Annotated in this window: 113 protein-coding genes (1 of these 113 running past the window's edge); 36 read left to right on the plus strand and 77 right to left on the minus strand. The window is 41.3% G+C overall.

All coding sequences use genetic code 11. The annotated features are described in order from the left end of the window. Positions 1–518 (plus strand): group II intron maturase-specific domain-containing protein (locus B6N13_RS14805; protein WP_282434081.1); only part of this gene is annotated, 518 nt, incomplete at its 5' end. A gap of 134 nt (positions 519–652) precedes the next feature. Then, entirely contained in the window at positions 653–1495 is an 843-nt protein-coding gene (locus B6N13_RS14810; protein WP_012069875.1) for an MOSC domain-containing protein, read from the plus strand. A 97-nt stretch (positions 1496–1592) separates the two neighbouring features. On the opposite strand, the gene B6N13_RS14815 is transcribed toward B6N13_RS14810, so the two are convergent. Further along, positions 1593–3179 carry an ABC-F family ATPase gene (locus B6N13_RS14815; protein WP_169459812.1) on the minus strand — a complete coding sequence of 529 codons (1587 nt, stop codon included), beginning with the start codon at positions 3177–3179 and terminating at the stop codon, positions 1593–1595. Positions 3180–3479: 300 nt separating this feature from the next. Between B6N13_RS14815 and B6N13_RS14820 the strand changes: the two genes are divergently transcribed. Continuing rightward, on the plus strand, positions 3480–3974 hold the full coding sequence (locus B6N13_RS14820) for a cyclic nucleotide-binding domain-containing protein (protein WP_169459813.1): 495 nt from the start codon (positions 3480–3482) through the stop codon (positions 3972–3974). Between the two features lie 71 nt (positions 3975–4045). Here B6N13_RS14820 and B6N13_RS14825 read toward each other — a convergent pair whose 3' ends face one another. From B6N13_RS14825 to B6N13_RS14870, 10 genes are all read right to left on the minus strand, one after another. Further along, positions 4046–4399 (minus strand): RidA family protein, encoded by a 354-nt coding sequence (locus B6N13_RS14825; protein ID WP_012069872.1) that lies wholly within the window; start codon positions 4397–4399, stop codon positions 4046–4048. 108 nt (positions 4400–4507) lie between these two features. Beyond that, a complete protein-coding gene (gene cobO / locus B6N13_RS14830) occupies positions 4508–5116 on the minus strand; it encodes a cob(I)yrinic acid a,c-diamide adenosyltransferase (RefSeq protein ID WP_012069871.1) in 609 nt (202 codons plus the stop codon). A gap of 89 nt (positions 5117–5205) precedes the next feature. Next, the gene (gene metH, locus B6N13_RS14835) at positions 5206–8943 is read right to left on the minus strand and encodes a methionine synthase (protein ID WP_169459814.1); all 3738 of its coding nucleotides are present in this window, start codon (positions 8941–8943) and stop codon (positions 5206–5208) included. A gap of 157 nt (positions 8944–9100) precedes the next feature. Then, the gene (locus B6N13_RS14840; RefSeq protein ID WP_169459815.1) at positions 9101–10693 is read right to left on the minus strand and encodes a hypothetical protein; all 1593 of its coding nucleotides are present in this window, start codon (positions 10691–10693) and stop codon (positions 9101–9103) included. Positions 10694–10875: 182 nt separating this feature from the next. Continuing rightward, positions 10876–13509, minus strand: coding sequence for an aminopeptidase N (gene pepN, locus B6N13_RS14845; protein ID WP_169459816.1), 2634 nt, complete (start codon positions 13507–13509; stop codon positions 10876–10878). Between the two features lie 10 nt (positions 13510–13519). Continuing rightward, entirely contained in the window at positions 13520–14344 is an 825-nt protein-coding gene (locus B6N13_RS14850; protein WP_169459817.1) for a DUF2797 domain-containing protein, read from the minus strand. Continuing rightward, entirely contained in the window at positions 14344–14625 is a 282-nt protein-coding gene (locus B6N13_RS14855) for a DUF1315 family protein (protein WP_012069866.1), read from the minus strand. Before B6N13_RS14855 ends, B6N13_RS14850 begins: the two co-directional genes overlap by 1 nt. A 90-nt stretch (positions 14626–14715) precedes the next feature. Then, on the minus strand, positions 14716–15588 hold the full coding sequence (locus B6N13_RS14860) for a rhomboid family intramembrane serine protease (protein ID WP_169459818.1): 873 nt from the start codon (positions 15586–15588) through the stop codon (positions 14716–14718). Positions 15589–15648: 60 nt separating this feature from the next. Continuing rightward, complete coding sequence (locus tag B6N13_RS14865; protein ID WP_012069864.1) at positions 15649–16530, minus strand: NAD(+) kinase; 882 nt, start codon at positions 16528–16530, stop codon at positions 15649–15651. 133 nt (positions 16531–16663) lie between these two features. After that, complete coding sequence (locus B6N13_RS14870) at positions 16664–17602, minus strand: cysteine desulfhydrase (RefSeq protein WP_169459819.1); 939 nt, start codon at positions 17600–17602, stop codon at positions 16664–16666. 149 nt (positions 17603–17751) lie between these two features. Between B6N13_RS14870 and B6N13_RS14875 the strand changes: the two genes are divergently transcribed. Both B6N13_RS14875 and B6N13_RS14880 read left to right on the plus strand, forming a co-directional pair. Then, entirely contained in the window at positions 17752–20826 is a 3075-nt protein-coding gene (locus tag B6N13_RS14875) for an FAD-binding and (Fe-S)-binding domain-containing protein (RefSeq protein ID WP_169459820.1), read from the plus strand. Between the two features lie 71 nt (positions 20827–20897). Beyond that, entirely contained in the window at positions 20898–21626 is a 729-nt protein-coding gene (locus B6N13_RS14880; protein ID WP_169459821.1) for a spermidine synthase, read from the plus strand. A 99-nt stretch (positions 21627–21725) separates the two neighbouring features. Here the strand turns inward: B6N13_RS14880 and pgm are convergent, their stop codons facing one another. Further along, complete coding sequence (gene pgm, locus B6N13_RS14885) at positions 21726–23369, minus strand: phosphoglucomutase (alpha-D-glucose-1,6-bisphosphate-dependent) (protein ID WP_169459822.1); 1644 nt, start codon at positions 23367–23369, stop codon at positions 21726–21728. Between the two features lie 131 nt (positions 23370–23500). Continuing rightward, positions 23501–24625 carry a beta-ketoacyl-ACP synthase III gene (locus tag B6N13_RS14890; protein ID WP_012069859.1) on the minus strand — a complete coding sequence of 375 codons (1125 nt, stop codon included), beginning with the start codon at positions 24623–24625 and terminating at the stop codon, positions 23501–23503. Between the two features lie 279 nt (positions 24626–24904). Here B6N13_RS14890 and B6N13_RS14895 point away from each other — a divergent pair, with 279 nt between their 5' ends. After that, the gene (locus tag B6N13_RS14895; protein WP_157035969.1) at positions 24905–26050 is read left to right on the plus strand and encodes a patatin-like phospholipase family protein; all 1146 of its coding nucleotides are present in this window, start codon (positions 24905–24907) and stop codon (positions 26048–26050) included. Between the two features lie 3 nt (positions 26051–26053). Here B6N13_RS14895 and murI read toward each other — a convergent pair whose 3' ends face one another. From murI to B6N13_RS14935, 8 genes are read right to left on the minus strand one after another with little or no spacing between them, the layout of a single operon-like run. Continuing rightward, complete coding sequence (gene murI / locus B6N13_RS14900; RefSeq protein ID WP_169459823.1) at positions 26054–26881, minus strand: glutamate racemase; 828 nt, start codon at positions 26879–26881, stop codon at positions 26054–26056. After that, positions 26878–27945 (minus strand): UDP-N-acetylmuramate dehydrogenase, encoded by a 1068-nt coding sequence (gene murB, locus B6N13_RS14905; protein ID WP_248280349.1) that lies wholly within the window; start codon positions 27943–27945, stop codon positions 26878–26880. Before murB ends, murI begins: the two co-directional genes overlap by 4 nt. A gap of 14 nt (positions 27946–27959) precedes the next feature. Further along, positions 27960–28436, minus strand: coding sequence for a low molecular weight protein-tyrosine-phosphatase (locus B6N13_RS14910; protein WP_169459825.1), 477 nt, complete (start codon positions 28434–28436; stop codon positions 27960–27962). Beyond that, complete coding sequence (locus tag B6N13_RS14915) at positions 28433–28630, minus strand: Trm112 family protein (protein ID WP_012069854.1); 198 nt, start codon at positions 28628–28630, stop codon at positions 28433–28435. The genes B6N13_RS14910 and B6N13_RS14915 overlap by 4 nt, the downstream gene beginning before the upstream one ends. Then, positions 28623–29660: a tetraacyldisaccharide 4'-kinase gene (lpxK, locus tag B6N13_RS14920; RefSeq protein ID WP_169459826.1), complete on the minus strand. Its 1038-nt coding sequence runs from the start codon at positions 29658–29660 to the stop codon at positions 28623–28625. The genes B6N13_RS14915 and lpxK overlap by 8 nt, the downstream gene beginning before the upstream one ends. After that, on the minus strand, positions 29657–30079 hold the full coding sequence (locus tag B6N13_RS14925) for a biopolymer transporter ExbD (RefSeq protein ID WP_012069852.1): 423 nt from the start codon (positions 30077–30079) through the stop codon (positions 29657–29659). Before B6N13_RS14925 ends, lpxK begins: the two co-directional genes overlap by 4 nt. Further along, entirely contained in the window at positions 30076–30702 is a 627-nt protein-coding gene (locus B6N13_RS14930; RefSeq protein ID WP_012069851.1) for a MotA/TolQ/ExbB proton channel family protein, read from the minus strand. The genes B6N13_RS14925 and B6N13_RS14930 overlap by 4 nt, the downstream gene beginning before the upstream one ends. Positions 30703–30715: 13 nt before the next feature. Then, entirely contained in the window at positions 30716–32650 is a 1935-nt protein-coding gene (locus B6N13_RS14935; RefSeq protein WP_169459827.1) for a ComEC/Rec2 family competence protein, read from the minus strand. Between the two features lie 44 nt (positions 32651–32694). Here B6N13_RS14935 and B6N13_RS14940 point away from each other — a divergent pair, with 44 nt between their 5' ends. After that, positions 32695–33210, plus strand: coding sequence for a DUF2062 domain-containing protein (locus B6N13_RS14940; protein ID WP_012069849.1), 516 nt, complete (start codon positions 32695–32697; stop codon positions 33208–33210). A gap of 72 nt (positions 33211–33282) precedes the next feature. Here B6N13_RS14940 and B6N13_RS14945 read toward each other — a convergent pair whose 3' ends face one another. From B6N13_RS14945 to dapA, 5 genes are all read right to left on the minus strand, one after another. After that, complete coding sequence (locus B6N13_RS14945) at positions 33283–33981, minus strand: ATP-binding cassette domain-containing protein (protein ID WP_169459828.1); 699 nt, start codon at positions 33979–33981, stop codon at positions 33283–33285. Further along, positions 33974–35218 (minus strand): lipoprotein-releasing ABC transporter permease subunit, encoded by a 1245-nt coding sequence (locus B6N13_RS14950; RefSeq protein WP_012069847.1) that lies wholly within the window; start codon positions 35216–35218, stop codon positions 33974–33976. Before B6N13_RS14950 ends, B6N13_RS14945 begins: the two co-directional genes overlap by 8 nt. Positions 35219–35299: 81 nt before the next feature. After that, entirely contained in the window at positions 35300–36016 is a 717-nt protein-coding gene (purC, locus tag B6N13_RS14955) for a phosphoribosylaminoimidazolesuccinocarboxamide synthase (protein WP_012069846.1), read from the minus strand. Between the two features lie 46 nt (positions 36017–36062). After that, positions 36063–37139 (minus strand): hypothetical protein, encoded by a 1077-nt coding sequence (locus B6N13_RS14960; protein ID WP_169459829.1) that lies wholly within the window; start codon positions 37137–37139, stop codon positions 36063–36065. Further along, positions 37136–38017 (minus strand): 4-hydroxy-tetrahydrodipicolinate synthase, encoded by an 882-nt coding sequence (gene dapA / locus B6N13_RS14965; protein ID WP_012069844.1) that lies wholly within the window; start codon positions 38015–38017, stop codon positions 37136–37138. The genes B6N13_RS14960 and dapA overlap by 4 nt, the downstream gene beginning before the upstream one ends. 216 nt (positions 38018–38233) lie before the next feature. On the opposite strand from dapA, the gene bcp reads away from it, so the two are divergent. Further along, the gene (gene bcp, locus B6N13_RS14970; RefSeq protein ID WP_012069843.1) at positions 38234–38683 is read left to right on the plus strand and encodes a thioredoxin-dependent thiol peroxidase; all 450 of its coding nucleotides are present in this window, start codon (positions 38234–38236) and stop codon (positions 38681–38683) included. Between the two features lie 57 nt (positions 38684–38740). On the opposite strand, the gene B6N13_RS14975 is transcribed toward bcp, so the two are convergent. Continuing rightward, a complete protein-coding gene (locus tag B6N13_RS14975; protein ID WP_169459830.1) occupies positions 38741–39721 on the minus strand; it encodes an aldo/keto reductase in 981 nt (326 codons plus the stop codon). Between the two features lie 114 nt (positions 39722–39835). On the opposite strand from B6N13_RS14975, the gene B6N13_RS14980 reads away from it, so the two are divergent. Next, a complete protein-coding gene (locus B6N13_RS14980; RefSeq protein ID WP_012069841.1) occupies positions 39836–40732 on the plus strand; it encodes a LysR family transcriptional regulator in 897 nt (298 codons plus the stop codon). 90 nt (positions 40733–40822) lie between these two features. Then, complete coding sequence (locus B6N13_RS14985) at positions 40823–41707, plus strand: AEC family transporter (RefSeq protein WP_012069840.1); 885 nt, start codon at positions 40823–40825, stop codon at positions 41705–41707. An 82-nt stretch (positions 41708–41789) separates the two neighbouring features. Here the strand turns inward: B6N13_RS14985 and queF are convergent, their stop codons facing one another. The 3 genes from queF to B6N13_RS15000 are packed head-to-tail and all read right to left on the minus strand — an operon-like array spanning position 41790 to position 44309. Further along, entirely contained in the window at positions 41790–42605 is an 816-nt protein-coding gene (gene queF / locus B6N13_RS14990; RefSeq protein WP_012069839.1) for an NADPH-dependent 7-cyano-7-deazaguanine reductase QueF, read from the minus strand. Between the two features lie 11 nt (positions 42606–42616). Next, positions 42617–43390: an ABC transporter permease gene (locus B6N13_RS14995; protein ID WP_012069838.1), complete on the minus strand. Its 774-nt coding sequence runs from the start codon at positions 43388–43390 to the stop codon at positions 42617–42619. A 4-nt stretch (positions 43391–43394) separates the two neighbouring features. After that, positions 43395–44309 carry an ABC transporter ATP-binding protein gene (locus B6N13_RS15000; RefSeq protein WP_169459831.1) on the minus strand — a complete coding sequence of 305 codons (915 nt, stop codon included), beginning with the start codon at positions 44307–44309 and terminating at the stop codon, positions 43395–43397. Between the two features lie 61 nt (positions 44310–44370). On the opposite strand from B6N13_RS15000, the gene B6N13_RS15005 reads away from it, so the two are divergent. Continuing rightward, the gene (locus tag B6N13_RS15005; protein ID WP_169459832.1) at positions 44371–44778 is read left to right on the plus strand and encodes a PA2817 family protein; all 408 of its coding nucleotides are present in this window, start codon (positions 44371–44373) and stop codon (positions 44776–44778) included. 44 nt (positions 44779–44822) lie between these two features. On the opposite strand, the gene fabF is transcribed toward B6N13_RS15005, so the two are convergent. The 7 genes from fabF to B6N13_RS15040 form a co-directional block, all read right to left on the minus strand. After that, positions 44823–46067 (minus strand): beta-ketoacyl-ACP synthase II, encoded by a 1245-nt coding sequence (gene fabF, locus B6N13_RS15010; protein ID WP_012069835.1) that lies wholly within the window; start codon positions 46065–46067, stop codon positions 44823–44825. A 105-nt stretch (positions 46068–46172) separates the two neighbouring features. Continuing rightward, complete coding sequence (acpP, locus tag B6N13_RS15015; RefSeq protein ID WP_012069834.1) at positions 46173–46406, minus strand: acyl carrier protein; 234 nt, start codon at positions 46404–46406, stop codon at positions 46173–46175. Positions 46407–46539: 133 nt separating this feature from the next. Beyond that, positions 46540–47274 carry a 3-oxoacyl-ACP reductase FabG gene (gene fabG / locus B6N13_RS15020; protein ID WP_012069833.1) on the minus strand — a complete coding sequence of 245 codons (735 nt, stop codon included), beginning with the start codon at positions 47272–47274 and terminating at the stop codon, positions 46540–46542. Between the two features lie 57 nt (positions 47275–47331). Next, positions 47332–48255, minus strand: coding sequence for an ACP S-malonyltransferase (fabD, locus tag B6N13_RS15025; protein ID WP_169459833.1), 924 nt, complete (start codon positions 48253–48255; stop codon positions 47332–47334). Positions 48256–48276: 21 nt separating this feature from the next. After that, entirely contained in the window at positions 48277–49212 is a 936-nt protein-coding gene (locus B6N13_RS15030; RefSeq protein WP_169459834.1) for a fatty acid synthesis protein, read from the minus strand. A gap of 11 nt (positions 49213–49223) precedes the next feature. Further along, positions 49224–49403, minus strand: a complete 180-nt coding sequence (rpmF, locus tag B6N13_RS15035; protein ID WP_012069830.1) for a 50S ribosomal protein L32 — start codon at positions 49401–49403, stop codon at positions 49224–49226. Between the two features lie 17 nt (positions 49404–49420). Next, complete coding sequence (locus B6N13_RS15040; RefSeq protein WP_012069829.1) at positions 49421–49942, minus strand: YceD family protein; 522 nt, start codon at positions 49940–49942, stop codon at positions 49421–49423. A 137-nt stretch (positions 49943–50079) separates the two neighbouring features. Between B6N13_RS15040 and B6N13_RS15045 the strand changes: the two genes are divergently transcribed. After that, positions 50080–50682: a Maf family protein gene (locus B6N13_RS15045; RefSeq protein WP_169459835.1), complete on the plus strand. Its 603-nt coding sequence runs from the start codon at positions 50080–50082 to the stop codon at positions 50680–50682. Positions 50683–50699: 17 nt separating this feature from the next. On the opposite strand, the gene B6N13_RS15050 is transcribed toward B6N13_RS15045, so the two are convergent. From B6N13_RS15050 to dinG, 9 genes are all read right to left on the minus strand, one after another. After that, positions 50700–51614, minus strand: a complete 915-nt coding sequence (locus B6N13_RS15050; protein ID WP_012069827.1) for a patatin-like phospholipase family protein — start codon at positions 51612–51614, stop codon at positions 50700–50702. A 15-nt stretch (positions 51615–51629) separates the two neighbouring features. Then, positions 51630–52424, minus strand: coding sequence for a DUF4892 domain-containing protein (locus B6N13_RS15055; RefSeq protein WP_169459836.1), 795 nt, complete (start codon positions 52422–52424; stop codon positions 51630–51632). A gap of 40 nt (positions 52425–52464) precedes the next feature. After that, positions 52465–53328: an alpha/beta hydrolase gene (locus B6N13_RS15060; protein ID WP_157035968.1), complete on the minus strand. Its 864-nt coding sequence runs from the start codon at positions 53326–53328 to the stop codon at positions 52465–52467. A 34-nt stretch (positions 53329–53362) separates the two neighbouring features. Further along, a complete protein-coding gene (gene sixA / locus B6N13_RS15065; RefSeq protein WP_169459837.1) occupies positions 53363–53842 on the minus strand; it encodes a phosphohistidine phosphatase SixA in 480 nt (159 codons plus the stop codon). Continuing rightward, a complete protein-coding gene (locus B6N13_RS15070) occupies positions 53829–54113 on the minus strand; it encodes a DUF4389 domain-containing protein (protein ID WP_169459838.1) in 285 nt (94 codons plus the stop codon). Before B6N13_RS15070 ends, sixA begins: the two co-directional genes overlap by 14 nt. After that, positions 54106–55137 (minus strand): NAD(P)H-dependent glycerol-3-phosphate dehydrogenase, encoded by a 1032-nt coding sequence (locus B6N13_RS15075; RefSeq protein WP_198135088.1) that lies wholly within the window; start codon positions 55135–55137, stop codon positions 54106–54108. The genes B6N13_RS15070 and B6N13_RS15075 overlap by 8 nt, the downstream gene beginning before the upstream one ends. Before the next feature lie 46 nt (positions 55138–55183). After that, positions 55184–56605 (minus strand): protein adenylyltransferase SelO, encoded by a 1422-nt coding sequence (locus tag B6N13_RS15080; protein WP_169459839.1) that lies wholly within the window; start codon positions 56603–56605, stop codon positions 55184–55186. Between the two features lie 28 nt (positions 56606–56633). Beyond that, the gene (locus tag B6N13_RS15085) at positions 56634–57992 is read right to left on the minus strand and encodes a DEAD/DEAH box helicase (protein WP_012069820.1); all 1359 of its coding nucleotides are present in this window, start codon (positions 57990–57992) and stop codon (positions 56634–56636) included. A 108-nt stretch (positions 57993–58100) separates the two neighbouring features. Continuing rightward, on the minus strand, positions 58101–60224 hold the full coding sequence (dinG, locus tag B6N13_RS15090; protein ID WP_169459840.1) for an ATP-dependent DNA helicase DinG: 2124 nt from the start codon (positions 60222–60224) through the stop codon (positions 58101–58103). Positions 60225–60293: 69 nt separating this feature from the next. On the opposite strand from dinG, the gene lexA reads away from it, so the two are divergent. Then, the gene (lexA, locus tag B6N13_RS15095) at positions 60294–60917 is read left to right on the plus strand and encodes a transcriptional repressor LexA (RefSeq protein WP_012069818.1); all 624 of its coding nucleotides are present in this window, start codon (positions 60294–60296) and stop codon (positions 60915–60917) included. Between the two features lie 95 nt (positions 60918–61012). Here lexA and B6N13_RS15100 read toward each other — a convergent pair whose 3' ends face one another. Genes B6N13_RS15100 through topA form a run of 3 tightly spaced genes read right to left on the minus strand, consistent with a single transcriptional unit; the run spans position 61013 to position 64376 of the window. Further along, a complete protein-coding gene (locus tag B6N13_RS15100; RefSeq protein ID WP_012069817.1) occupies positions 61013–61279 on the minus strand; it encodes a hypothetical protein in 267 nt (88 codons plus the stop codon). 2 nt (positions 61280–61281) lie between these two features. After that, positions 61282–61752, minus strand: a complete 471-nt coding sequence (locus tag B6N13_RS15105; protein ID WP_169459841.1) for a DUF6586 family protein — start codon at positions 61750–61752, stop codon at positions 61282–61284. Then, positions 61749–64376, minus strand: a complete 2628-nt coding sequence (topA, locus tag B6N13_RS15110; RefSeq protein ID WP_169459842.1) for a type I DNA topoisomerase — start codon at positions 64374–64376, stop codon at positions 61749–61751. The genes B6N13_RS15105 and topA overlap by 4 nt, the downstream gene beginning before the upstream one ends. A gap of 190 nt (positions 64377–64566) precedes the next feature. On the opposite strand from topA, the gene B6N13_RS15115 reads away from it, so the two are divergent. Next, positions 64567–65319, plus strand: a complete 753-nt coding sequence (locus B6N13_RS15115) for a hypothetical protein (protein ID WP_012069814.1) — start codon at positions 64567–64569, stop codon at positions 65317–65319. A gap of 40 nt (positions 65320–65359) precedes the next feature. On the opposite strand, the gene B6N13_RS15120 is transcribed toward B6N13_RS15115, so the two are convergent. Further along, positions 65360–65848, minus strand: coding sequence for a hypothetical protein (locus B6N13_RS15120; RefSeq protein WP_169459843.1), 489 nt, complete (start codon positions 65846–65848; stop codon positions 65360–65362). Between the two features lie 63 nt (positions 65849–65911). Between B6N13_RS15120 and B6N13_RS15125 the strand changes: the two genes are divergently transcribed. Further along, positions 65912–66352 (plus strand): universal stress protein, encoded by a 441-nt coding sequence (locus tag B6N13_RS15125; RefSeq protein ID WP_012069812.1) that lies wholly within the window; start codon positions 65912–65914, stop codon positions 66350–66352. A 74-nt stretch (positions 66353–66426) separates the two neighbouring features. On the opposite strand, the gene cysS is transcribed toward B6N13_RS15125, so the two are convergent. From cysS to B6N13_RS15150, 5 genes are all read right to left on the minus strand, one after another. Further along, entirely contained in the window at positions 66427–67809 is a 1383-nt protein-coding gene (gene cysS / locus B6N13_RS15130; RefSeq protein ID WP_012069811.1) for a cysteine--tRNA ligase, read from the minus strand. Between the two features lie 4 nt (positions 67810–67813). Continuing rightward, entirely contained in the window at positions 67814–69487 is a 1674-nt protein-coding gene (locus B6N13_RS15135; protein ID WP_169459844.1) for a glutamine--tRNA ligase/YqeY domain fusion protein, read from the minus strand. Positions 69488–69609: 122 nt separating this feature from the next. Then, positions 69610–69939: an AzlD domain-containing protein gene (locus tag B6N13_RS15140; protein ID WP_169459845.1), complete on the minus strand. Its 330-nt coding sequence runs from the start codon at positions 69937–69939 to the stop codon at positions 69610–69612. Further along, positions 69936–70670, minus strand: coding sequence for an AzlC family ABC transporter permease (locus B6N13_RS15145; RefSeq protein WP_169459846.1), 735 nt, complete (start codon positions 70668–70670; stop codon positions 69936–69938). Before B6N13_RS15145 ends, B6N13_RS15140 begins: the two co-directional genes overlap by 4 nt. After that, complete coding sequence (locus B6N13_RS15150) at positions 70667–71650, minus strand: bifunctional helix-turn-helix transcriptional regulator/GNAT family N-acetyltransferase (RefSeq protein ID WP_169459847.1); 984 nt, start codon at positions 71648–71650, stop codon at positions 70667–70669. Before B6N13_RS15150 ends, B6N13_RS15145 begins: the two co-directional genes overlap by 4 nt. Before the next feature lie 229 nt (positions 71651–71879). Between B6N13_RS15150 and queC the strand changes: the two genes are divergently transcribed. The 5 genes from queC (at position 71880) to B6N13_RS15175 (ending at position 76368) form a co-directional block, all read left to right on the plus strand. Beyond that, on the plus strand, positions 71880–72539 hold the full coding sequence (gene queC / locus B6N13_RS15155; protein WP_012069806.1) for a 7-cyano-7-deazaguanine synthase QueC: 660 nt from the start codon (positions 71880–71882) through the stop codon (positions 72537–72539). Between the two features lie 164 nt (positions 72540–72703). After that, positions 72704–73354, plus strand: coding sequence for a 7-carboxy-7-deazaguanine synthase (gene queE, locus B6N13_RS15160; protein WP_169459848.1), 651 nt, complete (start codon positions 72704–72706; stop codon positions 73352–73354). 59 nt (positions 73355–73413) lie between these two features. Continuing rightward, positions 73414–73917 carry a peptidylprolyl isomerase gene (locus tag B6N13_RS15165; RefSeq protein ID WP_012069804.1) on the plus strand — a complete coding sequence of 168 codons (504 nt, stop codon included), beginning with the start codon at positions 73414–73416 and terminating at the stop codon, positions 73915–73917. Further along, positions 73917–74699 (plus strand): UDP-2,3-diacylglucosamine diphosphatase, encoded by a 783-nt coding sequence (locus B6N13_RS15170; protein WP_100185754.1) that lies wholly within the window; start codon positions 73917–73919, stop codon positions 74697–74699. The genes B6N13_RS15165 and B6N13_RS15170 overlap by 1 nt, the downstream gene beginning before the upstream one ends. A gap of 268 nt (positions 74700–74967) precedes the next feature. Further along, the gene (locus B6N13_RS15175) at positions 74968–76368 is read left to right on the plus strand and encodes a sodium-dependent transporter (RefSeq protein WP_169459849.1); all 1401 of its coding nucleotides are present in this window, start codon (positions 74968–74970) and stop codon (positions 76366–76368) included. Between the two features lie 128 nt (positions 76369–76496). Here the strand turns inward: B6N13_RS15175 and B6N13_RS15180 are convergent, their stop codons facing one another. Both B6N13_RS15180 and B6N13_RS15185 read right to left on the minus strand, forming a co-directional pair. Continuing rightward, positions 76497–76826, minus strand: coding sequence for a hypothetical protein (locus B6N13_RS15180; protein WP_248280350.1), 330 nt, complete (start codon positions 76824–76826; stop codon positions 76497–76499). Between the two features lie 95 nt (positions 76827–76921). Beyond that, entirely contained in the window at positions 76922–77533 is a 612-nt protein-coding gene (locus tag B6N13_RS15185; RefSeq protein WP_012069800.1) for a tRNA-(ms[2]io[6]A)-hydroxylase, read from the minus strand. Positions 77534–77621: 88 nt separating this feature from the next. Here B6N13_RS15185 and B6N13_RS15190 point away from each other — a divergent pair, with 88 nt between their 5' ends. Together B6N13_RS15190 and B6N13_RS15195 are read left to right on the plus strand one after the other, a co-directional pair. Then, on the plus strand, positions 77622–79382 hold the full coding sequence (locus tag B6N13_RS15190; protein ID WP_012069799.1) for a formylglycine-generating enzyme family protein: 1761 nt from the start codon (positions 77622–77624) through the stop codon (positions 79380–79382). 396 nt (positions 79383–79778) lie between these two features. After that, positions 79779–82580, plus strand: coding sequence for a bifunctional aconitate hydratase 2/2-methylisocitrate dehydratase (locus tag B6N13_RS15195; RefSeq protein ID WP_169459851.1), 2802 nt, complete (start codon positions 79779–79781; stop codon positions 82578–82580). Positions 82581–82747: 167 nt separating this feature from the next. Here B6N13_RS15195 and raiA read toward each other — a convergent pair whose 3' ends face one another. The 6 genes from raiA to leuC all read right to left on the minus strand — a co-directional run bounded on the left by raiA (position 82748) and on the right by leuC (position 88702). Beyond that, a complete protein-coding gene (gene raiA / locus B6N13_RS15200) occupies positions 82748–83140 on the minus strand; it encodes a ribosome-associated translation inhibitor RaiA (protein ID WP_012069797.1) in 393 nt (130 codons plus the stop codon). 324 nt (positions 83141–83464) lie between these two features. Continuing rightward, positions 83465–84142 (minus strand): YoaK family protein, encoded by a 678-nt coding sequence (locus B6N13_RS15205; protein ID WP_169459852.1) that lies wholly within the window; start codon positions 84140–84142, stop codon positions 83465–83467. A gap of 165 nt (positions 84143–84307) precedes the next feature. Next, positions 84308–85426, minus strand: a complete 1119-nt coding sequence (asd, locus tag B6N13_RS15210; protein WP_169459853.1) for an aspartate-semialdehyde dehydrogenase — start codon at positions 85424–85426, stop codon at positions 84308–84310. A 78-nt stretch (positions 85427–85504) separates the two neighbouring features. Continuing rightward, on the minus strand, positions 85505–86584 hold the full coding sequence (gene leuB, locus B6N13_RS15215) for a 3-isopropylmalate dehydrogenase (protein ID WP_169459854.1): 1080 nt from the start codon (positions 86582–86584) through the stop codon (positions 85505–85507). A gap of 29 nt (positions 86585–86613) precedes the next feature. Then, positions 86614–87264, minus strand: coding sequence for a 3-isopropylmalate dehydratase small subunit (gene leuD / locus B6N13_RS15220; RefSeq protein WP_169459855.1), 651 nt, complete (start codon positions 87262–87264; stop codon positions 86614–86616). Positions 87265–87274: 10 nt separating this feature from the next. Then, positions 87275–88702, minus strand: coding sequence for a 3-isopropylmalate dehydratase large subunit (leuC, locus tag B6N13_RS15225; RefSeq protein WP_169459856.1), 1428 nt, complete (start codon positions 88700–88702; stop codon positions 87275–87277). 93 nt (positions 88703–88795) lie between these two features. Here leuC and B6N13_RS15230 point away from each other — a divergent pair, with 93 nt between their 5' ends. After that, positions 88796–89677, plus strand: coding sequence for a LysR family transcriptional regulator (locus B6N13_RS15230; RefSeq protein WP_012069791.1), 882 nt, complete (start codon positions 88796–88798; stop codon positions 89675–89677). 30 nt (positions 89678–89707) lie between these two features. Here the strand turns inward: B6N13_RS15230 and B6N13_RS15235 are convergent, their stop codons facing one another. Further along, a complete protein-coding gene (locus tag B6N13_RS15235; RefSeq protein ID WP_169459857.1) occupies positions 89708–90868 on the minus strand; it encodes an MFS transporter in 1161 nt (386 codons plus the stop codon). 190 nt (positions 90869–91058) lie between these two features. Here B6N13_RS15235 and B6N13_RS15240 point away from each other — a divergent pair, with 190 nt between their 5' ends. After that, a complete protein-coding gene (locus tag B6N13_RS15240; protein ID WP_169459858.1) occupies positions 91059–92684 on the plus strand; it encodes an alpha-amylase family glycosyl hydrolase in 1626 nt (541 codons plus the stop codon). A gap of 56 nt (positions 92685–92740) precedes the next feature. Here the strand turns inward: B6N13_RS15240 and B6N13_RS15245 are convergent, their stop codons facing one another. Next, positions 92741–93802 (minus strand): AI-2E family transporter, encoded by a 1062-nt coding sequence (locus B6N13_RS15245; protein WP_012069788.1) that lies wholly within the window; start codon positions 93800–93802, stop codon positions 92741–92743. Positions 93803–93814: 12 nt separating this feature from the next. Continuing rightward, on the minus strand, positions 93815–94060 hold the full coding sequence (locus B6N13_RS15250; RefSeq protein WP_012069787.1) for a sulfurtransferase TusA family protein: 246 nt from the start codon (positions 94058–94060) through the stop codon (positions 93815–93817). Positions 94061–94095: 35 nt separating this feature from the next. On the opposite strand from B6N13_RS15250, the gene B6N13_RS15255 reads away from it, so the two are divergent. After that, the gene (locus B6N13_RS15255) at positions 94096–95517 is read left to right on the plus strand and encodes a M48 family metalloprotease (RefSeq protein WP_169459859.1); all 1422 of its coding nucleotides are present in this window, start codon (positions 94096–94098) and stop codon (positions 95515–95517) included. Positions 95518–95576: 59 nt separating this feature from the next. Here B6N13_RS15255 and B6N13_RS15260 read toward each other — a convergent pair whose 3' ends face one another. Both B6N13_RS15260 and B6N13_RS15265 read right to left on the minus strand, forming a co-directional pair. Further along, positions 95577–95858, minus strand: coding sequence for a hypothetical protein (locus B6N13_RS15260; protein ID WP_169459860.1), 282 nt, complete (start codon positions 95856–95858; stop codon positions 95577–95579). 52 nt (positions 95859–95910) lie between these two features. Continuing rightward, the gene (locus tag B6N13_RS15265; protein WP_012069784.1) at positions 95911–96183 is read right to left on the minus strand and encodes a hypothetical protein; all 273 of its coding nucleotides are present in this window, start codon (positions 96181–96183) and stop codon (positions 95911–95913) included. Positions 96184–96515: 332 nt separating this feature from the next. On the opposite strand from B6N13_RS15265, the gene B6N13_RS15270 reads away from it, so the two are divergent. Then, positions 96516–97763: a site-specific integrase gene (locus B6N13_RS15270; protein ID WP_012069783.1), complete on the plus strand. Its 1248-nt coding sequence runs from the start codon at positions 96516–96518 to the stop codon at positions 97761–97763. A 47-nt stretch (positions 97764–97810) separates the two neighbouring features. Here the strand turns inward: B6N13_RS15270 and B6N13_RS15275 are convergent, their stop codons facing one another. From B6N13_RS15275 to moaC, 3 genes are read right to left on the minus strand one after another with little or no spacing between them, the layout of a single operon-like run. Continuing rightward, positions 97811–98260: a molybdenum cofactor biosynthesis protein MoaE gene (locus B6N13_RS15275; protein ID WP_012069782.1), complete on the minus strand. Its 450-nt coding sequence runs from the start codon at positions 98258–98260 to the stop codon at positions 97811–97813. After that, the gene (locus tag B6N13_RS15280) at positions 98261–98515 is read right to left on the minus strand and encodes a MoaD/ThiS family protein (protein WP_169459861.1); all 255 of its coding nucleotides are present in this window, start codon (positions 98513–98515) and stop codon (positions 98261–98263) included. Beyond that, positions 98508–98990 carry a cyclic pyranopterin monophosphate synthase MoaC gene (moaC, locus tag B6N13_RS15285; RefSeq protein WP_169459862.1) on the minus strand — a complete coding sequence of 161 codons (483 nt, stop codon included), beginning with the start codon at positions 98988–98990 and terminating at the stop codon, positions 98508–98510. Before moaC ends, B6N13_RS15280 begins: the two co-directional genes overlap by 8 nt. A gap of 161 nt (positions 98991–99151) precedes the next feature. On the opposite strand from moaC, the gene B6N13_RS15290 reads away from it, so the two are divergent. The 3 genes from B6N13_RS15290 to trmJ all read left to right on the plus strand — a co-directional run bounded on the left by B6N13_RS15290 (position 99152) and on the right by trmJ (position 103854). Continuing rightward, on the plus strand, positions 99152–101623 hold the full coding sequence (locus B6N13_RS15290) for an EAL domain-containing protein (protein WP_169459863.1): 2472 nt from the start codon (positions 99152–99154) through the stop codon (positions 101621–101623). Positions 101624–101726: 103 nt separating this feature from the next. After that, positions 101727–103031, plus strand: a complete 1305-nt coding sequence (locus tag B6N13_RS15295) for a J domain-containing protein (protein WP_169459864.1) — start codon at positions 101727–101729, stop codon at positions 103029–103031. Positions 103032–103071: 40 nt separating this feature from the next. Then, entirely contained in the window at positions 103072–103854 is a 783-nt protein-coding gene (trmJ, locus tag B6N13_RS15300; RefSeq protein WP_169459865.1) for a tRNA (cytosine(32)/uridine(32)-2'-O)-methyltransferase TrmJ, read from the plus strand. A gap of 72 nt (positions 103855–103926) precedes the next feature. Here trmJ and B6N13_RS15305 read toward each other — a convergent pair whose 3' ends face one another. The 4 genes from B6N13_RS15305 to B6N13_RS15320 form a co-directional block, all read right to left on the minus strand. Continuing rightward, entirely contained in the window at positions 103927–105816 is a 1890-nt protein-coding gene (locus tag B6N13_RS15305; protein ID WP_169459866.1) for a methyl-accepting chemotaxis protein, read from the minus strand. A gap of 249 nt (positions 105817–106065) precedes the next feature. Next, positions 106066–106638, minus strand: a complete 573-nt coding sequence (gene yeiP / locus B6N13_RS15310) for an elongation factor P-like protein YeiP (protein WP_169459867.1) — start codon at positions 106636–106638, stop codon at positions 106066–106068. 172 nt (positions 106639–106810) lie between these two features. After that, the gene (locus B6N13_RS15315) at positions 106811–107173 is read right to left on the minus strand and encodes a nucleotide pyrophosphohydrolase (protein ID WP_169459868.1); all 363 of its coding nucleotides are present in this window, start codon (positions 107171–107173) and stop codon (positions 106811–106813) included. Between the two features lie 3 nt (positions 107174–107176). Further along, a complete protein-coding gene (locus B6N13_RS15320; protein WP_012069774.1) occupies positions 107177–108331 on the minus strand; it encodes a M14-type cytosolic carboxypeptidase in 1155 nt (384 codons plus the stop codon). Positions 108332–108368: 37 nt separating this feature from the next. Between B6N13_RS15320 and B6N13_RS15325 the strand changes: the two genes are divergently transcribed. Next, positions 108369–108884, plus strand: a complete 516-nt coding sequence (locus B6N13_RS15325; protein WP_012069773.1) for a hypothetical protein — start codon at positions 108369–108371, stop codon at positions 108882–108884. Positions 108885–108985: 101 nt separating this feature from the next. After that, a complete protein-coding gene (locus B6N13_RS15330) occupies positions 108986–109471 on the plus strand; it encodes a putative 4-hydroxy-4-methyl-2-oxoglutarate aldolase (protein ID WP_012069772.1) in 486 nt (161 codons plus the stop codon). A gap of 18 nt (positions 109472–109489) precedes the next feature. On the opposite strand, the gene B6N13_RS15335 is transcribed toward B6N13_RS15330, so the two are convergent. Then, a complete protein-coding gene (locus B6N13_RS15335) occupies positions 109490–110101 on the minus strand; it encodes a MarC family protein (protein WP_012069771.1) in 612 nt (203 codons plus the stop codon). A gap of 339 nt (positions 110102–110440) precedes the next feature. Here B6N13_RS15335 and B6N13_RS15340 point away from each other — a divergent pair, with 339 nt between their 5' ends. After that, entirely contained in the window at positions 110441–111499 is a 1059-nt protein-coding gene (locus B6N13_RS15340) for a 2,3-butanediol dehydrogenase (protein ID WP_169459869.1), read from the plus strand. 81 nt (positions 111500–111580) lie between these two features. Here the strand turns inward: B6N13_RS15340 and B6N13_RS15345 are convergent, their stop codons facing one another. Then, positions 111581–112048 (minus strand): GNAT family N-acetyltransferase, encoded by a 468-nt coding sequence (locus tag B6N13_RS15345; protein WP_169459870.1) that lies wholly within the window; start codon positions 112046–112048, stop codon positions 111581–111583. Positions 112049–112178: 130 nt separating this feature from the next. On the opposite strand from B6N13_RS15345, the gene B6N13_RS15350 reads away from it, so the two are divergent. From B6N13_RS15350 to B6N13_RS15365, 4 genes are all read left to right on the plus strand, one after another. After that, positions 112179–113096 carry a ParB/Srx family N-terminal domain-containing protein gene (locus B6N13_RS15350; protein WP_169459871.1) on the plus strand — a complete coding sequence of 306 codons (918 nt, stop codon included), beginning with the start codon at positions 112179–112181 and terminating at the stop codon, positions 113094–113096. Between the two features lie 233 nt (positions 113097–113329). Further along, positions 113330–113584, plus strand: a complete 255-nt coding sequence (locus tag B6N13_RS15355; RefSeq protein ID WP_169459872.1) for a hypothetical protein — start codon at positions 113330–113332, stop codon at positions 113582–113584. 49 nt (positions 113585–113633) lie between these two features. After that, the gene (locus B6N13_RS15360; RefSeq protein WP_169459873.1) at positions 113634–114608 is read left to right on the plus strand and encodes a lipase family protein; all 975 of its coding nucleotides are present in this window, start codon (positions 113634–113636) and stop codon (positions 114606–114608) included. Between the two features lie 264 nt (positions 114609–114872). Then, on the plus strand, positions 114873–115343 hold the start of the coding sequence (locus B6N13_RS15365) for an iron-siderophore ABC transporter substrate-binding protein (RefSeq protein WP_169459874.1). The gene runs 471 nt beyond the window's last position; 471 of the gene's 942 nt are visible here — the first part of the coding sequence; the start codon lies at positions 114873–114875; its stop codon lies beyond the right edge, outside the window.

The following is a 115343-nucleotide window of genomic DNA, read 5'->3' on the forward strand; positions in this document are numbered from 1 at the left end:
AGCTCAAAGTGAACGAAGAAAAGACGCACCTTACGCACAGTCGTGAGGGAGTGAAGTTTTTAGGCGTGGAGATCGGAAGTCGATATACCCGAATCCAAACCAAGAAACTGGACTTGTTCAAACAACGGCTTAAGCAGATGACGAAACGAAACGGCGGTAAACCGTTGAGTGATGTGATCAAACAGCTGAATCCGCTATTAAGAGGGTTCAGACAGTACTTCAGGATTGCCAATGCGAGTGGTGAATTCAAGAAAATCGCCCAATGGTTAAGGAGACGGCTTCGCAGTGCTCAACTAAAATTATGGAAGAAACCTAAACGGCTGCATCGAAGGCTCAAGCAACTGGGCTACAAGCCGCCGTTTAAGTACATCTCGATGACCAGTTGGAGAAATGCAGCGAGTCCATTAGCCAGCCACGCGATGCCAAACAAATGGTTCGATGAGCAAGGTTTGGTGAATCTTGAAGAAGTGAGAACGGGGTATGTGTTCAGTGTTTATACTGAATGGAAGTTTGCATGAGCCGTATACGAGGTCCGTACGTACGGTTCTGTGAGAGGGATGAGGCGGCAACGCCTCACCCTACTCGATATTGGAATGATTTTCCTCTTGGGCAATAATAAAAACCTCTCAAAAAATCACAAAATGGAGTATCCATGCAGTACACCCTAAGTGAACTTGCTATCTATCCGATAAAATCGATCCAAGGTATATCTTTACCATCAAGTCAAGTTGAGAGTACCGGACTTTGTGGAGATCGACGCTACATGCTCGTAAAACCTGACGGCGAATTCATTACGGGTCGAAAGCACCCAAATATCACATTGGTAACGGCTAAGCCTAGTAAAAACGGTGCGTGGCAGCTTTCACATCCAAAGCTCGCTCATGAGCTATCTCTCAATTCATCTGCCTTTTCCAATGAGTATGCAGAAGTCACTGTTTGGGATAACTCAGTCAACGCACAGCTTGCTCAAGAAGATGCTAATGCGTGGTTTAGTGAGATAGCAGGCGAAACAGTAAGATTGGTGTATTTTGGTGAAAAATCTGAACGTTTTACCAAAAGAAGGCCCGAAGTTCCTGTAGGTTTTGCTGATGGATATCCTTTTTTATTGACAACTGAAGCCTCTCTGGCTGAGCTTAATCGAACTTGTCCTGAAGATATTCAAATGGCGCAATTCCGTCCAAATCTGGTTATTAAAGGCAATAAGCCGTTTGAGGAAGACAGCTGGAAACGAATCCGTATTGGAGAGGTAGAATTTGAGAACGTTAAACCTTGTGACCGCTGTATCTTTACAACATTGAACCCAATCACAGCGCAACGAAGTAAAAAAGGCGAGCCGCTAAAAACGTTAGCTAAATTTCGTCTGCTTGATAAGGAAAGCATTACTTTTGGCCTCAATATGATTGCACTAAACACTGGAGTAGTTAACGTAGGCGACGGGGTTGAAGTTCTTGAATACAAAGAACCAGAAGTGTATGTAGACAGACGTAAAGCTTAAAGTTTTAAGTCACTCTCATCTATTTTCACCATGAAAAACATATAAAAAAGAAGGCACTCAGCCTTCTTTTTTTATATCAAGAATATTATTTCTTGGTTTAAGCTTCTATTTTAGCCAAGTATTCATCATATGTACCGTGGAAATCGACAATACCATCGCTCGTTACTTCAACAATGCGAGTCGCCAAAGATGACACAAATTCACGGTCATGACTGACAAAAATCAGAGTGCCTGGATAATTCTCAAGCGCTAAGTTCAGTGATTCAATAGATTCCATATCCATGTGGTTGGTTGGCTCATCCATGACAAGTACGTTAGGCTTCTGCAACATCAACTTACCAAATAGCATGCGCCCTTGTTCACCACCTGAAAGTACTTTCACTGATTTCTTAATGTCGTTTTGAGAGAATAAAAGACGACCTAAAGTACCGCGAATGATTTGCTCATCGTCACCTTCTTGCGCCCACTGCCCCATCCATTCTATTAAATCAACGTCTTTCTCAAACTCATGAGCATGATCTTGAGCGTAGTAACCGATATTGGCATTCTCAGACCACTTTACTTCACCTTTAGTTAGCTCTGTGTCACCAACTAAACATTTTAGTAAAGTCGTTTTACCGATACCGTTTGGACCAATGACTGCAATGCGCTCACCCACTTCAACCATCATATTCAGACCACTAAAGATCTCTTCATCATACGATTTTGCAACGTTTTCAATTTGCACAGCCATACGGTGCAGTTTCTTTTCTTGCTCAAAGCGAATGAACGGATTCTGACGACTTGAAGGCTTAACTTCTTCAAGCTGAATCTTATCGATTTGCTTAGCACGAGACGTTGCTTGTTTAGATTTAGATGCGTTAGCAGAGAATCGGCTTACGAACGATTTTAGTTCGTTGATTTGCGCTTTTTTCTTCGCGTTGTCTGACAATAGACGCTCGCGAGCTTGAGTCGCCGCCGTCATGTATTCATCATAGTTACCAGAGAACAAACGCAACTCACCGTAATCCAAATCCGCCATGTTAGTACAAACAGAGTTCAAGAAGTGACGGTCATGGGAAATGATGATCATGGTGCAATTACGCTCCACCAAGACACCTTCCAGCCAACGGATAGTGTTGATATCTAGGTTGTTTGTTGGCTCGTCCAGCAACAGAATCTCTGGATCAGAGAACAAGGCTTGAGCTAACAAAACTCGCAGTTTTAAACCTGGAGCTACTTCGCTCATCAAACCATAATGCTGCTCGGTTGGAATACCAACACCTAGCAATAACTCTCCAGCACGAGCATCCGCTGTGTAACCGTCCATTTCAGCAAACTCTGCTTCTAGATCACCTGCACGTAAGCCGTCCGCTTCTGTCATTTCAGGATTAGCATAGATAGCATCTTTTTCAGACTTGATCGCCCAAAGCTCTGTGTGACCCATGATAACGGTATCAATAACAGAATATTCTTCGTAAGCAAATTGATCCTGTTTCAATTTACCAAGACGCTCATTTGGGTCTTTTGAAACGTTGCCTGAACTTGGCTCTAAATCGCCACCTAAAATTTTCATGAAAGTGGATTTACCACATCCATTCGCGCCGATAAGACCGTAACGCTTTCCTTCTCCAAATTTGACAGAAACGTTTTCAAAAAGGGGTTTTGCACCAAATTGCATGGTGATGTTGGCCGTCGTTAACAAAGTATTCTTCCGTTTATCATGAGGTAAATAATTGTGCTCTTAGTAGACTAAATCGTCAGAGCAAAGCTGATCCGCGCATTATCGCACAGATTGACTCGACTCTTTAAGGGTGAAAGCATTTATTACCAAAAAAAGGCGAACTTACTGTTACAGACAGAGTCCAAAAACTATAAATACAATACAAAACGATACTACTGTTTTAGCTCGAATAAGCCTAAAACTAATATAAACCTATTGGCTATTCAGAAATGAATTTTTTGGCCGATGATATAAAAAGAACTCATATAGACGGAGAGAGAAATGAAAACCGTCCTAGCAAAAGAATCACAATACGACATATCGCCAAAGCATTTGAAAGAAGGCTCTATTTTTGGCGCTTTATCGGAAGCCTCTATTCAGTTTCTATTGAATGAAGGCGTTTTACACAAAGTCACCAAAGGCGATGAGATTTTTTCTTATGGCAGTAAGGGGGAAAGCTTCCATGCTGTATTACATGGCAAGTTGGACTTCTATAAGCAACATGGCGAAAAGAAACTACGAACCAGAACAATTTGCTTCGGTGAAGCAATTGGCTTCGTATCGATGATTGCATTACACGAACGAGTTGGCAGCCTTTGCGCACTAGAAGATAGCTTACTGCTCGAAATATCCACTCAGCTATTCAGTGACTTTCACGACCAATATCCATTCGATTTTGGAATTTTGCTAATGAACTTATCACGGGATATGGCAAGAACTATTCGAGCATTAAGCAATGCTTTGGTGGAAAACGATGTAGTGGTAAAAAGAAATTAAGGAGCTAGAAAAGTATGTAGAATCAAATTAAAGATAGACTGGCGTACAAGACCCCAGCCCATCCAAGAGTATTATTTTAAAGCAGCAACAACAGATACTTCGACCAATAACTCTGGTCTTGCCAATCTAGCTTCTACACAAGCTCTTGCTGGAGCATGCCCTTCAGGAATCCACGCATCCCAAACTGCGTTCATCGCTGCAAAATCTTTCATATCACGAAGATAAATAGTAGCAGATAAAATATAGGATTTATCTGTCCCTGACTGCTCTAACAAAACGTCCACTTTATCTAACATGGTTCGTGTTTGTTCGGTAATATCCGTATTCGCATCAGCACCAACTTGGCCGCAAAGATATACCGTTTCATTGTGCTTAACGATACGACTCATGCGTTGACCAACTTCCATGCGCTCAATGGTTGCCATAAAAACCTCTATTAAATTGAGAGTTAAAAAATCATAACTTTATTATTAGAATGTGTTCTATAAAACTCTTGATAAATTTCTAGCCGACTAATATAAAACGACAACGCATTAAAACTCCAGCCCTTTTTGAGCTTTAATACCTCGTTTAAATGCATGTTTTACTTCTTTTATCTCGCTGACTGTATCGGCCAATTCAATCAGAGCATCTGAAGCACCGCGACCAGTTACTACAAGATGCTGATTTTCAGGACGATTCATCAAGCCATTAAGTACATCATCTTCAAGTAAATACTCATAATGCAATAAGTAGGTTAACTCGTCGAGCACCACCAAATCGATACTTGGATCAGTCAACATAGCGGCGGCTTTTTCCCATGCTTGCTCAGATGAAGCGATATCAGATTCACGGTTCTGCGTTTCCCAAGTAAACCCCGCTGGCATGATTTCCCATTGCACGTTTGCTTGCTGCTTGAAGAAATCGATCTCACCTGTGTTCCATTCACCTTTTAAAAACTGAACCACCCCAACCTTCATTCCATGGCCCAAAGCACGGGCGACCATACCCAACGCTGAGCTAGATTTTCCCTTACCATTTCCTGTAAGCAGAACAAATGTACCTTTATCTTCTTGGGCTTTGGCAATACGTTTATCAACATGTGACTTAATCGCCTGCATGCGTTTTTTGTGTTGCTCTGGATCTTTAATGGTTTTTGACATGCAAATATCCTTTAAAATAGAAAAACCCAACCTGCGCTGACAAACATCGCAGATTAGGTTTATTTAAGCATAAGAGACAAAAAAGAAACTTATATACGATCGTCTTCAGGATCATAACCAAGATTAGGTGCTAACCAACGCTCGGCATCATCCTTACTCATTCCTTTACGTTCAGCGTAATCATCCACTTGATCTGGACCAATTTTACCGATACCGAAGTAAGTCGTATCCGGATGGGCAAAGTACCAGCCACTTACTGCCGCGGTTGGTAGCATGGCAAAGCTCTCAGTGATCTCCATATCTATCTTTTCTTTCACATCCAACAAAGACCAAAGCTTGGCTTTTTCTGTGTGATCAGGGCAAGCTGGATATCCTGGTGCCGGACGAATACCTTGGTATTTTTCTTTGATCAATTGCTCGTTGGTTAATTCTTCAGCTTCAGCATAGCCCCAAAATTCTTTACGCACTTTTTCGTGTAAATACTCTGCCGTCGCTTCAGCCAACCGGTCAGCCACCGCTTTGATCATAATAGAATTATAATCATCATGATCTGCTTCATATTTCGCCACAAGAGGGTCAATACCAAAACCTGCAGCACAGGCAAAAGCACCAATATAATCCGCCACACCACTTTCTTTTGGTGCCACAAAATCTGCTAGACTGTGGTTATATTTACCAGGCGCTGTTAATTCGTTTTGAATTCGAAGAAAAGACAAACGCTCGACGACTTCGCTACGAGATTCGTCTGCATAAATTTCAATATCATCATGATTTACTTGGTTGGCAGGGAATAATCCAACCACAGCACGAGCTTGCAAACTCTTGGTCGCAATCACTTCGTCAAGCATCTTCAATGCATCTTCGAAAACACGCGTTGCCTCAACACCGACCACGTCATCGGTAAGAATGCGTGGATAAGCGCCAGCCAACTCCCACGTTTGGAAGAATGGCGTCCAATCGATGTAATCTTTAACCAAATTAAGATCAATATCATTTTCGGTTAGTACCGTGATACCAAGCTTTTTAGGCTGAACCACATTACTGCCATCAAATGCAATTGGAGCTTTATTCTGCCGTGCTTTATCCAAGGAGACTCGACGACCCGCTTTGGCTCTGTCTTTATAACGAATTCGAGTTTTTTCGTAGTCAGCTTTAATTTCATCGACAAATTTCTGGCGGCGCTCTTTGTCTTTGCTTAACAAAGCACTTGCTACACCAACACTTCGAGATGCATTGGTAACATGTACTACTTGATTACGTTTATAGTTTTGCTCAATTTTTACTGCTGTGTGGGCTTTTGACGTGGTGGCTCCGCCTATCATAACGGGTAAATCAAATCCTTGGCGCTCCATCTCTTTTGCCACATGTACCATCTCATCAAGAGACGGTGTGATCAAGCCAGACAAACCAATCATGTCCGCACCTTCTTCTTTGGCTGTGCGCAAGATTTTTTCTGCGGGAACCATGACACCAAGATCGATCACTTCAAAGTTATTACATTGCAAAACGACGCCAACGATATTCTTACCGATATCATGAACGTCACCTTTTACAGTGGCCATAACGATTTTGCCATTACTAGATGAAGCTGTATCCATATTAAGACGCTTCTCTTCCTCGATAAAAGGCATCAAGTAGGCAACGGCTTTTTTCATTACACGGGCGGATTTTACCACTTGTGGTAAGAACATTTTGCCAGAACCAAATAGATCACCAACAATGCCCATTCCATCCATTAACGGCCCTTCGATCACTTCAAGAGGTCGGGCAAAGGCTTGACGTGCTTCTTCAGTATCTTCATCTATAAACTCTGTTATACCTTTCACTAGAGCATGACTAAGACGCTCTGACACAGGCAAACCTCGCCATTCTTGGGTTTCTTTTTCCGCTACTTCGCCAGTACCAGCAAACTCGCCAGCTATAGCAAGCAGATTATCTGTTGCATCAGGTGTACGGTTAAGTACCGCATCTTCTACAGCGTTACGCAGTTTCGTTGGGATATCTTCATACAAAGCAAGTTGCCCTGCGTTGACGATCCCCATTGTCATACCCTGTTTAATCGCATGATATAAGAACACAGCGTGAATCGCTTCGCGAACAGGATTATTACCACGGAACGAGAAAGACACGTTAGATACACCACCAGATACCTTGGCATAAGGCAGTTCGCGGGTAATATCACCCGTAGCCTCAATAAAGTCCAAGGCGTAACGGTTGTGCTCTTCGATACCTGTTGCGATGGCAAAGATATTTGGGTCGAAAATAATGTCTTCTGGTGGAAAGCCAACTTCATCTACCAATATGTGGTACGAACGGCGACAAATCTCAATTTTACGTGCACGAGTATCTGCTTGGCCAACTTCATCAAACGCCATTACGATGACTGCAGCACCATATTTCATAAGCTTACGAGCTTGTTCGCGAAATTTGTCTTCGCCCTCTTTCATACTGATAGAGTTAACAACACCCTTACCTTGAATCCATTTCAGACCCGCTTCTAGGATTTCCCATTTAGAAGAGTCGAGCATGATAGGCACACGAGAAATATCAGGCTCAGATGCGATGAGTTTAAGGAATCGCTCCATCGCCGCTTGCGAGTCCAACATGCCTTCATCCATGTTGATGTCGATAATCTGCGCACCGTTTTCAACTTGCTGTCGAGCCACATCCAAAGCCGTATCAAAATCACCTTCTTTAATAAGACGTTTAAACATTGCCGAACCGGTAACGTTAGTACGTTCACCGACGTTAACAAACAAACTGTTACCATCGATATTAAAAGGCTCAAGACCAGATAAGCGGCAGGCTTTTTCAATCTCTGGAATTACCCTTGGAGTTGAATCTGCAAAGGCTTTTGCGAACGTGGCAATGTGTTCTGGTGACGTACCACAACACCCCCCGATGATATTCAGAAAACCAGAGTCTACCCACCCTTGAATTTCTTCTAACATTTCTTCTGGGGATTCATCATATTCACCAAAGGCATTTGGCAATCCAGCGTTCGGGTGAGCAGATACGTGAGTGTCGGCAATACGTGAAAGCTCTTCAACATACTGACGTAATTCTTTTGGACCTAAAGCACAGTTCAAACCAACTGAAATAGGCTTAGCATGAGAAATAGAGTTCCAAAAAGCTTCCGTGGTTTGACCGGATAAAGTACGACCAGAGGCATCAGTAATGGTGCCAGAAATCATTATCGGATAACGCACACCCGTTTTTTCGAAGTAATCCAATACAGCATAGATAGCGGCTTTCGCATTCAAGGTATCGAAGATAGTTTCAATTAAGATAATATCAACGCCACCCTTGATTAAACCATCAACGGCAGTAGTGTAAGCATCTACCAACTCATCAAAATGTACGTTACGAAAACCAGGGTCATTAACATCAGGTGAAATAGTACAAGTTCGACTAGTGGGTCCAACAGCCCCTGCTACAAATCGCGGTTTATTTGGATTTTGTTTGGTAAATTCATCTGCCGCTTCACGTGCTAAGCGAGCCGATTCAAAATTCAGCTCGTAGCTGAGGCCTTCCATGTGATAATCAAGCATGGATATATAATTGGCGTTGAAAGTGTTGGTTTCAATGATGTCCGCTCCAGCAGCAAGATAACTGGAATAAATATCTTTGATTATCTTTGGTTGAGTCAAAGAAAGCAGGTCATTGTTACCTTTTAAGTCACTATTCCATTCAGCAAAACGTTCGCCGCGATAATCTTTTTCTTCTAATTTATATCCCTGAATCATGGTGCCCATGGCACCATCTAGAATCAATACGTTTTCAGCTAGTCGTTTCTCAATAATAGAATACGAATCGGACTTTACCACTCTCACCACCTCAAAAAAGAATATGCAAATGTACTATACCGAAAAGTGCTGCTTTGCGCGTTGAAAAAAAGTAATGAGGAGTTGAATGATCCGAGGGTAAAAAAACGAAGCTAACAAATCAAGGTTAGCTTCGCCATTTTTTAATGTCGCAGAAGTTTTAAGAATTCAGTTCTTGATTATTTTTTGATTTGTTAATACGGCCAATAAGAAAACCACCTAACAAGCCAAGCAAAATTGCAATTCCCCAATAACCATATTTTTCAATTAGGTTAGTATTAATCAAAGATAAGGTCTCATTACCTCGATATACTTGTCGTTGAATCGTTTGATCTTGGAAGGCAATTTGCTGACTAACAAATAGATTAAGTTGTGCTTCCGGCTTTTCGTTTAATCCAGCTACGCGCCAGCGCCATTGCAAACGGCCATTTTGAACGACTGCGCTAGCGATACGATCACTGATCATTTGAATATCACTGTCAGTAACTAACTCAGCTTGATAGACCTGACCGGAAAGTGAAGGACGAACGTCTGCAGAAACCAAAATTTCAAAATTGTTATGCAAAGCAATTTCATTAGGCAGTTGCCACTGTACGTTCTGTAATGTTGAGCTCATTTGCGATTGCAAAGCTTCTATTGCTGCAGTTACTGATATACCGCTATTTTCGTTTGTTTCCAACGCTTGTTGAGTACTGGCTAGGCTAGCAGATAATGCGCTAAGTTCCGTTTGACTAGCGACGAGCTGCTCTTCAGCTGCATTAAGCTGGGCGGTTAACGCAGCATTATTTTGCTGAGCTTGAGCTAGTTTATTATCAAGCTCCTTCCAGCGAGCCTCATAATCCGCACCTTCATCAAGTGCTGACTCCAATTTTAAAACATCACTTTTATATTCTTCGATAAGGGCTTTTTGCTTTACTAGTTGGTTTTTTAAGTCAGCCAGCTCAATCCGCATCCGCTCATTTTCACGCTCGTAATCTGAATTATCATCCGTAATTGGCTGAATAACTGGAGCGCTTGATTGCGGCACGCTTTCGGAACGAGCAGAGTCATCGCCACCTAATGATTGAATTTTGTCCCATAAAACTTGATGCTGAGCTCTTGCATCAGAAAGAGCTCCCCCTAACATCAAATTTTCTTTTTTAAGGGCTGTAAGCCGTTTTTGATTGGCTTTATTATCCGCTTCTAAATTAGCGTATTTGCTTTGTAATTCTGCATTATCATCCAACAATGCAAAATAGCTTTGTTTAAAGTCATCTTGTGATGTCGGCAGATTTTCTAAGCTAGACACCTGCTGTTTTAATGAAGAGTTTTCATTCTCCAGCTGACCGATACGACGTGTAAGTAAATCATTATCTAATTTTAATGCAGCATAGCGTGATTCAAGTGATTCTCGTAATTTCTTTTGTTCTTCTAATGCCGCTAAAGTTTTGGCGCTCGACGGTGATTTCTGCAACTTAGTTATGATGATGTCTTTTTCATCAAGAGATTTATTTAAGGAAGCAAGCTGCCTTTTATTACTCGCAAGTTGTTTTTGAAGGGAATCAATCAGTGTGTTTTTTGCCCCTACCCCTTTTTCTAATTGCATTTCTTTTACGTTAACAACTGGGGCTTGAGATGTGGTTTGAGAAACTGATTCGGTAGAACTAGCAGTTGGCTCAATCACAGAGTCAGTCTGCTGGCGTGAAGATGTCGTACAGCCTGACATCATTAGGCCCAAAGTAATAGGAATCAAAATCGTCGTACGTACTTTCATTTTTCGCTCCTTAATAAACTCAAGGTCGACAATAGGTTAACACTCTTATGCCAGAATTAAGTATAGAATGCAAAGAAGTAGTAAAGGTAACCATTTAATCCATATCATAGAAAAAACAAAAAAGCCCTTGAAGAGAACTCCTCAAGGGCTTTGTAACTTTAATCTAGCCACTCTATTAATTACTACGCAAGACTTTTAGAGATAACTTCATAAACATCTTTAGACAAATCTTCCGCTAAAATACGTTCAAGTTCAGCTTTCATTTTTAGACTTAGCTCTGGCTGCAATTTTTTCCATCGCGTTAATGGTGTGCAAAGACGAGAAGCAATTTGCGGATTGCGTTTATTCAATAAAATAATTTGGTCAGCTAAGAAATGATAACCGCTGCCATCTGCCTTATGGAAACCTGCAACACTCTGTCCAAAACCTCCAAGTACAGAACGAACTTTATTTGGATTCTTCAAATCAAAGGCCGGATGTTCCATCAAGCTTTGAACAGTAGCCAAAGCAGTTTCTTGCTCTTGGCTAGCACTTAGCATTAACCATTTGTTCACAACCAGTGGCTCAGTTTTCCACTGCTCATAGAAAGCAGCCAGTAGCTCCGCTGCCTTATTATGTTGAGAATTCACAGCAATAGAAAGCGCAGCAAATTGATCTGTCATGTTATTTGCCGTTTGAAACTGCGTCACAACCTCTTGCTGAGCAAGCTCATTACCCGTTTCAACCCAATAAGATAAGGCAATATTCTTCAATGAACGGTGAGCGATATCTTCAGCGGTTGCTTGGTACTCGCCTTGGATTTTATGTTCGTGATAAACACGTTCAAAGTCTGTCGACAATGCATTAGCCAACTGGCCTTTTAAATATTGGCACGCTTGTTTAATGGCGGCTGGATAAATCGGATTAGCTAATTCAGATAAGTAAGCCTGACTTGGTAATGCAAGAATTAACGCCACCATCGCCGGGTCTAGCGTTTCATCATTTAATAAGGCTTTAAAGCCATGAACTAACTGAGAATCAATCGATAATTCTTTTCCTTCAATTACTTGATTGATTAACGCTGTAAGTTCGTTAACCGCTAATTGTTGCGATGCACTCCAACGGTTAAAACCATCGGAATCAGATGACATTAAAAGCAATAGATCCTTTGTGGAAAAATCGTAACGTAATTTCACCGGTGCAGAAAAGCCGCGTAGCAAAGATGGCACAGGTTTCACGGTTAAACTACTAAACTCAAATTCTTGCTTGCTAGATTTCAAGTGCAACACATGATCTTCTGCAACAACGCCATTCACCTCTGCTGATAAGGCTGTACCTTGCTCATTAAGTAAACCAACACGTATAGGGATATGCAGCGGTAATTTTGTTGGTTGACCTGGTGTGGCTGGCGTATCTTGCAACATGGTTAAACGATAAATTCCGGTTGCTTCGTCAAAGCTATCTGTGACAGTAATAATCGGCGTCCCTGCTTGAGAGTACCAGCGTTTGAATTGAGAAAGATCAAAGCCAGAGGCATCTTGCATTGCAGCAACAAAATCATCACAGGTCACGGCTTGTCCATCGTGACGATCAAAATACAAATCTGAACCAGCACGGAACTTTTCAGCGCCTAACAATGTATGAATCATGCGGACAATTTCTGCGCCTTTTTCATAGACAGTCAGAGTGTAAAAGTTAGAAATTTCGATGAAGGATGCTGGACGTACAGGATGCGCCATTGGACCTGCATCTTCAGCAAATTGCGCTGTTTTAAGGAAAGAAACGTCTTCAACGCGTTTTACAGTTTCAGAATGCATATCCGCAGAAAAAGTCTGATCACGGAATACGGTAAAACCTTCTTTTAAACTTAACTGGAACCAATCACGGCAAGTAACACGGTTCCCAGACCAGTTATGGAAGTATTCGTGGGCAACGATCGCTTCTACTCGTAAGTAGGTATCGTCGGTGGTTGTCTCTGGGCTAGCAAGCAAACAAGAGGAATTGAAAATATTCAGCCCTTTGTTTTCCATTGCCCCCATATTGAAATCATCTACAGCAACGATCATAAAAATATCCAGATCGTATTCACGTCCGTAGGTTTCTTCATCCCAACGCATAGAGCGTTTTAGTGCTTCCATTGCGTAATCGACTTTATCGATATTGTGCGACTCGGTGAAAATTTGCAGTTTAATATCGCGGTTACTTTGTGTCGTAAACACATCATTTTTTACCGCAAGATCACCCGCAACCAAGGCAAAAAGGTAAGCTGGTTTAGGGAATGGGTCGTGCCATACAACAACAGTTTTACCTTCGTCCGTTTTACCACGTTCCACTTCATTACCGTTGGACAACATCACTGGGTAGCGAGTTTCGTCGGCAATGATAGTGGTAGTAAACACTGACATTACATCAGGACGATCGAGGTAATAGGTAATGTGGCGGAAACCTTCGGCTTCACACTGTGTACAGAACATAGAAGACGAACGATATAGACCTTCTAGGCGTGTGTTGTTTTGCGGCTCAATCAAGGTTTCACAGGTCAGAACAAATTCATCCGCGGTCGCTGTAATAATCAGTTTGTCTTCACTGATTCGGTACTCCTCTGGAGGTAGCGCATAGTCATCCATGGCAACACCTATCAGTTTAACGTCTTCACCACCGTCTAGAATCAAAGGTGCTGTCGATTTACCAAAGGCTGGATTACGGCGCATATGCAGACGAGAAGTAACGATCGTTGTCGCTTCATCTAGATCAAATGTGAGTTCTGTTTTATCAATTAGAAAAGGAGGGACTTTATAGTCTTTCAAATAAATCGCTGAAGGTTGACTCTCTTTCATGTGCTCTCTCCTAAAAGTTCAATGTCGCTTGATAACCAGTGTATTTACGAATGTTTATTACGCCAGTGTCAAGCATCCAATACTGACCCTTAATTCCCATCAAAGTACCTTCGATGAATGGCGTTTTTTCTGCATTAAGGCTGGTAATTTTGGTTGGGTATTCTAAAACTGGGTAGGTAAATTCGTGAGTTTCATTTTCATCGGATAAATCAGTGATGGACTGCAACCCAAACTCATGTTGCAAGGAATCCAAACCTTCATAAAGTCGATCAATTAAACGCTCTTGTTCTTGCTCAAGATCCATCTCAATGGATGATCCTTTGAGCATATTGCGCCAATTAGTTTTATCCGCTACTTGGGTTTTAAATAAGGCTTCGACTAAGCCTGACATTCTACGGTTTTGTACTCTAAACAAAGCCCTAGCTTGTGTCGCCCCTTGGTCAATCCATCGCGTAGGTAATTGATCACCTCGAGTGATGCCTACTTTTAAAGCTGATGAATTAGCCAAATAAACATAATGGCTTTGCATGCAATACTGCTCTGCCCACTCAGGCTCTCGGCAGGTTCCTAAGTGAAAGTGACACTTTTCTGGACTCATAATGCAAGTGTCGCAAGCGGCCAATTTCCGAAAGCAATTAAAGCAAAAACCTTGGCTAAACGATTTCTTTGTTACCTTGCCGCAATTAACGCAATGAATTGTTCCATCAAGATGCAAAGAGACTTTTTTGCCCAGCAGGTCATTAACCAACACACTATCATTCCCCAGATTCAGATGGTAATAAACTTGGCCATCATTAACCTCAGTAGACATTTTTTTAAGATTGCCCTGCAACATCAATCTTGTCCCTCAGGACCATCGCCAACCCATTTAATGGTGTCTTGTTCTTTAGCAGGGTCTTTTTTACCGACGTTTTTATGACCTGTGGTGTCGATGTAACCAACACGATCTTTCTCTTCTTTATTGCTGTAGTCATAAGTTATAACAGCTTGAAGACATAATTCTGTTTGATCAGGCGTCAATCTCACACCATTGGGCCATTTACCAAGTTCTACTGCTTGCTTCAGTCTGACGTACACTTCAGGCGACATATTGTCGATCATTTCTTTAAAATTCATTTTTCGTATCTCCCCGCGTTCAAGCAGGCTATTGTTAAAGTCTGATAAGTAAAATTCTATAAATTGAAATACAGCAAAAGGCTAGTCTAACTAACTTTGACGGTGTTTTGTCGCGAGCCAGTAAACAACTCCAAGCACTAATCCCGACAGCAAACCAATGGTATGAGCTGTATTGGCAATACTACCTAGCCCTAACATTTCAGGAAAAGGCGTATAACCGATGCCCAGCCAAACCACAAAAAACACCATCAATTGTTTGCTGATAATGATTGGCCAGCGCTTGCTTAAAATAGGCAACAGCCAAGCAAAACCAATTAAACCGTACACCACACCAGATAAACCACCAAACAAAGGGTAACCACTTATCTGATACTGTAAAACGTTACTTAGTACAGCGATGATGACAACACCAACACTCCAAACGACCGATCCTAGAATACGCTCTAATTTACCGCCAATATCCCAGATCCATAAGGTGTTAAAAACAATATGGAGCACACTAAAATGCAATAGTGCTGGAGTAAAAAAACGCCAATACTCACCTTTAGAGAAGACTTCAGCTAAATCATAAAAGTAAATATGCCCATTTTTAATATCAAATGGACTGATAGAAAAGTAGCCAACTGTCTTGATATCTGCACCAAGTTGAGTAATTACTGCCACCAGCAAAGTTAACAATAATAAGATTGTCGTTACTGGCGATAGTTTGAGCTGAGAAAAAATCCCAGCTCTAGAGGTGGTTCTAACTACAGAAGAAGTTGTTTTGGCTTGCTGCAACAACGCTGGATCGTCTTTCCAAATCGACATAAGTTGTTCGACTGCGGGTAATTGGCTTGGATCCAACAACCACAATTCATTATGACCATCTTTGAAAATAATTTGGTGTGCCACTTTATGGTGCCACAAGGCTTCGGTTAACCCTTTAGGGTCTTCTGTTTCTTTGAACTGATAGACAAAATACATGGAGCCCCTAAAGAGGATATATTTATAAAATGATTAAAAATTTAACTATAACCCACCTGTTTAAGGTCGGTAACTTGACTGCCAACCTAACTTGTCACGACACACGTTATAAAAATCATGATTTTTAGGGTGTATTAGTCGAATTCCACCGGCTTTTTTAGTGATGTGGATCTCATCACCTGGTGCTGCTGTAATATTAAGCTGGCCATCACAACTGACGCTTGGGTAAGTAAGGTTAGATTCACACACTACGATGCGGATTCTTGCATTTGCATCAATCACGATAGGTCGATTACTTAATGTGTGTGGATGCATCGGCACCAAAACTAAGGCATCTAATTTAGGCAGCATAATCGGGCCACCAGCTGAGAGCGCGTAAGCCGTTGAGCCGGTCGGCGTAGCGACGATCAAACCATCTGATTTTTGATTCATCACAAACTGATCGTCTATAAATAGATCAAAACGAATCATTCGAGCAGACTTACCAGGGTGAAGAACTAAATCATTGAGCGCAATACCTTCGCCACTGGGACGATTTTGGCGCTTGATTTTCGCTTCAATCATAAAGCGCTTTTCTTCATGGTATTCACCACGAAAAATAGGGTCTAATTCTTCTTGAAGATTGTGTGGAGAGATATCGGTTAGAAAACCCAACGTACCTCGGTTGATACCAAGTACAGGAATATCGTAATTACATATTGCTCTAGCAGCACCAAGGAAACTACCGTCACCTCCGACTACCATGACCATATCACAGTGATCACCTAACTCTTTTAATGCTGATGATGCGACTTTTACACCCGGCATCATAGTCGCTAACTGGTCTTCAAGCACCGGCGCAATGTCTTTTTCTTGAAGATACTCCATCAGTTTCTTAACCGTATCAAGAATCTGAGGTTTATCTAATCGAGCAATAATACCAACACGTCTAAAAAGACTCATGTGTCATTCTCTTCCCGTCTATCGATCTAAACAAATCAACCCACTAATATATTTATAACGGTTTTTATTTTTCATGTGGGTTTTACATAAGTTGGGCAACTTTAACATGAAGACGCTAACTATCGCCATCTCGTTAAGAGCACGCATAGGGATTAGTATCTTTTGAATATCCTCGCCAGCCTTGCAAACCGCCCGTATGGATAAATAATGTACGGTGATATGGCCACGCACCCTCTTTCATTGCATTAAAAATAGCAAACATGCTTTTACTTGTATAAACAGGATCAAGCGGGTAGTTAGGATTTACTTGTGCAAACTCTCTCATAAAGATGATTAAGGCAGGACTGTGTTTGGCGTAACCACCTTCATGACAATCGGAGTGAAAAAACAATTTTGCATCTAAGCTCTCTTTCGACATTGACTCAGCTGCTAGCTGACTTGCTAAGTCTAAAATTAAACTTCTTTGAGCGGGCTCACCTTTTAATGCACTGAATACATGTAAATCAGGCGTATTGATATTAGACAATAACCCTGCAGCGGTTGTCCCTGTTCCAGACGAGACAACCCAAGCATCGTATTTATTATCAATAGTACTAATGTCGTTCGCCCAATCATGGCAGCCCATAGCGCCAAGGTCTCCACCACCCCCCTCAGGAACCCAGTAGACATTATCGTGGTGTTTGTTTATTTCACTCACTATTTGTGAATCCATTCCAAGTCGATAATCGGATCTTAAAGAAGGCCATAACTCAACAGCATCTTCGACCATATCTCTTAAAGTAGGAGTCAATTGAGGCTGTAATTCTCCCCGAACAACAGCAACCGCTTTAAAAGACAAAGCTCTAAGTGTCATCCCAAAAGCATGAAGATGATTCGAAAAAGGTCCACCAAAGGTCGCGATGACAGAGGCGTTTTGTTTTTCGGCTGCTTTAAGGTGATGTTGCAGCTTATGCCATTTATTTCCCGGTGCGTTAGGGTGCTCAAGATCACCACGGTAAATGTCTAATTCATATTGAAACTTGGGTGATTGCTGGCAAGCTGGTGGCAAAGTGATTGGCTGAATAAAAGACACAAATGAACCTAGTTACGGTAAATGGAAATTCTTTGCATAATAACATGAGTTTTTAGAGGGGTATCACACACTTTTTCAACTCAGAAAAATCACTTTCTTAGTCGTTTATTTGTTAAAATCTGCGCACTCATCATTTGTGGAGATGAACCATGATTCCAAAGCTTTCTGAAGTCTCACCGATTCAGGCTAAATACCTTTCTTTCATCGAACGCCTGAAAGCTTCAGGATTCTCAGGAGACACCAATCCTGATTACGCCAATCGCGTTGTTCTGTCGACCGATAACTCAATTTATCAAGTATTGCCTCAAGGAGTTATCTTCCCTAAGAATACCCAAGATATTCAGTTGTTGGTGCAGTTATCCAACCAAGAAGAATTTTACGATATCGTGTTAAGCCCTAGAGGCGGTGGAACAGGTACCAACGGTCAGTCGCTGACGGATGGATTAGTGATTGATCTATCCAAGCATATGAACCGTATTTTGGAAATTAATGCCGAGGAAGGCTGGGCTCGTGTTGAAGCTGGTGTGGTAAAAGACCAGCTAAATAAAGCCATCAAACCCCATGGTTTGTTTTTCGCACCAGAATTATCAACCAGCAATCGTGCCACCATTGGCGGCATGATCAATACCGATGCAAGCGGACAGGGCTCGGTAATGTATGGAAAAACGCGAGACCACGTTCTTTCACTCAAAACCGTATTGTTAGATGGGCATCTATTAGAATCTTCTCCTATTGATAACGAGACACTTACTAACATCCAAAGCGGTAGCGATTATTCTGCCCACGCTCACCGTGTTGTTGATAACATTCAGAAAAGCAAAGCCCAACAAATTAAAGAAACCTTCCCTGAACTTAACCGCTGTTTAACCGGCTATGATTTGGCTCACATTCGCACAGAGGATGGCCAGTTCAATATGAACTCGGTGCTCTGCGGATCAGAAGGCACGTTAGGTTTTATTGTCGAAGCCAAAGTTAATCTTTTAGCCATTCCGACGTATGCAGCCTTAGTGAATATTCGTTATGACAGTTTTGAAGGTTCACTTCGTCATGCTCGTGAACTTCTGGCTGCTAAACCAACCTCTATCGAAACCGTTGACTCGAAAGTTTTAGGCCTTGCTAAAGGTGACATCATTTGGAATTCTGTTTCCAAGTTTTTTCCAGAAAATACTGGGGAAAACATTCAAGGTATAAATCTAGTCGAATACACAGGTAATGATGAACAAGAAGTCGCCGATAAAATTAAAGTCCTCACCGATAAGCTCGATACTTTAGCCAAACAAGGTGGTAGCAGTGCTTTGGGTTACACCATCGCAATGGGTCATGACAACGTTAATAAACTTTGGGCGATGCGTAAGAAATCCGTTGGTCTGCTCGGTAACGCTAAGGGAGAAAAACGTCCTATTCCCTTCGTCGAAGATACTGCTGTTCCACCAGAAAATCTTGCAGACTTCATTATGGAATTTCGCGCCGTTCTAGACAGCTACAACGTGCAATATGGCATGTTCGGACACGTAGATGCAGGTGTATTACATGTTCGCCCTGCTCTTGATCTTAAGGATGAGTCTCAAGAGCCGATGATTAGAGAAATCACCGACAAGGTAGTTGCCCTCACTCAGAAATACAACGGCTTACTGTGGGGCGAGCATGGTAAAGGTGTTCGCTCTGAATACGCCCCAGCTTTTTTTGGTGAACTTTACCCAAGTGTTCAACAAGTGAAAGGCGCTTTCGATCCAAGAAATCAATTAAATCCTGGAAAAATTGCTACACCATTTGAACTCGGTGCTGATTTATTAAAAATCGATGCGGTACCTTTGCGTGGTCAATTTGATCGTCAGATTCCGCTTCAAAACCGCGATCAGTTTCAGGAAGGCATGTATTGCAACGGCAACGGCGCCTGCTATAACTTTGATCCAAATGATGCTATGTGCCCTTCCTGGAAAGGCACCCGAGATCGCCGTCATTCGCCAAAAGGTCGTGCCTCATTAATGCGTGAATGGCTACGTGGAATGAGCCAGCAAGGCGTTGATACGGTTAAAGCAAGCAAAGACGCCAAAGATAGCAACTTTCTTTTCAGCTTCTTGCCAAGGCTTAAAAACACGTTAGCGAAACGTCGCGGAGACTATGATTTCTCCAACGAAGTTCATGAATCTATGATGGGCTGCTTGGCGTGTAAATCTTGTGTCGGCCAATGCCCAATTAAAGTCGATGTCCCAGAATTCAGGGCAAAATTTTTAGAGCTTTACTACAGCCGTTACCTGCGACCTGCCAAAGATTATCTTATCGGCTCGCTAGAATTCATGATGCCAACCATGGCGATATTTCCGCAGCCATACAATTGGTTGGTGAGCCGTAGTTGGGGGAATCACTTCAGTAGCAAGTACATAGGTTTGGCCGACAACCCCAAACTGAGCAAGCTCAATCTGAAAAAAGAAATGTCGCGTCGTGGCATTCGCTTAGCTACACCATTGGCCATTGAAGCCTTAAGTCCAAAAGACAGAACGCGCGCCGTTATTGTGGTGCAAGATGCTTTCACCAGTTACTTTGAAACCGAATTGGTACTAGACACTATGGAAACTCTAAGTCGTCTAGGCTTCCAAGCTTATCTCGCGCCTTACATGCCTAATGGCAAACCCTTACATGTACATGGTTTCATGAAAGCTTTTAACCGAACTGCTCGAAAGAACTTAGACATGCTGCAAAGCTTAGCATTTTATGGCTTACCATTTATCGGTATTGACCCTTCTATGACGCTTACTTATCGATCGGAATACACCAAAGCCTTTAGCGATAGTCGTCAAATACCGAACATCCAGTTGATGCAAGAATGGTTGATGAAAAAAAGTGCACATCTCATTAAGCAGCCTTTGATGTGTGATAACTCAACTTACCACCTAATGACGCATTGCACAGAAAAAACCAATGCTGCAGCATCAATTCAAGATTGGCAAAAAGTGTACAGCATTTTAGGTCTGGAACTAAAAGTCGAAAACGTCGGTTGTTGTGGCATGGCGGGGACTTATGGTCATGAAACCGCCAATAAAGAAACCTCGAAAACCATTTATGACTTGTCTTGGAAAGAAAAAGTAACCGACCCTGGCTTACTCGGAAAGCTAGTGGCAACAGGCTACTCTTGCCGTAGCCAAGCAAAGCGTTTTGATGATGTTGCCATTCCTCATCCAGTGCAGGCAATCTTGAAGCATCTCCGAGAAGCACGAGTCGAGTAGTTTTAAACGCTTAAAGCTTATCAATAAGGCTCGGTTATTCGAGCCTTATCTATTTTTATTGAAGGAACACTATGTTATTACATGACAGCGCAGATGAACTTGGCCCAATTCGCATTTTTGATGATGGTCAATACCGCATCCTATCTTTTGCTGAAGGTGATGAGCAAAGTCGTATCCGCCTTTCTACTCCACATATTTTGCAGCACGAATACACTCAAGCCATGATGCTACCTTTACTATTCTGTGAGCCAAAACGAGTGTGCATCTTAGGATTGGGCGGCGGCACTTTACTTAACGCGCTTCACCACACGGTTCCTGCAATTCATATCACAGCTGTTGAACTACGCCAAGAAGTGCTGGATGCGGCTGAAATGTATTTCAAATTACCTAGAGGCAAGCGCATCAGCTTGGAAGTCGCCAATGGGATTGATTACATGGCAGCAGGCCTAGCTAAGAAAGTCGATTTACTAATGACAGATCTTTATAACACAGAGGGAATGGATCGCTCGGTTCTTCAAGCAAGCTTTATTGAAAACTGTGCAAAAAATATCAAAGAAGATGGTTGGTTAGCTTTAAATTGTTGGATTGATCAGAAGAGTAACCATGAACTCACCACAGTGATTAAGCAGCACTTTAACGATGTCAGAGCCTTGGATACGGGAAGTGGTAACTGGGTGATCATTGCAGGCAAAAGAATGAACAATAATAACGCCAAAGAATTAAAAGCAGCAGCGCAAAAGCTAAGTGATAAAATGGGTTTTCAACTAACCAAATGGCTATCTAGGTTGTCAGAAATTTAATTCCACTTAGCCCATTCTCTGAAAACAAAAATGCCGCTTGTCTTTTTATAAGAATAAGCGGCATTTTTCATTACAGGTTTATTTTAAGTTGGATATCTACTAACTACCTAGCACACTATCCACTAAGGCTTTCGCCTCGCTTTCGAGTTCAGCAAGATGATCTTCTGAAATAAAGCTCTCTAAATAGATTTTATAAACATTTTCCGTGCCAGATGGTCTAGCCGCAAACCAGCCATTTTCAGTAGAAACTTTCAAACCACCAATAGCGGCATCATTGCCCGGTGCATGCGTTAATACAGACACAATCGTTTCACCAGCCAATTGCGTTTGCGTAACATCTTTTGCATCTAACGCCCCCAATAAAGCTTTTTGAGCTGTCGTTGCCGCTACATCGATACGCTTGTAAAAAGGCTTACCATATTTAGCAACTTGCGCTTCATAAAGTGTCTGCGGATCGTTACCTGTTACAGCTAAGATCTCGGCAGCAAGCAAAGCCATTATGAATCCATCTTTATCTGTGGTCCACACACTCGCATCTTTACGCAGGAAAGATGCTCCCGCGCTTTCTTCGCCGCCAAACGCCATAGTGCCTTCGTATAAACCTTCTACATACCACTTAAAACCAACTGGCACTTCACACAACTTACGACCAAGTCCTGCTACCACCCGATCAATCATGCCGCTGGAAACGAGCGTTTTGCCAAACTGAATATCTTGAGACCATTGCTTTCTGTGTTGTGATAAGTACTCAATTGCAACCGCTAGATACGCATTTGGATTCATTAACCCAAAGCCAGCACATACAATGCCGTGACGGTCATAATCAGGATCATTACCCACTGCAATATCAAAGTCATCTTTCAACTTTAACAATCCTTTCATGGAATACGGTGAAGAACAATCCATGCGGATACGACCATCTTTATCAAGCGGCACAAAACGGAAGGTTGGATCGACTTCTTTATTAACAACGGTAATGTCTAAACCATATTTTTTTGCAATGGGTTCCCAATAATGAATGCCTGAGCCGCCCATAGGATCAACACCAATGCGAATCTTCGCATCAGCGATGGCTTTCATATCAATGACATTTTCAAGATCATTCACATAATGATTAATATAGTCAAAAGGCTCTATTAAACCGCTGCTTTCTACTTCTTCTAACGAAAAACGCTTTACGCCATGTAGATTTTTTTCCAGCAAAGCGTTCGCTCTTTTTGCTACCCAGTCGGTAATATCTTTGTCTGCTGGGCCACCTTTACTGGAATTATATTTAATACCGCCGTCTTCCGGCGGATTATGAGAAGGCGTAATAACAATGCCATCACTAGTGTCTGTTTCTATCTTGTTGTGTGTTAATACTGCGTGAGAAATAACCGGCGTTGGCGTGTAACCGCCATTCAGCTGGGTACGAACTCTCACACCATTAGCGGTGAGCACGCTCACTGTTGTTTGAAAAGCAGCTTCAGACAAAGCATGTGTGTCTTTACCTAAGTATAACGGACCAAAGATATTCTGAGATTGGCGGTATTCGGCAATAGCCTGAGCAATGGCTAAGATATGATTTTCATTAAAACTGGTTAATAAGGCACTACCACGATGACCTGATGTACCAAAGCTGACTCGTTCATCCGGGTGAGTAGTAACTCGAGGCTTTTTTAGATAATAAGCCGACATAAGTTCAGGGAGATTTACAAGTAAATCGTGAGAAGCAAGCTGCCCTGCTTGAGGATGAATTGCCATATTTTAAATGCCCTATTAAGTCATTGAAACCGATGCAATTAGTCTCTCTTATAATCGCATCTGTTTCAATGACTTAACTTAGGTATTACTAAACTTAGACAATTTATTCAAGTATCGAAAAGAATGAGTAATTAACGCTTACGTAGTATTAAGCTCCCTATCGAATAACCTGCGCCAAACGAACAGATCACACCAATATCACCTGCAGTTAGGTCTTCATGGTACTTAGCAAAAGCAATAATAGAGCCAGCAGAAGCGGTATTTGCATATTCATCAAGAACCACAGGCGCTTCTTCGAGTGTCGCATCGCGACCGAGCAATCGTTTACTGATTAACAAATTCATATTGATATTAGCTTGATGTAACCACCAACGTTTTAGTTGTGACACTTGAATACCCTGGCTCTTCAAATGATTTTCAATATGATCTGCTGCCATCGGGCAAACTTCCTTGAAAACTTTTCTACCATTCTGATGAAACAACATATCTGCCGAATAAGGGTCTTCATCAGTGACGCGTGTCGTATAGCCAAAGTTAGAGCGTATATTATTCGAGTAGGAAGTAATACATTTGCTACTTAGCACATCAAAAGAATGCGCTGACTGACAAGTTTCGCTGCTCTCAACCACCACTGCGGTTGCCACATCACCAAAGATAAAGTGCGAATCCCTATCCATGTAGTTAACTTGAGGAGATGTCAGTTCAGGGTTGATCACCAGCACGCCCTTTGAGGAGCCTGCTTTTATTGCATCAACAGCACGCTGCAAACCAAAAGTAGCGGCCGAGCACGCAACCAGCATATCAAAACCAAACCCCTCAATACCTAAAGCTGATTGCACCTCAATTGCGATAGCAGGATAAGAACGCTGCGTATAAGCACATGAAACAATCACCATATCTATATCGCTGGCTTTTTTATTTGCCGCTTCAAGGGCTTTTTTTGCAGCAGCGATAGCCATTTCCGCCTGATGGGAGATTTGTTCATCGTTGCGAATTTCAAGTATTGGGCGCATTCGATTGATATCTAATGCACCGTCTTTTGAATAAATATAGCGACTTTTTATACCGGATGCCTTTTCAATAAATGCAGCACTAGAAAGAGGCTTAGCTTCTATTTGACCTTTCTCAATAGCATCAGCGTTTTTGGCATTAAATTGCTCAGCCCACGCATTATAGCTATCTACCAGCTCCTCATTGCTAATGCTGTATGCGGGAGTCCAAAGACCAACTCCACTAATGACGACAGAAGAAATCATGGTTTTTATCCTTTTTCTTATTATTCAAAAAGTATCGATTTATCTTTTGTATCTATTGCTTTAAAGAGTATAGCTAGGATTGTGAAGTAGATTGCTTAGACAGTCTACAATTAGTAATAACAAGAGCCCAATATCATTCAAAATACTTATATCAAGGTGTGGCATTATTCGCTAGCTCGCACCATACTGCATAAAAGCGAGTGATTGTTTTAATAGAAGAAAATAGTATTTTATGAGATACATGAAATGCTTGAACAGATTCAGACTAAGCGAGCCTTTATGACAAATAACAATGCATTAATATTATCTGGCGGTGGCGCTCGTGCCGCCTATCAAGTGGGTGTTTTATCTGCTATGGGAAAGATGCGCCCTAAACATACACCTCTTCCCTTTCCCATATTATGTGGCACCTCTGCTGGTGCGTTAAATGCCACCATGCTAGCGTCTCATGCTGATAATTTTTCTAAAGCCGTATCCTCACTGGCTTTTGTTTGGCGTCACTTAACACCAGACCAAATATATACAGTCGGACGATGGCCAGTGGCTAGCTCACTAACAAAAACTCTATTATCACTTTTCCACCTTCATAATCACGATAACTCTATCGCACTGATGGATAACTCGCCGTTAAAAGAGCTACTCACCAATCATTTAGATTTTACGAGAATAAACACTGCAATTGATAAACATCAGTTAAAAGCGTTAGCTATTACTGCAATGAGTTACAGTACAGGAGAATCTACCACTTTTTTTCAAGGTACTCCTGAGTTACAGGCCTGGCAAGGAAATCGACGAAAAGGTGTGGCAGCAAACCTAGGGGTCGATCACCTATTAGCATCTAGCGCTATTCCAACAATATTTCCTGCCCATAAAATTCATAATCACTATTATGGCGATGGCGCTATACGCCAAAAATCTGCAATTTATCCTGCTCTTAAATTAGGTGCAGATAAGCTATTTATCATTGGCGTGAGTGGCAACCGAAGTGCAAAGAAGTGGGCAACACAGGAAAAAGACGTCGACACTAGTGCACCGAGTATGGCTCAAATTCTCGGACAACTATTAAATAGCGCATTCATCGACAATCTTGAAGACGATATCTATCAATTAGAAATCATGAATAGTCTTATTCGCGATCTTCCAAAAGACAAACAAGCCAATCACCAAAACCTCCCTACGGAGACATTAATTATTTCTCCATCAGAAGAGCTAAATGAGATAGCTCATCATTACATAGCAACTTTACCTAAGAACATTAGAATTCTTTTAAAAGCCGCCGGAGGTTCAACAAGAGAAAAAATCAGTTCTGCAGCGAGTTATTTACTCTTCACACCACAGTATTGTCGAGCATTAATGGATTTAGGGTATCAAGATGCCATGTGGGAAAAAGATCGAATCATCGCGTTCTTTGAAAATAGCCATTAATCACTAAATCAATACATGCCTGCAGCCTTTAATAGCGCTTGATGATACAACCCATGAATTCAGGCGCTGCATATTTTTAAACCCAAGTGAGCTGCAAAGCTCTATACTACCTTGATTTTGACTGCTGTCTTGACATGTAGAAACAGCATCCAGTAACTGGCTCATATCATTCGGATAAGACTCTGTGAGGCGACGAATTAACTGAGCTGTCACTCCTTCACTAGGCTCTATGATTTCGCATTCGTCTCCGAGTATTTGCTCAAACAAATGTTTAACCAAAGGATAATGAGTACAAGCCAATACCAAGGTATCGATATTTTGAGCGAGCATTTCTTGGCTTAATTGCTCAATCGTTTGTTTAACTTTTTCTTCTGTTTCTGGCCAAGCATCAATATCAAAGGCTAACGTTAAGCTAGACATAATAGATACATGACTGTCCTCTTTCCAAAGATCGATCAATTGATTTAAGCGCGGACTTTCAGCTGTTACAGGTGTTGCTAGCACCGCCACTCTGCGTTTTTTACTAAGGCGAAAAGCTGGTTTTACAGCAGGCTCAACACCAATTATCGGCAGTGAGGTGCTTGCTCTAAGTGCATCAATCGCCGCCACCGTCGCGGTATTACAAGCCACAACAATGGCGCAAACCTTTTCATTCTCAAAAAAACGTCCAACTTTTACTAGTCTATCTTGTAATTGAGTAATGCTTTTACTGCCATATGGTGCAAAAGCATCGTCGGCCAAATACACCAGATCAAGATAAGGATGTTTTTGATGTATGGCATTAAGGATGGTTAATCCCCCTGCTCCTGAATCCATCACGCCGACTTTCACTTAAGTATCTCCATACCAAGAGGCAACTGAACGGGCTCTCGCTCCAAGTGAACACCATACTTATCGAAAACAGATTGTTTTATTTGCGCTTCTAACTCTAGTAAACTGGTCGCGTTGGTTTCTGAATGATTCACTAACACCAAAGCCTGTTTTTCATACACACCGACCCCCTGATATTGCTTACCCTTCCAACCAGCTTGGTCAATCAACCACCCTGCAGCCAATTTAAAACCACCTTCAAATGGGAAAGACACCAGATTAGGAAAGCTCTCTTTTAATTCATCATGCTGAATTTTACTAACAATCGGATTTTTAAAAAAACTACCTGAGTTTGCTAATACGGCTGGATCAGGTAGCTTTTCACTTCTAACGCGACATACAGTGTCAAACACAGCCTGAAGGTTTGGCTTCCCTTCAATTCGTTCAGATAATCCTCCATAGCTTAATAAAAGTTCTGATTGTTTTTTCAGTGACAACTCAACCGAAGTAATGAGCAACATATTCTTCCATTGGCCTTTGAAATAACTATCGCGATAAGCAAACCCGCAGTCTCTACCGTTTATCCAGTAAACATCGCCAGTGTTTCTATTGATGACTTGAACACGAGCTAAGACATCTTTTATTTCAACGCCATAAGCACCAATATTCTGTACAGGTGCGGCACCTGTAGTGCCAGGAATTAAAGCGAGGTTTTCGATCCCGTACCATCTTTGAGCAACAGCGTATTCGACTACTTTATGCCAGTTTTCACCCGCAGCAACGGTTAAACTAACAAGGTTACCTGCGTGTTCTCTTGCATTGATACCGGAGAGTCGATTAATGATAACAAGGCCAGAAACATCTGCAGAAATAAGCAAATTACTTCCACCGCCAATCATGGTGACAGTTTGTTGAAAATGTTTTGCCCAAGCAAGTAAGACTTTTAATGCCTCCAAGGTATCTGCTATCGCAAAATATTCAGCTGAATAATCAAAGCGAAAGGTGTTATACGCGGCTAAAGAAACACTTTCTTGAATGGAGTTTTCAATGCGCTGTGCAAAAGCATCTTCGGTATTAAATCGCATTTTCATTGTCTGATTTAATCTTCTCTATTTGAATGAAGGTGATGCACAAATGCGTCAGCAATCAGATAAAGGTGTTTTCTCATCTCAACAAAGCCGGCATCACCACCATAATAAGGATCCGCTACCTCACCAAACGCAGCATGATCATAAAACTCACCGAACATAACTAATTTAGCTTTGCTGTCTTGAGGTTGAATTTTCTTGAGATTGGACAGATTCTCTCTATCCATCGCCAAAATCCAATCGAACTTATGAAAATCGTCTTTAGTCACTTGCCGAGCTTGTTGACGGCTAATATCAATGCCAACCTGATGAAGTGCTTTAATAGATCGTGAATCGGGCGGATTACCTAGGTGATAAGCCGCTGTTCCTGCCGAATCAAGCTCTAAAAATATATTTTGCTTAGCGGCAACACTTTCTAAAATACCTTGCGCCGCAGGTGATCGACAAATATTACCTAAGCACACTGTCAACACTTTATAGGATTTCATTTTGCAGAACCAGAATCTAAACGCTCATCAGCTGTTAATGTGCGCGCTTCTGTTTCCAACAAAACAGGAATGCCGTCGCGAACTGGATATGCCATGCCGCCCACTTTGCTAATTAATTCAGTTCCGTCTTTACTTAAAGTAAGGGAAGCTTTGGTAACAGGACAAACAAGGATGTCAAGTAAGGTTTTATTCATGGGAATGATCCATTTTCACTAGGTTAAATTTTTCGATAAATGCTTGTTGAAAGCTATTTGGTAACACTAAAGACACAGGTAAATACCAAACATTTGAATTCGATAGTTCAAGAGATTGGCATTTCACTGCATCTTTTTCAGTCATAATTACAGCGCCATCAGCAGGAATATCAGCTACTTCAAACGCATGATGATCAACAAACCACTGATGAGTGATGTTTTTCTTTTGTAATCCTAAGCGCTCTAGCGTTGCCATAAAACGTTCAGGGTTACCAATTCCCGCCATGATATGCCAGTTTGAATTACCTGAAAATGCTTCATGGCAGTCTAGACTCTTAGTTCCATCCAATGAAATCAGTTTAGTCGACACTAGCCTTGTTAAAGTGACTGGCAAATTCAAAGCTTCTAGGGGCTTAGTCATTGTCTCAGAAACACTTACTACAAAATCTACTTCAGTGAGTCGACCAATAGGTTCTCGTAATGGACCAACAGGTAACAAATGCCCGTTACCCACACCACGAGTCGCATCCAGCATTGCTATCTCGAGATCTCTATTGAGTTGATAATGCTGCATACCATCATCACTCACCACAACATTAGCATCTGTTGTACTAAGTAAGAATTTTACCGCTTCATCCCTTTTCGGAAAAACCACCATAGGACAAGCGGCTCGTCGAGCCAGCATCACAGGTTCGTCACCCACTTCGTTAGGCAAACTATCTGAATATACAGGTGTCGGCGAGTCCATTTTTGCACCATGGCCTCGAGAAACAATACCTGGGCGAAAACCGTGTTCAATTAAAAGCTCACATAGAGCCACAACCATGGGCGATTTCCCTGTTCCACCAACGCTAATATTTCCCACAATAATCACTGGAACAGGAGCTTTGTATGACAACTCTGGATGCGCTAAAAAAGCTTTGCGTTTATTATGCACCGCTTTTTTAATCAACGGCTGCAGCGGACGAAATATATTTGTCCAACCACAACGGCCATACCAAGAACGTGTAAAAAATGACTCTAGGCTCACTGGACCGGCTCTTTCTGAGCAGTATGGGCGAGCTTTGTAATACCAAGACTTGCTGCCGCATCGTAAACTCTTAGAACCATGTCATAAGATGCTTTCGCGTCTGCTGTAATAATCAGAGGTCGAGTGTAATCCCCTTCCGTCACTTCTTTTAGCCCTTGAATCAAAGTATTCACTTTTTCATTGATAAGAGTCTGACCGTTAATGACATACTGGCCATCTGCAGTAATCACCAACTCTACATTCTTAGACCGATCAGAACTTGGTGCATTTGACGTAGCAGTAGGCAAATCAATGGTTAATTCAGTGCTCTGGTTAAAGGTCGTGCTGACCATAAAGAAAATAAGTAACAAAAAGACGACGTCGATCAGAGGTGTTATATTGATTTGAACGTCATCTATTTTTTGACGACGAAACTTCACTGTGCTGCTCCTGACTTGTCACGATCACCATGTAAAGAGTCAATCAACTTAGTAGACTGCTGCTCCATAGTAACAACCAGCTCGTCAATTCTACGACTAAAAAAACGGTGGAAAATCAAAGCTGGAATCGCGACACCAAGACCAGCTGCCGTTGTTAGTAATGCTTCAGATATGCCGCCAGCCAATAACGCAGTATTCCCTGCGCCACTTTCCATCAGTACTGAAAAAACTTTAATCATACCGACAACCGTACCCAACAATCCAAGTAATGGTGAAATTGCTGCAATTGTACCAAGCGTATTCATGAAGCGTTCTAATTCGTGAATAACATGACTTGCCGCTTCTTGAACACTTTCTTTCATTGCTCCACGACCATGCTTTGAATTTAATAGTCCCGCAGCAAAAATAGAAGCTAGTCCTGTTTTGGCTTGCATTGAACGAATGTACTCAATGGTCATTCTGTCATCTCGCAATCTCGCCATAACATCAGACAAGAGTCCTTTTGGTGCAACCCCCGCTTTGCGAAGCGTCCAAAAACGCTCAATAATAATAGCCAGCGCCAGGATGGAACACGCCATTAACGGCCACATGAAAAAACCACCAGTTTGAATAAAGGCTAACACTTCGCTCTCCAATTTAAGTTTGCACGTAATTTAACACACTCTCTAACTTTTCTACACGTTTGCAAGTGTCAGATTTTAAGAGAAAAAATGAATAGACACAGGAAGAATGCCGTAATGAAACATGGCTGTTTCGGAAATAAAAAGCCAAAGATTCATCAGCAGAAATCACTAACCAATCAACGCTTAGCGCTTCCAGCATCGCCAATGTTTGCTCTGACTCCTTCCGTTTTAGTATTACCCACTCAATACCGTAATCTAGCAGCATTTGAGGGGTGAGGTCTTTCACTACTCTAGGCGATAAGATGTAAGCATTCTGTCGTTCCGATTTCAAATAAGAGCCAAACATCAGTCTTGAAGGATCAGCGCCAGCCCAAGAATCAGCTAACAACAATTCATTTTGCTCTAAAATAATTAGACTATTTTCTTTATTTTTCAGCGTAATATCTGCAGTTGAGCCATTAAATAACATCGAAGAAAATAAAATACACCAAATACCAAGCGCACAAACAAGCCCCCGATTTAAAGGACTCTGATAAACCCAATAGCCTATCAACAGCAACATTATTAATCTCGGAACACTTGAAGTAAATTGCTCAAAAAACAACAAGGGCAATTCAAAAGCGCTCCAATCCACAGGTGTCATTACGTAGTAGAGCAATCTATCTAATAACTCATAACTATACGTCGATCCGATAACCGATACCTCTAAGAAAGATAACACTCCCCATGGAAACCATAAAAAAGCCGCAAAAGGAATCAGTAAAACATTCACTATAATAGAGGCACTGGATATAGCTTCTTGCCAGCCCAATATCAACACCATTGAAGCAGTACTAAGCATGACTTGTACCATGAGTAACCGTGACAATTTTGTTGACGTTTGGCAGTAGCCAATTAACAAGTACACCATACTAAAAGATAGCCACAATCCTGGACTAAGCACTGCTCTAGGGTTAAAAAGTAGCACTAGCCACAAAGCAAAAGTAATAATGCCATATGGCGAGACTTTCAGAGCTAACATGCGAGAACACAAATAAACACTGAGCATGATAGATGCCCTCACCACAGGCTCTCCCCAGTTTGTTATATAGGCATAAGTTAGCAACAAGGGCATGACAATTATTGCATCACAATGCCAGCGAGTTAGACCAGAAAGCATTATTTGACTGGGTAACAGCCTCCAAACAGCTCTACTCACCAAACATCCGATAGCGAACATAAACCCAGTATGCAGCCCCGAAACGACAAATAGATGAGCCAACCCAAGCGTACGAATTACCCAAGTATCTCGTTCACTCCACAAATCATTTCGCCCTAACAACAAGGCTTTGGAGAAGCGCCAAGAGTTGAATGCGCCAAACATCATATCTAGTTTAGTGAGTAGCTGATCACGGAAAGAGAAATGAACCTGATCAATACTAGAAAGATCCTTATGTGAAAATTGAATAGTTAGCTGAGCAACTTGTCTTTTTACATAGAGCTGCTTTTGCCACCACGGCCCATTTTTATCTGGTAACAAGATACTTTTTAGCTCACCTCGATATGATAAGTTCGAATGAGCTTTGTGAATGGAATCCTTACCAGACGCTGTCAGATAAAAATTATCTTGTCTTTGTCTTTGGCCTTTTCCAGAGAAATACACAATACTGACCGGACCTATTTCAGACAAATCCCACTCATTTGAAAGTTGATCCTGGTTGACGATTAAACTTTTCCTTTCAAAATCAACAAATACCACACTACCAGCCTGTAAAAGCAAAGATGATGCAGGTAGAAACTCACTAGAAATGATGGAAATAAAGGAGAGAAGTGTCAAAAACAAAACTATTAAACGCTTTGACCATATTAAGTAGAGACACACTAGAATGATATGAGTAGAATACACCCACAAATAATCGCTCGGCACCAGTATGGCGCCCATCAATATGGACAAACTACTTAGTAACATAAGACCTCCTTGTCTTAGATCGCTAAATTATTTTTTACCTGATTATGCCGAAGAATTATCTTAAAAAATTCATACCTAATCCAGAAAAGTTAAAGCAAAGTAAAGCCCTAGGCCTTTTAGGTGCTCAAATTTATGAAGCCAACTTATGGCATTTAAATCGTAAATCTGTAGCAAGAGCTTTCTTTAACGGCTTATTTTGGGCCTTTATTCCGATGCCATTTCAAATGCTTGCATCAGCTTTACTTGCGGTACCGCTGCGAGCAAACATTCCTTTGTCCATTGCTCTCGTATGGATTACCAACCCCCTAACGATGCCTTTTGTATTTTATTTCAACTATAAGGTCGGTACGTTAATTCTAGGCTCCCATGACGAAAAAAATTTTCAACTCTCCGTTGAATGGATCTGGGATAAAATGGAACACATTTGGATGCCGCTTTATGTTGGCTCAATTGTATCAGGTTTGATTGTTGGTGCGATCAGCTATGCCGCAATCACCATCTTATGGCGTCTTCATGTCATCAAACGCTGGAAAGAGCGCAAACTTAGAAACAACAAATAATCCATTTTAGTAAAAACAAAAAGCCAAGATTGAAAATCTTGGCTTTTTTGTGACTAAACAAACTTAGCTCGACTAAGCATTCGCTTGCTTTAGCGGATGCAAGGCCCCTTGCGACAAGCGATAAGCACAATCCATCCAGCTCAACATTTTCTCATCATGGGTAACAACTAGAAACGCCATATCATAAGTAGTTTTGAGTGTATTGATTAGATTCTGTATCTCTAAAGAAGTCGTTTCATCTAAGTTACCAGTTGGCTCATCCATTAACACGCATGCAGGTCGATTTGCTAAAGCACGCGCAATAGCAACTCGCTGACGCTCTCCACCGGACAGCTGTGACGGCTTATGATTAAAACGATCCTTAAGACCAACTTGAGTCAAAAGCTCTTCTCCACGCTGTTTGGCTTCTTTTTTATCTATACCTGCAATCCACATTGGCATCAATACATTTTCTAACGCCGTAAACTCTGGCAATAGGTGGTGAAATTGGTACACAAAGCCCATTTCTTTATTTCGCATCTTGGCCCGCTTTGAATCCTTCATGCTAGACCAAGACACACCCGCCAAACTAACATCACCAGTAGTAGCTAAATCCAGACCAGCTAAAAGGTTCAATAATGTCGTTTTACCTGAACCTGATGAGCCAACAATGGCACAAGCTTCGCCTTTGTTTAAGATGAGATCAATAGAACGAAAAACGTCGACCACCTGCTTACCGTCTTGATATTGCTTAGAAAGTTCACGACATTCTAAAACGATACTATTATTCATAGCGCAATGCCTCCGCAGGTTCTACTTTCGAAGCTCGCCAAGCCGGGTAAATAGTTGCCGCTACCGTCATAATAAATGCAGATATAACAATTAGCTTCACATCAGACCATTGAAGCTCTGAAGGCAAGTAGTTAATAAAATAGACGTCCGCGCTTAAAAACTGGACATTTAATAATGTCTGTAGAGCAGCAATAATTTCACTCACATTGAGCGCTAAGGTTACACCCAAGACAACACCAATAAACGTCCCAAGCATACCTATAAACATCCCTTGAACAACAAATATCCACATAACTTGACTCGAGGTTAAACCCATTGTTCTAAGAATCGCGATATCGTTACGTTTATCTGTTACCACCATTACCAAGGTCGAAACGATATTAAAAGCAGCCACGGCGACAATTAACAACAGCAATAAACCAATCATGGTTTTTTCCATTTTTATCGCTTGAAAAAGGCTGCCATGAGTACGAGTCCAGTCACTAACTCTATTTTGTCCTGGCACAGCTCGGGCTATATCCCAAATGCGTGAAGGAGCCACAAACAGATCATCGAATGAAATTCGCAGCGCTTCCACATCATCAGCTTTATAGCGCTTTAACTTAGCCGCGTCAGCAATATTGATGTAAGCAAGACTGCTATCTAACTCGGCCCCAACTTCAAAGGTTCCTACTACAGTAAATCGCTTGAGAACAGGCGCAACACCCGCAATAGACACATTAGCTTTAGGCAATATAGCCGTTACTTTATCGCCTATATTAACTCTTAGCATCTTGGCTAATTGAGCACCGAGGACGATCCCAAAGCTAGTATCCTTGAGAGCATCTAAAGAACCAGACGCAATATTGTCACCAATGATTGAGACTTTTTTCTCCATGTCTGGGTTTATGCCATTTAAAATAGCGCCATGAACACTTTCGCCAGACTGAAACATGACTTGCGCTTGGATATGTGGGGCAACGCCAACAACATCAGGCATTTTAGCAACCAGCTTTGCTGTATCACGCCAATCATTTAGCACTGGATCCCCCCACAAAGTCGCATGAGGAACCATGCCTAATATCCGTTGACGTAATTCGCGGTCAAAGCCATTCATAACTGACAGGACGGTGATAAGAACCATCACACCGAGTGCAAGACCGGCAATAGAAGAAAAGCTAATAAAGGAAATGAAGTGATTGGAGCGTTTGGCTCGGGCATAACGCAGACCGATAGCAAAAGGAAGGAAGTTAATCAATGTATATCCTTGTATGACAAGCTTGCGTGGTAAAAATAGAGGAGCAACGCTCCTCTATTTTGGACTAAGTTACCAATCCGCTTATGCGTCGAAATCGATACCTATACGACGACCTACATCTTCGTAAGCTTCGATCACGCCACCCAAGCCTTGGCGGAAACGATCTTTATCTAATTTTTCTTTGGTTTTAGCATCCCATAAACGGCAGCCATCAGGAGAAAACTCATCACCCAATAAAACCTCACCCTTATATAGGCCAAATTCCAATTTGTAATCAACTAGAATCATGCCGCCTTCTGCAAAAATCGCTTTTAATACATCATTCACCTTGAATGTAAGCTCTTTTGCTTTAGCTAAGTCAGATGCTTTTGCCCAACCGAATGATTCAACATGAGATTCGTTGATCATTGGGTCACCTAATGCATCGTTCTTTAAAAACAATTCAAACGTTGGTGGAGTAAGAGTAATCCCCTCTTCAACACCTAAACGTCGGCACAAGCTACCAGCAGCAACATTTCGAACGACACACTCTACAGGTATCATATCAAGACACTTAACAAGTGATTCCGTATCACTTAAAAGCTTTTCAAAATGTGTTGGAATGCCTGCTTCCTGTAATTTTGTCATGATGAATGCATTAAACTTATTGTTCACCATACCCTTACGGTCAAGCTGTTCAATTCTTTTACCGTCGAATGCAGAGGTGTCATCACGAAACACTAGAACCATTTTGTCAGGATCATCTGTACGAAATACAGATTTTGCCTTACCTGCATATAGCTCTTGTCGTTTTTCCATTGGAGGGTCTCCGGTTTTCTTTTGTGAGGGGTTAATCTAAATAATTTTAATTTACAAAACGTTGTGCCAAGTGATACGAGACCACTTCAGGTGAGTCCATAGAAGAAACATCAATAACTAAAAAGTCACCTGCTTTTTGATGAGTTATTTTGTAGGTATATTCACGCTCTTCCCAGCTAACATCATCCAAGTTTCGGCGAATAGTTTTAAGTGATTTTATTTTATCACTATCTACTAATGGTAACGTTAGATCTACAACGTCACCAACACGAGCTACGTCTTCTGGCGGAACTGGTGCAAGTAATTGGTCTGATCCAGGTATAAGATAAATACCTGCAGCGTTCAATTTAGTTTCAAGATCGGAAGGTGAAACATTATTACCTAGATGAATTGCAAATAAACCATGATGATCTACCCAAATAGGAAAAGATGCCACATCACCACGATTAGAAAGATATGCAGAGGACTGATTTAGCTGACGTCCCATTGTCCCCCATAAACGTACTGCGACAGAATAAGCATCATCATTTTGAACTGGGCTCATCCAATTTCCTGGCTCGACATCTTGCTGTTCATCACGGAATTGAACTGTAACCAATGTTTTACCTTCTTCTTGCTCATGGAAGCGAAAAGAAAACGCAGTTTGAGCCGGGTGAATACGAGTTATATCACTCCATAATGATGCCCACCAACCTTGTGGATGAAAATCAAATGGTACACTGATTATCTGACTATCACTTTGTGAGGCAATCGATGTTCCGTCACCATGAAGCGCTGTAAGGAAATCAGCAACAATACGTTTCACTTGAGCAATATCTGCAGGCACAGAGAACTCAATAGCATCATCTCGTTCTTCGGTAGCTACAGCAACCATTGGATAAAATACAAATGGTGCCCTAGGCGTAGTATAGGCCGTCTTCCCATCTAGATTTGCAATGTTTTTTTCATTAGGGATAACTAAAGCATCACTTACGGGCATAGATCCTGCTGGCAACTCTAGTGTTGAAGTGACAGGTTTTTCTTCTTGATAATCATCTGAATGATCAGTAAAAAAAACACTGCACCCAGACAGCAAAATAGTCAACGAACTTGCGCTCAGCAACTGTAAGGTAAACTTATTCATACTAATAAAACTCCAGCTTCTATCATGGCTTGTCGTACGGCTGAATGATACTGTTCAGAAAGGGGGGTAAGCGGCAATCGAATTCCTTCTTCACATAGTCCTAGTTGGCTACAAGCCCATTTGACAGGAATAGGATTAGATTCTAAAAATAAATTTTTATGAAGCGAAGAAATCGTTGTATCAATTGAATGTGCTTGATCTGCTTGTCCAGCTAATGCTAATTCAGCTGCTTGGGCAACGGCTTTAGGCGCTACATTTGCCGTAACGGAAATATTACCTTTACCACCCAAAAGCATCAATGAAACTGCTGTTGGATCATCTCCAGAGTATACAGCAAAACTTTCTGGTAAGGCTTTAATTAATGCCTCCCCACGTTCTAAATTACCAGTGGCGTCTTTTATACCAACAATATTCTTAACCGAAGCTAAACGCACAACGGTATCATTTTGCATATCGCAAGCAGTACGACCTGGTACGTTATATAGAATTTGAGGAATATCAACTGCATCTGCTATCGCTTTAAAATGCTGATACAAACCTTCTTGTGTTGGTTTGTTGTAATAAGGAGTAACAAGTAAGCAGGCATCTGCGCCAGCTTCTTTAGCACTACGAGTAAGGTCGATGGCTTCATGTGTTGCGTTTGCACCAGTGCCAGCAATAACAGGAACACGGCCATTAACCGTATTAACAACCTGACGAATTACATTAGCATGTTCTACCGGTGTAAGAGTGGAAGATTCACCCGTGGTCCCTACAGCTACGATTCCGTGAGTACCCTCGTTAATGTGAAACTCTATTAGATCATCTAATTTTTTAGTATCTACAGCGCCATCTGGTGACATAGGTGTAATAAGCGCAACTAAACTACCTGTGATCATTTCGAGTCTCCGATAAAATTATAAGCGCGCCTATAGTAACGTCCAGACTCTGGTTTAACAATAATTGACAGACGTAAAGCCGGAGTAAATTAACAAGTAACGCCATTCAGGGGGATTTTTCACTTGGGTCTTGCTAAGCTACTGGCTGTGAAACAAATACTAATTATAGGCAAACTATTTTTCTTTAAATATTTCGTTGAACAGTAGAGAAACTTTATGACAATCGAAATCGGACAAACTGCACCAGATTTTAACGCAAAAGACCAGAATGGCGACACCATTACACTCAGCCAATTTAAAGGCAAAAAAGTCGTCTTATATTTTTACCCTAGAGACTCAACTCCCGGTTGTACAGCTCAAGCTTGTGACTTGCGTGACAACTATCAAGCATTACTAGATCAAGGCTTTGTCGTGCTTGGAATCAGCACGGACACTGAGAAAAAACACCAAAACTTTATCGCAAAATATGATCTGCCTTTTCCACTGATCGCAGATACTGAAAAAGAAGTACATGAATTGTATGGCACTTGGCAACTGAAGAAATTCATGGGCCGTGAGTCAATGGGCACAGTAAGAACGACTTTTATCATTGATGAAAATGGCGTAATTTCAGACATTATTAGCAAGGTCAAAACCAAAGCCCATGCTGAGCAAATCTTGAAATAAGCAGAACAAAAAAGGGTGCGATAATTTCGCGCCCTTTCTTTATTTTGCTACTAAAGCTCAAATACCTCCGCGAATATACTCTCTCACTTCTTCCCGATAAAAATCTGCCAGTAATGTATGTAGTTCTTTACTTAAAGGCGGCAGAGACGATACGGCCGCATTGCGTACCACTTGGGAAGATCGACTAGCACCAGCAATAATACTTGAAACTTGAGGCTGATCTAAAATCCAGCGTAAAGATACATCCAATATATTATGCCCTTCTGGAAGTTTTCCCTTTAACGCTTCAACTAACTCAATACCTTTTTCAAAGGGTATACCATTAAAGGTTTCTCCAACATGAAATGCAGCACCATCTTTATTGTATGAACGATGATCGCGCTCACTAAAGGCATGATTAAGATTCATCTTTCCTGACAGCAAACCACTTGCTAATGGCAGGCGCACTATGATACCCACGCCATTTTTTTCAGCTAGCGGCAATAGTGATTCTGTCGCATCCTGACGAAATACATTGAACAATATCTGCAAGCTGGCTAGCTCCGTATGACCACAACAAAACATCGCTTCATCCAACACTTCCACACTGGCACCAAAATGTTTAATGACACCTTCTGTTTTTAGATCTTCCATCCAGGCCAATATATCGCCTGAAAACAGTACTTCGCGAGGAACACAATGCAATTGAGCAAGGTCGATAGACTCAACACCTAAACGCTGAGCGGAAGCCTGCAAACTTTTCTTCACTGCCGCTTTACTGTAACCATTAGGATAAAGCTCAGCGCTCCTACCTACTTTGGTCGCTATAACAGGTGATTTTTTCAACGACTTACGCCATTGCCCTATTCGCTGCTCACTTAGACCACCACCGTAAACATCCGCCGTATCATAGAAGCGAATGCCTTCATCCACTGCTGTTTGCAGTATTGCTATCGCTTCGTTATCTTCCACCGGGCCAAAATCATTACCAAGTTGCCAGCAACCCAAGCCAATTTCCGACACCTCAAATCCTGTTTTCCCTAATGTTCTGGTTTTCATACACGCTCCCATAAACGAATTAATGATTAATGATTAATGACACTACTATACGAGGGTTTTAACTGTTTATAATTATCGATATATTGAATTTATTGTTTAACAGGGCTTAACAATATGAGCACTTCTTTTCCAGAAGGCATAAGAGAATTTTTAGCAGTAGTTGAAGCGCACAGTTTTTCAAAAGCCGCTGAGCAGCTCAATATTTCTCGCGCTAGAGTGTCACAAATCATCAGCCGTTTAGAAAAAGATTTAGGCGTCCAGTTACTCTATCGATCAACCCGCTCTCTTTCGCTGTCCCCTGCAGGAGAAACTTTTTATCAGCTTGCACGCCAAGGAGTGGATCAACTTGAGCATGCGGTTCTGTCAGCTCAAAACGCTCATTCAAGCATTGGAGGTCAAATCAGAATCAATTCCGTTGGCGGTTTATTTGGCGAAGAGATACTTGCACCGATTTTGATTCGATTTATGAATGAAAACCCTAAAGTAGAAATAGAACTTAGCTTTTCGAGCACGAGGGAAGATTTAATTGAGTCGCAATACGATCTTGTGGTCAGAATGGGCACACTTTCTAATTCAAATTTAATTGGACGAAAACTAACGAGTTACACCAACTACTTAGTTGCTAATCCTACTTATTTTGATAGCATGCCGAAACTAAACAGTCCGAAAGATTTGCTTGATCACACGCTAATCAACGGCTCAGTAAAAAGATGGTCTTTTACACACATTAGTAGCAAAGAGAAGTATGAGCTTCCGGTGCAAGGTAAACTAAAATGCTCCAACGGACATGTCGTAAAGTTGGCAACGCTGGAAGGAACAGGCATCTCTAGACAACCTTCCTATTATGTAAAACAAGACATTCAATCGGGTCGACTGATAGTGCTACTGCCAGACTGGCAATTACCGAACTCTGATGTCACTTTACTTTATCCTCAATCAAGAAATATCAGCCTTAGGGTAAAAGCCTTAGTGCACTACCTTATGGAAGCCTTTAATATTAAGGCTGAATAATTCCCATAAAAACTTTTGCACGGCGACTGCACTTACCTATCCTCTGTGCAAAGATCTCCCATAGATAACAATATCTCACTAAGGATCTCTATGCTTTCGGCATTGACTAACTCATTGGCTCCAATCTTATTGCTTATTTGCTTGGGTTTTTTTCTTGGTAAAAAGACAGACTATTTAGAAAACCCATCACTGGCCGCACTGGTTTCAAACTTGGGTTTGCCAGCTTTGCTACTTTATTCTGTTTTATCGATGCAGATGCAAATTTTCAGCATGCTCAAAATTATCGCAGCGACAGCTCTAGTATTAGTTTTGATGTCGCTCATGTCATTTGTTTTTCTCAAAGCACTCAAGTTGCCTACACGCTTTTATCTACCGCCGTTAGTCAATCCTAATACCGGTAATCTCGGTATCCCTGTTGCCTACGCATTATTTGGTGCCGAAGGTATGGCCATCGCGGTTGTAATTTCGTCTGTGGTACAGATTAGTCATTTCACCTTAGGCGTTGGCTTTATGTCCGGAACCTACCATCCCAAGCAACTGTTAAAAAATGGTCCCGTTATTGCCCTAGTGGTTGGCGCCCTTTTCCTAAGTTTTAACATTAGCTTACCCGCGCCCTTGATGAACACTCTGAACATGCTCAGCCATATAACATTGCCTATAATGCTAATGTTGCTTGGTAATTCCATTAGTGGTTTATCTGTAAAAGAAAGCAGCAAAATTGGTCGCGCTTCTCTCTTATCACTATTTCGCCCAGTAATAGGTGCTCTCTGTGCATGCTTGGTGGTCTATTTCTTTCCACTTAACCATTTGGAAGGCTCTGTATTGATAGTACTTAGCACCATGCCTGTCGCAGTCATTAGCTATATGCTAGCAAGCAAATATAAGGGACCAGTTGATGAAATCGCTCTTATGATTCTTTTATCTCTACCTCTTTCACTTTGCGCTGTTGGCTTATTGTGGTGGTTGTATCTTTGAGTAGTCTTAAATAATCAATTTTCGAAAAAAAACCGCATAATTTTTTAAATTATGCGGTTTTCGTTTTAAAGCTAAGTAAAAGCTACTGACGCGTTAAACGATCATTCCCCAACACCAATGGTGCTGTTGAACGATATGGATTGATATCCAATCCTCCGCGCCTTACATAACGTGCATAGACAGTTAAACTCTCCGGCTTACACTGACGCATGATATCAATAAAAATCCGCTCAACGCATTGCTCATGAAAGTCGGTATGCTCACGGAATGAAATAACATACTTCAGCAAGCTTTCGTGGTGAATCTTAGGGCCTTTATAATCAATAAAAACCGAACCCCAATCTGGTTGATTGGTCACAGGGCAATTTGATTTTAAAAGATGGCTAACCAATCGCTCTTCAACCACCCCCATTGTCTCATCAGTCTCTAATAAGCCTGCATTTGGGTGGTATTCTGATACATCTACATCCAGTTCATCGATGCAATAATCAGGCGTCAGTACTACCAACGATGCCATTGAATCAACATCGCGAATAATAACTGTCACTTTAGCTCCAGCGGCCCGCGAAAGATCTTTCTCAAGTATGGCTTGGACTTCTTCAGCTGAGTCATACCGCATTTGATTCAATGAATTCAAATACAATTTAAACGATTTTGATTCAATAATATTTGGCGAATCACAAGGTAAACGAAATTCAGCCAAGGCAACAATTGGCTTTCCTTTCAAATTTAACCATGACAGTTCATAAGCATTCCAAACATCTTCACCAAAAAACGGCAGACGCTCAGACTCAATGGCCATTTCAGTCCATTTATCAACTCTTGCAATGGGGTAAAGCAACCCTGCATCGTACTCAGAAACATATTCTGTTTGCTGACCTAAGGGTAAAAAGCCCATATAACACTACCTCAACTTCTAATACCTTTGCCCTGATTGAGCAAACGTAGACCGAATCCAAACAACACCACAATAAATACGCAAACAATGACAAGTGCCCAATATACGTTGATATCTGAAACACCTAAAATACCGTAACGAAATGCATTAACCATATAAAGAACTGGGTTTAATAGCGAAACGGATTGCCAGAAATCAGGCAGTAAATCGATAGAATAAAAAACACCACCCAAATAGGTAAGCGGCGTTAAAATAAAAGTCGGGACAATAGAAACGTCATCAAAACTTCTTGCGTAAATTGCATTAACAAAACCACCCAGAGAAAACATAATAGCAGTCAAGCACACTACAAGAATCGTTAGGAATAAGCTTTCTAACGCCAAATGAGTAAAAAACAGCGACAGTACAGTAACAATCAAGCCAACACACAAACCACGAGCCACCCCGCCAAGAGTGTACCCCATTAGAATCACCCAATTTGGTGTAGGTGAAACCAATAACTCTTGCACACTATGTTGAAACTTCGCAGAAAAAAACGACGAAGACACATTTGAGTAGGAGTTAGTAATAACAGACATCATGATTAAGCCTGGCACAATGTATTGCATATAACTGAAGCCACCCATTTCCCCTATTCGATCACCGATTAAGTTTCCAAAAATAGCAAAATATAATGTCATCGTAATGGCTGGTGGCAATAATGTTTGTGGCCAAATACGAGTAAATCGACGAATTTCTCTAACCAAAATCGTATAAAATGCGACCCAAATTTCCGAATTTTTCATCTATCTAGCCTTTAATTAATTTTACGAAGAGCTCTTCAAGTCGATTAGACTTGTTACGCATACTCACGACGTTAACGGAAATTGCATCAAGCGCTTGAAAAATAGCATTGATAGACTGCCCTTTAATCACTTCAACTTCGATCGTACTCGCATCTTTACTCATTACCACACTGAAGCCAGGCAAAGCCCAGCCATTAGGCAGACTAGTATCTAAATCCAAAATAAAGGTTTCTTGATTAAGTGTTTTCAACAAAGCCTTCACACTGGTATTTTCAACAATCTCCCCCGCATTAATAATGGCAATATTGCGACATAACTGTTCTGCTTCTTCCAAATAATGCGTGGTTAAGATAATTGTCGTGCCTTGCTCATTAAGTTTTTTAATGAATTCCCACATTGAACGACGAAGCTCAATATCAACCCCTGCAGTGGGCTCATCTAGAATAAGCACTTCAGGCTCATGAATTAACGCCCTCGCTATCATCAGACGACGTTTCATACCGCCAGATAACATTCTAGATTGATCGTTTCTTTTATCCCAAAGATCCAAATGCTTCAAATATTTTTCCGCTCGCTCTTCTGCTACAGAACGACTAATGCCATAAAAGCCCGCCTGAGTTACCACCACATTAAAGACGGTTTCAAAAACGTTAAAATTAAACTCTTGAGGTACAACACCTAAATATTTTTTAGCTTTAGCAAAATCCTTATCAATATTTGTACCAAAAATGGAAACATTGCCCGATGTTTTATTTACTAACGAGCATAAAATACCGATTGTCGTAGATTTGCCCGCTCCATTTGGGCCGAGTAACGCAAAGAAATCTCCTTTTTCAACTTTTAAATCGATACCTTTTAGTGCTTCAAAGCCGCTATCATAGCGCTTTTTAAGGTCACTAATTTCGATTGCATATGTCATAATTGAAGTTCTCGTACGGCAGTAGCCGACTAAATAGTTACTTAATTAAATAGGGTTTTACGTGGAATCACGCACACAATACATACTTGACGCTTTTGCTGATTTACGTCAGCGCATCGCAGAACACACACCTTTTGATCAGCCAGAATTGGCAGAAGAAGAATTAGACTTCTTAGAAAAGTGGGACGACCTGATAAAAAATATTCAGGAAAATACCCATGATTATACTTTTGATGCCCAAGAAGTATTATCACGCTTCATACGATGCTACGCAAATCTAGTCCCACTAATAAAGAGGGAGCTATTATGGTTTATCGGTGGCGAATGCCTGCATTTTCTAGGTGATGAGGAAATTGCTCTTTATCAACAGCTTGAAGACCGTTTATATGAGCTAGACAGTCAAAATAAAAGCTATGACATATCAAAAGAAATCAGTGCATTACGTGGCACATCAACTCAAATCCATTAATAAAACGAGCTACGGTGGGCAGACTATCATCTGCCCACCAAGTTTTAAGAAGATATCTTCTTAAACACTAATGTTCCATTCGTACCACCAAAACCAAAAGAGTTATTTAAAACAACTTCTATTTTACGTTTTTGTGGTGTTCCAGGCACATAATTTAAATCACAACCTTCTCCCGGCTCATCTAAATTAATAGTTGGTGGAGCAACCTGATCTCGAATAGCAAGGATCGAAAAAATCGATTCAACTGCTCCAGAAGCACCGAGCAAATGCCCTATCATCGATTTAGTCGAACTAATCGCAACATCTGATGCATCTTCACCCATTAACACTTTTACCGCATTAGTTTCAGCCAAATCACCAGCTGGAGTCGATGTGCCATGAGCATTAATATAATCAATATCCAAAGGCGTAAGACGAGCATCTTTAAGTGCCGCCCTCATAGCTGAGGCTGCGCCTTCACCACTATCTGGCGGAGCTGTCATGTGATAAGCATCGTCACTCATACCAAAACCAGCCAATTCTGCATAAATTTTCGCGCCGCGTGCAACAGCATGTTCGTATTCTTCTAGCACTAAAATACCAGCTCCATCACCCATTACAAAACCATCACGGTCTTTATCCCATGGACGACTCGCTGTTTTATGGTCATCATTGCGAGTAGACAAAGCTCTAGCTGCTCCAAAACCACCTATACCCAATGGAGTAATAGCCATTTCAGCACCACCAGCAATCATCACATCAGCATCACCATAAGCTATCATGCGACCAGCCATACCAATATTATGCGTACCAGTAGTACATGCAGTAACAATAGAAATATTTGGGCCTTTAAAACCAAAACGAATCGCAACATGACCTGAAATCATATTAATAATCGCGCCTGGAACAAAAAAAGGAGAGATACGTTTGGGGCCTGACTCATTCAACAGCTCAAGGTTCTTTTCAATCATTGGCAAACCACCAATACCAGAACCTATTGCGCAACCAACACGGCTTAAATCCGCTGTATCAGCATTAAGATTGGCATCATCCAAAGCCTGCACTGCAGCTGCGATACCATATTGAATGAAAAGATCCATTTTGCGAGCCTCTTTAACGCTCATATATTGAGTCGCATCAAAGCCATTTACTTGCGCTGCAAAACGAGTGGAAAACAAACTGGCGTCAAAAGAAGTGATCTCAGATACACCACTTTTTCCTTCCAAGATACTATCCCACGTATCTTTCACATTATTGCCAAGGGGTGTCACCATTCCCATTCCTGTGACTACAACCCGACGACGAGACATAAGATTTCTCCAGCAATTCGCCCTCAATTCTTTAAGAGCTATTAATAAGAAAAGCCGCTGTAACGAATACAAGCGGCTTTTCGGAAAACTCAGTTCACCAATATCTTACAAGTTAGCGTTGATGTAGTCGTTCGCTGCTTGTACGGTAGTGATTTTTTCAGCTTCTTCATCAGGAATTTCAGTATCAAATTCCTCTTCAAGAGCCATTACTAGCTCAACTGTATCTAGGGAATCTGCACCTAGGTCATCAACGAAAGATGCTGAAGCAACAACATCCTCTTCTTTAACGCCTAGTTGTTCACAAACGATTTTCTTAACGCGTTCTTCAATGCTACTCATTAGAAGTTCCTACTCTACTCATTAACAGCTCAGTGTGAGCATATTATAAAAATTCGATCACCAAGAAAGGTGTGATTCTCGACATGAACCGGAGACGTATTTTCGTTGAATTAAACATAAAATTCAACTCAAATTACGACATATACATACCGCCATTGACATGTAATGTCTCACCGGTAATGTAAGCAGCGCCATTTGACGCCAAAAACGCGACAGCTGCCGCAATTTCTTCTGGTTGTCCAAGACGTGATGAAGGCACTTTTTCGACCAATTTAGCCTTATGCTCTTCAGGTAACACCTTAGTCATATCTGTTTCAATGAATCCAGGAGCAACACAATTTACAGTGATACCACGAGATGCAATCTCTGCAGCCAAAGAACGACTAAAGCCTTCTAGACCAGCTTTAGCTGCAGAATAATTTGTTTGTCCGCCATTGCCCATAGAGCCAACAACAGAACTAATACTAATAACACGACCGAATTTTGCTTTAGTCATGCCACGCAAGCAAGCTTTTGTAACGCGAAAAACAGAAGTTAGATTAGTATTAATTACTTGATCCCACTCATCTTCTTTCATTCGCATCATCAAATTATCACGAGTAATACCTGCGTTGTTAACAAGAATAGTTGGCGCGCCGAATTCCGCAGTAATTTCTTTAATTACCGCATCCACAGACTCACTTGATGACACATCAAGCACCCAGCCTTTACCATTAACACCCAAATATTCAGTAATACTTTGCGCACCAGACTCGCTAGTTGCCGTACCAATAACAGTCGCCCCTTGCTCAACTAGAGCAACAGCAATTGCCTTGCCAATACCGCGAGTAGCTCCAGTTACTAAAGCAATTTTTCCTTCAAGACCCATGCTTGTCTCCAACAATCTATTTCAAAAAGTGCATTTCGAACAAATAATAAAATATTATTACGCAGACAAAGCCGCTTCAAATCCAGCCAAATCACCTAAAGAAGATGTCTCTAAACCTTTGACGATTCGTTTATTAAGGCCACTTAGCACTTTACCAGGACCACACTCCACTGTAGACATTACACCCAATTCCGAAAGCAACACAACAGATTGCGTCCACAAAACCGGCTCACTTAGCTGTGAAACCAAGTTTGCTTTGATCACAGAAGGATCTGAAACAGCCTGAGCAGTAACATTCTGCACTAACGTACAAGAAGGCGAATTAAAAATAATAGTCTCAAGCTTTTCGGCTAATTTAGCGCCAGCAGGAATCATAAGCTCACAATGCGATGGAACACTCACAGGCAAAGGCAAAGCACGCTTTGCACCAGCTTCTTTTGCATTTACCATCGCAGCTTCTACCGCCGCGACATGACCAGCAATAACCACCTGACCAGGCGAATTAAAGTTAACCGCGCTAACAATACCAGGAGCCGCTGCGCAAGCAGCAACCACTTTATCATCATCAAGACCGATAATAGCAGCCATTGCACCCTCACCCGCAGGAACCGCTTGCTGCATGTATTCACCACGCAACTTAACAAGCTCTACCGCATCAGCAAAAGCAATCACACCAGCGCACACTAAAGCAGAATACTCACCAAGACTATGACCAGCGACATAAGCCGGCCTATCACCACCCTGCTGCTCCCAAAGGCGCCATAGGGCAACACTGGCCGTCAACAGCGCCGGCTGCGTTTTATCCGTTTGACTTAGTCTCTCCGCATCATTTTGCACAAGATCCCATAAATCATAACCAAGAACATCAGATGCTTCGGCGAAAGTTTGCTCTATTATTTCATGCTTTTCCGCCAAATCAGCCAACATTCCCAACTGCTGAGAACCCTGACCTGGAAAAACAAAAGCTAATTTAGTGCTCATTTAATCTCCTAGCTATAAAGCCTAACTACAAAGACGCGCTTCTATCGCAGAATATAAATCTGCTCGCGCAATATCAATTCCATACTCAATCGCACCGACCATCGCAGATAAATCTGAACGACCATGACCTTTTACCAAATTGCCACGCACACCCACCAAACAAGCACCATGCCTACGCTCAGTTTGGTAAAAAGTCTCAAACAAGGATGATACACCATCAACCTCTTTAAATTTACTCATTATGAAAGACAACAATCCCTCTGATGCTTTCAATACAGCATTACCAACCATACCATCACATACGATGACATTTTTATCGCCATCAAACAGTTCAGTTCCTTCTGCATAGCCAAAATAATCAGGCCATGATTTGCTAGCTAAAAGCCGATCTGTTTCTCGAATAACCGCACTACCCTTCGAGCTTTCAACACCAACATTTAACAGTCCAACCCTTGGCTTTTCATCACTGAGCGCTTCAATATAAGCCGCACCTAACTCTGCAAAACCAACCAACATTGATGGCGGACAATGAACATTAGCACCTAAATCCACTAAACAACGTAACGGATTAGAATAAAGTTCTCTAATTAGCGCAGGATACAGCTTGGGACGCAAAACTCCCAGTATATGTCTCGCTAATGCAACCATAGCACCGGTATTACCCAAGGTTACAACAACGTCTGACGACCGCTGAGCCAACGCATTTAAAGACTGATAAAGCGTACTATTTCGACGACGAAATAAAGACAAGACTATTTCTTCATCTCCATCAATAACGTCAGTACAAGCAATCAAAGACAAACGTTCATGAGGCGCAGGAAGTTCAAGACCGGAGCTAGGGGAATAATAGATAGTGATGACGACATCTGGATAGCGAGAAAGAATCTCTACTGCACCGTCAAATGCAATGCGGGGACCTAAGTCCCCGCCCATAGCGTCTAAAGCTACCCTAATCATGGGTATCTTAGTTACTCACCTTTAGGAGTGATAACTTGACGACCACGGTAAAAACCGTCTGCAGAAACATGGTGACGACGGTGAAGTTCACCAGTTGTCTTATCTACAGAAAGAGTTGGACCAGTCAAAGCATCGTGTGAACGGCGCTGGCCGCGACGTGAACGAGTTACTTTACTTTTTTGTACTGCCATTTTTGGAGCTCCTAACTTTACTTAGCCTTTAATTGGGCCAATATACTAAATGGATTCGGTTTTTCGTCATCCGGTGCGTCATCGGTAGACGAGGCATACTTTACAGCTGTTGGGTTGCAACCACTTTCTTCGTGATAGGCGACAATTGGTAAGGCAAGTATAATTTCTTGCTCCACCATATCTGCCAAAACTACTTCACCATCGGTCATGACAACAGGATCGTAATTGTTCGGTAGATTTTTAGCATGATCTTCGTCATAAACGAAAGCCAGCGATAAATCTAAAGCTAAATCATGTGAAACAGCTCCCATACAACGTTGACAAACAACCTGTACTTGAGCAGTTAATGATCCAGTAGCAATATAGCGCCTATCCTCATCAACTCTAAAGTCTAGATGAATAAAAGCATTACCCTCATCAGAGGCTAATATAGCACAAAGCTCCTTAAATTCATTAAGGGGCACGTACCCTTCAAACGCTTGCTCATAGCTAGCGTATTTACGAGGGTCAAAATATTTAGGTAACGTATCATTCAACATGGCGGGGGATAATATTGCTAAGGGCCCTTTTTGTCAAAGTCTAACTGCTCTTAAAACGCTTTTTTTCACTTTTTTAAGTCATTAGAGGTAAAAAAAAGTAAAATCGTCTTTCATCCAAACAAAACGATACAAAAACAATGCAAAAAAAACTCATACTCGGCTCATCTTCTCCTTACAGAAAAGCACTATTAGAACGCTTAAGAACTCCTTTTGAATGCCATTCACCCAACATTGACGAAACTCCACACCCCCTAGAATCCGCTGTCGATTTGGTCAAACGACTTAGTATTGCCAAAGCGCATGCTGTAAACAACGAGCGTCAACAAAATAATCAAGGTTCAAACGATCTAATTATAACATCTGATCAAGTTGCAGTATTAAATGGCCAGATTTTAGGGAAGCCTCATACAGAACAAAATGCCATAAAGCAGCTTTCTAGCTTCAGTGGTAAAAAGGTAAGTTTTCTAACTGGTCTTTGTATTTTAAACCAACAAGATCAATCTTATCATTACACATTAAATGAATACCATGTTCATTTTAGGGTGCTAACCTCACAAGAAATAACTCAATATATTTCAATCGAGCAGCCTCTTGATTGCGCAGGTAGTTTTAAATGTGAAGGGCTAGGAGTATGCCTTTTTGAAAAGATGGAGGGTGATGACCCTAATAGCTTGATAGGCTTACCACTTATATCTCTATCTCGATCACTTAGAGAACTAGGAGTAAACCCTATAGGCTAAAACAGCTAAAACAAATACTAGTAACCCTTAGGAAAAGAAAAATAGCTCGACTTTGGTGACTCAAGACCATCAATTGACTTTAAAGCGGTTTCATAACCAAACTCTACCAATTCTTTAGCCCGCCAGAACTCATAAAAACCAGAGATATCTTTAGGTATAGAGATAAGTAAATCTGGCGGATATCCAGCTAATTTATACTGCGTAAGAGATTCTTGCATAGTCTCAAACATCATATTGATAGTTTGTAGTCGCCCCCAACTTTCAGGAGAATACTTAGCCTTCTCATCGACTTCCTCTTTGCTTTTACCAAAAAAGCCTTTTGTACTCAACCACCAAGCAGGCCCTTCAGGACCACTATCAGAAATATTGCTCACAACTCGTTCAGTTGGCCCATTAAGATCAACCGCAACAATATAATCCGCACCAGCCGGTACAGAAGGAATAATGGGCAAGGGATTCAGTACCCCACCATCAACATACATTTGACCATTTAACGTCACAGGCAAGACCAGAGAAGGTATAGCTGAAGATGCACGCATAGCACTTATCAAATCCCCCCGCTGAAACCAAAATTCTTTTTGCCTCAATAGATCAACGGCCACTGAGGTATAAGCCATCGGCAAGGACTCAATAGTTGGCTCCCCTATCATATCTTGAATTTTCTCAAAAAAACGATCGCCTTTTACATAGCCACCGTTCAATATCGACATATCCAATAGACGAATCACATTCATTCGATCTAAAGATTCTGCCCACTCACGATATTCAGATAACTTGCCCGCAGCATAAACACCGCCAATTATCGCTCCAATAGAACAACCAGAAATACTGACAATTTCATACCCACGATCTTCAAATGCTTGAATTACACCTATATGTGCATTACCTCGCGCGGCTCCACTTCCCAAAACTAGAGCAACCGTCTTTTTCATACTCACTATTACCGCCTAAGGACGAACATAAACAAAAGATATGCGATTAACACCAAGTGATTCTCGCCCAAGATCCGCTAAGTTAATAAAACGAACCTTATTTTTAAGCTGATCCCCTAAACCTGCCGACGCCATTGAAATAAGTCGATCCCCCGACTCAATAGCACTTAGCGTTCCTGTTTTTCGACTTGTAACAAAACCGACCACATTTTGGCCAGCCGGCAAATCACTGACGAAACGACGTATTCTGGGAATATCCTGCACATCCATCTGAGCCACAATTTCGAATTCAGTTTCATTTGCCTCTGCCGATTTCACTTCATCTAAACGAACCATCACGTCACCTGCACCACGACGATTAAGGTATAAAATTTGATAAGTATCTTGTTTATTTTTAACGACAAGCAAAAACTGACTTTGGTCCGAGCCATACAGAAGATAATCACCAAAAAAATTATTAGCCCAAGCGTTGCTACTACCACAGCTTCGACTATCACACTCAAATAAGATACTGCGACCATCACTCAACATTTGTGATCGGTAGTGTGTGTATACGTCAGACAAAAGTGCATTACGGTTAATTTTGTATAACGATGAAAAGTAATCACCTTTCAAGCGAATAACCGTCTCAGGTTCCCATCCACTGCCCGCACGGCGGATTTTACTTAAAGGAATTTCAACAAACTGTTCAACTTGAGAGTTACTTTTAACTAACTGCGCATCACGATAAGGTTCAATGCCTAAAACTCCAGCAAAAGAAACACTACTAAAAACAGCCAATAGGCATAACATACCTCGAAACTTAACCATACAACCTTCCTTACATCCCAACTAAGGATGGGTTAACGCATTAGTTTTGATCAATAAATCGCTGAATTTCAGTTGCCACCGCAAAGCAACTATCTGGCTCAAGATGGAAGTGGTGATTACCTTCAAGCCACTTTAACTTTATCCAAGGAAATTGAGCCGCACGCTTTTCCACTAACTGATGATCATTGTGATAAATCCCATCTTTAGCTACCAAAGCCAAAGTTGGACATTTAATTTCCTGAATAAAAGCTTCGACACTTTCTTCATCCATCCGAAATGGCGAAGGAAAAGTTAATTTCCCATCATGGCGCCACACCCAAACCCCATCAGCATTTTGCCTAGCACCACGCTCAACCAATACTTTCGAAGCAGATTTTGACAGCCGAGTAAAACCATCCATTCGAGCCAGCACCATATCTTCTTTTGTTTGATAACTTGTATCCCTACCCAAGCGATATTTGGCCATTTTATTTACAGCCCGTTGTAACGTTACCACTCGCTCCGTTGGCACCCCACTCAAAGGCCCCATATTATCAAGCACAATCAATCCGCGAACTTTATCAGGAGCTATAGCCGCTACTAACATAGCAACAGCGCCGCCCATACTATGGCCAATTAACCATACACTTTGCTTGGATTGGTTTAAAATAGACACCACATCCAAAACATAATCCCACAAATGATAAAAACTTCCCGCAGGTCGATGCAAAGACAAACCATGCCCAGCAAGATCTAATGCAACATGAGAAAAATCGGAAAGATGAGGAGATAGGTTTGAAAAACTAGCTGCATTATCAAGCCACCCATGTAGTGACAACACTTTAAATGCCGAAGTATTTTTAGGCAGCCATTGTAAAGCAGCTATTTCAGTATATGCGAGCTTATAAACGATTTCATTTCCCATATTTACTTTTAACCAACTCATTCAATTAAATAATTTAAGAGGGTGAAATACACCAACGAAATTGACAGCAAGCTCCAGCTAAAAATTCACCTTCAACAGAAGCAAGGGACGCTGTTGTCATCGCAAAACCTACTGGCAAAGGTTCATTAACTAAATAGTCTACAAATTGATGTGCAAAAGGCTGATGAGTAACTAACAAAATAGACTCATATGGTTGCTCGTTCAGCCAATTTGCCACTTCCATAATGTGACCATCTGGAGTAATTAAAGGGCTATCTTTAACATCGACAGGTACATCCAAACTTGATAAAAATATTTTAGCGGTTTGTTGCGCACGTATATAAGGACTGACAAAAGCCACATCAAATCGCTCACCTTTGGCACGAAAAAGTTGAGCGGCTGTCTTAACTTCAGCCACTCCAAGCTCAGTCAACTCACGACGTTCATCCTGATCATAACCAAACGGTTGAGCATTTCCGTGGCGCAATATATATAGGCGTTTAAGCTTCTTCATCCACATTTACCTGAGGCCATGGCTGAAATGGAAAAGGTTTTTCCTCAGACTCAAAAGACAAAAATGAAAAAATCTGACCAATGAAAGCAGCTACACTTTTTAACCAAGAAGACAAAGTAATAGGCTCATGTTTGGAGCCCAATTTCACCAAACTTACCAAAACAAGCAATACACCAAATACAGTGACAGCAATATTCAAAACCACCCAATACAGCAGCATAAAAATCACACGAAACCAAAAACCTTGATCAGCATAACCTGGCTTAGACATTGTTATTCCCCTCATTTGTCGCAAATTCGACATCCCATTTTTGCTCGCCTGTCATCATCGAACCAATCAATGATTCCAGTTTAGCACCTTCAAATAATAATTTAGACAAACCTTCAGCAAGAGGCATATACAAGCCATGCTTGTGAGCCTCCTCTACAACCATTTTCAGTGTATTAACCCCTTCAGCCACCTCGCCGATACCGCCAACAGCCTCTTCTAGATTTTGCCCCGAGCCGATTGCAAAACCAACACGATAATTTCGACTCAATGGCGATGTACAGGTAGCAATTAAGTCCCCCATCCCCGCTAAGCCAAGGAAAGTCATAGGGTTTGCTCCGAAGTGAACAGCAAAACGGCTCATCTCAGCCAGACTGCGAGTCATGATCATTGCCATCGTATTTTCACCAACATTTAGTGCTTTTGCTAAACCGCAGACAATTGCATAAATATTTTTTAGTGCACCCGCCAACTCGACACCAGTACTGTCCGCATTTTCATAAACTCTAAATGTAGGAGATTTTAATAACTCAATGACTCGTCTACGTACTTTATCGTCTGCACTAGCAATAACCGACCCGGTCATTTGTCCTGCCGCAATTTCTTTTGCTAAGTTCGGTCCACTTAAGACACCAATTTTCTGAGTAATAGGGTTTCGACGCAAAACATCACTCATAAGTTCAAAACGATTTGGATTAAAACCCTTAGTAGTACTAATTAATATCTTATCCGCTGTTAACAAAGGCTCAATACGCTGAACAACTTGTTCAAAAGATTTTGAAGGAATAGATACAAATACGGTATCACTATCCCTGATAGCCTGCTCCAAATTACTCGTTGCCAATAGCTCACGATGCAGTGGTGCATTAGGTAAATAACGACTGTTTAGGCCGGTCAAATTAATTTCTTCTACCTGATCTTCATTACGCATCCATTGACTAACTTGATGACCATTTTTGGCCATAATATTTGCCAAGGCTGTACCAAAACTACCACCACCTAATACACATACAGAATGCTTCATAATGACTTTTTTCTCTTAAAAATATCGTCTGACTAAATAAAAACAAAGATTAAGACGAACAACTCACTTCTAATGACTTCCCCCACTCAGGCGCCCTTTGAGCAAGCGATTCCGATTCAGAGTGCTCACCAAAAGGGTGAGTAAGTACATTTAATAAACGACGAAATGGTAAATAATCACCCTGTTCAGCCGCAACAATTGCCTCATGAGCTAAATAATTTCTTAAAATAAATTTCGGATTGACCGCAAGCATAGAAGCACTCGCTTGAGACCATAGCAACCCACCTTTATCCCGTGCAACCTCATAGCGCTCTAGCCAAGCCAACAGCCGCTCTCGATCAATTACTTCATCCAGTAAAAATGCGAATTCACCTTGCTCATAGTGGCTTAATAAACGGAAAAACACTGTGTAATCCATTTTTTCAGCGGCCAATATTGTAAACAACGCTGGCAATAACTCATGCACATCTTGCGTAGAGGTTAATCCCATTTTACTCATCATCAATGAATCATAATGAGTCTGCAATTCTGGCTCATAACATTGCAAAATAGCGATAAGCTGATCGCGCTCAAGATGCTTTGAAAAACAGCGCATCAAACAATTTAAATTCCACAACCCCACACCTGGCTGTCGCGAAAACGCGTATCGCCCTTCATGATCAGAATGATTGCAAACCCAATCAGGCTCATAATCTTCCATGAAACCATAGGGGCCATAATCAATCGTTTCACCTGTAAAAGAAAAATTATCCGTGTTCATTACACCATGCTGAAAACCGATCGCCTGCCATTTAGCAATCATTCTAGCGGTACGTTTCACCACTTCTGTCAACATGCTTTCTAGAGGGCAATCCGTTGCCGAACACTCTGGATAATAGTGTTCAAGGCAATATTCAATAAGCTGATCCAGCTCCGCTTGTTTACCTTGATAAAAGAAATATTCAAAGTGACCAAAACGAATGTGACCCTGCGCCACTCTAAGTAGCATAGCGCCGGCCTCTGGCGTTTCTCGGTAAACCGCCTCTCGGCTATCATAAAGTGCTAAAGCGCGGGAAGAAGGCACTGACAAAGCAGTCATCGCCTCACTCGCTAAGTACTCACGAATACAAGAACGCAAGACAGCACGACCATCACCACGTCGAGAATAAGGTGTCGGCCCTGCGCCTTTCATATGTAAATCATATAAAAGGCCATCTTGGCCACGAACCTCACCCAATAGTACACCACGCCCATCACCCAATTGAGGTGAAAAACCGCCAAACTGGTGACCTGCGTAGACCATGCTAAGACTATAAGGCAAAGCCTCTTCGCCACTCAAAATGCATTTGGTTTCAGTAGATTTGATATCAATAGACAGAAAAGAAGCGAGCGATTGGTTAAATTCAACCAATCGTTGCTCAATAAGTGGCTGGACAAGCGTTTTCGAAGAAAACGCTTGTCCCAAACTTGCAAAATGGTGTTCTAAAATCATCTTATCTCACTTAAAAATTAAGCGATATTTATAGAGATGTATCAACCATGTACTCACAGCGAATGCTCTCACCAACGACCCTTTCTATTTCAGGAATCATGAAAGCATCATCTTCACTGGCAAAACTCACAGATTTACCAGTTTCCCCACCACGACCAGTACGGCCAATACGATGTACATAATCTTCAGGATCTTCTGGTAAAGAGTAGTTTACAACCAACTCAACGTTATCTACATGAATACCACGCCCAGCTACATCTGTTGCCACAAGTACTTGAATGATACCTTCCTTGAAGTTCGCTAAGGTTTTTACACGTTTATCTTGCGCAACTTCGCCTGATAATATCGCACAATTAATATTAGCTTTACGTAAACGCTCATAAAGATCACGTGTTTCATCACGGCGATTAGCAAAAATGATAGTCCGTTGACCGCCATTTTTTTCAATCAATTGTTGCAAGACAGGCCATTTTTGATCCGCTTCAACAGTATAAATCACCTGATCGATGTTTTGATTTGTTGCTTCTTTTGGAACAACTGATACTTCTTTCGGAAAGTAAGTCCATTGTTGTGCTAGCGCCTGAATATCTTTCGGGAAAGTAGCACTAAACAACATGGTTTGTCGGGTTTCTTTATGTGGCGTCATGCGAATAATACTTTTCACATCCGGAATAAAACCCATCGACAACATCCGATCAGCTTCATCCAACACCAAACACTCAACTTTACCTAATTGCACTTTGCGGCTGCGAGCAAAATCCAACAAACGACCAGGCGTAGCAACCAAAATATCAACATTTTCTGTTTCTAATGCGATTTTCTGTTTTTCGTAACTCAAACCACCAACCAAAGTCACAACATTCAAATGGCAATTCGATGTTAGCTTTACCGCTTCATCAGCAATCTGTATTGCCAATTCTCGAGTTGGGGCAATAATCAAACCTCGCGCAAAATTGTTCGCTCTTTTTTCTTCAAGAGGGTAATCAAGAAAGTCACTGATCATCGCGATCAGGAAAGCGGCTGTTTTACCTGTACCTGTTTGTGCTTGACCAATAATGTCATAACCCAACAGAGTCATTGGCAAGGTTTCAGCTTGGATTTCACTGCAATATTCAAACCCCATTTCTGCAATAGACTTAATGACGCGATCCGGAAGATTTAAATCATGGAAGCGCATCTTGCCTTCAACTTCAGCAACCGGAAAATCTTCTATCGACCAAATTTTAGAGTTTGCATTCCCTGCAAGTTTTGTTTCATTATTCGATTGTGCATTCTCTCGAACGCTTGCAGAACTATCATCATTACTTCTTGGACGCTTATTTGGGCGACGGGTACGTTTTGGTTTTGCTGTGGTTTCTGATGGTGCTTCTTGAGTTTGGTTTTCCATATTGGAATCTATACGCTTCTATTGTGTTTTGAGGTTAATAATCTGTGCAAGGAGTGTACCTAATTGGTAAAGCTTTATCACCCCTTGCTTACGCTTTGTTGAAGCAAGCTACTGATACTTATACGGTGGCAAGCTATTAATTAATTGCGAACCATAACGTTTAGTCCGTAAACGCTTATCTAAAATATGTATTTCACCTGAGTCTTTTTCGCTTCTCAATAGCCGTCCTGTTGCCTGAACCAAGCGTAAAGAAGCATCTGGTATGGTAATTTCCATAAAGGGATTACCACCACGTTTTTGAATCCACTCTGCTAGCGTTGCTTCGACGGGATCATCTGGCACCGCAAAAGGAATTTTGGCAATGTACACACAAGTCAAATAATCACCTGGCAAATCTACACCTTCGGCAAAGCTAGCTAGACCTAGCAATAAACTGCCTTTCCCTTCATCAATACGAGATTTATGCGAATCCAAAATAACGCGCTTAGATTGCTCACCTTGCATCAAAAGTATTTCTTGTAATCCTACAGACACAGACTGAGCCACTTCCTCCATCTGTCGACGAGAAGAAAACAGTACTAAACTACCCTTTTCCGTGTTCACATGTTTATCTAAATAAGTAACAATTTCGGCTGTATGTTGCTCAACTCTATTTGGCTCATGCTCCATATCTGGCACAACCAAAAGCCCATTTTCTTGAAAATTAAATGGACTTATCACCCGCAAGTATTCACTCTCACGAGGAACGCCAGAACGCATATTAAATCGATGAAATTGATTAAGCGCAGTTAACGTAGCAGAAGTCACAACCGCCCCAAAACACTTATCCCATAATTGTTGCCTTAGGGTAATTGCAGCAAGAATAGGCGAGCCTCCCAATTCAATATCTTGCTCCATTCCTTGTCCAGACAAAACTAACCAACGCGCATTAGGCGGAAAGTTCTGATCATCAACAGTAGAATACAAACGCCAAAGCCCAATACATTGCTCTAAGCGACCAAGAATAACACCTAAAATAGGCTGCCAAGTTTCCGCTGTTTCTGGAGTCACCCCCATTCCTTCATTTTGTTTAGTCTTTTTACATTCATCTTGGATACTTTCAATGTTGTTAAACAACTTTTGATAAGACGTTTGCAAACTATAAGCCAGTTGGCGTAATTCATCTGGAATTTGGCCAAACTCAAAACGGTGCTGATTATTTTCTTGATCCAACCCCAAACCTTGAATATAAGGCGCTAAACCTTGCTGGGCATATTGGATAAAATTCACAATACTTTGTATTTGCTGCGGAATTTTCAGCAGCAGCTGACCAGTCAAGCTAACATCATCTGTTAACTCTTGTTTCAAGTTAACTAGGTTTTTTTCCAATTGACGTAACCAAGTAATACTTTGCTGCAAACGAACTTCGTGACGGAAGTGCCCTATTGCTTTATCTGGAAGATGATGACCCTCATCAAAAATATAGATAGTTTCTTTTGGAGGTGTAAGTATTGCACCACCGCCCAATGATAAATCCGCTAATACCAAATCGTGGTTGGCAACAATAACATCAGCCACTTCAATTTCAGCACGCGCTTTAAAAAATGGACAAGCCGAATAATTCGCACAATTCCGATTGGTGCATTGCTGATGATCTGTTGTCAAACGTCGCCAGTCTTGGTCACGAACAATTCCAGCCCAATTGTCTTTATCACCGTCCCAATCGCCTTTTTGTAAAGCTGTATCCATTTCTTGATAAAGAACAGTATTAATATCATCGGAATGAAGATGCTGCTCGAAAAGTCCGACAAACATATCGTCCATTGCTTGCTCTTCTGAACTCAAAAAGCCCTCAAGATTATTTAAACACAAATAACGCCCTCGCCCTTTAGCAAGCGTGTACTTAAAAGTAAGCTCTGTATGTTCAAGCAAATCAGGCAATTCTTTATGCAAAATCTGCTCTTGAAGCGCGACAGTTGCAGTAGAAATAATTAATTTAAGACCACGCGCCTTCGCGATAGGAATCGCCGCAAGGCAATATGACAAAGTTTTACCCGTGCCTGTTCCTGCCTCAATTACGGCAACATGCTTTTCTTCAAGGCGCTCACCTTCCGAGCCTTGTTTAATGTTACCCAAGGTTCGGGCGATTGCACCAATCATTTGGCGCTGTCCAGCCCTTGGTTTATGGGACTTCGCATCCAAAGATGCTCGGTATGCAAGTTGAATCTGTTTTTTTAGTTCGTCTGAAAGCATTTATATCATTGAGTATAGTTAGGAATGCTGTATATAATAACAGTAACTGTATAAACAACCAGATAACCTATGATTAAATTAACCAAAAGACAATCTGACGTACTAGAAACCATTCGCGAATTTATTAGTGAAACAGGTTTCCCACCAACCAGAGCAGAAATAGCACGCCGGCTTGGGTTTAAATCCCCTAACGCCGCCGAAGAACATCTCAAAGCCTTATGCAAAAAAGGGGCTATAGAAATGTTGTCTGGCGCTTCAAGAGGAATACGCTTAGTGGACCGTGCATCAAATGATGACCCCACAGACAATCTTGGCTTACCCGTCATAGGCAAAGTTGCTGCAGGTTACCCTATTTTGGCACAAGAGAACATTGCTTCTCATGTGAACATACCTGCAAATATGTTCTCCCCACAAGCCGATTATTTCTTATCTGTCTCAGGCACCAGCATGAAAGACATAGGAATAATGGAAGGTGATTTATTAGCAGTACATAAAACAACCACTGTGCGTAACGGCCAAATTGTTGTTGCTCGCATCGGTGACGAAGTAACCGTTAAGCGTTTTGAGCAAAAAGGCAGTATCGTTCGACTAATTCCCGAGAACGAAGAATTTAATGACATCATTGTCGACCTTGAGAGCGAAGAGTTTGCAATTGAAGGCCTGTCTGTCGGTGTGATTCGCCAAGGACTTTAAGTGTCAATTGTAATATCTACATCCAGTTAATAAAAAAGCGAAGCTTATGCTTCGCTTTTTTGTGCAAATCTACACATCACACCAACAGCACAGACTTAATGCAGTATTTTAGGACGAAAATCTTCATCATCAAGATATTCTGAGTCTTCGTCAAAAAACGAATCATCCGAATAAACAAAATCAATTCCCGCATGGAACATGCATTTTGCCAATTCGAAATAACGGTCCTTTAAATAAGATCGAGTATCATCCGGTATCTGCAATATTGCTAATGGAACGGTTTCCTCACCATCTTCACTGGCTGGACGCAGCACAATATCGCCATTATCCAGCTCAACAATTTCTAGGTAGGATTCTTTCATATTCAATACTCTGATGACTCCTCTCTAAAACGTAACACCAACTCAACCAACTTGGTCAAATAGAAACTCACGGACGCACCCGCGTCACTTCCACGACCAATCAGATTGTCACTTTGTACCACTGATGGCATAGAAGAACGGCATTCAAACTGAACCAAATACGCTTGATTCAACTGAGAAAACCAAGAATCTGTTCGCGAAGACAAGTCCGCCAACTCTGCCAATACAGGAATAACAATTTGCTTATCTTCTGACTCAGTCAATAACTTAACAACATCCAGCGACCCAGATAACGAATAAGCGGCAGTGACTTCTTTCAGCAAACCATTAAGAGCACTTCTTAACTGAAAAATAGCCGAGCTTTCCAGCCCGACTTTTAACCATGCCTCATCACTGTCTTGACTCTGCTTAATAAAACGTCTTGCCGTATCGAGTTTTTGATTGGTTAAGCTAGCTAAACTGGCTCCGCTCATTTTTTCTTACCTTCCTCAATCACCCATTTAGAGCCGACATAAAATGCCTTCCAGCCTGTTGGCTTGCCTTCTTCTTCCGTCATGACATATTGCTCTTTCGTCTTACGGCTATATCGAATGATGGCTGGGCGACCTTCAGAATCTTTTTTAGGCGCTTTGGCAAAAAAATGATATTTAGGATCTATTTGATCCATATATGGAAGCAATTCTTCAACCAATGGGGCACGAGTTTCACGCTTGCGTGGGAATTGACTGGCTGCTAAGAATAAACCCGTTGCGCCATCGCGAAGCACATAATGATCATCTACTTTTTGACAAGCAAGATCTGGCATTGGCACAGGATCCATCTTAGGTGGCGCAGCTTCGCCGTTCTTCAATAACTTACGAGTATTTTTACAGCCTTCATTAGTACAACCAAAATACTTACCAAAACGGCCCGTTTTCAGCTGCATTTCCGAACCACATTTATCACACTCTAATGTAGGACCATCATAACCTTTAATTTTAAAAGCACCTGTCTCGACTTCATAACCAGAACAAGCCGGATTATTACCACAAACATGTAGTTTGCGATGCTCATCCATCAAATAGCTGTCCATGGCTGAACCACAGATTTTACAACGATGCTTATTGATTAGAGCCTTAGATTCTCCCTCTTCGTCATCAACAGGAATCGCCTCATCACCACGGGTTAGATTAATCGTTGCTTTACAACGCTCTTTTGGTGGTAACGCATAACCAGAGCAGGACATAAATACACCTGTACTGGCTGTACGAATCTGCATTGGACGAGAACAAGTTGGACATTCAACATCTGTCGGCGTTGGCTCATTTGGCATCATACCGCCATCTGGCGACTCTGCTTTAGCAAGTACAGAACTAAAATCTTTATAGAAAGCATTAAGTGTCTTAATCCAGTCTTTATGCCCTTCAGCGATATCATCTAACTGCTCTTCCATTTGTGCCGTAAAGCTAAAGTTCATCAAAGAACTAAAACTATCAACCAAACGTTCAGTTACTATATCGCCCATTTTTTCTGCATAAAAACGACGATTTTCAACTCGCACATAACCACGATCTTGGATCGTAGAAATAATAGAAGCATAAGTTGAAGGACGACCTATACCACGTTTTTCAAGCTCTTTAACCAAACTCGCTTCACTAAATCGAGCAACAGGCTTGGTAAAATGCTGTTCTGGCAATAACTCTTTAAGAGTCAGATATTCCCCTTTCCCAACATCTGGCAAAATGTTGTCTTCACCTTTTTTCGCGACTGCCTGCATCGCGCGCGTGTAACCATCAAAACGTAAAATTCGGCCTTTCGCTTTGAATTCGTAATCGCCTGAAGTTACTGTGATTGTTGTCGAAGTATATTCGGCTGGTGTCATTTGACAGGCCATAAATTGACTACGGATCAAATCGTATAAACGATGGGCATCTTTTTCCATACCCTGTAAATCATCTACTCGAACATTCACATCAGATGGACGAATCGCTTCGTGAGCCTCTTGAGCACCTTCTTTACTGCTATATCGAATAGGTTCGGCTGGCAGATAGGCCTCGCCAAATTTAGAAAGGATATATCCTCTTAGCGCCTCTACAGCATCAACACTTAAGTTTGTCGAATCAGTACGCATGTAGGTAATGTAACCACCCTCATACAGACGCTGAGCCAGCATCATGGTCTTTTTAACGCCATACCCCAAACGAGTGCTAGCTGCTTGCTGAAGAGTAGATGTAATGAATGGAGCTGACGGCTTACTGCTAGTCGGCTTATCTTCACGGCTACTTACAAGGTATTTAGCATCATTTAAACGAGCTACGTGCTCATCTGACTGTGCTTTATTGACTGGTCGATATTCTTTATCTTGGTATTTTGCTGCCTCGAATTTAATAACTTCTTTCGATGGCGTCGCAAGCATTGCGTCTAATTCCCAAAACTCATCAGGAACAAATGCACGAATTTCTTTTTCACGCTCAACAATCAAACGAACTGCAACAGACTGAACTCGCCCCGCAGACAAACCTCTCGCCACTTTTGACCAAAGTAGCGGCGACACCATAAAACCAACTACTCGATCCAAGAAACGACGAGCCTGTTGAGCGTTTACACGATCCATGTCTAATTCAGATGGGGTTTCAAACGCAGCTTTAATGGCTTTTTTTGTAATCTCGTTAAATACTACACGCTTATAGCGGCTATCATCGCCACCAATGGCTTCTCGTAAATGCCAAGCAATTGCCTCCCCCTCTCTATCCAAATCGGTTGCGAGATAGATGGTGTCAGCATTTTTTGCTAAACGCTTTAGTTCATCAACAACTTTTTCTTTACCTGGCAGAATTTCGTAATGAGCTTTCCAGTTACTTTCTGGATCAACACCCATTCTAGAAATCAACTGTTTGCGCGCTTTGCTACTTTTATACTCAAGTTTTTCTTCCGGACTCATTTTACGCGTCAAAGCAGCCTGCTTTGCTCGCTCTTGAGGCGTAGAGGTGGCAGTTGTACCTGAAGGCAGGTCACGTATGTGCCCGACACTAGATTTGACAATAAAGTCGTTGCCCAGGTATTTGTTGATGGTTTTCGCCTTAGCCGGCGATTCCACGATAACCAGTGATTTTCCCATTGAACTGTGTAAGCCTTTTAATAAAGTAGGTCTGCAAATCCACGTTGCACGAAGTTTAATCTCTAGGGGCGCTGATATTAAGCAAACACCTTTTATATGACAAGCGATCCCTGTATTGTTTCACACATTATATCTTGCTGAACTTAGTATTTCTTATTTAACATACTGAATTCGTTGCTTAAGGACAATCATGGCTACCCTCCAAATATTAACAATTGCATTTTTGATCATTATTGTACTTTTATCTGTGATCATTGGATCACGCGCCCATCAGAAAGAAAAAGAAATCACTGAAAGACGCGTAAAACAATTGCAATTGTCAAATCGTGCGGATCGTGTAGAACAACATATCCGCGGTTTAAAAGATATTAATACCGATACCATTGCCACCGATGTGCTTTATGATTTCTATCTAGACACACTTCGAGAGCTTCTGCAATATACCGATGATCCAGAAAAGATCGAAGTGCGAATTGCAACTGCCGAGGAAGGCCGAGATAACGACCCAATTGAATTTAACCCAGAGCCAGATCTTTTTAGCTTTCAAGAAAAAACAAATTACAAAGAACGCCTTACAAAACTGGCTAAAATGTTGCTTTATTTACGCCGCAAAGGACGTATAAGTAACACACACTATCAAGCTTGTTATGAGTATCTACGCTGGCTTAATTTGTGGATTCAATTAAATCGCCAAATGGTACAAGCAAATAAAAATTTTGCCAGCGGTGATATGCGAGTTGCACAAACCTTATACGGGGTAATTTTGTCGCACATTAAATCTGATGCAACCGAGCGGCCAGAAAAAAACGCCCTCAAAAATTTCGTCACAGACCGAATGAAACAGATACTGTCTCCTAAAATTGAAGCCATGAAGGCCAGCGATAACCCCGAAGAAGTATTAAGCGAACTCCTTCACAACCTAGAAATTCCTAAAAACTCTTAATTAGATATTATTAATATCATAATAAGCGTCATTCTAATTTCTAATTAGGGACGCTTTTCAATTCCACCAATGAAAACACAAGCTCTGCCAATTCATCCAAAACCAACTCGTCGCCAGCCTCATCCCAATACAATGCCACAAACTCAGGTGTGATTTTTATCCCTACAAGCAACACCCTGTGCTTTTCTAAAATTTTTTGCGCATCAGCAGTCAATACGAACAATTCACTAGACCACCACCCATCAAGCAAGGCATTATATTTCCATATTTCATAAGGTAGTAGCCAAATGCAATCCGGCAAGGAGGCAACTGGTTTCAAGCGATAAAAAGAGTACGCCACTGTTTTTTGACGATTCAATGATTTATCCCACTTGTCAGGGAGGTCAATTGATGTAAGCTGAACAGTAAGACCAAGTTTTCGAGCATGCATACGTAAAGCCATGCGTTGACGCTCTTTTTTAGGGGGCATAATCCATAGTGCTGACCCCATTAAAGATAATGTAATAAAAATAACAATAAGAGCGGTCATATTTTCATGTCTCTCTAGTTTTAAACTAAAATTAATTAATCGAGCCAAGTTCGGAGGTGTTCTATGATGTATAACAGAATTCTACTCGCTGTTGACCTAACTGATGAAAGTATCAAAGTAGCCAACAAAGCCGTCGCGCTATGCAAAGCAACGGGTGCGGAACTTACCATACTTCATGTGATTGAATCACTCAATTACGCCTATGGTGGTGATGTACCAATCGATATCACAGATATTCAAGCGCAGTTACAAGAAACAGCCAAAGAGCGCATCGCCATCCTTGAAGCCCAATTGGACGTTCCCGTTCAAGAAAGCTGCATTTCTCAAGGCGGTATTGAAAGCGAAATACACCGTATTGCTGAAGAAAAACGCGTTGATCTTATTGTTGTAGGAAGTCATGGCCGTCATGGCCTTGCTCTATTACTAGGTTCTACAGCTAATGGCGTTCTTCACGGCGCACCATGCGACGTATTAGCCGTTAAAGTAGTAAAAGACAAGGACTAACAATAAATAATTAACTGTGTAATTAAAAAGGCGATGGATTACATCGCCTTTTTAATTATTATCAATTTCCCACTTTAGCTTCTGGTCCAAGTCGTCCCTTCTCGGCTATCAAGAAGCTCAATTCCTTGACTAGCCAGTTCATCACGAATTTCATCACTACGAGCAAAGTTTTTATCTTTGCGAGCTTGTGTTCTTTCGTCGATTAAAGCTTGTATTGCCACCTCACCCAATCCTTCAGACACAGTACTATTTTGCAAAAAGTACTCTGGATCTTGATACAACAAGCCAAGTAATTCTGCCAAAGAACGTAACTCTGCTGCCAATAGCGAGGCTTTATTTGCATCTTCTGTTTTTGCTTTATTTAGCTCACGAACTAGCTCAAACAACACAGAAACAGCGACTGCAGTATTAAAGTCGTCCTTCATGGCCTCTTCAAAGCGCTCAGTAAAGACGGTTGGCTCGAATGACTCAGCAACCTGCTGTTGACGCAAGGCAGTGTAAAGGCGCTCTAAAGCAACCTTGGCCTCTAGCAAACTTTGATCTGAGTAATCAATCGCGCTGCGATATTGGCTTGAAACCATCAGGTAGCGAACCACTTCAGGGTTAAACTTAGCCAACACGTCACGCACTGTAAAAAAGTTTCCCAAAGATTTGGACATCTTTTCGTTGTTAACACGAACCGCACCACAGTGCATCCAATAGTTCACATACTCTTTACCAGTCGCAGCTTCAGACTGAGCAATTTCATTTTCGTGATGCGGGAACTTAAGATCAGGCCCACCACCATGAATATCAAAATGACTACCAAGACAGTTAGTCGACATAGCAGAACATTCAATGTGCCAACCAGGACGACCCTCCCCCCAAGGAGAGGACCAAGACACTTCACCAGCTTTCGCTTGTTTCCACAAAACGAAATCTGCAGGATGCTCTTTGGCTACCTCAACATCAATACGCGCACCAGCTAACATATCTTCAAGCTTACGGTTATTTAACTTGCCATAATCTTTAAATTTAGTAGCTCGATAATAAACATCACCAGAAGTACCCTGATAAGCAAAACCTTTATCAATTAGGACCTGTACCATATCGATAATTTCTTGCATAAACTCAGTGGCTTTTGGTTCACGATCCGGCATTTTATTACCAAGACGCAATTCATCTTCACGCTGCGCTGCAATCATACGCTCAGTCAACGACTGCGTTGATTCGTTATTTTCTTCGGCGCGCTTAATAATTTTATCGTCAACATCGGTAATATTGCGAACATAATTCAGCTCATAACCTAAGTGGCGAATAAAGCGCGAGATCACATCAAAGGAAATCATCGCGCGCGCATGGCCAATATGGCAGAAGTCGTAAACTGTGTTTCCACAGACATACATTCCCACTTTGCCTTCTTCAATTGGCTTGAAAATTTCTTTCTTCCCACTAAGGGTGTTATAAATCTTCAACATGCACTTAATTTCCTTTTGCTTCAATTTTCGCCCAAGAATCACGTAGCGTAACAGTACGGTTGAATACCAAACCGTCTTCTTTCAAATCGCGACAGAAGTAACCTTCTCGTTCAAACTGGAACCCTTGGCCTTTTTCAGAACCCAATAAAGAAGGCTCAACTTTGGCATTTGTCAAAACAGTCAAAGACTCAGGATTAATGAAATCCAAGAAATTTTTGTCTTCATAGTTAGCATCAGGCGCTTCATTGATAAACAAACGATCATAGAGATTAACTGTTGCATCTACCGCGTGCTTAGCACTAACCCAGTGAATCACGCCTTTTGGCTTATAATCTTCTGGGTTTACACCAAGCGTGTTTTCATCATAGCGACAAAGTAGCTCAACCACTTCACCCGCATCATTTTTAATTGCTTCATCACAAGTGATGACATATCCACCGCGAAGACGAACCGCACCACCTAAGGTCAAGCGTTTCCACTTACGAGGAGGCACTTCAGCAAAATCAGCGGCATCAATATAAAGTTCTTTACTGAATGGTACTTCACGAGTACCTGCTTCTTCGTTTTTCGGATGATTACCTACGGTGAAAATTTCTTCTTTGTCTACTGGGTAGTTGGTCAAGGTCACCTTAATTGGATTTAATACGACCATGACGCGATTTGCGCTCGCATCCAAATCTTCACGAATAGCATGTTCGAGCATGCCAACATCTACAACGCTATCAGACTTGGTTACACCAATGCGCTCACAGAAGTTGCGGATAGACAACGACGTATAACCACGACGGCGCAAACCAGAAATGGTTGGCATTCGAGGATCATCCCAACCATGAACATGCTTTTCGTCTACCAATAACTTCAACTTACGCTTGCTTGTTACTGTGTAATTCAAGTTCAGACGCGCGAATTCAATTTGTTGCGGATGTGCCGTATTTAATGTTTCTAGAACCCAATCATACAATGGACGGTGATCTTGGAATTCCAGCGTACATACAGAATGCGTAATATTTTCCAGTGCATCGGACAAACAATGAGTAAAGTCGTACATTGGGTAGACACACCATTTGTCACCTGTTTGGTGATGGTGTACATGGCGAACTCGATAAATAATAGGATCACGCATGTTAATATTTGGGCTTGCCATATCAATCTTTGCACGCAAAACAACTTCACCATCTTTGTATTTGCCGTTTTTCATGTCCATAAAAATGGCCATATTCTCTTCAACGGTACGATCGCGATATGGGCTGTTTTTACCAGGCTCTTTTAAGGTGCCACGGTATTCACGCATTTGTTCAGCATTAAGCTCACAAGCATAGGCTTTGCCAGCCTGAATAAGCTGCACAGCAAAATCAAATAGCTGATCAAAATAGTCTGAAGCAAATTTAGGCTCGCCTTTCCATTCAAAACCAAGCCATTCAACATCACGTTTAATAGACTCAATGTATTCAACACTTTCCTTCTCTGGGTTAGTGTCATCGAAACGTAGATTACATTGACCATTGTAACGCTGCGCTAAGCCAAAATTTAGACAAATAGATTTAGCATGGCCAATGTGCAAGTAGCCATTTGGTTCAGGTGGAAAGCGAGTAAGAACCTTACCGCCATGTTTGCCTGATTCGTTATCTTTATCAATGATTTGGGTAATGAAATTACCTGTTTTAGACGTTTCTGACATGTTTGATGTAAGTCCCGATAAGTGTTGGTCTAACAATATTGTTACTTCGACCGATAAGTATATAGCATTTAGGTTTGCATGGGATATTGAGCGGAAAATCTTTTCTGTCTTTTTCGCTTTTTTTATAAAGAAATCCCGTATTTCGCCACAAAGAAAACTAAAACGCCCACTAAAATGGTCAACAACTGTTGCTGACGCCAAATCCCCACAACAAAAGCCGCCAATGCACCAAGTAACCATGGATTAGATAACGTGAAATCCACCTGCTGATTCGGCATCAAAATCATAGGCGTGATGATGGCCGTCAAAACTGCAACGGGGACAAACTTCAACGCTTTTTCAATAAAAGTAGGCATCACAACTTTATCCGCTCGCGCGAACAAAACAAATCGCACACCAAATGTCACGGCAAACATACCCAAAAGAATGAGAACTCCTTGCCATAAAATCATTTGCTCACCTCTTGCATATTGTCATCTGAATTTGAAGTTGTTTTATTCGAAGAATCCGCTACATAGCCCATCATCACGCCTATGACGGCTGAAACCAGCAATCCTAAATTGTTTGGTAAACCTGATAACACAATTGAGGATGCAGCTGCACTTAATAAACACAACCAAAATGCGTTATGTTTTAGGTATGGCGTAATGATGCCAATGAAGGTTGCCACCATAGCGAACTCCAAACCCCATTCACTCATCCCAGGAATAAGTTCACCCGATATGACGCCCAAAATAGTCGTGACATTCCACATTAAATAAAACGAGAGAAACGAACCAAGATAGACTTTGTGTCCATTTTTATCATCAGCCGAGCCCATCTCATACATTGGACGAACCGCCGCATAGGTTTCATCAGTCAACCCAAAGCCCATAACAATTCGCATTGGCATTGGTAGATGTTTCACAAATTTGACCAAATCCGCGGCGTATAAAAGATGACGAAGATTGACAATAAAAGTTGTCGAAACAATCACCCAAATGGGGGCATGTAGTGCAATTAATCCAAGTGCGACAAATTGCGCGGAGCCCGCAAACACAAAAGCCGACATAGCTACAGCAAACCAAGGACTTAACCCATAACTCGAAGCTAACGAGCCAAAAAGCAAACCAAAAGGAATACCGCCAATAATCATAGGTATGGAGGCTACAGCACCTCGTCGCATATGTTGCATTGTATTCATGAAGGTTCTCGATGTGTTTTTAATATTAATGTTTTTTCCATATAGACATCCGCTCTTGCGTACAAAGAAGGATTGGGAAATGGCTTCTCAACAAAACCATTTTTATCATAGAGATGCCTTGCCAATTTTAGGCACGACGCTGTTTCTAGCGACAACACAGAAAAGCCGCCTTGAGTAGCAAAATCAATAGCAGTAGACAGCAAACGTTGAGCAATCCCTTTTCCTTGAGCGTGCTCAGCAACCGACAATTTAAATACTTCACCTCTTTTATTATCCAAAGCACTGTCTTTCAGAGGAGCAAAAGCAATGGTTCCAACGACAGAATCTACCGATTTTGTTTTGCGAATCGCCACCCAAACAACACCGCCTTTTTCAATAACTTCTTCTTGCGGATTACTCAACACTATCCGATCTTTCTCTGCAATCTGTTCTGGAAAATATCGCTCAAGCCAAGCCATATTTAGATCATAAAACGCTTTATCATGCTGACTTTCTAGCGATACAATTTGAATAGGTTCTAAGCGGTCTAGCACTTTATCCGCTAAGCTTCCACCTAAAACCTGCGACTCCAAATAAGACAGGCCGTTCATAAAATTATCACTAGAAAAAGCCGTCATTTTTTCAAGAACAACTTTCATTTCTTGTAAGACAGGCTCCACGCGCTGCATAGCATTTAAGCCAAACTCAGAAAGGTGCAAGGAAGATCTTCGCTGATCTTGCTCATCCACTGTTTTCTCTAACAGCGCTTCTTTGATCATCTTAGTAGTTTGCTTGCTCACTGCAGGGTGACTTAGATGCAAACGGTCAGCAATTTCCATCACAGATAGACTTCCCGTTTTCTGCAACAACCTAAGAATAGGAAAATAGGTTGCCGAAATAGGTATATCGCACTGGGAATAAATTTCTTGCACCTGAATAAACAAATGATCACTTAATCGCTTTAATCGACTACCTAGTGTCAGTACTCCGAACTGTTCCATGAAGTTTCCAGCATATAAATTTTTTACAATAGAGTAAGGCCGCCCAAAAATAGGTAACCAGTTACGGATATAAAAATATCGCAAAGTTCCAATCGTTACAAGCACAACTTTCTCTTAGATTTCTAGTTTGAGTTATTGGCTGTCTGCTATACTCCGCGCTTTATCAACCCTCGCCTTATTAGTGTCATTTTTGCAGTAACAAATAGGGCTTATTTTGAGGAACCAAAACATGTCTGAAAAAGCCGTCGTGGTGTATTCGGGAGGTATGGATTCTTTTACCGTTTTAAATACAGCAATTCAAAACGGACTGGATGTTTATGCTTTATCTTTTAATTACGGACAAAAGCACAGTAAGGAATTAGAAGTCGCCGCACATGTCTGTCGTAAATTAGGTATTTCCCATAAAGTTGTCGACATCACTGCTATTAATAGCTTAATGGCAAACTCATCATTAACTGGCGATGCAGAAATCCCTGAAGGTCATTACGAAGACGACAACATGAAGTCAACTGTTGTGCCAAATCGCAATATGGTTCTACTCTCCATGGCTATTGCTTATGCGGTATCTTTAGAGGCTGGCAAAGTGTATTACGGCGCTCATTCTGGTGACCATCATATTTATCCTGATTGCCGCCCTGAATTTGTGGAAGCCATGAATGCTGTTTCTAAGATTGCCAATTATCAGTCTGTAGAAATTGTCACGCCATTTTTGCATTCATCCAAGGGCGAAATTTTAAAAGCCGGTTTAGATATGAACCTTAACTATGCCAATACATGGACTTGTTACAATGGTCGTGAAAAATCTTGTGGTAAATGTGGCGCCTGCTACGAACGTTTAGAAGCGTTTGCTGAACAAGGCAAAACAGATCCATTAGAATACGAAGCTTAAATTTTGCCATTTTACGAACTAATTACTTAATTCTGATTTTAGTCTGTTTGCTTTAATGACAATTGGCTTTTGTTCCACAAATGCCCGATTCAAGTCATTAAATTATCAACTAAAGTTATAACCCTTACCTCGACTGTTTTTCGAGATGTAATAGGTGTAACCCAATGTACTCTATTAAAGAAGCCTTTTATTCATTACAAGGCGAAGGCGCCCACGCTGGTCGCCCTGCACTATTTTGTCGTTTTACCGGCTGCAATTTGTGGTCTGGTTCTGAAAAAACGCGCGCCACATCTGAATGCCAATTTTGTGATACTGATTTTATCGGCACAAATGGACAACATGGCGGAAAATTTAAAACAGCCGGACAATTACGCACCCATTTAGATGCGCTTTGGCCTGTCGGCCAAGCACATAAATATGTTGTTTTTACTGGCGGTGAACCTGCCCTGCAGCTAGACAATGCTATTATTTCTGAAATGAAATTATATGGTTATACCATTGCCATAGAAACCAATGGCACAATAGCATTACCAGATGGCATTGATTGGATTTGTGTGAGTCCAAAAACAAACAAACCACTAGTGGTTAACAAAGGAGATGAGCTAAAGCTAGTTTACCCACAGAGCCATCTATCTCCAGAATTATTTGAAGCTCTTGATTTCACAAATTTTTATTTACAACCGATGGATCAAAGTCACCTTACAGCGGAGCAAATACCTCTTTTAGATACTCAACAAGCCACTTTACACTATTGTTTATCGCATCCACAGTGGCGTCTTAGCTTACAAACACATAAAATGCTTAACATCGATTAAGCGTTTTATACGATTTACTTATTGCCACATTGTTATATTAACTACACAAGGAATCTTAAATGATCATTTTACATACAAACCACGGTGACATTCACGTTGAACTAGATTACGAAAAAGCACCTAAGACAGCTAAAAACTTTGAAGACTATGTAACTTCTGGTTTCTATGATGGCGTTATTTTCCACCGTGTAATCAATGGGTTCATGGTTCAAGGTGGTGGTTTTGAGCCAGGAATGACTCAAAAAGAAACTCGCACTGCAATTGAAAACGAAGCAGATAATGGCCTTAAAAACGAAGTTGGCACATTAGCTATGGCTCGTACAATGGACCCACACTCTGCTTCTGCGCAGTTTTTCATCAACGTTGCAGACAACAGCTTCCTAAATCACCGCAGCAAAACTCCAGATGGTTGGGGTTACGCAGTATTTGGTAAAGTTACTGCTGGCATGGACGTAGTAAACAAAATCAAAGAAGTGAAAACAACAATGAAGTCTGGACACCAAGATGTTCCTGCAGAAGACGTTATTATTGAAAGCGCTGAATTAGTAAAAAGCGAAGGCTAATGATTCGTTATTTCATTTCAGACTTACATCTAAGTGATAAACGCCCGGATCTTATCCGAGCGTTTATACGAATGAGCAAAGAACTTATTTCACGCGATGAAAAGGCCGAACTCTATATTTTAGGTGACTTCTACGAAGCTTGGATCGGTGACGATTATCAGGCAGATTGGAATACTCAAATAGAAAATGCTTTGGCAGAAATATCTCAGTCAGGAATCGCTTTGTATTTTTTGCATGGCAACCGAGATTTCTTGATTGGTAGCGATTGGATTAACCGTGTAGGTGCTAAACTCATTCATGAGCAAACCAAATTACCTCTTGAAAGTTGTACTGTACTACTAACACATGGTGACGAATACTGCATAGAAGATACTGAGTATCAAGCGTTCAGAAAAACGGTACGTTCTAGCGCATGGCAAGAACACATTCTCGCTATGCCACTTGAGCAACGTATCTCGCTAGCAGCTCAACTTCGCAATGACAGTAAATCCATGGCGACAGAAAAATCCATGGCAATCATGGATGTCACGCCATCAGCTGTTGAAGACTCTTTGTCTCAACATAACTGCAAAAGCGTGATTCATGGTCACACGCATAGACCAGACGTTCATAAAGGTGATCTCTATTTGCGCTGCGTATTAGGCGATTGGGATACCTTTGTCTGGCTAGCAAGCATTAAGGACGGTATTTATTCTCAATCAAAATCATTGGTAGAGGATTTTAACGAAAATGGGCTTGCTGGACTGCAAGAAGTTCATCGTAAAACTTTACTTATTTGTTAGCACTCTGCATCAAAACTACGCTTCACCTCTGGTTAGCACAGGCTGAAGCGTTTTCTCCCCACGAACTATAGCGTGAAATGATCAACAACCCACCTATTGCGATACAAAAATAATCCTATCGGACTTGACCGTGTATCAAAAAATAGAGAGTATTCAGCCCTACTGTATTCTTTTTCGTGATCCGAAAGAGCGGTCTGGTAACTAATTCGTACGCCCAACTTACCATGTTGAGCACTACCATAAAAATAAATATAAAGGTACAACCTTCATGTCTGATAACTATTCCTCGGCTGGATATTCTGGCTCTACTAAATCGTCATCTACCCGTGTTCAATGGTCAACTAGAATGGCATTCATTCTTGCCGCCGTCGGTTCGGCTGTTGGCTTAGGCAACATATGGAAATTCCCTTACATAACCGGCGAGCATGGTGGTGGTGCATTCGTACTAGTTTATCTAGGCTGTATTCTGATAATTGGCATCCCCGTTATGATGGCTGAAATCGCTTTAGGCCGACGCGGTCGACACAATCCAGCCCAAGGTATTGCTACATTAGTTCGAGAAGCGGGTGCGCATCCTTTCTGGAAAATCATCGGGGTCATGGCATTGCTGTGTGGCTTTATGATCCTTATGTTTTATACGGTTGTGGCTGGCTGGGCATTCGCGTACGTTCCGAAAGCAGCTTCCGGAAGCTTTGTTGGAGAAAATGGAGACACGATTGGCTCCATGTTTGGAGGTATGTTGGCGGACCCTATTGCTCTAACCATCTGGATGACTGTTGTTTTGGGCTTAACCATGGGCATTGTTTTACGCGGCCTGCATGGTGGACTTGAAAAAGCAATTAACTTATTAATGCCGGGCTTGCTAATTTTGTTACTGATTCTAGTAGGATACGCAATGACTAGCGGACACTTTATGGAAGGTGTTAGCTTTTTGTTCAAAGCGGATTTTAGCAAAATGACAGGAACAGGGTTCTTAGTCGCGCTCGGTCACGCCTTTTTTACTCTAAGTCTAGCGTCAGGCGCCATTATGACTTACGGCTCATACCTACCTGAAAATGTCTCGATTGGCAAAACTACCATGATAATAGCAATCATGGACACGGTTGTTGCACTGGCTGCAGGTCTCGCCATCTTCCCACTTGTCTTTGCAAATGGTTTGGAACCGGGTGCTGGACCGGGACTGATCTTCGTAACCCTACCTATTGCCTTTGGTCAAATGCCTTTTGGCAGTACATTTGGCACTTTGTTTTTCTTATTGCTAGCGGTTGCGGCTTTGACATCAGCTATCTCAATGCTTGAACCAACTATTTCTTGGCTAACCGAAAAATTTAAAATGACACGCTTTAAAGCCTGCATGTTGGCAGGTTCGTTGCTTTGGCTTGGTGGCTTAGGTGTTGTGGCCTCTCTCAATATCGGCTCCGAATGGACACTATTCGGGAAAACATTCTTTGACATGCTTGATTATCTAACCTCCAGCTGGCTTATGCCGCTTGGTGGCTTATTGATGGCTATTTTTAGTGGCTGGATATTGAAGAAAACAGTCATGCTAGATGAGCTAGGCTTAAGCTCTACTATCATGCATAAACTCTGGTTATTTACCATGCGTTACATTACGCCATTGGCTATTATTATAGTATTCCTAAACGTATTAGGTATTATTAGTTTCTAAGGTTACCAAAAAAATTAAGCCCAAGACCAAACTACCAGTTGATCTTGGGCTTATTTGATTATGCTAAGATGTAAATTTACTGTTTTAAATGATTTATCTATCATATCTCAAAATAACCCTAGTTTATGTTACTGCGGCTTCTGGCTCCCCCTCGATAACAACTCTCTCACCCAAACCGTCTCATCTGTATTTCTAGACCTAGAAAACTCTATGTTACGATTATGCAGCATGGCTACAGCACGAAAAAAAGCGTTATTTACAATTACAGGACTTAATTGAATACCATACGCTTGCCACCAATGTTGTTGCACTTTGCAAGTAAGCAGTTGATACAAGAAATCTAGCTCCAGAGAGCCTTTATACATCACGTCCAAGTCCACCACAGGGTCTACTTTCGCAATTTCCAGTGCTAGCCAATATGTGACATCTGGCAGGGTTTCGCTCTTATGTATGCCCATTATATTCTCCAGAAGATCTGAATGATAATATGAGTGTAGCATCCTGCTTAAAAGTCACCATTAAGATGCGTAAGTAGATTGTGGAATTTTGTAACTTAGATCAGGCTTGGTGGCCCACTGTGCATACGGAACTCTGTATCAGGTTCAGTAATAAGCTTTTCTTCTAGATCGCGGAAAAAAGCCACGCGATCATCAATGGGTTCGTTTGAATACTCTTTTGCCAATGCCAAATAATCTTCAAAATGCCTTGCTTCTGATTTAAGCAGAGATATATAGAACTTCGACAACTCTTCATCTAAATGCGGAGCCAGCGCAGCAAAACGTTCGCAAGAACGTGCCTCAACAAAAGCGCCAATAATCATGGTATCAACCAAACGCGCAGGTTCGTGGGTTCTAATATGTTTGCGCAAACCATCAGCATAGCGTGAGGCCGACAAATGATCGTAGGCAACATCGCGTTTTCGCATGATTTTGTGTACTTGCTCGAAGTGCAATAGCTCTTCGCGAGCCAAACGAGACATCTTGTGAAGCAAATTATCACGATCAACATAGCGATACATTAGGCTCATAGCGGTGGAAGCCGCTTTTTTTTCACAGTGAGCGTGATCATTTAATAGCAGAGTTTGATTCTCAAGAGCCCAATTTACCCATGTCTCAGGAGATTTGCAGGGAAGGAATTCAACAAGCTCTGGGTACGCTGATAACATTACTCTACCTTTTTGTGTTAAAAAACGTGATTATACCCTGTATTAAACACTTAGGCAGCAACGTCTTGATTTGGATATCAAATTCGTAATGAATGATTTTTATGACCCAAAAAAACTAAAGATTGGCCAACATGTTGGCGTCGAGCTTGATCCGTACGTTTTAAACTACCCAATGGATACCCATAAAACCACTTGGGTTGCAGATCAAGGTGGACGCCCTTTTGTCCTGCGTTTCTTTCAATCCAACAAAGGTAAGGTTGAAGACTTTCTTCAAAACGCCCGAAAATACGCTAGCGTAAAACACCCTGCCATCACACCAAACTACCCACCTTTTTATTCAAACTTATGGGTATTTTCTTGCTCAGCGGTATGTGGTGGCGAAAATCTTTATAGCTTCCTAGGGAAATACCCTGATGGCGCCCCTTTAAATGTTGTCATTAGTTTATTCGACAACATCGCCAAAGCATTGGATCAAGTTCACCGGAACGGTCTTTTCCATGGCCATTTGGATTTAAACTCTATCCACGTGGTTAATGGCCTAGGTTTAATGACAGGGTTTGGTTCTCATAACTGGATGAAGCGAATTGAAAGCAGCGAAATGGATGTACGCTTCTTTCCTCCTGAGTATCTAAAAAAAGACCAACAACGTACACCGGCTTCGGATAGCTTCGCTTTTATGCGACTCTTAATGGCAGCGTTATTGGGAGAATCTATCCTTGATAAAGATTTCACTACAGGCCTTCCAGATACCCACCCTAATTTAAGCGATGCCACATGGGGCCGTTTACTAAAATGGAGTCGTGATAGCGAACGCCATCGGCCCAAATCGTTAACTGAAGTAATTCGAATCATTCGAGCCAATCTTTATAAACCAGAGGTTAGCGATACTTCAGCAACAAAACGAGCTGTTAAACGCTACATTCGCACTTTATCTCCCATCTCTATTATTGCTGCTGGTGCATTTGTTACCACAAGTATTGTTGCTACGATTGTCTTATGGCCTGATACACCACCGGCTGAAAAGGTTGTTATTACACCTAAAACAATACAGCCTGAAGTCGTAACCGAAACGCCTTTCGAAGCTTTGCCACAAATACTAGAAGAACCGCTCATATCAGGTGGCACAGCGCCAAAAATTGAAAAAATCCCTCCTGCCACCTTTATAATGGGTGATCAAAGCAAAATGGGTGATGACAACGAAAAACCAGCCCATGAAGTTGATATCCCAAACGGTTTTTATATCAGCAAATATGAAGTTACTTTTGATCAGTACGACAAATTTGCCAAAGCGACTAACCGAGAGCTCCCTCCTGATAATGGCTGGGGACGAGGACAACGACCAGTTATAAATGTTAGCTGGTACGACGCCAAAGCGTACACTGCGTGGATTTCGAGCGAAACCAATGCGGAGTACCGCTTGCCTACAGAAATTGAGTGGGAATACTCTGCCAGAGCAGATTCAAATACTGCTTTTTGGTATGGCGACAACGTTAAACAAGGCTATAGCGTTTGTGACAGCTGTGGAAGCCAATGGGATGGCATATCTTCAGCGCCAGTTGGCAGTCAAGCAAGTAATCCACTAGGCTTATTTGATATGCACGGAAACGTAGCGGAATGGGTAGAAGACTGCTATCACGATACTTATGACGGAGCACCTACTAAGAACCAAGTTTGGCTGGCAAATCAGTGTAACAACCGAGTACTTCGAGGTGGATCTTGGTTTGATATACCAAGAGTTGGGCGCAGCTCTACTCGTTACAGAGCACAACCTGATTTAAAAGCCAGCAATTGGGGGTTTAGGGTTGTAAGGATTATTCAGCAATCTGATGATTTAGCTAAATCAGAATAATTCCGCTAAATGTCACCTATTCGAAATTGTTATGGTGCATTGTAAGTATTGAGCACTTTTTTTCTATAAAATAAGCCCATCAAAAAATGGCAGTTGTGTCATTTGAATTGATTTGCTTTACACCAAGTCGACTTTTACAAAAATGAGACATGTAAAGTCGAAAATAAAAACAAGGGGAGTCAAGATGCGTATCGCATGTTGCAAACCAGTTTCACGACTAGTTTTTAGGCTTTTCCTAATTCTCCCTTAATGCAAAAGACGATCTTTATAGAAAACGCTGATCAAAGGAATGAAATTAAAGGTTTAGAGTCAGTATTTTGCGCAAAGCAACTATACCTAACCTAGGTTCCATAATTAGCACGCAATATTATCGTAAATTATTATTCAGAGGTGCAAATGAGCTTATATTTAGAGTACTTACAAGAAATAGAGAATCGTAAGGAACAGGGATTACACCCTAAACCAATTGATGGTGGCGATTTATTATCTGAAATCATTGCTCAAATAAAAGATGTTAACCATGAGCACCGCAAAGAATCTATTTCTTTCTTCATCTATAACACCTTGCCTGGCACCACTAGTGCAGCGGTTGTTAAAGCAAAATTCTTAAAAGAAATCATCTTGGGCGAAGCCAAAGTTGAAGAAATCACTCCAGAGTTTGCTCTAGAACTGCTTTCTCACATGAAAGGCGGCCCATCTGTTGAAGCGCTAATTGATTTAGCCTTGTCAGATGATAAAGCGATTGCTGCACCTGCTGCTGAAGTTTTGAAAACTCAAGTTTTCCTATACGAAGCTGATATGGAACGTATTGCTTCCGCTTACAAAGCAGGCAACACACTTGCTAAAGACATTCTAGAAAGCTACGCACAAGCAGAATTCTTCACGAAGCTGCCAGACATCAGTGAAAAAATTGAAGTCGTAACTTACATTGCTGCTGAAGGCGATATCTCTACAGATTTACTATCTCCTGGCAACCAAGCACACTCTCGCTCTGACCGTGAACTTCACGGCAAGTGCATGATTTCTCCAGAAGCACAACAAGACATCAAAGACCTACAAATCAAACACCCTACAGCAAAAGTAATGCTAATCGCTGAAAAAGGCACGATGGGCGTTGGCTCTTCACGTATGTCTGGTGTGAATAACGTAGCTCTTTGGGCTGGTCAGCAAGCAAGTCCATACATTCCTTTTGTAAACTTCGCTCCTATCGTAGCGGGTACAAATGGCATTTCCCCTATTTTCATGACAACCGTTGGTGTTACTGGCGGTATTGGTTTAGACCTTAAAAACTGGGTTAAGAAAGTAGATGCTAATGGCAAACCAGTTCTTGACGCTAACGGCGACACCATTCTTGAACAAGTTTACTCTGTAGAAACTGGCACAGTTTTAACAATCAACACCAAAGAGAAAAAACTTTATAACGGCGATAAAGAATTAGCTGATATTTCTTCTGCTTTCACACCTCAACAAGTTGAGTTCATGAAAGCGGGAAGCTCTTACGCTGTTGTATTCGGTAAAAAGCTACAAACATTTGCTGCTGAAACATTGGGCGTCACAGCACCAACTGTTTACGCTCCTGCAAAAGAAATCTCTAAAGAAGATCAAGGCTTAACCGCAGTTGAGAAAATCTTCAACAAAAATGCAGTTGGCGTTAAATCTAAGAAAGCACTCCACGCTGGCTCTGACGTTCGCGTACGAGTTAACATCGTTGGTTCGCAAGATACAACTGGCTTGATGACAGCACAAGAACTTGAGTCTATGGCAGCTACTGTTATCTCTCCAAGTGTTGATGGTGCTTACCAATCTGGTTGTCACACTGCCTCAGTTTGGGATTCAAAAGCACAAGCTAACATTCCAAAACTGATGTCTTTCATGCACAAGTTTGGCTTGATCACTGGTCGTGATCCGAAAGGCGTTTACCCTCCAATGACAGACGTAATCCACAAAGTATTGAACGACATCACTGTTGATGATACTTCAATTATCATTGGTGGTGACTCTCATACTCGTATGTCTAAAGGTGTTGCTTTTGGTGCTGACTCTGGAACAGTAGCCTTGGCTCTTGCAACTGGCGAAGCAACAATGCCAATCCCTGAGTCTGTTAAAGTAACCTTTAAAGGTGAAATGAAGAGCTACATGGATTTCCGTGACATCGTACACGCTACACAAGCTCAAATGCTTAAACAGTTTGGCGGTGAAAACGTATTCCAAGGCCGCATCATCGAAGTACACATTGGTACATTGATGGCAGACCAAGCGTTTACCTTCACTGACTGGACTGCAGAAATGAAAGCAAAAGCTTCTATCTGTATCTCTAAAGATGAAACATTAATCCAGTCTCTTGAATTGTCTAAAAAACGCATTCAGATCATGATTAATAAAGGCATGGATAATGAAGCTCAAACGCTTCAAGGCCTAATCGAACTTGCTGACAAGCGCATTGCAGGCATCAAATCAGGTGACCAACCTGCTCTAGTACCAGACAATAACGCTAAATACTATGCCGAAGTGGTTGTTGATCTTGATGAAATCATTGAGCCGATGATCGCGGATCCAGATGTTAACAACGAAGATGTATCTAAACGCTACACTCACGATGTTATTCGCCCAGTGTCTTTCTACAAAGATAAACCAGTAGATCTAGGCTTTGTTGGATCTTGTATGGTTCACAAAGGTGATATGCAAATCATCGCTCAGATGCTACGCAACATTGAGAAGAAAAATGGCACAGTTACCTTTAAAACACCATTGGTTGTTGCGCCACCAACTTACAACATTGTTGATGAGCTAAAAGCGGAAGGTGATTGGGATATTCTGAAGAAATACGCTGGCTTCGAATTTGACGACAGCAACCCTAAAGGCCAAGCACGTACTAAGTACGAAAACATCCTTTACTTGGAACGCCCTGGGTGTAACCTTTGTATGGGTAACCAAGAGAAAGCAGCACCTGGCGACACAGTTATTGCAACCTCTACTCGCTTGTTCCAAGGCCGCGTTGTAGCCGACTCAGCTGAGAAGAAAGGCGAATCATTACTCGGTTCAACACCAATCGTTGTGCTTTCTACTGTATTAGGTCGTTTACCTACATTGGAAGAGTACAAAGAAGCAGTAGACGGAATTACATTGACTGATTTCGCTCCGCCATTAGATGAAATGACAATGGCACCTGTAGAATTTATCCCAGTAAGCAACGTTTAATTCTACAAAAAATCATATTATCCATATGATCAAATGCCGATGTACCTAGCTAGGTACATCGGCATTTTTGTTTGCATAACATCTTATTGATAAGTAGCCATAAAAAGTATATTGCAAAAACAAAAAAGCCCCGCGTTAGCGAGGCTTTATCCTAGGGTTTTGGTTAACTAAATAACTTCACGTTCAACAAGCTCGTCAAATTCAGCTTGCAACTGACGCTCTACAGGGCTTTCTACATCCTTAGCGTTAATATGGTGCTGCCTACCAGCATGCTTTGCTTTATGTTTAATTAACTGCTTTTCTAACTTGCCAACTAACATGTCAAGGGCAGGTTTAAGTTGTTTCTCAGTTTGAACCATTGCAAAAAGATCATGACCAGGGATATGAACACTGGCTTCTACTATTAATTCATGAGTCCCATGCTTCTCTGTATTTAAGGTCACATTAATGGTGGTTATCTGATTATTGATACGCGCCAAGTGATCCATTTTATCTTTTACTACTTCTTGAACTTCTTCACCAGATTGGACGTGGTGACCGCTAATATTCAATGTATACATAGAGAATTTCCTTCTGTTTTGGTCAGGTTTTTTATTAACTTAAGTATTGGTTCTCCTCTGTTGCCCTTACCTATAATCTAAGGATGGTATAACTGAATTTCAATACCCATATTGTAAATACTTGCTTAAGATCATGAATAAAGCTAAGAACTTACATATAAACGCAAAGATCCTCCCTTAAAACACTTTATATATCAATATCATAAGTCTAAAAATCTAGCAAACATTTCAAGTCTATATTATATAAAATATATGTTTTTATTTTTCCTATAACTAGCTTTAGCATCATTACAAAATGCCTAAAGAGCAAATTTTATCTCCCCTCTAAACCGACTCCACATTCCGCATCAAACGACTACTGTACAACCGATAAAGAATAGCAAGGAATACACACAACCCAGCTGGCACAGATAAAGCAAAAAAACCAAACTGATGAAACAACCATGTCCCTATTGAGCCACCAAAAATAAAACCTGTCACTATGATAAGAAACAATAAAGCCCTTCGCTTATCAATAGGCTTGCCTTGTAACGCTCCTCCCAACATAATTCCCAAATCAGTGAAGATACCTGTTAAATGAGTAGTTCGCACCACAGCACCACTGTAGGTTGTTGCAAGAGCATTCTGAAGACCACAAGCCGCTGACGCAAAATAGTGTCCAGATGTATGGTTATTTAACAAAAAATACATGGCAGTTAATAAAAGCGCCGCCTCAATGATTAATAAGACATCATATAAGCGACCTAGTTTCAACGATGTTCCAGTCAACATAAAACCAGAAAGTGCAGAACCAAATAAGAAGCTTAGCAGTATTCCAATTAGATGCAAAAGTGTCCCCGATATTGGATCTAACAAAGCACTCCCAACAAGCGTAGCAGTACCCGATAAATGCGACACGGCTTGATGCTGAAAACCTATCAAAGCAACTGCATTAACGCTTCCAGCGATCAAAGCAAGCAGAAACGCACCATACTCAACCCACTTTGGCAATCTTGATAACACACATCCTCCTAGAGCTTCTATTTTTTCTTAACCGCACAATCCTACAACCAAAAAATGGAGTCATACCACTCATTGATAACATCATGCTCTACTTGAGCAAGCAAGCAAAAAAAAGCGCCAGTCACGAATGACTGACGCTTTTTACGAAAGATAAACTAGACGATTCTAGTCATTTAGCAAGATGCGTAACATGCGACGTAGTGGCTCTGCTGCACCCCATAATAACTGGTCGCCAACAGAAAAAGCACTAATATAATCAGGCCCCATGTTCAGCTTACGAATACGACCAACAGGAATATTCAATGTTCCAGTCGCCGCAGTCGGAGTTAGACGCTCCATAGTTGCTTGTTTCTCATTAGGAACCACACTCACCCAATCGTTATGTTGAGCAAGCATGCCTTCTATGTCCGCAACGGGAATGTCTTTGTTTAGCTTGATAGTATAAGCCTGACTATGACAACGCATCGCACCGATACGAACACATAGGCCATCAACTGGAATTGGCTTACCATCAATACCTAAGATCTTGTTACACTCGGCCTGAGCCTTCCATTCTTCACGGCTTTGACCGTTATCAAGCTGACTATCTATATAAGGGATCAAAGAGCCAGCCAATGGCACACCAAACTGAGCAGTAGGTAATTTATCAGAACGCATTGTTTCTGCGACTTTACGATCTATTTCAAGAATCGCACTAGCAGGATCAGCAAGCTCACCGGCAACAGAATCTTGCAGCATGCCCATTTGATTGATTAATTCACGCATGTGGCGTGCACCGCCGCCAGAAGCGGCTTGGTAAGTCATAGAGGTCATCCATTCAATATGGCCTTTCTCGAACAACCCACCTAGCGCCAATAGCATTAAGCTAACAGTACAATTACCACCAACAAAAGTTTTTACGCCATTACTCAAACCTTGCTTAATAACATTTAAGTTAACTGGATCAAGCACAATAATTGCGTCTTTTTCCATACGTAATGAAGACGCTGCATCAATCCAGTAACCTTTCCAACCAGCATTACGTAACTGTGGGTAAATAGCCTTGGTGTAATCCCCGCCTTGGCAGGTAATAATAATATCCATCTTCTTCAATGCTTCAATATCACTTGCATCTTGAAGCAATGGAATATCTTTACCAATTTCTGGACCTTTCTGCCCCGTTTGAGAGGTAGTAAAAAAAACTGGATCAATATGATCAAAGTCTTTTTCTTCCATCATGCGTTGCATCAACACGGAACCGACCATTCCGCGCCATCCGACTAAACCTACAGTTTGTTTTGACATGGTTAACGTTACCTTTTTTTGTGGGGCCACTCATACCAAGAGCAGTATCCCTAATGAATGCCCAATATCATTATGATATTACGCTTTTAATGCTGCTAGAACCGCATCGCCCATGGCTTGCGTACTAACAGTGTCGCATCCTTTTGATGCAATATCTGCAGTTCTTAGACCTAGATCTAGAACCTTACTAACTGCCGTTTCAATAGCATCGGCCGCATCTTTTGCGTCTAAAGAATAACGCAACATCATAGCAACTGACAAAATTGTCGCCAATGGGTTAGCAATTCCTTTGCCTGCAATATCTGGCGCAGAGCCGTGACATGGCTCATACATACCGCGACCTTCAGCATTTAGAGAAGCAGAAGGTAGCATACCAATAGAACCTGTCAACATGGCAGCAGCATCAGAAAGGATATCACCAAACATATTGCCAGTAACCATTACATCAAACTGTTTTGGTGCACGAACGAGCTGCATTGCAGCATTATCTACTAGCATATGAGTCAATTCGACGTCAGGATACTCTTTCGCTACTTCTTCCATAACTTCTTTCCAAAGTACCGTTACTTCCAACACATTGGATTTATCTATAGAGCACACTCTTTTACCACGTTGACGAGCGGCTTCAAAAGCAGAACGACCAATTCGACGAATTTCTGACTCATTGTAAACGTACGTATTAAAACCTTCACGCTCGCCATTTTCTAATACACGAATACCACGTGGCTGACCAAAATAAATGCCGCCCGTTAACTCACGAACAATAAGAATATCTAAGCCAGCAACGATTTCTGGCTTCAAGCTAGACGCATCAGCTAACTGCGGATACAAAATTGCAGGACGAAGGTTGGAAAACAGTTCAAGGTTAGAACGCAACCCAAGCAAGCCCTTCTCAGGACGAACTGACATATCTAACTTATCCCATTTAGGACCGCCTACAGCACCAAGTAAGATAGCATCGGCTGTTTTCGCTTTTGCTAATGTCGCTTCAGGTAACGGAGAACCAGTCTCATCGTAAGCAGAACCACCAACTAAAGCGCTTTCATGTTGAATATTTAGTGAAAACTGCTCATTTACCGCATCCAACACTCGTACCGCTTGCGCTACGATTTCTGGACCGATACCGTCACCTGGTAATACCAATATATTTTTCGTCATTTTAAATCCTTAAAAGCTAAGTCTTTTGTTTATTGACCGCGAGGCAAGAACAGCCAAGGCGCATCATTCATTCGTTTTTCTTCGTAACGACGGATCGCAGCATCTTGTTGCAGTGTTAAACCAATATCGTCCAAACCATTCAATAAACAATGTTTACGGAAGTTATCAACATTAAACTCGAACGTCGCACCGGATGGCGAAGTAACCGTTTGGTTCTCAAGATCGACAATTACTTGAGCACCTTCACGTAATGCAACTTCTGCGAATAATTGATCCACTTCTTCAGCTTGCAAAACAATCGGCAATAAACCATTTTTAAAACAATTGTTATAAAAAATATCGGCAAAGCTTGGTGCAATAATAGAACGGAAACCGTAATCGTCTAGGGCCCAAGGTGCGTGCTCACGGCTGGATCCACAACCAAAGTTTTGACGAGCCAACAACACGCTAGCACCTTTGTAACGATCTTGGTTTAGTACAAAATCTTTGCGCAACGGGCGGCCATCGCATTCTTGATCTGGCTGACCTTCATCTTCATAACGAAGTTCATCAAATAAATTTTTACCGAAGCCAGTACGCTTGATAGATTTCAAGAACTGCTTTGGAATAATCATATCCGTATCAACGTTTGCCAAATCCAAAGGAGCGGCTAAACCTGTGTGTTTAGTAAAAGGACGCATGCTCTTTCTCCTAGTGTTTAACAAACTCATTAACATCAACAAAATGACCAGCAATTGCCGCCGCTGCAGCCATTGCAGGACTAACTAAGTGGGTACGTCCACCAAAGCCCTGACGACCTTCAAAGTTACGGTTTGAAGTAGACGCACAATGCTCACCAGCGCCTAGCTTATCTGCGTTCATTGCCAAACACATAGAGCAACCTGGCTCACGCCATTCTAGACCAGCGGCTTCAAAAATCTCGTGTAAGCCTTCTTTTTCCGCTTGAGCTTTTACTAAACCAGAACCTGGAACAACGATCGCTTGCTTAAGTGTCGATGCCACTTTACGGCCTTTGACAACCTGAGCAGCAATGCGAAGGTCTTCAATACGCGAGTTCGTACAAGAACCAATGAAAACACGGTCTAGCACAATGTCAGACAACATAGATTTACCTTCAAGCCCCATGTATTTCCAAGCTCGAGCATAACCTTCTTTTTTCACAGGATCTTTTTGATCTTCTGCGCGCGGAATTGGCTCATCAATAGCGATAACCATTTCAGGAGAAGTTCCCCAGGTTACTTGTGGTTTGATATCTTCGGCTTTAATTACAACAACTTCATCGAACTGTGCATCTTTGTCAGATACAAGATCTTTCCATGCCTCAACAGCCATTTCCCAATGCTCGCCTTTTGGTGCATAGGGACGGCCTTTAACGTACTCGATAGTCGTATCATCAACTGCAATCAAGCCAACTCGAGCGCCCGCTTCAATCGCCATGTTACACACCGTCATACGGCCTTCCATGGATAATGATTGAATACCTGTGCCGCCAAATTCAATCGCGTAGCCAGTACCACCAGCTGTACCAATTGCACCGATAATTGCCAAAACAACGTCTTTGGCAGAAACCCAAGGAGACAATTCGCCATCCACTCGGACTAACATATTGCGGCTTTTCTTCTGCACTAAGCACTGAGTCGCTAAAACATGCTCAACCTCAGAAGTGCCGATACCATGGGCTAAAGCACCAAACGCACCATGAGTCGATGTATGAGAATCCCCACAAACTACAGTCATACCTGGCAGCGTCGCACCTTGCTCTGGCCCAACAACGTGTACGATACCTTGACGAATGTCTTTCATGTTGAATTCAGTGATACCAAATTCATTACAGTTATCATCCAAGGTAGTGACTTGGATTTTGGAAACAGGATCTTCAATACCATCTACACCAGAAATACGCTCTTTCTTCGTTGTTGGTACATTATGGTCTGGCGTCGCAAGACTTGAAGACACGCGCCAAGGCTTACGTCCCGCCAAACGAAGGCCTTCAAACGCTTGCGGTGATGTTACTTCATGAAGCAATTGCAAATCGATATAAATTAATGCGCTGCCGTCATCTCGTTGCTGAACAAGGTGGCTATCCCACAACTTGTCATAAAGGGTTTTACCTGACATAAGTTCTCTCCTCAGAAATCTATTGCGCTATCCTAAAACTTTGGCTTAAATTACTCAAATTCATATTTTTCATATTTTGGATAAATTTTTGGAATGATAGACATTGCCGAACTGCTCACCTTTATAAAAGTCGCAGAAACTAGCTCGTTTTCGGAAGCTGGTGATCAACTTTTTGTTACTCAACCTGCTGTAAGCAAGCGTATTGCTTCATTAGAAAGTAGCCTTGGCGTTAAATTGTTTGATCGTATCGGTCGTCAGGTCCAATTAACAGAAGCTGGTATTAGGCTATTACCAAAGGCACGAAAAATGGCTGAAGACCTGCAAGATATAAAACGCAGTATGACATTACAGATGCAAGACGTAAGTGGTGAATTACGCATATCAACTGGCCATCATATTGGCTTGCACCGCTTACCTAAATCTCTCAAACGATTTCAAGAAAATTTCCCAAACGCTCAATTAGAAATTGAATTTGTTCAATCTGAAGAAGCTTATCAAGATGTATTAAAAGGACGAGCAGAACTGGGGATTATCACTTTATCCAACAAAGAAAATCCGTTAATAGAATCATTACCCATTTGGTCTGATCCACTTACCTGTGTAGTCAGTAAAGACCACCCTCTCGCGCGCTATAACAATGTCAGCTTAATTGAATTAGCTCAGCATGCATGTGTATTACCTAACAAAAATACTTTCACTAGGCAAATCGCAGAGCAAGCCTTTGGTAAACAAGGTTTAAAACCTCAGGTACGAATGAACACAAACAACCTGGAAATACTCGCGATGCTAGTTCATATTGGCTGGGGCTGGTCATTATTGCCCTCCACTTTAGTCGATGAAAAGCTCGTCGTATTAAACTTACCAGATTTAAACGTTGAACGAAAACTTGGGGTTATTCATCACAAACAAAGAACATTAAGCCGTGCAGCAGTCGCTTTTATTGAATTACTTAAAAGCGACGGCACAAGTTTATAAAAGATTTAGAACAAATTTAGGTAAGAATGTTTAGGAAAACCAACGGCGCTGACTAATAAGAAGTATTGTAAGTGCCAGCGAACTAACACAAGCAGCTAGAGTAAACACCCAAGCTCCACCCAACCATTCCCAAAGATAACCGGTAATCACCATTCCTAACCCACCACCTAAACCGATCGCAAAAGCACTGTACATTGCTTGACCTTGACCCGCATAACGCTCTGGAAAAAGACGTCTAATTTGCTCAATGGAAACCATATGAAATAAAGCAAACGTTATAGAATGGAGTAACTGCGTAAAAATAAGCACCCATGCAATTGAGGCAAACCAGCCAACTAATAGCCAACGAACAATACCGCAAATAAAACAAAGCGTAATAATATGGACTACATCAAAACGCTTAATCGTGTTACCAAAAAATAAGAACAAGAAAATTTCAATCACCACGCCCAACGCCATTAGCAATCCAATTTCTTCCCCGCTGTAACCAAAGTTCGACAGGTGCACAGCGAAGAAAACATTAAAAGGTGCATGGGACATAAAAGCCAAAAATGCTAGGACAAAAAACAGCAATGATTCTGGATTTTTCACTAATGCAAAAAAAGAAGTTGTGGCCTTTTGTTGATTTATCTCATAGGCCTGTTCTTTGAGAAAAAAAGACGTCACAACTGCAAGTGCCATAAATGCACACATAGTAGGTATGACGACCACGGTGCCAAATTGCCCGATTAAAAAGCCAGCACCAGTTACAGCAAACACATAACCAATTGAGCCACCTGCTCTTAAACGAGTATAGGGAACATCTAATTGCCGTATACTCCGTACAGTCAAAGAGTCAGTCATTGGAATGAGTGCCGAATAAAACAACGCCATAGTACAGGTCAATAGCCACAAGGTTTCAAATTGGTCACTCCAATTAAACGGAATGACAGCAATGAAACAACCTAATATAGCTAATTGAAGTATACGTTTTGGCAAACCAACTTTCGCTGTTAACCACCCCCAAAAATGCGGCACCAAAATACCTGACAAAGTAAAGGTAGACATCAATCGACCAATCTCGGAAGCAGTTAAGCCAATCGATTTATAATACATCGAAATATAGGGCATCATAACGCCAACAACGGCACAGAAAAAAAAGTAAAAGAAAAATAAAGGCCAAGCCACAGGGCGAGCATTTTCAGAAAACATCATGGCTCCAAAAAATTACGATGCTTACTGCCAAATAAGACAACAAAGATCATGCATTAATTATAATGATTAAGTATGCTGGAAATATTACAAAAAAGCACGACAGATAATGGTGTAAAACCACTACAAATTTAACCTCTTTTATTAATGCTCACATTAAAAATCTTCTTACTTTACAGCGAGAACAATCATGACAGACAAAACAGAATGGTGGCGTGGTGCGGTAATTTATCAGGTTTATCCCCGTAGTTTTTTCGACTCAAATAACGATGGTATCGGCGACCTCCCCGGCGTAACGGCGAAGATGAGCTATATCGCTTCATTAGGTGTTGATGCGATTTGGCTCTCCCCCTTTTTTACCTCGCCTATGAAAGACTTTGGTTATGATGTTTCCAATTACTGTGACGTGGATACTATTTTCGGAACACTGGCCGACTTTGATGAACTGATTGCATCTGCTCATCATCACGGCCTTAAAGTTATGATTGACCAAGTGCTAAATCACAGCTCGGATCAGCATCCTTGGTTTGTTGAATCTCGCAGTAGTCACGACAATGACAAAGCCGATTGGTACGTTTGGTCGGACGCCAACCCTGATGGCACCGTGCCAAACAATTGGCTATCCGTTTTTGGCGGCCCTGCTTGGCATTGGGATAGTCGACGTAGGCAATATTACCTTCATAACTTTTTAGACAGCCAACCCGATTTAAACTTCCACAACCCAAAAGTGATAGATGCATTACTTGAAACCGTAGAGTTTTGGTTAAAACGCGGCGTGGATGGCTTCCGATTAGACACCGCCAACTACTACTATCACGATATAGAACTAAGGAATAATCCGCCAAAAAAAGAAGTAGCTGAAGGCAGTATCGGCGTAAGGCTTGATAACCCCTATGCTTATCAACTACACATTTACGACAAATCTAGACCTGAAAACATTGGCTTTTTGCAACGCTTGCGCAGTCTATTGGATCAATATCCAGGCACAACCACGGTTGGTGAAGTGGGTTGCGACTTTGCCTTAGAAACCATGGCGGCTTATACACAAGGAAAAGATAAGCTACACATGTGTTACTCATTCGATCTATTAACCCATGATTCATCCATGACACATATTCGCAACACCATGGAAACAATAGAAGCAGGATTAGGTGACGGCTGGCCCTGTTGGTCCATTGGCAATCACGATGTAGAACGAGTTGCTACACGCTGGGGAAACAATCACGATCCTATCGCCAAAAGTAAAATTTATATGGCGATGCTTTTAACCTTGCGTGGCAGTGTGTGCTTATATCAAGGAGAAGAACTTGGACTGCCTGAAGCTGAACTAACTTTCGAACAATTGGTTGACCCTTTCGGCATAGCCTTTTGGCCAGAATTTAAAGGGCGTGATGGTTGCCGAACGCCAATCCCTTGGAAAAATGAAACGTTAGGAGGGTTTACTAAATGTAAGCAGCCTTGGTTACCTATTGCAGAAGCTCAACGTCCTTTAGCGGTAAGTGAACAAGAAGGCAATCGCCACTCAGTGCTTCATGCTTATCGTGATTTTCTTCATGTGAGGCGCATCCATCCCGAGCTACGTCATGGTGACATTCAATTTATTTATAACGATGAAACGACACTGACATTTCTTCGAAGCTATAAAAATAAACAACTTTACGTCGCCATCAATACCGCCAATCAAGACATCATCTTACCAGTCGACTACACATTAACAGCCTTAACGATGCCAGAAGCCATCCACAGCGGCTACATAGATGGTAACACAGTCGTCCTCCCTCCCTTCAGTATTTTAATCGCGACAGTTGTTGCCTAAAACAAAAAACTCGCTCTTAATGCCAAGAGCGAGTTTTTCATCATTCTAACTGCCTCTTAGGGAGTCAGCTGCTCTTGGTTTGGCCACGCATTAATAATGGCTTTTACCAAAGTAGCTAATGGAATCGCAAAAAATATCCCCCAGAATCCCCATATACCACCGAAAAACAATACCGCAACAATGATTGCCAGCGGATGCAAGTTCACTGCCTCTGAAAACAGCAAAGGGACCAGCACATTACCATCCAACGCTTGAACGATTAAATAGGCAACAACCACATAGATGAATTCACTCTGAGTTCCATATTGATAGAATGCTACCAACACAACAGGAATAGTCACAGCAGCAGCACCGATGTAAGGAATTAGCACCGACAAACCAACTAACAAGGCTAGCAATTCTGCGTATTTCAAACCAAACACCAAAAATACAACATAAGTCACTACACCAACGACAAACATCTCAATGAACTTACCTCGAATATAATTTGCAATCTGGCCATTCATTTCATGGGCAATATTGCGCATCATTTTTCTTTCTTTTGGGAGCCAAGACGTCAAATAAGTAAGTATTTTGTCTTGGTCTTTTAACAAGAAAAAAATCACCAATGGTACTAATACCACGTAAATAACAACTGAGAACAACGAAGGAATGCTCGACAATGAAAAAGACAACAACCATTGCCCAAGATTTGTTGATTCATTGGCCAGTGAATTTGTCACCTCATCTATCGCCGCTTGACTAACTAAATCACTATGCCCTTCTGCAAATTGCTGCACCTCGTTGCGAATCACCATAAACATCCTCGGAGCATCTTGCACGAGTCGTACAGCCTGGCGCCAAATAATAGGCACCATCACACCGATAAAAACACTACAGGTGGTTAGGAAAGTAAAAAAGACAATAAAAACAGATGGGAGATGCCCCAGTCGGAGACGTTGTAGCCGATCAACTAAACCCTGCAATAAAAATGCTAAGACGATAGCAATTAATATTGGCGCTAGAATCCCGCCCCAAAAAGCCAAAACACAAAGCGTAGCGATCAGTAATAAAAGAAAGACCACCACTTCTTCATTAGAAAAATACCGTTTAATCAGCGTATCAACAATTTTAAACATATCGAGTCCGTTTTAACTTTTTTGAATAACAAAGGTATACACATCATTGTCTTCACATGTTGACAATAAAGTAAATCCGACGAGTGCCGTATATTGAGGGATATCTTTTAACGAACCTGCATCGCAGGTTGTCAAACATAAACGCTCTCCCACCGCCATCTTACTTAACGCCATTTTTGCCTTTAACAAAGGCATTGGGCATCGATCTTCTCTTGCATCCAAGATTACGTCATACTGATCGCCTAGATTGATCGTCATTTTATAATTTACCCAATGAATACATTAGCCATATTATGAGACTATTTTCAAACGTTACAACAGCCTTAAGCATCTTAGCTGTTGTTTTTACAAGTACTTTATCCAACATAAGCTCAGCCAGCATTCCAGACTTGGAAGCAAACAAAGACGAAAGAGCCTTGTCTAATCCATCCTACATACTAGGACAATATTGGTTTCGAAAACTAAATGGAAGCCGAGCCTTAATCGACTTTCCACCAGCCTATGACTATTTAAAAGACGCGCTATCTCAAATTCTTCCACAAACGAACCTTTATAACACCACAGTCGAAATGACACTTTTGAACAGCTCACAGAGCAATGCTTTTGTCATTCCAGGCAATCATCTTTTCATTTACTCGGATATTATGGAGATGATAACTAGTGAAGACATGCTATTCGGCTTATTAGGACACGAAATTGCCCATTTGGACCTTCGCCACTATGAGCGCCAAACCAAACATTCTGGTGAAGAGTTACAGAAAACCCTTGTCATGTTGGGGGCTGGCATAGCAGCAGCATTAGCAGGAGCTGGATCTGATGCCACAACAGCACTTTGGCTAGGAGGCATAGCGAATCAGGCAGAAAACACTCTAACCTATAGTCGTAACCAAGAACAAGAAGCCGATCGACGTGGTCGTGAATATCTAATCAATGCAGGGCTCGCACCAGAGGGTATGACAAAATTATTTCAGGCTTTCTTTAAGCAAGCACTGGGAAGACCCAAACTGGAATATTTATCTAGCCACCCTTCGCCAAACTCAAGACTATCTGATTCCTTTAGCACCGAGACTAAAGAAACTATTTTAAGCAACAATAGAGCAACAGACTTTGAATTTTTTAGAGCGAGCTTACTTGCGTACAGAGCAGGTATTGAAGACAAACCGTTTACCTATTTAGATCAAAAAATACAGGACAATGACGCTAAAAATTTCGCCAAAGGGCTTTTTTCTTACCTTATCCAATCTCCCGATAGAGCCCTAGTTTTTTTGAATAAACTAGAAAAGCACAATCAATTTACAGATTACTTACAAGCGCTAAGCTATGCTGCTGCAGGCCAAACAGAGCAAGGCCTTAATATTATTAATAATCGACTAGACCTTGCACCAAAAGACATTCTTTTTTCAATGCTCTATGCTCAATTAACTAAAACAAAGCCAATCTCAGTTCATTCAAATTATCTTTATGAGCAAAGGTTAATTTGGAGAGCCAACATTCAATATTATCAATCTAGAAACAATATCCCTATGGCACTAAATTACCGGGCCTTATTAGACTTTAGCCAAGGAAAAGATAAAACGGCAGGATATTTAATTAACAGAGCAGAAAATGATGCTAAAGATAGCGATAAAAATGCCATACAAGAGACAGCAGCAAAATTTAAAATAATTAATGAAGCAGAAAAACAAGAAGACTTAGGAGAAGAAAATAGAAATTAGCGTAATATAGAGATAAAAGCCAAACTATAAGTTTGGCTTTTATCGGCAGTAAATCAGCATTATTCTGCTGATTGTGCGTGCAGTTCATCAAACTGTGCTTGCAATTCTGCATGTTTATTTTGGTATGCAGATACTTTTTGATCAACAGTATATGCGCCATTTAAATTAACATTTGCATCGACATCAGCGCCCATATTCTCAAGTGTTACAGCAAGTGCTTCTACACTACCTTTAGCACTTTGAATACGATCAGTAGAACCCTCACCAGAAGCAGCAAACGCGCTGGTAGCCATTACAGATGCTGTTACTAGAGCTAGAATAGTTTTATTTAAGTTATTCATAATATTCACCTTTAAAATTAAATAGTATTAGAATCGATTATCAAGCATTCAATTATTCTGCAGCTTGTGCGTGCAAAGCGTCAAATTGGCTTTGAAGTTCAGCATGCTTCGCATTATAAACAGCTGCTTTCTGATCAAAAGTATAAGCACCATTTAAATTAACACTGGTATCAACATTAGCGCCCATATTCTCAAGGGTCACACCTAATGCCTCAACACTACCCTTTGCGCTTTGAAGACGTTCAGTACCTGTTTCAGCAAAAGCTGCAGTTGTCATTGCAGAAGCCGTTAATAGAGCTAAAGTTACTTTAGTAATAGTTTTCATATTTATCTCCTTGAGAGAGCAATCATTAATATTTAAAATTCAAATCGTTTATCATTCCGATGAATTTATAATAGTCCTTTAATGAAAATTAAAAAGATCAAAACTATATGTTCCACCTTTGTTCCAAATACGTACTAACAAACATCAATTCGAGTGAAGATCACAAAAAAAAGGTAGAAATCAAAATAAATAAGACAAAAGAACCGTGGAATAAGGAAAAAATACACAAAGCATGTCTTTCACTCAAGAACGGTTCCCGATACAGAGACAAATTGATAGGGATGGATCGAAATATTTGCTAATATACATCATCTGTTTGGATATAAAAGATTATGACACCGCTTGCTTTAATAGATAACTTAGAACATTTACCTAATCCTTTTACTCAGTTTGAAGGTATTGTCGCTCATTTAGAAAGCTCTACACCTCATCTCAATGATCCAGAGTATCGCCGAGATCTTCAGCTAGCATTATGCTTTATCTATAGTTACAACGGCTCACAAGCAACATTCAACTCTTACAGAAGAGAAGTTGAGCGATTACTCCTCTGGTCATGGCATATAGCCTTATGCCCAACAACCCAGCTACGCCGTGATCAGATCGAAGAATTCATACATTTTTGTATAACACCTCCAGAAAGCTGGATTGGCACGAAAAACGTCGCTCGTTTTAAATTACATATGGGACAGAGAACAGCCAATAAAGATTGGCGACCATTTGTTGCGCATGTGAGTAAATTAGAATTTAAAAATGGTGATGTACCTAAAGCCAAACAACACTCATTATCTCAAGCAGCCATCAGGGCAACATTTTCAATCCTATCGTCTTATTATGGATTTCTTATGCAAGAGGATGCTGCACAGCAAAATCCTGTGGCATTGATTCGACAAAAAAGTAAATTTGTAAAAAAAGAAATCACTCGTAAACAAGTTAGACGTATTTCTAATTTGCAGTGGGATTATGTAATAGAAACAGCAGAAATGTTGGCTGAAGAAGATCCCGTACACCATGAACGCACTCTATTTATAATGAATGCTTTGCTCGGCATGTATTTACGAATTTCTGAATTAGTCGCCGATGAACGGTCTGCGCCAGTGATGGGCGACTTTATAAAAGACGCCGACGGACATTGGTGGTTTAAAGTTCTTTCAAAAGGTAATAAAGAACGACTGGTTGCCGTATCTGATGATATGTTGAATGCTTTAAAACGCTATCGACAGTTTCGAGATTTACCATTACTGCCAACCATTGCTGAAAACACACCTCTTGTACCTAAAAACCGAGGACAAGGTGCGATGACAAGCTCAAGACAGGTTCGCAACATAGTTCAGCTGTGCTTTGACAAGGCTTATGAACGCATGTGCGAAGATGGCATGAGAGCCGATGCTGATGACCTACGCGTTGCAACCGTTCACTGGTTACGACACACAGGCATATCGGAAGACGTAAAAACGAGACCAAAAGAGCACGTTAGAGAAGACGCTGGCCACGCCAGCATGGCAACAACAGATAAGTACATTGATACTGAATATCGAGAGCGTCATGCAAGTGGCCGAAAGAAAACCCTTCGACCTCATTAATTACCACTCACAACAAGAACTAGCACTTCTCTTTATTGTGAGGTGTGCTATTTAGACCAACGCTCTAGGCTTTTTTCGTCGTTAGTATTAGCCTCTACCCAACGACTTTCTGAGCCTTCAGATTCTTTTTTCCAAAACGCTGCTCGGCTTTTCAAATAATCCATAATAAAGTCACACGCTTGAAAAGCTTCGGCACGATGAGAAGCACTGACACCAACAAATACAATTTGATCATCTACCGACAAAAAACCCACACGGTGCACAACGCAAACGTCCAATAAAGGCCACCTAGCATTAGCCTCATCAACGATGACTTGTAAGTTCCGCTCTGTCATTCCTGGATAATGCTCAAGCTCAAAGCTGCAGACCTCTTTGGGCAAATCTGAAAACTGGCGCACTAAGCCAACAAACATGGCAACGGCACCAGTCTGATTGGCTTTTAATAGGCTTTGATATAAAGCACCAACATTAAAGTCTTCTTCCTGTACGAGAATCATTTAACCCCCAGTGACAGGTGGAAAAAATGCCACCTCATTAACAGAATCTGGAACAATATCCGTATCTCTAGCAAATTCGAAATCAATAGAGGATTGAATGCCTTTTGCAAGCAACACTTGTCCTTTGTCTATTTCATTAGCCAATTGTTGTTTTAATTCACCAATACTTAAAGGTAATGTCAAATCCGCTATATATTCACTCTGGCCAATACTTTCTTTCAGAGATGCGAAAAATACCACTCTCACCTTAGGCATTTCCTTTACTCCAATCACCACTTTTACCACCTTTTTTTTCTAACAAAGATACATTCTGGATAACTATACCTTTATCAACTGCTTTGCACATGTCATATAGCGTCAATGCTGCGATACTAGCTCCCGTAAGCGCTTCCATCTCCACGCCCGTTTTACCAGATAATGAGCAGGTACATAACACTTCTAACTCACAATCACTGATAACATTAATATCAACAGTGACTTTCGTTAACATCAAAGGATGACACAATGGTATCAAGTCTGATGTCTTCTTTGCGGCTTGAATGCCTGCAATACGAGCAGTTGCCAATACATCGCCTTTTGGCAAACCACCTTCTATTACTTTCTTTAATGTCGTAGGTTGCATTAAAACAATTGCCTGAGCGCTTGCTGTGCGCTTAGTCACGTCTTTGTCTGAGACATCAACCATGTGTGCATGGCCTTGATGATCTAAGTGGGTAAGTTTATCGCTCATAAAAATCCTAAACAGTATACATGGATGAAAAATGTCGCCTATATTTTAAGAAAGCCAATAGAAATGCAAGCAAAGCCTTACTAGAGATAGCAGTACTATTGTTATAATGCAGGTCTCAGAAGGATCCCTAATCATCTCATTTTCAATTAGGAACAGCAGGAATGGCAGCAAAGTGTTTTCTCTTTTTTCTTTTCATAACTACACAACTGTGGGCAGAAAACACAATCATTTCCTATGAAAATGGGGCAAGAATCAACACCCCAATTCCAAGCTTCAGAGAAAAGCAGTCCATCTCAGCCGAAGAAGCACTGTCAACAGGTTTATTCCAGCAAAGTATTTACGAAGAGTCTCAAGGCTTCTCAGAAGATGCTTACTGGCACAAAATGACCTTTCCTAAACAGACATCATCTAATACAGAAAAAACGATATACCTTAGTTTAAATTACTATTTGATTGAACATCTAGATTTCTATTTATTCCATGGCAATCAACTAAAAACCCATTGGAAAAGAGGTGCGTTAGATAACTGGAAAAACAACACAAAACACTACGAAGGAATTTGGATCCCAATCTCATTATCCGATGAGCAGAATACAACACTATTGATACGCAAGCAGGGAAATAGCCCGTTATTAACACCTTTCATACTTTTTAATGATACAAGTGCTGAAAACAAAAAAGAGGAACAACTGATTTTTTGGACCTTTATTATCAGCAGCTTGTCCATTTTACTCGCCCATAACGTCTTTGTTTTTATCTTACTTAGACAACCCGGCTTCGTTTACTACCTAGCTCTCAATGTCGCTATTATTATTGCATTATCTGTTATTACAGGATTCAACCGCTGGATTTTTTCTCCAGATATTAGCCAATGGGTCATTAGAAACTTATTTACTATATTTGGCACTGGTGCTTGGATACTGTTTCGTTTCAGTCTGCATTTTTTAAAAGAAATTCAGATCCCCTCTCCTCAATCTTTCATTAGAAAATATGGTGATGTTTTCTTCATTGCCTTCTTACTTTTAACACAAGTATCCTCAGTTAAAACAAGCGCACTATTTTTTGCTTTGATTGAAGTATTAATGTTCCTGATCTGCACATATTGGGGAATCAAAGCCTACCGAAAAGGCTTTCTTGCGGTTCGCTTTTACTTATTTTCTTGGTTCGTTTTGATCATTGGCAGCATACTAAACACACTCATTTTCTGGAAAGTACTGCCGATCAACCTCTTTACAGAATCTATTTTTCCTGTTTCTAGCATTTTGCAACTACTTGGATTTTCTTTTGCGTTTGCGGATAAAGCCAAGCAATTCGAGCGTAGTAGAAAACTGCAGGCACTCACTGATCCATCAACCGAGCTCCCAAATCGAACCTATTATTATGATACGTTACCCACACTATTACCAAACATGGAACAAAACACACCGCAGTTAGCGCTTATCATGATAGACATAAGCAATTATCAAACCTTAAGCCAAGCCTTTGGCCCAGCAAAGGCTGACTCTGCGATCTGTGAAGCGATAAAAAACATACACAAACAAATATTAATGATGGAAGGCATTCTGACCTTCCCCTTACCTAACAAAAGCATTCAAAAACTCATTCGAATAACGGCAACCAATGTCGTCTTAATCAGTACAACTCCAGATCAAATCAAACAACAGATTTCAAAGATTCAGCAGATTCTTGATATCCCGACACTGGTCAACAAAATTCATTTCAGACACCAATATAAAATAGGTAGCGCACTTTACCCTTCACAAGGATCGGATCTAGACAAGCTTTATCAAAACGCACTCATTGCCAACAACTCGGTTACATATTCATCAGGCAGCTGGGCTGTCTTTACTGATAATTTAAAAAGTAACCATGCCCATCAATTGGGTTTAATAACCCAATTGACAGAGGATATTGAAAATGAAAAGCTCTATTTTCACATTCAACCTCAAGTTAATTTAGCAGATCGAAGTATTATCGGTGGTGAAATTCTTGTTCGTTGGCACAACGAGCACTTAGGACAAGTATCACCTGCAGAATTTATTCCATTAGCCGAACAAACAGGCCTTATTTATAAGCTCACCGATATGCTGCTTGAAAAAGTGTTTCAATGGGCTTTTGAACACCCAGCTGCATTGTCAACACAACGTCTATCAATCAATATATCTGCACTTGATTTGCTTCAAAAAGACTTTGCTATTCAAGTCATTGAAAAGCTTCAAAATCATCATTTATCAGCCTGTAAGTTCACTATAGAAATTACTGAGACCAGCATCTTCCAAAACAACGACATAGTACATAACAACGTAAGACAGCTACATCATGCAGGTTTTAAGCTTGCTATCGATGATTTTGGCGTAGGTTATAGCTCTATGCAAAATCTCGTTGCTTTAGAAACAGATGAATTAAAGATTGACCAATTCTTTGTAATGAACTTATTAAATGATCCCCAAAGCCAGACCTTATGCCGCAACATGATAGATCTCTGTAAGGCACTTAATATCGTTAGTGTTGCTGAAGGAATTGAATCCGAAGAAATCTTACAACTATTACTACAGTGGCAATGCCAAATTGGACAGGGTTATCACCTCTACCGACCTATGTCGCCGAGCGATTATCTCAAATTATTAGATTAAAAGTTCCGCCTTTGTCAGCGCCAACAAATCGTGCATAATGCTGTAAACATGAATGACATCAGAATCCACTCACCACAAAAACACGGTTAATAGCTAATATCGCATGAGCCTAATAGACGATTATCAACTGCTGGAGATCCCAACCACCGCCAGCGAGCAGGAAGCAAAAACCGCGTTTAGACGTTTGGCAAGGCGCTATCATCCTGATAAAAATCCCGATAAAGACACAACGGAGCTTTTTCAGCGCCTTCAGGCTGCTTACGAAAATGTTACCAACGCCATTCGCCTAGGTGCGCAAGTCAACGACTGGAAACCTTTTACCTTTACCAAAGAGAACACACAAAGCTCTGGCGCCAAAAACCGCTATACGAATTTTTCGACCGCCACAGACAAAGAACAAGAAGCCTTTGTCAAAGAGCGACAACGTGCTTATGAAGAAATGAAGCGCAACAACGCTCACCATGAAAAAACGCGCAATGACGCTATCAAAGCTGCACGCAATACCCTAAATGAAAAACGCGTTAAAGCCCTCTACGAAGAAGCCTTCAAGGCATCCAAAAACTTTACTTCACACGGCTACAGTTATACAGACAACCAAAGCGGCGAAAAGCCAGACATACCGCCTTATCAATCCTTTGTGGACGATGAAGAGGAATACACACAATCTACACAGTCGTTCTATAACGAACCAGTTAGCCATCCGATTAGATTAGACGCAGCAAAGGCCGCCTTTCGCGCTGCTACTTATATAGCCTGCTTTGCTGCAGGAATTTATAGCACACTGTATTGGCAATCATCCAAGCAGGAAGCAGCCTCCGATCAAAAAGTAGCCACCTACATTAGTGGTTTGTACCCACAATTTCGTGTTGGAATAAGTTACACCTTAGCCGATACCACACTTTATGCAGAGCCAGATGTATCCAGCGCCATTTTGCAAACCATCCCGATTCAATCAGACCTGCAAAGCATTAAATCACAAGGTAATTGGCTAACTGTACGATACGACGGGATGAATGGATGGGTTCAAGCAAAAAACATCGGTTTTGGTAGTGTGCGGCATGCGCTTCAGACAGGCTGTTATGGCCAGCCCGGTGCTGCACCTCAGCATGGCCAGTTGATTGGTGCGGCTGACGGAAGTAGTCGTTTGCGTATTTTGAATCAATTGCCTGAGCATAGCATGCTCACGTTCGAATCCTATGACGGACAAGCGCCCTTTTCCATCTACTTGTATGGAAAACAAGCATACGCAGCCAATTACATACCCAGAGGCAACTACCGGTTGGTGTTAGAGACAGGTTCCCTGTATCATCACGCCTGTAACCAATTCCTCTTTAATGACACAACCAAAGTCATCTTAGACAATGTCGATTTTGCCAGCACCGAGCAATCACTCACGCTGAAGCCATAATCACCCTAACTGACAAACAACCCTGAGTACTTCAAGACCCATGCTAAGTAACATCCGAATCGTACTAATCAACACTTTTCATCCTGGAAACGTCGGCGCCATTGCCAGAGCTATGAAGAATATGGGACTAACCAACCTTTATTTAGTTGACCCAAATGACTACCCATCAGAAGAAGCCACCAGCCGCGCTGCCGGTGCTGTTGATCTGCTTGAAAATGCCACCATCGTTTCTACATTAGAAGAAGCCATCGCAGACTGTAGTCTTGTCATTGGCACAAGCGCTCGTCATCGCACTTTTCAGCTTCCTATTATGAATGCTCGTGAATGCGCCGAAAGCGTAATACCAGAAGCCGTTGATCATAATGTTGCTATTGTTTTTGGCCGTGAGACCACAGGTTTATTAAACGATGAAATTGCTCAATGTCATCGCCAAGTTTATATCGACGCCAATGATGAATATCCGGTATTAAATATTTCACAAGCGGTACAAATTGTCGCTTATGAAATCTGGATGGCAAATCAAAACAAAGAAAACTACAAAAAAGAAACGCCAGAATATCCACATAAAAAAGACATGGATCTTTTCTACGAACATTTAGAAGAAACACTTTATGGTATCAACTTCATCATCCGTAGCCATCCAGGCAAGGTTCTAGATAAGTTGCATCGCTTTTTTAATCGCTCTCGTCCAGAGAAACAAGAATTAGGAATTTTACGCGGAGTGTTGGCTGCGGTTCAACGCGAAGCTGGACTGACGGAAGCAAACAACCATCCAGAGAAAAAAACTAAAGACGCCATGAAAAAGGCAGCTAAAAAAGAGTAAGTAAGCTCTTTCTTCTTGATTTCCAAAACAAAAATGCAGCCAACTGGCTGCATTTTTTGATGCTCTGATTACTTACAATTTGAATTTTTGCACTTGCTCACGCAAGGATTCAGCCAATTTTTTCAAATTATGGGCTTGCTCAAGACCATGATCCATTTCCTCTTGCAGCTCAGAAGAAACATCACGTATGGCTTGAGTATTTCGAGCAATCTCAGCCGTCACACTGGTTTGCTCTTCTGCCGCGGTGGCGATTTGTGCTGTCATATTATCAATCATATCAATCGCACTAGCGATTTCAGCAAAACTATTACCAGACTTCTCCGTATCATTCACACTAGTACTTGCCAATGTGTGACACAGATCCATTACTTTCACCGCTTTAGAAGTGGTTGATTGAAGCATGCTTATCATAGAAGAGATCTCTTCAGTAGAAGAGTGTGTTCGTTGAGATAATACGCGCACCTCATCCGCTACAACGGCAAAACCACGACCTTGTTCGCCCGCTCGTGCCGCTTCAATCGCCGCATTTAACGCCAGCAAGTTCGTTTGTTCAGCAATCCCACTAATAGTTGAAACGATAGAATTGATTTTATCGCCTTGCTCACTCAATTCGGCAATAACTTGGCTAGCAAGAGAGACCTCTTGTGCAAGCTGATTAATAGAAGTCAAACTGGTATTGGCTAGATTCTGCCCAGTACCACTTATAGCAACAGTATCATTTGCACGCTGTGCAGTCTGTTCTGCATTGCCCGCAATCTCTTGCGTTGCTGTGGTAATCTCTTCTACAGCAGCAGCCACAGAAACTATTTCATTCTGCTGAATATTAATACGTCTTGTACTTTGCTCAACAGAAGCAGCACTGGCTTTGGACTGATCAGAAAGCACATTACTTAAACCATCAATGCTCTTAATGATGTCACGTAATTTGAACACGAAGTTATTGAAGTTCTGCGCGAGTTTACCAACCTCATCAGTACTTTTCGTTTCAATTTTAACTGTTAAATCGCCATGCCCCTGCGCAATATCTTCCAAAGCATTAGAGACCAAAACGAGATCAGCCAATAGAAAGCGAATGAGTAGACTCAAAACAATAATCGATAAAACGATTAACACAAGTGCAATAGTAACTTGATAGGTAATAAGGTTAGATATCGGTGCCATCAATACTTTTTTATTACCCAATGAAACCAAAGACCAGTTAGTTCCCTTAATTCTTACCGAAGACATCATATATTCAGTGTTATTCACTGACACATCAACGATATCTTGCGAGGTTATATTTTTATTAATGGTTTCTTGTGTAATATTAGAATCTAAACTAGATAAAAGCTTACTGTTATAGCTTTCATCTGGATAAGAAATAAACTCACCGGAATCAGATATAACGAAAGCATAACCTTGGCCTGGTATTTTTAGACTGGCAACAACATCATTCACACCAGAAAGTGAAACATTTCCAGAAACCACTCCTTTCATTTTTCCATCTACGATTACTTGATCTGATAGTGAGAAAATGAGTGATTTAGAGGTCGATCCCATAAAGGGTTCAGAAATACTTGCACCACCTTGTCTTTCTGAAGCTTGATACCAGTCTCGCGTTCTAGGGTCATAACCATCTTTTGTATTCTTGCCATTTGTACGATATGCGTCACCATTATCAACACCATACAAAACACTAATCAAATCTCCTGCAGTCTGAGCCTGATTAAGTGCCTGAATAATATAATCATCATTGCTTGAGTGTGCCTCTACTGCTTCTTTTAATGAAGCAACAACACGTTGTTTGCTGGCTAGCCAAGCACTCACCCTACTTGCTCCACTCTCACCATAACTGCTCATCGTATTTCTAAGATCACTCAGAACCTGTTTCTGCATTGAGACTGTTGATATAACCGAAATAATACAAGCAGCGAGTATTAATATTGAGCAGCTTGCTAATATAAGCTTGCGATGTAATGACATTTTAACCTCTTATAAATCCATAGTTTTTTATTACTGCAATATCCATAGCATCTGCTTAATTTCCATTTATTTTTTCATTTGCATAGAAATTCTTAAAAACGATTAGTATGTAAAACACAGTGATTACAAATATTCTTTGAAAAAGCCACGTCAGCTTAGCCTTCCATCCTATATTTCTTACGAAACAAGCATAAAAAAACGCAGTCTTTGACTGCGTTTTCAATTATGACACCAAGTATTAAATAATGCTTATTTATCAGCACGACCTGCAAACTTTCTTTCTTCTACGTTGACCTTGATACGGTCACCTGTAGAAATATGCTCAGGAACTTGAATCACAGCACCTGTCGACAATTTTGCCGGTTTGTTACGAGATGTCGCAGAAGCCCCTTTGATTGAAGGATCTGTTTCGATAACTTCTAGCTCAACGTTAGTTGGCAGCTCGATAACAACAGGCACTTCGTTAACCAAAACGACCTGAATTCCCACTGTCTCTTCGTTAACAAAAAGAATCTCTTCTTCAATAGCGCTCTTGTTTAAACTGTAAGGTGTATAGTCTTCGTTATCCATAAAAACAAATTCATCACCATCAGAATAAGAAAACATCACTTGACGACGAACAAGATCGGCAAGATCGATCATATCGGAATCTTTGAACGTTTCATCCAATTTGCGGCCAGTTACCACGTCGTACATACGCATACGATAAAGACTACCGCCTGCGCGACCCTGTGGTACAGAGCGCTCAATGTCTTTTACTATGTACGTTTTATTGTCATAGCTGATAGCAATATTCTTTTTGATTTCACTTGCCTTAGGCATTTTTCTTCGTCCTAAAATTACGTTTTATAAAAATAAATATGGGGATTAAATTCATTGCAATTTCGAATGCCAGATCCTAATCCAGTTTGCCCAAGTTCGCTAGACACTAAATCAAGATTTACCTTACAATTAACGGAAAGTGGCTACAAATAGAAGTATTAACGGCTAAAAGCTAATACTGATTGTATTTTTTCGCATTACCTTTCACTTTTTCGACAGGATAACGCTCGGCATTTTTAGCGATTTTTTGTTGTGCTGCGCTTAACAGATCAACGTTCAGTTTATCGGCCAGACGAACAGTAAAAAGCAACACATCCGCTAGCTCATCTTTCACCGCCGACATCTGCTTACTATCCAACTGATAAGATTGCTCTTCTGTTAGCCAACGAAAGCAGTCCAATAATTCAGCCGTCTCGCCCGCCAACGCCATCGATAAGTTTTTAGGAGAGTGGAATTGCTCCCATTCTCTCTCCTGTGCAAATTGGCGCATGGCGAGTTTTAATAACTCTAAGGAGTCGTTATTTGTAGCAGACATAAATCAATCATTTGCCTTCATGTGAGCACTCATAATCACTTGATGAATTGGGTACAAGACATCAGCACCCAGAATTTTCGCCCGCTCTGGAGACCAGCCAACAACATCATCTGGCAAATTATCATTATCTTTAAACGGCATTTCTAGGGTAAAGGACAAACACTTATACGTTTCTCCTACCCATTTAGTTGCCACAGTTAAGTTCGCTTCACCAAACTGTGATGGTGTATAGCCAATCTCGGTCTGAAAATCTGGGCTGACCGCCGTAAAGACATCTTTAAACAGAGTCTCCATGGCTTCCATACGTGCATCAAAGGACGGTACACCTTGACAACCATCCACAAAGTTAACTGGCAAAGCTTCGTCACCATGAATGTCCAAGAATAAATCAACGCCAGTTTCAGCCATTTTCTTTTGTACGGCCAACACTTCTGGACTGAATTCTGCCGTTGGGTTCTTCCATTCACGGTTCAGGTTTACACCTTTTGAATTCACACGCAAATTACCATGCACAGCACCGTCTGGATTCATGTTTGGTACAACATAAAAACGACATTGCTTTAAAAGTGAGCGCGCAATCGGGTGAGACTCATCAAACAAACGCTCAAGCAAACCTTCAACAAACCATTCCGCCATGGTTTCACCTGGATGCTGACGAGCAATAATCCAAATGTTTTTTGCTAACCCTTGGGTTTTACTGATTTCCAGCAAGGTAATATCACGACCTTCGGCGGTTTCGCCCAAATGATCAGTAATACAATCTTCATTGCTGGCAGCCCAAGCAATCATATCCAAATGACGTTCGTAGCTGTAAGGCGCAAAGTAAGCGTAATACACACTGTCTTGTTCTGGCTGATGAGTAATCACCAATTTACCGTCTACATATTCGGTTGGCACGCGGAACCAATACTCTCGATCATAAGACGCTACTGCCTGATAATCCACCCAGCCATCTGGGTAAGCGGCATCGCTGGCGTTTTCAAATTGGATGACGCATTGCTCTCCCATTCCACCTTGTAAACGAAAATAAAACCACTGCAAAAATTTAGAGTTTGTATCATTAGGGATCTTTACTCTAATATTGTCCGGCTCCGAAGCGTCAATAACGGAGATGTTACCGCCATCAAACGCACTACTGATCTTGATTCGGCTGGTCATTTACTCTTCCTTAACAATCAAACATTGGTTCTAAATTATGGCAAGTTTACCTATATTCATGACGGCTGTCGCCAACTCTTCAGACGAGCCAGCTTTCCCATTACTTTTCACTTGGTCGACTCACGAAGCACAAGTCAAAGAAGTGCTAGTGATACCTGACGACGAATGGCTAGAAAATCATCGTATCGAGCCTAACGCACACGACCTTGATGAACAACAACTCTACGAATTTGGCTTTGAAGCCAGCGATATCTTAGCGGAATGGATCAATGAATTTGATACTGACGTGATTTACGCTCTTGAGCCAGAGTCACTTAGTCTTTTAGTCGAAGCTACATACGACATAAAAGGCTTAGAGCCGAGTTTCGAAGTACAAAGCATTCACTCTTGGTTTCAAGAACGTGACGTTGACCTAGACGACGCCGTAGCAGAACAAGGCCAAACAACGCCTTTACACCTACTGCCGCCAGATGAACTTGTCATTCAACTGCTACAAATCGCAGTAGAGCACGGCCTAATCGACCCTAACGACATCCCGACAATAGAAGACTAATCACATCACTGAATATTGAATATCCATCAGAACCACTGGCTATTTAACATCCACCTACTTAGAGTCAAGGACATACTCTTTGACTCTAAGTAGGTGCCCATATGAAAGACCTCCTCCCAGATCTATGCGACTTATACCCAGAAAAGCTACAAATCGCTGAACCTATTTTTACCTCTTATGGAAAACGCAGTCATTTTTATGGCGAAGTCGTGACCGTATCCTGTTTTGAAGACAATAGTCGAGTAAGAGAATTAGTCGCTGAAAATGGCAAAGGAAAAGTCATGGTCATTGATGGCGGTGGCAGTAAACGACGCGCCTTGCTTGGCGATATGTTAGCTGAAAAAGCGGTCGATAATGGCTGGGAAGGATTTGTTATAAATGGAGCAATTCGTGACATAGCAGCTCAATCACAACTAAACATTGGCATCCACGCTTTATGCGCGCACCCAATGCCAACGGAAAAGCGCGGCTTGGGCGATCTAGGAAAAACACTTCGCTTTGCGGGCATGACGATCGCCCAAGGGGATTACATTTATTGCGACCTAAATGGTATCGTCGTATCCAAACAACCATTAGCCCTTCCATAGAGGGCTAATGGTTCACAACTACAATGACGCTAGCGTGTGTGTGAACAAACTACGTACGCCGTTAACGAGCATCTGCACCGACATCATCAGCAGCAACATACCCATCAAACGTTCTAACGCTGCCAAGCCTTTCTCTCTCAATATTCGGTTCAACAAAGGTGCCATTGCTAGAATAGCAACGGAAATAGCCCACGCCGCGCCGACTGAAATCAATAAGTTTTGCTGATCGTTTGGATAGCTCTTAACCATCACCAGCAAGGTCGCCAAAGTGGAAGGTCCTGCCAACATAGGAATAGAAATCGGTACTATGAATGGTTCCATGACCGGACCTGCGTCTTTAGTATAAGGCGAAGGAAAAATCATCTTCAACGCAATAACGAATAATACAACACCACCGGCAATCGAAATGGATTCTGTTTCCAAATGCAATAACGCTAAAAACTCCGCACCGAAAAACAAGAAACACACCAGAATAACCAAACCAATCAAACCATCGCGTACCACAATTTGATATTGACGCTTCTGTGGAACACCCTTCATTACAGACAACAAAATAGGTATATTACCGAACGGATCGATAACAAACAAAAACAACAGGGTGGCAGATAAAATAGAAAACTCAGCGCTCATTAGATACTCTGGCTAGTATTACGGGAAATTATGGGCGCATAGTTTAACGCATTACAACTCGTGGTGATAGCTGATGTTATTTGGCTTTTCGCTCTCCCCTCCCTTCATTCGTTCACCAGCAAAAAAATCAATATTCTCAAAGAAAGCTCTTGTGCTAGCGAATTAATCAACTCGTTTATGTCGCATTGATATCTGCACTGCAATCTTCAGAGCTTCATAATTCAAATTAATTGATAATTGTCAGTGATCAGTGTAATTCTAATCATTCAATTTGACATCCTTTAGTGTGCTAAGTAGTTTTATCTAGTCATTTTTTTAATCAAACACAAGGAAAGCCAAATGAAAGCTGCTCGTTTTTATGATAGAGGTGATATCCGTATTGAGGATATTCCAGAACCTAGTGTTGAACCTGGCACGGTAGGCATTGATGTTGCTTGGTGTGGTATCTGCGGTACTGATCTACATGAGTTTATGGAAGGACCAATTTTTATTCCGCCTTGTGGCCATCCACACCCTATTTCAGGAGAGTCTGCACCAGTGACCATGGGGCATGAGTTTTCAGGTGTGGTTTACGCTGTTGGTGAAGGCGTAGAAGATATTGAAGTCGGCCAACATGTTGTCGTAGAACCTTATATCATTGCCGATGATGTACCTACTGGACCAGGTGAAAACTATCATCTTTCAAAAAACATGAACTTTATTGGTCTTGGCGGTTGTGGTGGTGGATTATCCGAAAAAATCGCCGTGAAACGCCGTTGGGTTCATCCTATTGCTAATTCAATTCCATTGGATCAAGCTGCTTTAATTGAACCGTTGGCTGTTGGCTACCATGCGTTTGTTCGCAGCGGAGCAAAAGCTGGTGATGTTGCCTTAGTTGGCGGCGGTGGTCCTATCGGTTTGTTGTTATCAGCGGTTTTAAAAGCCAAAGGCATCACTGTCATCATGACAGAGCTGAGTGCAAAGCGTAAAGAAAAAGCCCTTGATACAGGCGTAGCGGATTACATTTTAGATCCAACTGAAGTAAACGTTACAGACGAAGTAATGAAAATTACGGAAAATCGTGGAGTGGATGTTGCCTTCGAATGCACCAGTAACAACAAGGTTTTGGACACTTTAGTGGAAAGCACCAGATCCACAGGGACAATTGTGATTGTCTCCATTTGGAGCCATCCAGCCACAGTAAATGTTCATAGCGTCGTAATGAAAGAATTAGACATTCGCGGTACGATTGCTTATGTAAACAACCATGCAGAAACCATTAAACTGGTTGAAGAAGGCAAAGTAAACTTAGAGCCTTTTATTACTCAGCGAATAGAATTAGATGACCTTATTTCTCAAGGGTTCGATACGTTAATTCATAATAATGAATCCGCTGTGAAAATTATTGTTCGTCCTTAATGCCACCGAATGGTATCGGCTTGTACCTGGTACCATTCTCTTTTTCTTCAATAACAAGACAGCAAATAACGCTCTAAGCGTTTATTCAAACCTTCTTTCCATTACAAAATTAGTCAGCTCTTGCCCACGTACAGATATTCTCTGCTCATTCATAACCAAAAAACCAAAGTGTTCAAAGAAAGGTCTAGCGGTAATACTCACATGAGAATAAAGACGAGAAACGCCTCGTTCATCTGCTAAGGCTAAAATATGGTTCATCAACGCTTTTCCAATGCCTTGACCTTGATATTCATGATGACAAAAGAAATGATCAATCAAACCATCTGGCTGTAAGTCGCAATAACCAACTATCGCACCATTCAATTCTGAGACAAAAGGTTGAAGATCGTTCATCTTGTTTTGCCAAACAGATATATCAAAAGACTCTGGTGCCCAAGCTTCGACCTGATCCTGAGAGTAATTCCGAGCATTAACAACGCGAACCGTATTGAAAAATAAATGCCAAAGAGTGTCAGCATCGTCAGATTGATATGGGCGAATTTTGATCATGATATCTCCGTATAAAATTCATATGAATTAATAACAGCGTTAATACTATTGCAAAAATGACCATCAAAATATTAATGTCACAATAGCTCTGTAGAATGACCGTTCGAATTGAGCCCTAAGGAACTATTTAATGAAATTTAAAGCTCTGTTATCACTGCTTTCCGCTGTATTAATTATTGTTTCTACGTTTGCCAATGCCGAGACGTTATACGCCGGTAAAGTAACTCAAGTAACGCTTCGCGATTTGATCCCTACTCAACCATCGATTGGATATGATCAGGTGTATTACAAATTGGGACGCTATAAGCTGGATAGTAAGAAAAAATTTGATGAAATCTGTGAGGCAAATGGCCAAAAGGGCTTGGCGCATTTCGATACAAACTCAACATCAAACGATGCCACAAGTTATCAATGCGATGAACCAGTAGGTTCACGCCTTAAAGACATGAAAACCATTGTGATTGCCCCTAACGGCCATTACTACTTAACAGATGGACACCATACTTTTAATGCATTTTGGCATATGCAAGGTGGTGGAGAGCAATTTAAAATTAACGTTGTTGTCGCCAAAGATTATCGTAATCTAACCAATATGAGTCAATTCTGGAGCGCGATGGTAGCTGATGGCAATACTTGGCTACAAAACAGCAAAGGCAATACCATTTCTTATAAAGCTTTACCAACATCACTTGGAATGGAACATTTCGAAAACGATAAATACCGCTCACTTATGTACTTTTCACGGGATATTGCTTGGGATAAACCAGCGGCGCCAGTGCCCTTTCTAGAGTTTTACTGGTCACGAGAATTACGTAAAGACATTGATCTCGATAAGTACGACCTAACCACGAAAGAAGGCTATCGCCAAGCAGTCTCTGACGTTAGCCATTACTTAGTAGCCATGAAAAGCGACAATGTGGGTGGTTCTGGAAAATCGACAAAAGAGATGGGACAGTTCGATAGCTTCGATGAAAAGAACCTAAATAAATTGTTCGATGCCAAAAAAGGTAAAGCGACGTTTATGCTGCAATATAAGAACAATCTATAAGCTGAAATCTTGCTCTTTGCACCACTTTGCGCTTCTTCTAAAGTTTTTTGACAGAAGCGCCATAACAATGTTTGATGCGTTTCAACATATATATCCAATTAGTCAGAACATTAAACCTTCAACATCCTCAAATGCACCACAGTCCATTAATTTCATGAATTAAATATGCAAAAAATTCTCTATTTTCCGGTTATGTAGACCAATTTAAACGCTTTATAACAGTGTCAGGATCAGTGAATTTATTTCACTATTCCAGTGAAAATACGTCGTTTGTTGAGCGGGATCAGTGGCCCTATTATCAGCGCACAAACCAAGCCGAAGGGGAAAACACCATGAAAAAAATTGCGACAAAAGACATTCTACAAAAAGTCAAAAATGCACTGACTCGCGCTTATGCAGTATATATGATGAAAGGTAACTTCTACACACTATCAACCTTCAATATTAACCGAGTTAGACGTATTAATTGGAGTGGTTGCGACTTATAGTTTTTTATAATTTTGTGCTATCACCTCTTCTTCGATACTTTGGTAAGTCATGTTCCAACTTGCCAAAGCTATCAGCCCAAGACAAACCTCTGTTAGTAAAAGCTATTTTTTAGTACTCTGCGTTTCCTATTTACTATATAGTTTTTATTTTCTCATGCTTAAAAACACCTTCATTTTACTGTCTCTTCTGATTGTTATGCCTTTCCAATTGGCGTTTGCAGCCCCCGACTTCGCCATTATTAAAGCTCAAGCCAAATTATCAGACGATACTTATCTAGAAGCCAATACGCTGGAACAACGCCTTCAAGAACAAGGTCAAACATTAGTACATCAGTCTTTAATTCCCTTATCCCAAGTGAGTTATTTTTTAAGCCGTGCTAATGGTGTTCAAACCATTGCCATTCGAGGCACTGCTAATTTAGAAAATGCCATGTTGGATTTAGATCTTGAGTTAAAGCCAGACGCTATTCTTGATATAAAACTGCATCAAGGTTTTGGCTCTGGTGCAAAAGCCGTTTACGAGGACATCAAACCTTTTCTCGCTAAAAATCAGCCAATCCACCTAACGGGACACAGTTTGGGTGGCGCTATTGCTGTCATATTGGCTATGTATTTACAAAAAGATGGCCTCCCTGTGGAACAAGTAATTACCTTTGGCCAACCAAAAGTCACCAATGTCACAGGTGCAAATAAATTCGATGACTTACCTTTAGTCAGAGTGGTAACGCTTAACGATATCGTTCCTTTGGTTCCACCTATTAGCCCGATGCAAATTAGAGATTTGGATATTTTTTGGCATATGGGCGAAGAAGTAATTTTATTAGGCAATAAAGAATTCACCCAAACTAATGGCGTAAAAAGTATGCTAAGAGCCACAAAATTCACCACGTCGATTCCAAGCGATAAGAATCTATTGGCACATCAAATGGCGACGTATCTGAGCTTAATAGAGCAACTACAAGCCTCACCGAAAAAAATTCCTTATAAAACTGATATTAGTCTATTCGGTTTTTCATTCGACTAGCCTTTTCTATATCGGCCTATTTAGCTAACAAGCAAGCAACACCAATCAACTTTCCAATGTTAAAAACGCAACGCGATTTATAAAACGTCACGTTGCGCATTTCGTCACATCTAATTGAATATAAACAGTTAAAAAGAATAATAAGAAGCGTTATCATTATTATAGTTTATTGGCCTACCAAGCGTTTCAAGTATTCTTGGTTACTTGTTTTTCAACAATTCCCCATTAAAACTGCTGTAGATATTCAAATCAAAGGAATCCGTTATGTTGCTTAATCGCCTCTTTTTAAAAAACATCTTGCTCTATGCCTGCATCACAACATCGTTCAGTGCTTTTTCCGAAGAACATAGTGTCACTACCAAATATGGCGAAGTGAAAGTTAACGACGATGTAAAACGCATAGTGACATTATCCGAAGATGCTCTAGACAGCGCAATTGCTCTGGGTGTGAAACCTCTAGGAGCTATTGCGACTCGTGGTGGAGATTCTGTAGCTGAATATATTCAAAAACGCGCGAGTGGCGTTAATATAGTAGGCACTTCTCGTCAAAATAATCTTGAAGCTATTGCTGCACAACGTCCAGATTTGATCCTAGCATCTACGAACTTACCTCAAGATCAATACAACATTCTGTCTAAAATTGCACCAACCATCGTCCCACTTTCCCCTGGAATGGTATCCGATAGCTGGATAACCATTGCTAAAGTGTATGCCCAAGCACTAAATAAAAGCGAG

Origin of the sequence: Marinomonas sp. UCMA 3892 (genome assembly GCF_012726345.1) — a bacterium.
Classification (GTDB): Bacteria; Pseudomonadota; Gammaproteobacteria; order Pseudomonadales; family Marinomonadaceae; genus Marinomonas.

Excerpts from the sequence above, each read along its gene's own strand:
- B6N13_RS15325 (WP_012069773.1), top strand. The coding sequence starts at position 108,369 with ATGGCAAGTTTACCTATATTCATGACGGCTGTCGCCAACTCTTCAGAC.
- moaC (WP_169459862.1), bottom strand. The coding sequence starts at position 98,990 with ATGAGCGATAAACTTACCCACTTAGATCATCAAGGCCATGCACACATG.
- B6N13_RS15140 (WP_169459845.1), bottom strand. The coding sequence starts at position 69,939 with ATGATTTTATGGCAAGGAGTTCTCATTCTTTTGGGTATGTTTGCCGTG.
- B6N13_RS14985 (WP_012069840.1), top strand. The coding sequence starts at position 40,823 with ATGCTTTCGGCATTGACTAACTCATTGGCTCCAATCTTATTGCTTATT.
- B6N13_RS15260 (WP_169459860.1), bottom strand. The coding sequence starts at position 95,858 with ATGAATAACTTAAATAAAACTATTCTAGCTCTAGTAACAGCATCTGTA.
- acpP (WP_012069834.1), bottom strand. The coding sequence starts at position 46,406 with ATGAGTAGCATTGAAGAACGCGTTAAGAAAATCGTTTGTGAACAACTA.
- asd (WP_169459853.1), bottom strand. The coding sequence starts at position 85,426 with ATGTCAAAACAAACTGTAGGTTTAGTCGGATGGCGCGGAATGGTCGGT.
- B6N13_RS15345 (WP_169459870.1), bottom strand. The coding sequence starts at position 112,048 with ATGATCAAAATTCGCCCATATCAATCTGACGATGCTGACACTCTTTGG.
- leuD (WP_169459855.1), bottom strand. The coding sequence starts at position 87,264 with ATGCGTCCTTTTACTAAACACACAGGTTTAGCCGCTCCTTTGGATTTG.
- B6N13_RS15180 (WP_248280350.1), bottom strand. The coding sequence starts at position 76,826 with ATGGGCATACATAAGAGCGAAACCCTGCCAGATGTCACATATTGGCTA.
- B6N13_RS14940 (WP_012069849.1), top strand. The coding sequence starts at position 32,695 with ATGCCGAAGAATTATCTTAAAAAATTCATACCTAATCCAGAAAAGTTA.
- B6N13_RS15175 (WP_169459849.1), top strand. The coding sequence starts at position 74,968 with ATGTCTGATAACTATTCCTCGGCTGGATATTCTGGCTCTACTAAATCG.
- B6N13_RS15145 (WP_169459846.1), bottom strand. The coding sequence starts at position 70,670 with ATGAATACAATGCAACATATGCGACGAGGTGCTGTAGCCTCCATACCT.
- B6N13_RS15240 (WP_169459858.1), top strand. The coding sequence starts at position 91,059 with ATGACAGACAAAACAGAATGGTGGCGTGGTGCGGTAATTTATCAGGTT.
- B6N13_RS15250 (WP_012069787.1), bottom strand. The coding sequence starts at position 94,060 with ATGACGATCAATCTAGGCGATCAGTATGACGTAATCTTGGATGCAAGA.
- B6N13_RS15050 (WP_012069827.1), bottom strand. The coding sequence starts at position 51,614 with ATGAAAAAGACGGTTGCTCTAGTTTTGGGAAGTGGAGCCGCGCGAGGT.
- B6N13_RS14910 (WP_169459825.1), bottom strand. The coding sequence starts at position 28,436 with ATGAAATCCTATAAAGTGTTGACAGTGTGCTTAGGTAATATTTGTCGA.
- murB (WP_248280349.1), bottom strand. The coding sequence starts at position 27,945 with ATGCGATTTAATACCGAAGATGCTTTTGCACAGCGCATTGAAAACTCC.
- B6N13_RS15195 (WP_169459851.1), top strand. The coding sequence starts at position 79,779 with ATGAGCTTATATTTAGAGTACTTACAAGAAATAGAGAATCGTAAGGAA.
- B6N13_RS14855 (WP_012069866.1), bottom strand. The coding sequence starts at position 14,625 with ATGAATTTTAAAGAAATGATCGACAATATGTCGCCTGAAGTGTACGTC.
- B6N13_RS14875 (WP_169459820.1), top strand. The coding sequence starts at position 17,752 with ATGATTCCAAAGCTTTCTGAAGTCTCACCGATTCAGGCTAAATACCTT.
- B6N13_RS15335 (WP_012069771.1), bottom strand. The coding sequence starts at position 110,101 with ATGAGCGCTGAGTTTTCTATTTTATCTGCCACCCTGTTGTTTTTGTTT.
- B6N13_RS15135 (WP_169459844.1), bottom strand. The coding sequence starts at position 69,487 with ATGTCAGAAACGTCTAAAACAGGTAATTTCATTACCCAAATCATTGAT.
- B6N13_RS14825 (WP_012069872.1), bottom strand. The coding sequence starts at position 4,399 with ATGGCAACCATTGAGCGCATGGAAGTTGGTCAACGCATGAGTCGTATC.
- B6N13_RS15295 (WP_169459864.1), top strand. The coding sequence starts at position 101,727 with ATGAGCCTAATAGACGATTATCAACTGCTGGAGATCCCAACCACCGCC.
- B6N13_RS15290 (WP_169459863.1), top strand. The coding sequence starts at position 99,152 with ATGGCAGCAAAGTGTTTTCTCTTTTTTCTTTTCATAACTACACAACTG.
- B6N13_RS15280 (WP_169459861.1), bottom strand. The coding sequence starts at position 98,515 with ATGCCTAAGGTGAGAGTGGTATTTTTCGCATCTCTGAAAGAAAGTATT.
- B6N13_RS15245 (WP_012069788.1), bottom strand. The coding sequence starts at position 93,802 with ATGTTTAAAATTGTTGATACGCTGATTAAACGGTATTTTTCTAATGAA.
- B6N13_RS15085 (WP_012069820.1), bottom strand. The coding sequence starts at position 57,992 with ATGGAAAACCAAACTCAAGAAGCACCATCAGAAACCACAGCAAAACCA.
- B6N13_RS15255 (WP_169459859.1), top strand. The coding sequence starts at position 94,096 with ATGAGACTATTTTCAAACGTTACAACAGCCTTAAGCATCTTAGCTGTT.
- B6N13_RS14890 (WP_012069859.1), bottom strand. The coding sequence starts at position 24,625 with ATGATTTCTTCTGTCGTCATTAGTGGAGTTGGTCTTTGGACTCCCGCA.
- B6N13_RS15315 (WP_169459868.1), bottom strand. The coding sequence starts at position 107,173 with ATGTCTGCTACAAATAACGACTCCTTAGAGTTATTAAAACTCGCCATG.
- topA (WP_169459842.1), bottom strand. The coding sequence starts at position 64,376 with ATGGGAAAATCACTGGTTATCGTGGAATCGCCGGCTAAGGCGAAAACC.
- B6N13_RS15265 (WP_012069784.1), bottom strand. The coding sequence starts at position 96,183 with ATGAAAACTATTACTAAAGTAACTTTAGCTCTATTAACGGCTTCTGCA.
- B6N13_RS14915 (WP_012069854.1), bottom strand. The coding sequence starts at position 28,630 with ATGAATAAAACCTTACTTGACATCCTTGTTTGTCCTGTTACCAAAGCT.
- pepN (WP_169459816.1), bottom strand. The coding sequence starts at position 13,509 with ATGAAAGAGAGTCAACCTTCAGCGATTTATTTGAAAGACTATAAAGTC.
- leuB (WP_169459854.1), bottom strand. The coding sequence starts at position 86,584 with ATGACGAAAAATATATTGGTATTACCAGGTGACGGTATCGGTCCAGAA.
- B6N13_RS14995 (WP_012069838.1), bottom strand. The coding sequence starts at position 43,390 with ATGAAAAATTCGGAAATTTGGGTCGCATTTTATACGATTTTGGTTAGA.
- B6N13_RS15320 (WP_012069774.1), bottom strand. The coding sequence starts at position 108,331 with ATGACCAGCCGAATCAAGATCAGTAGTGCGTTTGATGGCGGTAACATC.
- fabF (WP_012069835.1), bottom strand. The coding sequence starts at position 46,067 with ATGTCTCGTCGTCGGGTTGTAGTCACAGGAATGGGAATGGTGACACCC.
- B6N13_RS14935 (WP_169459827.1), bottom strand. The coding sequence starts at position 32,650 with ATGTTACTAAGTAGTTTGTCCATATTGATGGGCGCCATACTGGTGCCG.
- B6N13_RS15165 (WP_012069804.1), top strand. The coding sequence starts at position 73,414 with ATGATCATTTTACATACAAACCACGGTGACATTCACGTTGAACTAGAT.
- sixA (WP_169459837.1), bottom strand. The coding sequence starts at position 53,842 with ATGAAGAAGCTTAAACGCCTATATATATTGCGCCACGGAAATGCTCAA.
- trmJ (WP_169459865.1), top strand. The coding sequence starts at position 103,072 with ATGCTAAGTAACATCCGAATCGTACTAATCAACACTTTTCATCCTGGA.
- B6N13_RS14840 (WP_169459815.1), bottom strand. The coding sequence starts at position 10,693 with ATGAAAGTACGTACGACGATTTTGATTCCTATTACTTTGGGCCTAATG.
- B6N13_RS15120 (WP_169459843.1), bottom strand. The coding sequence starts at position 65,848 with ATGACCGCTCTTATTGTTATTTTTATTACATTATCTTTAATGGGGTCA.
- B6N13_RS15100 (WP_012069817.1), bottom strand. The coding sequence starts at position 61,279 with ATGAAAGAATCCTACCTAGAAATTGTTGAGCTGGATAATGGCGATATT.
- B6N13_RS15040 (WP_012069829.1), bottom strand. The coding sequence starts at position 49,942 with ATGTTGAATGATACGTTACCTAAATATTTTGACCCTCGTAAATACGCT.
- dinG (WP_169459840.1), bottom strand. The coding sequence starts at position 60,224 with ATGCTTTCAGACGAACTAAAAAAACAGATTCAACTTGCATACCGAGCA.
- B6N13_RS15275 (WP_012069782.1), bottom strand. The coding sequence starts at position 98,260 with ATGATTCTCGTACAGGAAGAAGACTTTAATGTTGGTGCTTTATATCAA.
- B6N13_RS15080 (WP_169459839.1), bottom strand. The coding sequence starts at position 56,605 with ATGATTTTAGAACACCATTTTGCAAGTTTGGGACAAGCGTTTTCTTCG.
- B6N13_RS15000 (WP_169459831.1), bottom strand. The coding sequence starts at position 44,309 with ATGACATATGCAATCGAAATTAGTGACCTTAAAAAGCGCTATGATAGC.
- B6N13_RS14860 (WP_169459818.1), bottom strand. The coding sequence starts at position 15,588 with ATGTATTTTGTCTATCAGTTCAAAGAAACAGAAGACCCTAAAGGGTTA.
- B6N13_RS14850 (WP_169459817.1), bottom strand. The coding sequence starts at position 14,344 with ATGTTGCAGGGCAATCTTAAAAAAATGTCTACTGAGGTTAATGATGGC.
- raiA (WP_012069797.1), bottom strand. The coding sequence starts at position 83,140 with ATGTATACATTGAATATTAGCGGTCACCACGTCCAATCTGGTGAAGAA.
- B6N13_RS15150 (WP_169459847.1), bottom strand. The coding sequence starts at position 71,650 with ATGGAACAGTTCGGAGTACTGACACTAGGTAGTCGATTAAAGCGATTA.
- B6N13_RS14895 (WP_157035969.1), top strand. The coding sequence starts at position 24,905 with ATGACAAATAACAATGCATTAATATTATCTGGCGGTGGCGCTCGTGCC.
- leuC (WP_169459856.1), bottom strand. The coding sequence starts at position 88,702 with ATGTCAGGTAAAACCCTTTATGACAAGTTGTGGGATAGCCACCTTGTT.
- B6N13_RS14960 (WP_169459829.1), bottom strand. The coding sequence starts at position 37,139 with ATGAATAAGTTTACCTTACAGTTGCTGAGCGCAAGTTCGTTGACTATT.
- B6N13_RS15115 (WP_012069814.1), top strand. The coding sequence starts at position 64,567 with ATGGCTACCCTCCAAATATTAACAATTGCATTTTTGATCATTATTGTA.
- B6N13_RS14980 (WP_012069841.1), top strand. The coding sequence starts at position 39,836 with ATGAGCACTTCTTTTCCAGAAGGCATAAGAGAATTTTTAGCAGTAGTT.
- B6N13_RS15070 (WP_169459838.1), bottom strand. The coding sequence starts at position 54,113 with ATGTCTAAGCCAGGTTATGCTGATCAAGGTTTTTGGTTTCGTGTGATT.
- queE (WP_169459848.1), top strand. The coding sequence starts at position 72,704 with ATGTACTCTATTAAAGAAGCCTTTTATTCATTACAAGGCGAAGGCGCC.
- B6N13_RS14880 (WP_169459821.1), top strand. The coding sequence starts at position 20,898 with ATGTTATTACATGACAGCGCAGATGAACTTGGCCCAATTCGCATTTTT.
- B6N13_RS15230 (WP_012069791.1), top strand. The coding sequence starts at position 88,796 with ATGATAGACATTGCCGAACTGCTCACCTTTATAAAAGTCGCAGAAACT.
- bcp (WP_012069843.1), top strand. The coding sequence starts at position 38,234 with ATGACAATCGAAATCGGACAAACTGCACCAGATTTTAACGCAAAAGAC.
- cobO (WP_012069871.1), bottom strand. The coding sequence starts at position 5,116 with ATGTCAAAAACCATTAAAGATCCAGAGCAACACAAAAAACGCATGCAG.
- B6N13_RS14975 (WP_169459830.1), bottom strand. The coding sequence starts at position 39,721 with ATGAAAACCAGAACATTAGGGAAAACAGGATTTGAGGTGTCGGAAATT.
- yeiP (WP_169459867.1), bottom strand. The coding sequence starts at position 106,638 with ATGCCTAAGGCAAGTGAAATCAAAAAGAATATTGCTATCAGCTATGAC.
- cysS (WP_012069811.1), bottom strand. The coding sequence starts at position 67,809 with ATGTTGAAGATTTATAACACCCTTAGTGGGAAGAAAGAAATTTTCAAG.
- B6N13_RS15030 (WP_169459834.1), bottom strand. The coding sequence starts at position 49,212 with ATGATTAGGGTAGCTTTAGACGCTATGGGCGGGGACTTAGGTCCCCGC.
- fabG (WP_012069833.1), bottom strand. The coding sequence starts at position 47,274 with ATGGGTCTTGAAGGAAAAATTGCTTTAGTAACTGGAGCTACTCGCGGT.
- B6N13_RS14810 (WP_012069875.1), top strand. The coding sequence starts at position 653 with ATGCAGTACACCCTAAGTGAACTTGCTATCTATCCGATAAAATCGATC.
- B6N13_RS15270 (WP_012069783.1), top strand. The coding sequence starts at position 96,516 with ATGACACCGCTTGCTTTAATAGATAACTTAGAACATTTACCTAATCCT.
- B6N13_RS15350 (WP_169459871.1), top strand. The coding sequence starts at position 112,179 with ATGAAATTTAAAGCTCTGTTATCACTGCTTTCCGCTGTATTAATTATT.
- rpmF (WP_012069830.1), bottom strand. The coding sequence starts at position 49,403 with ATGGCAGTACAAAAAAGTAAAGTAACTCGTTCACGTCGCGGCCAGCGC.
- B6N13_RS15190 (WP_012069799.1), top strand. The coding sequence starts at position 77,622 with ATGAATGATTTTTATGACCCAAAAAAACTAAAGATTGGCCAACATGTT.
- B6N13_RS15185 (WP_012069800.1), bottom strand. The coding sequence starts at position 77,533 with ATGTTATCAGCGTACCCAGAGCTTGTTGAATTCCTTCCCTGCAAATCT.
- B6N13_RS15125 (WP_012069812.1), top strand. The coding sequence starts at position 65,912 with ATGATGTATAACAGAATTCTACTCGCTGTTGACCTAACTGATGAAAGT.
- B6N13_RS15360 (WP_169459873.1), top strand. The coding sequence starts at position 113,634 with ATGTTCCAACTTGCCAAAGCTATCAGCCCAAGACAAACCTCTGTTAGT.
- lexA (WP_012069818.1), top strand. The coding sequence starts at position 60,294 with ATGATTAAATTAACCAAAAGACAATCTGACGTACTAGAAACCATTCGC.
- B6N13_RS15305 (WP_169459866.1), bottom strand. The coding sequence starts at position 105,816 with ATGTCATTACATCGCAAGCTTATATTAGCAAGCTGCTCAATATTAATA.
- B6N13_RS15170 (WP_100185754.1), top strand. The coding sequence starts at position 73,917 with ATGATTCGTTATTTCATTTCAGACTTACATCTAAGTGATAAACGCCCG.
- B6N13_RS15235 (WP_169459857.1), bottom strand. The coding sequence starts at position 90,868 with ATGTTTTCTGAAAATGCTCGCCCTGTGGCTTGGCCTTTATTTTTCTTT.
- B6N13_RS15330 (WP_012069772.1), top strand. The coding sequence starts at position 108,986 with ATGAAAGACCTCCTCCCAGATCTATGCGACTTATACCCAGAAAAGCTA.
- B6N13_RS15055 (WP_169459836.1), bottom strand. The coding sequence starts at position 52,424 with ATGGTTAAGTTTCGAGGTATGTTATGCCTATTGGCTGTTTTTAGTAGT.
- B6N13_RS15340 (WP_169459869.1), top strand. The coding sequence starts at position 110,441 with ATGAAAGCTGCTCGTTTTTATGATAGAGGTGATATCCGTATTGAGGAT.
- queF (WP_012069839.1), bottom strand. The coding sequence starts at position 42,605 with ATGGGCTTTTTACCCTTAGGTCAGCAAACAGAATATGTTTCTGAGTAC.
- pgm (WP_169459822.1), bottom strand. The coding sequence starts at position 23,369 with ATGGCAATTCATCCTCAAGCAGGGCAGCTTGCTTCTCACGATTTACTT.
- B6N13_RS14945 (WP_169459828.1), bottom strand. The coding sequence starts at position 33,981 with ATGAATAATAGTATCGTTTTAGAATGTCGTGAACTTTCTAAGCAATAT.
- B6N13_RS14820 (WP_169459813.1), top strand. The coding sequence starts at position 3,480 with ATGAAAACCGTCCTAGCAAAAGAATCACAATACGACATATCGCCAAAG.
- queC (WP_012069806.1), top strand. The coding sequence starts at position 71,880 with ATGTCTGAAAAAGCCGTCGTGGTGTATTCGGGAGGTATGGATTCTTTT.
- B6N13_RS15105 (WP_169459841.1), bottom strand. The coding sequence starts at position 61,752 with ATGAGCGGAGCCAGTTTAGCTAGCTTAACCAATCAAAAACTCGATACG.
- B6N13_RS15060 (WP_157035968.1), bottom strand. The coding sequence starts at position 53,328 with ATGGGAAATGAAATCGTTTATAAGCTCGCATATACTGAAATAGCTGCT.
- dapA (WP_012069844.1), bottom strand. The coding sequence starts at position 38,017 with ATGATCACAGGTAGTTTAGTTGCGCTTATTACACCTATGTCACCAGAT.
- B6N13_RS14865 (WP_012069864.1), bottom strand. The coding sequence starts at position 16,530 with ATGAGTCTTTTTAGACGTGTTGGTATTATTGCTCGATTAGATAAACCT.
- purC (WP_012069846.1), bottom strand. The coding sequence starts at position 36,016 with ATGGAAAAACGACAAGAGCTATATGCAGGTAAGGCAAAATCTGTATTT.
- fabD (WP_169459833.1), bottom strand. The coding sequence starts at position 48,255 with ATGAGCACTAAATTAGCTTTTGTTTTTCCAGGTCAGGGTTCTCAGCAG.
- B6N13_RS15045 (WP_169459835.1), top strand. The coding sequence starts at position 50,080 with ATGCAAAAAAAACTCATACTCGGCTCATCTTCTCCTTACAGAAAAGCA.